Annotated in this window: 111 protein-coding genes and 5 tRNA genes (2 of these 116 only partly in view); 62 read left to right on the top strand and 54 right to left on the bottom strand. The window is 44.6% G+C overall.

Going from position 1 to position 113,783, the window contains the following annotated elements; all coding sequences use genetic code 11:
* The 7 genes from LEP1GSC058_RS05740 to LEP1GSC058_RS05710 all read left to right on the top strand — a co-directional run.
* A protein-coding gene (locus LEP1GSC058_RS05740) for a dihydrolipoyl dehydrogenase (RefSeq protein ID WP_039948052.1) crosses the window boundary here: on the top strand, nt 1-956 show its 3' portion. Its footprint begins 424 nt before the window's first position; the window shows 956 of its 1,380 coding nt (coding positions 425-1,380); its start codon lies beyond the left edge, outside the window; the stop codon is at nt 954-956.
* A gap of 72 nt (nt 957-1,028) precedes the next feature.
* The gene (locus tag LEP1GSC058_RS05735; protein WP_039948103.1) at nt 1,029-1,946 is read left to right on the top strand and encodes an ABC transporter ATP-binding protein; all 918 of its coding nucleotides are present in this window, start codon (nt 1,029-1,031) and stop codon (nt 1,944-1,946) included.
* A complete protein-coding gene (locus LEP1GSC058_RS05730; protein WP_016548358.1) occupies nt 1,943-2,716 on the top strand; it encodes an ABC transporter permease in 774 nt (257 codons plus the stop codon). Before LEP1GSC058_RS05735 ends, LEP1GSC058_RS05730 begins: the two co-directional genes overlap by 4 nt.
* 6 nt (nt 2,717-2,722) lie before the next feature.
* The gene (locus tag LEP1GSC058_RS05725) at nt 2,723-2,995 is read left to right on the top strand and encodes a BolA family protein (RefSeq protein ID WP_016548434.1); all 273 of its coding nucleotides are present in this window, start codon (nt 2,723-2,725) and stop codon (nt 2,993-2,995) included.
* A 93-nt stretch (nt 2,996-3,088) separates the two neighbouring features.
* Nucleotides 3,089-3,313: a BolA/IbaG family iron-sulfur metabolism protein gene (locus LEP1GSC058_RS05720; RefSeq protein ID WP_016548552.1), complete on the top strand. Its 225-nt coding sequence runs from the start codon at nt 3,089-3,091 to the stop codon at nt 3,311-3,313.
* 33 nt (nt 3,314-3,346) lie between these two features.
* Nucleotides 3,347-3,664: a Grx4 family monothiol glutaredoxin gene (gene grxD / locus LEP1GSC058_RS05715; RefSeq protein WP_016548643.1), complete on the top strand. Its 318-nt coding sequence runs from the start codon at nt 3,347-3,349 to the stop codon at nt 3,662-3,664.
* Nucleotides 3,665-3,666: 2 nt separating this feature from the next.
* The gene (locus tag LEP1GSC058_RS05710) at nt 3,667-3,921 is read left to right on the top strand and encodes a glutathione S-transferase N-terminal domain-containing protein (protein WP_198014383.1); all 255 of its coding nucleotides are present in this window, start codon (nt 3,667-3,669) and stop codon (nt 3,919-3,921) included.
* Here the strand turns inward: LEP1GSC058_RS05710 and gshAB are convergent.
* The 7 genes from gshAB to LEP1GSC058_RS05675 form a co-directional block, all read right to left on the bottom strand.
* Entirely contained in the window at nt 3,907-4,941 is a 1,035-nt protein-coding gene (gene gshAB, locus LEP1GSC058_RS05705; protein ID WP_016548702.1) for a bifunctional glutamate--cysteine ligase GshA/glutathione synthetase GshB, read from the bottom strand. The genes LEP1GSC058_RS05710 and gshAB overlap by 15 nt on opposite strands.
* The gene (gshA, locus tag LEP1GSC058_RS05700; RefSeq protein ID WP_016548463.1) at nt 4,929-6,470 is read right to left on the bottom strand and encodes a glutamate--cysteine ligase; all 1,542 of its coding nucleotides are present in this window, start codon (nt 6,468-6,470) and stop codon (nt 4,929-4,931) included. Before gshA ends, gshAB begins: the two co-directional genes overlap by 13 nt.
* 71 nt (nt 6,471-6,541) lie before the next feature.
* A complete protein-coding gene (ggt, locus tag LEP1GSC058_RS05695) occupies nt 6,542-8,305 on the bottom strand; it encodes a gamma-glutamyltransferase (RefSeq protein ID WP_039948051.1) in 1,764 nt (587 codons plus the stop codon).
* Between the two features lie 2 nt (nt 8,306-8,307).
* Entirely contained in the window at nt 8,308-10,557 is a 2,250-nt protein-coding gene (gene clpA, locus LEP1GSC058_RS05690) for an ATP-dependent Clp protease ATP-binding subunit ClpA (protein WP_016548616.1), read from the bottom strand.
* Nucleotides 10,554-10,889, bottom strand: a complete 336-nt coding sequence (gene clpS, locus LEP1GSC058_RS05685; protein ID WP_039948050.1) for an ATP-dependent Clp protease adapter ClpS — start codon at nt 10,887-10,889, stop codon at nt 10,554-10,556. The genes clpA and clpS overlap by 4 nt, the downstream gene beginning before the upstream one ends.
* The gene (locus LEP1GSC058_RS05680) at nt 10,886-12,058 is read right to left on the bottom strand and encodes a GNAT family N-acetyltransferase (RefSeq protein ID WP_016548549.1); all 1,173 of its coding nucleotides are present in this window, start codon (nt 12,056-12,058) and stop codon (nt 10,886-10,888) included. The genes clpS and LEP1GSC058_RS05680 overlap by 4 nt, the downstream gene beginning before the upstream one ends.
* A gap of 6 nt (nt 12,059-12,064) precedes the next feature.
* Nucleotides 12,065-12,649, bottom strand: a complete 585-nt coding sequence (locus tag LEP1GSC058_RS05675; RefSeq protein WP_016548396.1) for an RNA polymerase sigma factor — start codon at nt 12,647-12,649, stop codon at nt 12,065-12,067.
* Nucleotides 12,650-12,776: 127 nt separating this feature from the next.
* Between LEP1GSC058_RS05675 and LEP1GSC058_RS05670 the strand changes: the two genes are divergently transcribed.
* Entirely contained in the window at nt 12,777-13,409 is a 633-nt protein-coding gene (locus LEP1GSC058_RS05670; RefSeq protein WP_039948049.1) for an NrsF family protein, read from the top strand.
* A 2-nt stretch (nt 13,410-13,411) separates the two neighbouring features.
* On the opposite strand, the gene LEP1GSC058_RS05665 is transcribed toward LEP1GSC058_RS05670, so the two are convergent.
* The 9 genes from LEP1GSC058_RS05665 to LEP1GSC058_RS05625 form a co-directional block, all read right to left on the bottom strand.
* Nucleotides 13,412-15,295 (bottom strand): AAA domain-containing protein, encoded by a 1,884-nt coding sequence (locus tag LEP1GSC058_RS05665; RefSeq protein WP_016548705.1) that lies wholly within the window; start codon nt 15,293-15,295, stop codon nt 13,412-13,414.
* 6 nt (nt 15,296-15,301) lie between these two features.
* On the bottom strand, nt 15,302-16,303 hold the full coding sequence (locus LEP1GSC058_RS05660; protein ID WP_016548589.1) for a PLP-dependent cysteine synthase family protein: 1,002 nt from the start codon (nt 16,301-16,303) through the stop codon (nt 15,302-15,304).
* A 44-nt stretch (nt 16,304-16,347) separates the two neighbouring features.
* On the bottom strand, nt 16,348-16,974 hold the full coding sequence (gene leuD, locus LEP1GSC058_RS05655; protein ID WP_016548521.1) for a 3-isopropylmalate dehydratase small subunit: 627 nt from the start codon (nt 16,972-16,974) through the stop codon (nt 16,348-16,350).
* A 10-nt stretch (nt 16,975-16,984) separates the two neighbouring features.
* Nucleotides 16,985-18,382, bottom strand: a complete 1,398-nt coding sequence (gene leuC / locus LEP1GSC058_RS05650; RefSeq protein ID WP_016548461.1) for a 3-isopropylmalate dehydratase large subunit — start codon at nt 18,380-18,382, stop codon at nt 16,985-16,987.
* A 181-nt stretch (nt 18,383-18,563) separates the two neighbouring features.
* Nucleotides 18,564-20,012, bottom strand: coding sequence for an FHA domain-containing protein (locus LEP1GSC058_RS05645; RefSeq protein WP_016548733.1), 1,449 nt, complete (start codon nt 20,010-20,012; stop codon nt 18,564-18,566).
* A 4-nt stretch (nt 20,013-20,016) separates the two neighbouring features.
* Entirely contained in the window at nt 20,017-20,814 is a 798-nt protein-coding gene (locus LEP1GSC058_RS05640) for an ATP-binding cassette domain-containing protein (RefSeq protein ID WP_016548675.1), read from the bottom strand.
* A 9-nt stretch (nt 20,815-20,823) separates the two neighbouring features.
* Nucleotides 20,824-21,411, bottom strand: coding sequence for a D-sedoheptulose 7-phosphate isomerase (gmhA, locus tag LEP1GSC058_RS05635; protein WP_016548604.1), 588 nt, complete (start codon nt 21,409-21,411; stop codon nt 20,824-20,826).
* Nucleotides 21,412-21,413: 2 nt separating this feature from the next.
* Nucleotides 21,414-22,193, bottom strand: coding sequence for an LBBP_01157 family protein (locus LEP1GSC058_RS05630; RefSeq protein ID WP_016548443.1), 780 nt, complete (start codon nt 22,191-22,193; stop codon nt 21,414-21,416).
* 1 nt (nt 22,194) lies between these two features.
* Nucleotides 22,195-23,088, bottom strand: coding sequence for a glycosyltransferase family 2 protein (locus tag LEP1GSC058_RS05625; protein ID WP_016548344.1), 894 nt, complete (start codon nt 23,086-23,088; stop codon nt 22,195-22,197).
* Between the two features lie 127 nt (nt 23,089-23,215).
* Between LEP1GSC058_RS05625 and LEP1GSC058_RS05620 the strand changes: the two genes are divergently transcribed.
* A complete protein-coding gene (locus tag LEP1GSC058_RS05620; RefSeq protein WP_016548703.1) occupies nt 23,216-25,207 on the top strand; it encodes an O-antigen ligase family protein in 1,992 nt (663 codons plus the stop codon).
* A 15-nt stretch (nt 25,208-25,222) separates the two neighbouring features.
* Here LEP1GSC058_RS05620 and LEP1GSC058_RS05615 read toward each other — a convergent pair.
* From LEP1GSC058_RS05615 to guaA, 3 genes are all read right to left on the bottom strand, one after another.
* A tRNA-Leu gene (locus LEP1GSC058_RS05615) sits at nt 25,223-25,309 on the bottom strand.
* Between the two features lie 32 nt (nt 25,310-25,341).
* Nucleotides 25,342-25,412, bottom strand: a tRNA-Cys gene (locus LEP1GSC058_RS05610).
* 57 nt (nt 25,413-25,469) lie between these two features.
* On the bottom strand, nt 25,470-27,284 hold the full coding sequence (gene guaA, locus LEP1GSC058_RS05605) for a glutamine-hydrolyzing GMP synthase (protein ID WP_016548425.1): 1,815 nt from the start codon (nt 27,282-27,284) through the stop codon (nt 25,470-25,472).
* Between the two features lie 90 nt (nt 27,285-27,374).
* Between guaA and queF the strand changes: the two genes are divergently transcribed.
* Both queF and LEP1GSC058_RS05595 read left to right on the top strand, forming a co-directional pair.
* Nucleotides 27,375-27,794, top strand: a complete 420-nt coding sequence (queF, locus tag LEP1GSC058_RS05600; protein ID WP_010569903.1) for a preQ(1) synthase — start codon at nt 27,375-27,377, stop codon at nt 27,792-27,794.
* Between the two features lie 6 nt (nt 27,795-27,800).
* The gene (locus LEP1GSC058_RS05595; protein ID WP_016548721.1) at nt 27,801-28,064 is read left to right on the top strand and encodes a SemiSWEET transporter; all 264 of its coding nucleotides are present in this window, start codon (nt 27,801-27,803) and stop codon (nt 28,062-28,064) included.
* A gap of 79 nt (nt 28,065-28,143) precedes the next feature.
* Here LEP1GSC058_RS05595 and lsa33 read toward each other — a convergent pair whose 3' ends face one another.
* Entirely contained in the window at nt 28,144-29,073 is a 930-nt protein-coding gene (gene lsa33 / locus LEP1GSC058_RS05590) for a surface adhesin Lsa33 (RefSeq protein WP_016548587.1), read from the bottom strand.
* A 420-nt stretch (nt 29,074-29,493) separates the two neighbouring features.
* On the opposite strand from lsa33, the gene LEP1GSC058_RS05585 reads away from it, so the two are divergent.
* Nucleotides 29,494-29,718, top strand: coding sequence for a ferredoxin (locus tag LEP1GSC058_RS05585; protein WP_010569907.1), 225 nt, complete (start codon nt 29,494-29,496; stop codon nt 29,716-29,718).
* A gap of 70 nt (nt 29,719-29,788) precedes the next feature.
* On the opposite strand, the gene fliM is transcribed toward LEP1GSC058_RS05585, so the two are convergent.
* The 6 genes from fliM to LEP1GSC058_RS05555 all read right to left on the bottom strand — a co-directional run bounded on the left by fliM (nt 29,789) and on the right by LEP1GSC058_RS05555 (nt 35,305).
* Complete coding sequence (gene fliM, locus LEP1GSC058_RS05580) at nt 29,789-30,814, bottom strand: flagellar motor switch protein FliM (protein WP_010569908.1); 1,026 nt, start codon at nt 30,812-30,814, stop codon at nt 29,789-29,791.
* Entirely contained in the window at nt 30,811-31,800 is a 990-nt protein-coding gene (locus tag LEP1GSC058_RS05575; protein ID WP_016548596.1) for a hypothetical protein, read from the bottom strand. Before LEP1GSC058_RS05575 ends, fliM begins: the two co-directional genes overlap by 4 nt.
* 154 nt (nt 31,801-31,954) lie before the next feature.
* Nucleotides 31,955-32,575 (bottom strand): hypothetical protein, encoded by a 621-nt coding sequence (locus tag LEP1GSC058_RS05570; protein WP_016548645.1) that lies wholly within the window; start codon nt 32,573-32,575, stop codon nt 31,955-31,957.
* Nucleotides 32,572-33,444 carry a peptidylprolyl isomerase gene (locus LEP1GSC058_RS05565; RefSeq protein WP_016548315.1) on the bottom strand — a complete coding sequence of 291 codons (873 nt, stop codon included), beginning with the start codon at nt 33,442-33,444 and terminating at the stop codon, nt 32,572-32,574. The genes LEP1GSC058_RS05570 and LEP1GSC058_RS05565 overlap by 4 nt, the downstream gene beginning before the upstream one ends.
* Nucleotides 33,441-34,862 (bottom strand): argininosuccinate lyase, encoded by a 1,422-nt coding sequence (argH, locus tag LEP1GSC058_RS05560; RefSeq protein ID WP_016548646.1) that lies wholly within the window; start codon nt 34,860-34,862, stop codon nt 33,441-33,443. The genes LEP1GSC058_RS05565 and argH overlap by 4 nt, the downstream gene beginning before the upstream one ends.
* Nucleotides 34,863-34,870: 8 nt before the next feature.
* Complete coding sequence (locus LEP1GSC058_RS05555) at nt 34,871-35,305, bottom strand: heme-binding domain-containing protein (protein ID WP_016548531.1); 435 nt, start codon at nt 35,303-35,305, stop codon at nt 34,871-34,873.
* Nucleotides 35,306-35,373: 68 nt separating this feature from the next.
* On the opposite strand from LEP1GSC058_RS05555, the gene LEP1GSC058_RS05550 reads away from it, so the two are divergent.
* The 3 genes from LEP1GSC058_RS05550 to LEP1GSC058_RS05540 are packed head-to-tail and all read left to right on the top strand — an operon-like array spanning nt 35,374 to nt 37,766.
* Complete coding sequence (locus LEP1GSC058_RS05550; RefSeq protein WP_039948102.1) at nt 35,374-35,850, top strand: NfeD family protein; 477 nt, start codon at nt 35,374-35,376, stop codon at nt 35,848-35,850.
* Between the two features lie 45 nt (nt 35,851-35,895).
* Complete coding sequence (locus tag LEP1GSC058_RS05545) at nt 35,896-36,822, top strand: SPFH domain-containing protein (protein WP_016548329.1); 927 nt, start codon at nt 35,896-35,898, stop codon at nt 36,820-36,822.
* Between the two features lie 8 nt (nt 36,823-36,830).
* Nucleotides 36,831-37,766: an SPFH domain-containing protein gene (locus LEP1GSC058_RS05540; protein ID WP_016548609.1), complete on the top strand. Its 936-nt coding sequence runs from the start codon at nt 36,831-36,833 to the stop codon at nt 37,764-37,766.
* Nucleotides 37,767-37,819: 53 nt separating this feature from the next.
* On the opposite strand, the gene fliN is transcribed toward LEP1GSC058_RS05540, so the two are convergent.
* Complete coding sequence (gene fliN, locus LEP1GSC058_RS05535; protein WP_016548479.1) at nt 37,820-38,344, bottom strand: flagellar motor switch protein FliN; 525 nt, start codon at nt 38,342-38,344, stop codon at nt 37,820-37,822.
* A gap of 81 nt (nt 38,345-38,425) precedes the next feature.
* Here fliN and LEP1GSC058_RS05530 point away from each other — a divergent pair, with 81 nt between their 5' ends.
* From LEP1GSC058_RS05530 to LEP1GSC058_RS05515, 4 genes are all read left to right on the top strand, one after another.
* Complete coding sequence (locus tag LEP1GSC058_RS05530) at nt 38,426-39,718, top strand: AAA family ATPase (protein WP_016548372.1); 1,293 nt, start codon at nt 38,426-38,428, stop codon at nt 39,716-39,718.
* Nucleotides 39,719-39,850: 132 nt separating this feature from the next.
* Entirely contained in the window at nt 39,851-40,675 is an 825-nt protein-coding gene (gene fcpB, locus LEP1GSC058_RS05525) for a flagellar-coiling protein FcpB (RefSeq protein WP_016548308.1), read from the top strand.
* A gap of 132 nt (nt 40,676-40,807) precedes the next feature.
* Nucleotides 40,808-41,212, top strand: a complete 405-nt coding sequence (locus LEP1GSC058_RS05520; RefSeq protein ID WP_016548415.1) for a hypothetical protein — start codon at nt 40,808-40,810, stop codon at nt 41,210-41,212.
* A 2-nt stretch (nt 41,213-41,214) separates the two neighbouring features.
* On the top strand, nt 41,215-41,991 hold the full coding sequence (locus LEP1GSC058_RS05515) for an RsmE family RNA methyltransferase (protein WP_016548533.1): 777 nt from the start codon (nt 41,215-41,217) through the stop codon (nt 41,989-41,991).
* Here the strand turns inward: LEP1GSC058_RS05515 and impL63 are convergent.
* Nucleotides 41,965-43,653, bottom strand: a complete 1,689-nt coding sequence (gene impL63 / locus LEP1GSC058_RS05510; protein WP_016548523.1) for a cytoplasmic membrane protein ImpL63 — start codon at nt 43,651-43,653, stop codon at nt 41,965-41,967. The two genes, LEP1GSC058_RS05515 and impL63, sit on opposite strands and share 27 nt — an antisense overlap.
* 390 nt (nt 43,654-44,043) lie before the next feature.
* Between impL63 and LEP1GSC058_RS05505 the strand changes: the two genes are divergently transcribed.
* The 3 genes from LEP1GSC058_RS05505 (at nt 44,044) to metW (ending at nt 47,161) form a co-directional block, all read left to right on the top strand.
* The gene (locus tag LEP1GSC058_RS05505; protein WP_016548364.1) at nt 44,044-45,348 is read left to right on the top strand and encodes an O-acetylhomoserine aminocarboxypropyltransferase/cysteine synthase family protein; all 1,305 of its coding nucleotides are present in this window, start codon (nt 44,044-44,046) and stop codon (nt 45,346-45,348) included.
* A 97-nt stretch (nt 45,349-45,445) separates the two neighbouring features.
* Complete coding sequence (gene metX, locus LEP1GSC058_RS05500) at nt 45,446-46,549, top strand: homoserine O-acetyltransferase MetX (protein WP_016548505.1); 1,104 nt, start codon at nt 45,446-45,448, stop codon at nt 46,547-46,549.
* A gap of 3 nt (nt 46,550-46,552) precedes the next feature.
* On the top strand, nt 46,553-47,161 hold the full coding sequence (metW, locus tag LEP1GSC058_RS05495; RefSeq protein WP_016548678.1) for a methionine biosynthesis protein MetW: 609 nt from the start codon (nt 46,553-46,555) through the stop codon (nt 47,159-47,161).
* A gap of 3 nt (nt 47,162-47,164) precedes the next feature.
* On the opposite strand, the gene LEP1GSC058_RS05490 is transcribed toward metW, so the two are convergent.
* Entirely contained in the window at nt 47,165-48,223 is a 1,059-nt protein-coding gene (locus LEP1GSC058_RS05490; RefSeq protein WP_039948048.1) for a D-alanine--D-alanine ligase, read from the bottom strand.
* Nucleotides 48,224-48,266: 43 nt separating this feature from the next.
* On the opposite strand from LEP1GSC058_RS05490, the gene LEP1GSC058_RS05485 reads away from it, so the two are divergent.
* The 6 genes from LEP1GSC058_RS05485 to LEP1GSC058_RS05460 all read left to right on the top strand — a co-directional run bounded on the left by LEP1GSC058_RS05485 (nt 48,267) and on the right by LEP1GSC058_RS05460 (nt 53,093).
* Nucleotides 48,267-49,667: a hypothetical protein gene (locus tag LEP1GSC058_RS05485; RefSeq protein ID WP_016548424.1), complete on the top strand. Its 1,401-nt coding sequence runs from the start codon at nt 48,267-48,269 to the stop codon at nt 49,665-49,667.
* 4 nt (nt 49,668-49,671) lie between these two features.
* A complete protein-coding gene (locus LEP1GSC058_RS05480) occupies nt 49,672-50,451 on the top strand; it encodes an MlaE family ABC transporter permease (protein WP_016548357.1) in 780 nt (259 codons plus the stop codon).
* On the top strand, nt 50,452-51,219 hold the full coding sequence (locus tag LEP1GSC058_RS05475; RefSeq protein WP_039948047.1) for an ABC transporter ATP-binding protein: 768 nt from the start codon (nt 50,452-50,454) through the stop codon (nt 51,217-51,219). It begins immediately after the preceding gene.
* A gap of 70 nt (nt 51,220-51,289) precedes the next feature.
* On the top strand, nt 51,290-52,039 hold the full coding sequence (gene mce / locus LEP1GSC058_RS05470) for a mammalian cell entry protein Mce (RefSeq protein ID WP_016548334.1): 750 nt from the start codon (nt 51,290-51,292) through the stop codon (nt 52,037-52,039).
* A gap of 51 nt (nt 52,040-52,090) precedes the next feature.
* Nucleotides 52,091-52,975, top strand: a complete 885-nt coding sequence (locus LEP1GSC058_RS05465; RefSeq protein WP_016548349.1) for an NAD(P)-dependent oxidoreductase — start codon at nt 52,091-52,093, stop codon at nt 52,973-52,975.
* A 46-nt stretch (nt 52,976-53,021) separates the two neighbouring features.
* A tRNA-Pro gene (locus tag LEP1GSC058_RS05460) sits at nt 53,022-53,093 on the top strand.
* A 7-nt stretch (nt 53,094-53,100) separates the two neighbouring features.
* Here LEP1GSC058_RS05460 and LEP1GSC058_RS05455 read toward each other — a convergent pair.
* Genes LEP1GSC058_RS05455 through LEP1GSC058_RS05440 form a run of 4 tightly spaced genes read right to left on the bottom strand, consistent with a single transcriptional unit; the run spans nt 53,101 to nt 56,789 of the window.
* Nucleotides 53,101-54,003 carry a M48 family metalloprotease gene (locus LEP1GSC058_RS05455; protein WP_016548704.1) on the bottom strand — a complete coding sequence of 301 codons (903 nt, stop codon included), beginning with the start codon at nt 54,001-54,003 and terminating at the stop codon, nt 53,101-53,103.
* Nucleotides 54,004-54,048: 45 nt separating this feature from the next.
* Entirely contained in the window at nt 54,049-54,906 is an 858-nt protein-coding gene (locus LEP1GSC058_RS05450; protein ID WP_039948046.1) for a DUF2797 domain-containing protein, read from the bottom strand.
* Nucleotides 54,903-55,490 (bottom strand): LIC_11883 family protein, encoded by a 588-nt coding sequence (locus LEP1GSC058_RS05445; RefSeq protein ID WP_016548727.1) that lies wholly within the window; start codon nt 55,488-55,490, stop codon nt 54,903-54,905. The genes LEP1GSC058_RS05450 and LEP1GSC058_RS05445 overlap by 4 nt, the downstream gene beginning before the upstream one ends.
* Nucleotides 55,491-55,526: 36 nt before the next feature.
* Nucleotides 55,527-56,789, bottom strand: a complete 1,263-nt coding sequence (locus tag LEP1GSC058_RS05440) for an exo-beta-N-acetylmuramidase NamZ family protein (RefSeq protein ID WP_016548614.1) — start codon at nt 56,787-56,789, stop codon at nt 55,527-55,529.
* 66 nt (nt 56,790-56,855) lie between these two features.
* On the opposite strand from LEP1GSC058_RS05440, the gene LEP1GSC058_RS05435 reads away from it, so the two are divergent.
* Nucleotides 56,856-58,094 (top strand): lipoprotein LipL46, encoded by a 1,239-nt coding sequence (locus LEP1GSC058_RS05435; RefSeq protein ID WP_016548318.1) that lies wholly within the window; start codon nt 56,856-56,858, stop codon nt 58,092-58,094.
* Between the two features lie 359 nt (nt 58,095-58,453).
* Here the strand turns inward: LEP1GSC058_RS05435 and LEP1GSC058_RS05430 are convergent, their stop codons facing one another.
* Entirely contained in the window at nt 58,454-59,302 is an 849-nt protein-coding gene (locus LEP1GSC058_RS05430; RefSeq protein ID WP_010410442.1) for a flagellin N-terminal helical domain-containing protein, read from the bottom strand.
* 373 nt (nt 59,303-59,675) lie between these two features.
* Nucleotides 59,676-60,521, bottom strand: coding sequence for a flagellin N-terminal helical domain-containing protein (locus LEP1GSC058_RS05425; RefSeq protein ID WP_010410445.1), 846 nt, complete (start codon nt 60,519-60,521; stop codon nt 59,676-59,678).
* Nucleotides 60,522-61,540: 1,019 nt separating this feature from the next.
* Between LEP1GSC058_RS05425 and pdhA the strand changes: the two genes are divergently transcribed.
* The 5 genes from pdhA to LEP1GSC058_RS05395 are packed head-to-tail and all read left to right on the top strand — an operon-like array spanning nt 61,541 to nt 66,854.
* The gene (gene pdhA, locus LEP1GSC058_RS05415; protein ID WP_039948045.1) at nt 61,541-62,521 is read left to right on the top strand and encodes a pyruvate dehydrogenase (acetyl-transferring) E1 component subunit alpha; all 981 of its coding nucleotides are present in this window, start codon (nt 61,541-61,543) and stop codon (nt 62,519-62,521) included.
* Entirely contained in the window at nt 62,521-63,495 is a 975-nt protein-coding gene (locus LEP1GSC058_RS05410) for a pyruvate dehydrogenase complex E1 component subunit beta (protein WP_016548383.1), read from the top strand. The genes pdhA and LEP1GSC058_RS05410 overlap by 1 nt, the downstream gene beginning before the upstream one ends.
* Nucleotides 63,496-63,547: 52 nt before the next feature.
* Complete coding sequence (locus LEP1GSC058_RS05405; protein WP_039948044.1) at nt 63,548-64,849, top strand: pyruvate dehydrogenase complex dihydrolipoamide acetyltransferase; 1,302 nt, start codon at nt 63,548-63,550, stop codon at nt 64,847-64,849.
* Between the two features lie 30 nt (nt 64,850-64,879).
* On the top strand, nt 64,880-65,896 hold the full coding sequence (fliG, locus tag LEP1GSC058_RS05400) for a flagellar motor switch protein FliG (RefSeq protein ID WP_016548666.1): 1,017 nt from the start codon (nt 64,880-64,882) through the stop codon (nt 65,894-65,896).
* A 10-nt stretch (nt 65,897-65,906) separates the two neighbouring features.
* Nucleotides 65,907-66,854, top strand: coding sequence for an alpha/beta fold hydrolase (locus LEP1GSC058_RS05395; RefSeq protein WP_016548313.1), 948 nt, complete (start codon nt 65,907-65,909; stop codon nt 66,852-66,854).
* A 267-nt stretch (nt 66,855-67,121) separates the two neighbouring features.
* Here the strand turns inward: LEP1GSC058_RS05395 and LEP1GSC058_RS05390 are convergent.
* Nucleotides 67,122-67,195: transfer RNA gene (locus LEP1GSC058_RS05390), tRNA-Asp, on the bottom strand.
* A gap of 134 nt (nt 67,196-67,329) precedes the next feature.
* Between LEP1GSC058_RS05390 and LEP1GSC058_RS05385 the strand changes: the two genes are divergently transcribed.
* From LEP1GSC058_RS05385 to lysS, 4 genes are all read left to right on the top strand, one after another.
* Nucleotides 67,330-68,001, top strand: a complete 672-nt coding sequence (locus LEP1GSC058_RS05385) for a CDP-alcohol phosphatidyltransferase family protein (RefSeq protein ID WP_016548628.1) — start codon at nt 67,330-67,332, stop codon at nt 67,999-68,001.
* A 48-nt stretch (nt 68,002-68,049) separates the two neighbouring features.
* Nucleotides 68,050-68,132 (top strand) — tRNA-Leu (locus LEP1GSC058_RS05380).
* A 72-nt stretch (nt 68,133-68,204) separates the two neighbouring features.
* Complete coding sequence (locus LEP1GSC058_RS05375; protein WP_016548573.1) at nt 68,205-68,840, top strand: hypothetical protein; 636 nt, start codon at nt 68,205-68,207, stop codon at nt 68,838-68,840.
* A 2-nt stretch (nt 68,841-68,842) separates the two neighbouring features.
* The gene (gene lysS, locus LEP1GSC058_RS05370; protein ID WP_016548440.1) at nt 68,843-70,345 is read left to right on the top strand and encodes a lysine--tRNA ligase; all 1,503 of its coding nucleotides are present in this window, start codon (nt 68,843-68,845) and stop codon (nt 70,343-70,345) included.
* Nucleotides 70,346-70,359: 14 nt separating this feature from the next.
* Here lysS and LEP1GSC058_RS05365 read toward each other — a convergent pair whose 3' ends face one another.
* Nucleotides 70,360-70,863 carry a hypothetical protein gene (locus LEP1GSC058_RS05365; RefSeq protein WP_051133768.1) on the bottom strand — a complete coding sequence of 168 codons (504 nt, stop codon included), beginning with the start codon at nt 70,861-70,863 and terminating at the stop codon, nt 70,360-70,362.
* A gap of 154 nt (nt 70,864-71,017) precedes the next feature.
* Here LEP1GSC058_RS05365 and serA point away from each other — a divergent pair, with 154 nt between their 5' ends.
* Both serA and LEP1GSC058_RS05355 read left to right on the top strand, forming a co-directional pair.
* Nucleotides 71,018-72,241 carry a phosphoglycerate dehydrogenase gene (gene serA / locus LEP1GSC058_RS05360; RefSeq protein WP_016548331.1) on the top strand — a complete coding sequence of 408 codons (1,224 nt, stop codon included), beginning with the start codon at nt 71,018-71,020 and terminating at the stop codon, nt 72,239-72,241.
* A gap of 505 nt (nt 72,242-72,746) precedes the next feature.
* Nucleotides 72,747-73,052, top strand: a complete 306-nt coding sequence (locus LEP1GSC058_RS05355) for a hypothetical protein (RefSeq protein WP_039948043.1) — start codon at nt 72,747-72,749, stop codon at nt 73,050-73,052.
* 71 nt (nt 73,053-73,123) lie between these two features.
* On the opposite strand, the gene LEP1GSC058_RS05350 is transcribed toward LEP1GSC058_RS05355, so the two are convergent.
* The 5 genes from LEP1GSC058_RS05350 to LEP1GSC058_RS05330 form a co-directional block, all read right to left on the bottom strand.
* Entirely contained in the window at nt 73,124-73,336 is a 213-nt protein-coding gene (locus LEP1GSC058_RS05350; RefSeq protein WP_010410485.1) for a hypothetical protein, read from the bottom strand.
* Nucleotides 73,337-73,595: 259 nt separating this feature from the next.
* On the bottom strand, nt 73,596-74,468 hold the full coding sequence (locus tag LEP1GSC058_RS05345) for an LA_0442/LA_0875 N-terminal domain-containing protein (RefSeq protein ID WP_016548459.1): 873 nt from the start codon (nt 74,466-74,468) through the stop codon (nt 73,596-73,598).
* A 322-nt stretch (nt 74,469-74,790) separates the two neighbouring features.
* Nucleotides 74,791-75,675 (bottom strand): alpha/beta fold hydrolase, encoded by an 885-nt coding sequence (locus LEP1GSC058_RS05340; RefSeq protein WP_084680376.1) that lies wholly within the window; start codon nt 75,673-75,675, stop codon nt 74,791-74,793.
* Nucleotides 75,676-75,705: 30 nt separating this feature from the next.
* Nucleotides 75,706-76,176 (bottom strand): DUF309 domain-containing protein, encoded by a 471-nt coding sequence (locus LEP1GSC058_RS05335; protein ID WP_016548431.1) that lies wholly within the window; start codon nt 76,174-76,176, stop codon nt 75,706-75,708.
* Nucleotides 76,160-77,659, bottom strand: coding sequence for an aldo/keto reductase (locus LEP1GSC058_RS05330; RefSeq protein ID WP_016548310.1), 1,500 nt, complete (start codon nt 77,657-77,659; stop codon nt 76,160-76,162). Before LEP1GSC058_RS05330 ends, LEP1GSC058_RS05335 begins: the two co-directional genes overlap by 17 nt.
* A gap of 246 nt (nt 77,660-77,905) precedes the next feature.
* Between LEP1GSC058_RS05330 and LEP1GSC058_RS05325 the strand changes: the two genes are divergently transcribed.
* From LEP1GSC058_RS05325 to LEP1GSC058_RS05315, 3 genes are read left to right on the top strand one after another with little or no spacing between them, the layout of a single operon-like run.
* A complete protein-coding gene (locus LEP1GSC058_RS05325; protein ID WP_016548568.1) occupies nt 77,906-78,595 on the top strand; it encodes a succinate dehydrogenase cytochrome b subunit in 690 nt (229 codons plus the stop codon).
* Nucleotides 78,596-78,599: 4 nt separating this feature from the next.
* The gene (locus LEP1GSC058_RS05320) at nt 78,600-80,516 is read left to right on the top strand and encodes a fumarate reductase/succinate dehydrogenase flavoprotein subunit (RefSeq protein WP_016548460.1); all 1,917 of its coding nucleotides are present in this window, start codon (nt 78,600-78,602) and stop codon (nt 80,514-80,516) included.
* A complete protein-coding gene (locus tag LEP1GSC058_RS05315; protein WP_016548492.1) occupies nt 80,516-81,247 on the top strand; it encodes a succinate dehydrogenase/fumarate reductase iron-sulfur subunit in 732 nt (243 codons plus the stop codon). The genes LEP1GSC058_RS05320 and LEP1GSC058_RS05315 overlap by 1 nt, the downstream gene beginning before the upstream one ends.
* A gap of 87 nt (nt 81,248-81,334) precedes the next feature.
* Here the strand turns inward: LEP1GSC058_RS05315 and LEP1GSC058_RS05310 are convergent, their stop codons facing one another.
* The 5 genes from LEP1GSC058_RS05310 to LEP1GSC058_RS05290 all read right to left on the bottom strand — a co-directional run bounded on the left by LEP1GSC058_RS05310 (nt 81,335) and on the right by LEP1GSC058_RS05290 (nt 86,714).
* Nucleotides 81,335-82,303 (bottom strand): hypothetical protein, encoded by a 969-nt coding sequence (locus LEP1GSC058_RS05310; RefSeq protein WP_016548347.1) that lies wholly within the window; start codon nt 82,301-82,303, stop codon nt 81,335-81,337.
* Complete coding sequence (gene lepA, locus LEP1GSC058_RS05305; RefSeq protein WP_039948042.1) at nt 82,303-84,108, bottom strand: translation elongation factor 4; 1,806 nt, start codon at nt 84,106-84,108, stop codon at nt 82,303-82,305. The genes LEP1GSC058_RS05310 and lepA overlap by 1 nt, the downstream gene beginning before the upstream one ends.
* Before the next feature lie 194 nt (nt 84,109-84,302).
* Nucleotides 84,303-84,668 (bottom strand): TIGR04452 family lipoprotein, encoded by a 366-nt coding sequence (locus LEP1GSC058_RS05300; protein ID WP_016548345.1) that lies wholly within the window; start codon nt 84,666-84,668, stop codon nt 84,303-84,305.
* A 239-nt stretch (nt 84,669-84,907) separates the two neighbouring features.
* On the bottom strand, nt 84,908-85,915 hold the full coding sequence (locus LEP1GSC058_RS05295) for a UDP-3-O-acyl-N-acetylglucosamine deacetylase (protein WP_016548321.1): 1,008 nt from the start codon (nt 85,913-85,915) through the stop codon (nt 84,908-84,910).
* Nucleotides 85,916-86,030: 115 nt separating this feature from the next.
* Nucleotides 86,031-86,714 (bottom strand): DUF6989 domain-containing protein, encoded by a 684-nt coding sequence (locus LEP1GSC058_RS05290; RefSeq protein WP_016548354.1) that lies wholly within the window; start codon nt 86,712-86,714, stop codon nt 86,031-86,033.
* Between the two features lie 126 nt (nt 86,715-86,840).
* Between LEP1GSC058_RS05290 and eno the strand changes: the two genes are divergently transcribed.
* From eno to lcpA, 7 genes are all read left to right on the top strand, one after another.
* Nucleotides 86,841-88,139 carry a phosphopyruvate hydratase gene (gene eno, locus LEP1GSC058_RS05285; protein WP_039948041.1) on the top strand — a complete coding sequence of 433 codons (1,299 nt, stop codon included), beginning with the start codon at nt 86,841-86,843 and terminating at the stop codon, nt 88,137-88,139.
* A gap of 5 nt (nt 88,140-88,144) precedes the next feature.
* A complete protein-coding gene (locus LEP1GSC058_RS05280; protein WP_039948040.1) occupies nt 88,145-88,606 on the top strand; it encodes an FtsB family cell division protein in 462 nt (153 codons plus the stop codon).
* A gap of 10 nt (nt 88,607-88,616) precedes the next feature.
* Nucleotides 88,617-89,222, top strand: coding sequence for a ClpP family protease (locus tag LEP1GSC058_RS05275; RefSeq protein WP_016548572.1), 606 nt, complete (start codon nt 88,617-88,619; stop codon nt 89,220-89,222).
* A gap of 13 nt (nt 89,223-89,235) precedes the next feature.
* Nucleotides 89,236-89,592, top strand: a complete 357-nt coding sequence (locus tag LEP1GSC058_RS05270; RefSeq protein WP_010410531.1) for a hypothetical protein — start codon at nt 89,236-89,238, stop codon at nt 89,590-89,592.
* Nucleotides 89,593-89,610: 18 nt separating this feature from the next.
* On the top strand, nt 89,611-90,612 hold the full coding sequence (locus tag LEP1GSC058_RS05265; RefSeq protein ID WP_016548591.1) for a YheT family hydrolase: 1,002 nt from the start codon (nt 89,611-89,613) through the stop codon (nt 90,610-90,612).
* 71 nt (nt 90,613-90,683) lie between these two features.
* Nucleotides 90,684-91,229: a DUF4416 family protein gene (locus tag LEP1GSC058_RS05260; RefSeq protein ID WP_016548405.1), complete on the top strand. Its 546-nt coding sequence runs from the start codon at nt 90,684-90,686 to the stop codon at nt 91,227-91,229.
* Nucleotides 91,204-91,779: a complement regulator-acquiring protein LcpA gene (lcpA, locus tag LEP1GSC058_RS05255; protein ID WP_016548714.1), complete on the top strand. Its 576-nt coding sequence runs from the start codon at nt 91,204-91,206 to the stop codon at nt 91,777-91,779. Before LEP1GSC058_RS05260 ends, lcpA begins: the two co-directional genes overlap by 26 nt.
* Nucleotides 91,780-91,798: 19 nt before the next feature.
* On the opposite strand, the gene LEP1GSC058_RS05250 is transcribed toward lcpA, so the two are convergent.
* Together LEP1GSC058_RS05250 and LEP1GSC058_RS05245 are read right to left on the bottom strand one after the other, a co-directional pair.
* On the bottom strand, nt 91,799-92,542 hold the full coding sequence (locus LEP1GSC058_RS05250; RefSeq protein WP_039948039.1) for a diacylglycerol/polyprenol kinase family protein: 744 nt from the start codon (nt 92,540-92,542) through the stop codon (nt 91,799-91,801).
* 22 nt (nt 92,543-92,564) lie between these two features.
* Nucleotides 92,565-92,915, bottom strand: a complete 351-nt coding sequence (locus LEP1GSC058_RS05245; RefSeq protein WP_039948038.1) for an STAS domain-containing protein — start codon at nt 92,913-92,915, stop codon at nt 92,565-92,567.
* Between the two features lie 133 nt (nt 92,916-93,048).
* Between LEP1GSC058_RS05245 and LEP1GSC058_RS05240 the strand changes: the two genes are divergently transcribed.
* The 4 genes from LEP1GSC058_RS05240 (at nt 93,049) to LEP1GSC058_RS05225 (ending at nt 96,383) form a co-directional block, all read left to right on the top strand.
* The gene (locus LEP1GSC058_RS05240; protein ID WP_232224625.1) at nt 93,049-93,708 is read left to right on the top strand and encodes a hypothetical protein; all 660 of its coding nucleotides are present in this window, start codon (nt 93,049-93,051) and stop codon (nt 93,706-93,708) included.
* A complete protein-coding gene (locus LEP1GSC058_RS05235) occupies nt 93,698-94,045 on the top strand; it encodes a hypothetical protein (protein ID WP_016548380.1) in 348 nt (115 codons plus the stop codon). The genes LEP1GSC058_RS05240 and LEP1GSC058_RS05235 overlap by 11 nt, the downstream gene beginning before the upstream one ends.
* Before the next feature lie 41 nt (nt 94,046-94,086).
* A complete protein-coding gene (locus tag LEP1GSC058_RS05230) occupies nt 94,087-95,580 on the top strand; it encodes an LIC12015 family putative lipoprotein (RefSeq protein WP_016548421.1) in 1,494 nt (497 codons plus the stop codon).
* 395 nt (nt 95,581-95,975) lie between these two features.
* Entirely contained in the window at nt 95,976-96,383 is a 408-nt protein-coding gene (locus tag LEP1GSC058_RS05225; RefSeq protein WP_010410551.1) for a helix-turn-helix transcriptional regulator, read from the top strand.
* 135 nt (nt 96,384-96,518) lie between these two features.
* Here the strand turns inward: LEP1GSC058_RS05225 and clpB are convergent, their stop codons facing one another.
* Entirely contained in the window at nt 96,519-99,098 is a 2,580-nt protein-coding gene (gene clpB, locus LEP1GSC058_RS05220; RefSeq protein ID WP_016548524.1) for an ATP-dependent chaperone ClpB, read from the bottom strand.
* Nucleotides 99,099-99,340: 242 nt separating this feature from the next.
* On the opposite strand from clpB, the gene LEP1GSC058_RS05210 reads away from it, so the two are divergent.
* From LEP1GSC058_RS05210 to LEP1GSC058_RS05200, 3 genes are read left to right on the top strand one after another with little or no spacing between them, the layout of a single operon-like run.
* Nucleotides 99,341-101,155, top strand: coding sequence for a sodium-dependent transporter (locus tag LEP1GSC058_RS05210; RefSeq protein WP_016548514.1), 1,815 nt, complete (start codon nt 99,341-99,343; stop codon nt 101,153-101,155).
* 7 nt (nt 101,156-101,162) lie between these two features.
* A complete protein-coding gene (locus tag LEP1GSC058_RS05205) occupies nt 101,163-103,163 on the top strand; it encodes an ATP-dependent DNA helicase (RefSeq protein ID WP_016548404.1) in 2,001 nt (666 codons plus the stop codon).
* Nucleotides 103,160-104,050: a hypothetical protein gene (locus tag LEP1GSC058_RS05200; protein ID WP_016548399.1), complete on the top strand. Its 891-nt coding sequence runs from the start codon at nt 103,160-103,162 to the stop codon at nt 104,048-104,050. Before LEP1GSC058_RS05205 ends, LEP1GSC058_RS05200 begins: the two co-directional genes overlap by 4 nt.
* On the opposite strand, the gene LEP1GSC058_RS05195 is transcribed toward LEP1GSC058_RS05200, so the two are convergent.
* Nucleotides 104,022-104,813 carry a tetratricopeptide repeat protein gene (locus LEP1GSC058_RS05195; protein ID WP_016548726.1) on the bottom strand — a complete coding sequence of 264 codons (792 nt, stop codon included), beginning with the start codon at nt 104,811-104,813 and terminating at the stop codon, nt 104,022-104,024. The genes LEP1GSC058_RS05200 and LEP1GSC058_RS05195 overlap by 29 nt on opposite strands.
* An 84-nt stretch (nt 104,814-104,897) precedes the next feature.
* Entirely contained in the window at nt 104,898-106,205 is a 1,308-nt protein-coding gene (asnS, locus tag LEP1GSC058_RS05190) for an asparagine--tRNA ligase (protein WP_016548499.1), read from the bottom strand.
* Between the two features lie 80 nt (nt 106,206-106,285).
* Here asnS and folD point away from each other — a divergent pair, with 80 nt between their 5' ends.
* The 5 genes from folD to LEP1GSC058_RS05165 all read left to right on the top strand — a co-directional run bounded on the left by folD (nt 106,286) and on the right by LEP1GSC058_RS05165 (nt 111,514).
* A complete protein-coding gene (folD, locus tag LEP1GSC058_RS05185) occupies nt 106,286-107,140 on the top strand; it encodes a bifunctional methylenetetrahydrofolate dehydrogenase/methenyltetrahydrofolate cyclohydrolase FolD (protein ID WP_016548528.1) in 855 nt (284 codons plus the stop codon).
* Between the two features lie 16 nt (nt 107,141-107,156).
* Nucleotides 107,157-108,122 (top strand): acetylxylan esterase, encoded by a 966-nt coding sequence (locus LEP1GSC058_RS05180; RefSeq protein ID WP_016548648.1) that lies wholly within the window; start codon nt 107,157-107,159, stop codon nt 108,120-108,122.
* The gene (cysS, locus tag LEP1GSC058_RS05175; RefSeq protein ID WP_016548419.1) at nt 108,119-109,531 is read left to right on the top strand and encodes a cysteine--tRNA ligase; all 1,413 of its coding nucleotides are present in this window, start codon (nt 108,119-108,121) and stop codon (nt 109,529-109,531) included. The genes LEP1GSC058_RS05180 and cysS overlap by 4 nt, the downstream gene beginning before the upstream one ends.
* On the top strand, nt 109,528-110,268 hold the full coding sequence (gene rlmB, locus LEP1GSC058_RS05170; RefSeq protein ID WP_016548553.1) for a 23S rRNA (guanosine(2251)-2'-O)-methyltransferase RlmB: 741 nt from the start codon (nt 109,528-109,530) through the stop codon (nt 110,266-110,268). The genes cysS and rlmB overlap by 4 nt, the downstream gene beginning before the upstream one ends.
* A 106-nt stretch (nt 110,269-110,374) precedes the next feature.
* A complete protein-coding gene (locus tag LEP1GSC058_RS05165; protein ID WP_016548471.1) occupies nt 110,375-111,514 on the top strand; it encodes an esterase/lipase family protein in 1,140 nt (379 codons plus the stop codon).
* Between the two features lie 63 nt (nt 111,515-111,577).
* On the opposite strand, the gene hisF is transcribed toward LEP1GSC058_RS05165, so the two are convergent.
* Together hisF and gatA are read right to left on the bottom strand one after the other, a co-directional pair.
* The gene (hisF, locus tag LEP1GSC058_RS05160; RefSeq protein ID WP_016548690.1) at nt 111,578-112,345 is read right to left on the bottom strand and encodes an imidazole glycerol phosphate synthase subunit HisF; all 768 of its coding nucleotides are present in this window, start codon (nt 112,343-112,345) and stop codon (nt 111,578-111,580) included.
* Nucleotides 112,342-113,783, bottom strand: the 3' portion of a protein-coding gene (gene gatA / locus LEP1GSC058_RS05155) for an Asp-tRNA(Asn)/Glu-tRNA(Gln) amidotransferase subunit GatA (RefSeq protein ID WP_016548584.1). 22 nt of this gene lie beyond the right edge of the window; only the last 1,442 of its 1,464 coding nucleotides appear in the window; its start codon lies off the right edge, out of view; its stop codon occupies nt 112,342-112,344. The genes hisF and gatA overlap by 4 nt, the downstream gene beginning before the upstream one ends.

The following is a 113,783-nucleotide window of genomic DNA, read 5'->3' as shown; positions in this document are numbered from 1 at the left end:
CGATTATTCCCGACATACCCGGCCTTGCTGGAACGCCGTACATGACCAGCCGGGAAGCGCTGCGAAGAACCGATCTCCCCAAGCGCTTACTAGTTTTAGGGGGCGGTTATATAGGCTTAGAATTAGGATTTGCTTATGCGGCCTTCGGTTCCAAAACCACGTTTATCGTCCGGAATAGGATGCTTTCCCAAGAAGATAAGGACGTAATCGAGGGATTTGAAAAAGCTTTCTCAAAAAAACATGATGTTCGTTTAAAAACCTCCGTTAAGTCAGTGAATTACGAAGCCGGAATTTTCCGCCTATCCTGCGAACAAGACGGTCGAAATTTTGAGATAGAAGGAGATGCTCTATTAGTCGCGACCGGAATTCGACCGAATTCAGATTGGCTTGATTTACACAATACGAACATTCAAACGGATGCGCGCGGATACATTAAAACGAATGAATTTCTTGAAACTGATGCAAACGGAGTGTATGCACTTGGCGATATCATAGGGAAATATTTTTTCCGTCATTCGGTGAATTTCGAAGGAGAAGCCTTGTTTCAGTCCTTATACGTGGATAAAAAACGAACTCCTATCGAATATCCTCCGGTTCCCCATGCGGTATTTACCCATCCTCAAGTCGCGGCGGTCGGCAAGACCGAACAAGAGCTTATCACCGACGGAGTCGATTATATTTCCGCTATCAATCCGTATTCTGCCAGCGCGATGGGGATGGCGCGGCTGTCGGAAGATTCGTTCGTGAAAATTTTAGTAGACCGGAAGACAAGAAAGCTTCTAGGAGCTCACGTTTTAGGGGACGAAGCTTCGAACTTAGTCCACTTATTTATACTCTCAATGACGATCAACGGGACTCTAGACGATTTGCTTAAGATGATTTATATTCATCCGGCACTTCCTGAAATTGCGAGAAATGCCGCAAGGAAAGCCAGAGAAATTCTAAGCGTTCCGTAATTTGAATTACCAAAGGATTGCGTTAAACTAGCATCTTTCAAGATGCTTACAAAGGAGCCGATTTCCTTCAGAATGAAGAAAGCATTAGAGATTGAAAATTTAGTCAAAACCTATTCCGGAGGAGTTCAAGCCCTAAAAGGAATTTATTTAACGGTCGAAGAAGGAGAATTCTTCGCGCTATTAGGACCGAACGGTGCGGGCAAGTCCACTACCATCGGGGTATTAAGTTCGCTGGTCAATAAAACCTCTGGAAAAGTAAAAATCTACGGGGCAGATATTGATACCGATCTGGCGCTGGCAAAATCGTTTATAGGCGTCGTTCCACAGGAATTTAACTTTAATATCTTCGAAAAAGTGGAGCAGATCGTGATCAACCAGGGAGGATACTACGGTCTGGAAAAATCGGTCGCAACCGAAAGAGCCCATGAATATTTGAAACAGCTAGGGCTGTATGATAGAAGGCGAGAAACCGCCGGTCGTCTATCAGGTGGAATGAAACGTCGACTAATGATCGCTAGAGCTCTTGTGCATAACCCGAAGATCCTAATTCTCGACGAGCCTACAGCCGGCGTAGATATAGAATTTAGAAGATCCCTTTGGGAATTTTTGATCAAATTGAACGAATCCGGAATTACGATCATTCTCACCACGCATTATTTGGAAGAGGCGGAGACTCTCTGCCGTAAAATTGCAATCATCGACAAAGGATTGATCGTCGAAAACACTACGATGAAGGAACTGATCGTACAATTGGATACGGAAACTTTCATTTTAGATTTAAAGGAAGCCGTTCCGATTCCGGCGGCCCTGAACGGTTTTTCCTTACGTAAAGTGGATAACTTAACTCTCGAGGTCGACATCAGCAAAAGCCATTCTCTTAACGATTTATTTCGCTTATTGGATAAAGAAGGAATTCAAATCACGAGCATGAGAAATAAATCCAATAGGTTAGAAGAATTATTCCTAAAACTCGTGGAGAAGAAACTTTGAATTTCAGGGAAAAGTTTAACGCATTTTCGACGATAGTCCGGAAAGAAACCGTTAGAATTCTAAGAATCTGGATCCAAACTCTGATTCCTCCCGGAATCACGATCTCCCTATATTTTCTGATTTTTGGCAGACTCGTCGGATCTCAAATCGGAGACGTCGGCGGGCATACCTATATTCAATTCATTGTTCCGGGCTTAGTGATGATGTCCGTAATTTTAAACGCTTACAATAACGTAGTCTCCTCTTTCTTCGGAGCTAAATTCGGAAAGAATATCGAAGAGCTGCTTGTTTCTCCGACACCTGCATATCTCATCGTATTAGGGTATTCTATCGGTGGAGTTATTCGCGGGATTTTGGTCGGTATTATCGTAACTGCGGTTTCACTCTTTTTTACCGAGCTACGACTGTATAGCCCTTGGATCGTAATCGTTACGGTGGCCCTTTCCGCGCTGATGTTTTCTATGGGCGGATTTTTAAACGCTTTGTACGCGAAAAAGTTCGACGATGTAACAATCATTCCAACTTTTATTCTAACGCCATTAACCTATCTAGGCGGAGTTTTTTATTCGATTCAGATGCTCCCGGAAGCCTGGCAAATCGTATCTAAATTCAATCCGATTCTGTATATGGTAAACGCTTTCCGCTACGGATTCCTGGGGGTCAGCGATATAGACCCCGGATTGGCGATCGGGCTCTTAGCGGTCGGAACGATATTGCTTTACACCCTTTCGGTTTTTTTGCTTAGCCGCGGAATTGGAACAAGGACATAACCGATTATGCCGGATCCAGCCGAAGAAATAGAATCGATACTCCGAGTCTCATTTTCGCCGTCCATACTCGAAGTGGAAGATTTTTCCGCCGAGCACGCGGGTCATGCAGGCAATCCGGCGGGTGTCCGAATAGGAACCCATATTCGAATCAGAATCGTCGCAGAAACGTTTCGAGATAAGAGCCTTTTAGCTCAACACAGAGAGGTGTATTCCGTTTTGAATCCGATTCTTCAGTCGAAAGGAATTCATGCATTAGAGCTAAAGACTGCGGCCCCGTAAGGAAAAAAGGTTGTCCAGGTTTGCTTTTACCGGACGCTATCCTTAACAAAAGATTTTCAACCGTTGACCGATAAAAGTCTAATAGTAAGAACAATGACAATCGAAGAAATTCGCAATAAAATCCAGACCGGCCTTCCAGGATCTTCCGTTGAAATCCTGGACCCCTATCGGGACGGAGTCCACATCAAGGCAATTGTAAAATATCCCGGGTTTGAAGGTAAATCCATGTTGGAACAGCATCGCATGGTTTATGCGACTCTACATGAAGAACTGAAAGAAGAAGTGCATGCACTTGCGTTAGAAACAAAAATTTCGTAGATTTCTTTTCACCGTAAAATAAGAGGAATTAAAATGGACCAAACACTCAAAGAAAAAATCCAAGGACTAATCGATTCAAAGAGGATCTTCCTTTTTATGAAAGGGACTCCCGACGCTCCAATGTGCGGCTTTTCCGCAGGAGTAACCAATGTCCTGCGCAGCTTAGGCGCCGATTTCGGATCATTCAACGTTCTTTCCGATCAAAACGTACGGGAAGGCATTAAGGAATTTGCAAATTGGCCGACGATTCCGCAACTATATATCGAAGGCGAATTCATCGGCGGACACGATATTGTCGTAGAACTTTCCCGCAACGGCGAGTTACAAAAGAAAATAGGAATTCCAGCGTAATGATGAAGCTTTACCAGTTCCTAACCTGCCCGTATTGCGCGTACGTAAGAGACGAATTCTCTAAACTCGGTTTAGTGGCCGGAAAGGATTTTGAATTAGTAGAGGCCAGTCGGGGAACTGCAGGACGAGAGGAAGTCGAGCTATTGGGCGGCTTAAGTCAGGTTCCGTTTTTAGTCGATGGGGACATCAAAATGTACGAATCCAGAGACATCGTAGATTACGTTCGCAGTAAACGGAAAATCTTAAAAGCCCAGTAGATCCAGGATTTTATTTCCGACGTTCCGATTCTTCCCCCGGTACGGATAATTATGAATGTATAATACCGGGTTGAAGTTCAGTTCTAGAATTCTATAATCGCTTTCGTGTTCCAAATTCTGAACTATGATATCCACCCCGCAGATTTTAGCGTCGACGGCTAATGAAGCTTCTACAGCGATCCGTTTATATATAGGATGAGCCAAATCCGTGACGTCAATAGAATCGCCTCCGGTGCTGATATTGGAATTCCGTCGTAGATAAACGACTTCTCCCTGTTGCGGAATCGAATCGGGAGCTTTTCCCTGTTCCGCCAGCACATTCAGTTCGATTTCTTCCAGACGAATTTTTTCCAGCGGAGTAATATGGCCGATCCCCCGCCGAGGATCCCGATTTTTTTCGACCAATAACTCTTGGACGCTCTTGACTCCGTCGCCCATAACGTTAGCCGGAACTCGATTGCATACGGCAACACATTCTTTCCCAATGACTAAGAATCTATATTCCTGGCCTTCCGCAAACTCTTCGACGATAGCAGTCTCTGCAAAAGAAAGGGCAATTTCCATTGCCTTTTCAACGTTCGATTCGGAAGATTGTGGAGGCAAGATTGTGATTCCGATTCCAAAATTCGTAGTCACCGGTTTCACTACCATTCGCTTCGCCGAATTCAATTTATAATAATCGATTCCATCTTCCTTCTTTGAAACGCTCGTTCCTACCGGCACACGAATTCCTTGCTCGGCCAATAGGAGCTTTGTCATAGTCTTATTTTCCATGACCAAGAAGGTCATGTATGAATCCAAATCGGTTTTAGAGGCTTCCTTAATCAGACGCTTCAAACCCTTACCGGAAATTCTAAGAAAATGACTAGCTCTATCCAACATCTCGACAGTCAAGCCGCGATTCAGCGCGTCTCTTATGATGATCTGTGTGGAAATTTCCAGATCCGCGAAGCCCTTTAATATGAACTCTTCGGGATCTAATTTTTGGTCCGGTTCGAGTTGGATCTTCAATGGTTGCATATTTTTGGAGTGGGATACTTCCGGACTTTTTCCGTCTCCTCGATTTTCTCTCTCTCTAAAACGGATCGATGGACTTCTTTTTCAAAAGAATTCCACTTACCTGGCGTAAGTTCCATTTGAGATTGATTCCGGTAGTTCTCCTTCGCTAAATGAATTCCTAAATCTCTAAACTCCCAATCCTCTTCCAGCAATCTGTTTAAGAACTTACCGGAAGGCGTTTTTTTAGGATCATCCCATTTAACCAGCATCGAATGTAACGTTTCTCGATAGAAGGTCCGTCCGGAGTGCCGATCCAATTCCTCGGCGATAGGAAACAAAGAATCGGTAAATTCCTTTCCTTCTTGAACGAAATCGATTTCAGAATTCGATTCCCCTAAAATCTTCAGGCCCGGTTTTCGACCCTCCCAAATGACTCTTTTTGTATTTTCCCGAATTCTTTCCTTTTCGGAATCAAGTATCGGCTTGCTAGGGCGTAAAATTCCGTCCAAGAGAATCATTTGAATATAAGCCAGACTCGGCTTACTGACTCCGGTCGGTGATTCAGGCTCCAGGTCCAAGCATCTTATTTCGATATACTGAATTCCGCGATTCTGTAATGCATCCAGCGGTCGTTCCTGGTTTTTCGGAATTTGCTTGGGTCGTATGGGGGAATAGAATTCATTTTCGATTTGAAGATAATACGGATTCAGTTGGTTCGGAGGTCCTCCGAAGCTTTCATAGGGCGAGTAAGGAGTGCTAACCGAATAACACATTCCACTGATGTACTCCTGCAACGAATTATAATTAATCGGCAATCCGTCCTGGACTTTACTAGTATATCCGATTTCGCTCATTCGCAAGGAAGTGGCATAAGGCGCAAAATAAGTATGCGATTTATGTTTTGAAAAAGGAAAATCGATCGGCACCGGAAGAAAGGTTTCATCGAAAGCGGGAGTCGCTCCGGTCAAGTAAAGTACGAAATGAACCTTTCTAAAAAAGTTGCGGGTAACGGAAAGATACATCTCGGAAATTTCTTCTTTACTAAATTTGGAAATTTCTTTCTCGAAAATTTGCCTCAAAAAGAGGTTCGAAAAGGAAAAATTATAATGAACCCCCGAAATTGTCTGCATCCTCCTTCCGTACCGATGACCGAGTCCGTTCCTATAAATCGTTTTCCATTCGCCCGAGAATGAATCGCCGTACTGCCCTAGTGGGATATTCTCTTCTTCCTTGGGTAGAATTGGAGGCATGCTAAACGGCCAAATCCATTCGTTTTGAAGGTGACGGGAGGTAAAAATATGTAGATCCTGAAGCTCTCTCACGATCGCCTCGATCCTGGGTCTTGCGTTCGTCGCAAACTCCAATTGAGGTTCCGAAAAATCCGTCTTAATATAATGATTTGTCAGACTAGAACCTAATCCGCTCGGATGCGGAGTCGTGGCAATCCTGCCGTCCGAAAAGATTCGCATACTTTCCTTTTCCAATCCATGCTTTGCTTTGACGGCATGTCGCAAATTGGGGCATACTAAATCCGGTGCGCTTCGTTTCATGCAATCTTCCTAATTAGTTTAAACGTTTAAACTTTTAAACTTTTCATTTTTGTAAATATTATTCGGACAGCCTATTCGCCCATGGGAACTCCGTCCCCCCTCGGATCGGCCGCGCCGTACAATACGCCCTTCTCCCGTTTAACCGAAAATAATTTCGCAAAATTGGGGCCGACGCGAATCTCATGCTTTTTAGACTTAAGCTGATTGGAAACGGCGGTATCCATTGCAGCGCCCTCAATGTATAAAGCGTCCGGAAAGAATTGATGATGAATTCTCGCTTTGGCAACTGATTCATACAAAGTCAGCTGAAAGTCAAGATTGAACAGAAGAGATTGCAAAACCGCATTCACTATATAAGAGCCTCCGGGAGCGCCGGTAACAAGAAAGGTTTCACCTTCTTTCATCACGATTGTAGGAGACATGGAACTTAAAGGGGTCTTACCGGGACGAATCGAATTCGCTTCCGCTCCGATTAGTCCATAAACGTTCGGTTCGCCCGGAGATCTACTGAAGTCGTCCATAGTATCGTTTAATACGAATCCATAACCGTCTAAAATGACTGCGGCTCCGAATCGATAATTTACCGATTGAGTCGTAGAAACTGCATTTCCTTCCGAATCGACGACGGAGACATGAGTCGTCTGCGGAGATTCCGCTCTTAAATTTAAACGATCCAAATAGTCGGCGCTCGGCGTCGACAATCCCGGTTTAAAATCGGAAATTTTCGCCAATGCATATTCGGGAGAAAGTAAAAGGGCTACCGGGACCTTCGTGTAATTCGGATCGCCTCCTACTACCGCTCGATCCGAGTATCCTCTCCGCATAACTTCCGCTAAAAAATGATAATAATCCGCCTTGGAAGCTTTATATAATTCCTTCAATTTCTTCGTTTCCAGCATCCGCAGCATAGTTAGCATATGAACCCCGGAAGAAGGCGGGAACATGGTGCGTATTCTATAGCCCCTGTATTCGATTTCCAACGGAGCGGATTCCCTGACTTGATACGAAGCCAAATCGTTTTCAAAGATCGTCCCTCCTTGCTCCCTCATTAATTTTCCTAGACTTTGGGCGATCCCGCCATTGTAAAAATCTCGATCGCCTGTTTCTGAGATAATTCTCAAAGTTTTAGCTAAGTCTTTCTGGACGAAAATTTCCCCGATATTCGGTATCTGGCCCTTCGGAATGAATATTTCCTTCATTCCCGGACTCATATCGTCGGAAGATTCCTGAATCGCCTCCCGCAAATTCGGATAAATCGGAAATCCTTCTTCGGCCAAGCGAATTGCCGGCGCTATGACTTCTTGCAAAGACAATTTCCCGAATCGTCTATGAACTTTTACCAATCCGGCAACCGTACCTGGAACGCCTACGGATCGATAACCGAGCAGAGAATCTTCTTTCGGTTTTTCTTTGTACATATCCCTGGATGCGGCATGGGGAGCTCGTTCTCTAAAATCAAAGGCGTATGTCTTCTTACTCCGCGAGTCGTGTAGGAGTAAAAATCCTCCTCCCCCTATCCCGGTGGATTGAGGACGAGTAACGGAAACTGCAAAGGAAGCCGCGATGGCTACGTCCACCGCATTCCCCCCTTTTTTATAAATATCCAAACCTGCCCGAGAGGCTTCCGTTGAATCTGTGGAAATCATGACATTCTTAGATTCCGCAAAGAGTCGTTTGGCGGAAACGCCGGACTTCGGCGCGACTAACCCTTCCGTAGAAACCTTACGTCCCTCGATCGTAAGGTAATTATCTTTACAGGAAGAGAATACGCTTAATAGAACGAAAACGAGAAGAACTGATTTTTTGGAAAGTAGGTCACCTTTACTTTGAATCATGATCACTTTGTTACTTGCTCGTGTGGGAAAAACGTCAAAGTCAATTCGTTATCTACTTCCCGAAGTAATACACGTCCACCGCTTCTAAGTTCTCCGAACAAGATCTCTTCGGAAAGCTTTTTGGAGATATTCGAATCGATCCATCTTTGCACAGGTCTCGCGCCGAATAATGGGTCGTATGCTTTCCTAGCGATAAACAATAGAACATTGTCTTCGTATTCCAGAGAGATCCGTTTTTCTTTTAAGCGATCCTCTAAAAGCTCCAACTGTTTACGAACAACTCGAGAAACGACGTTTTCTTCGAGCGACGCAAATTCGATGATGGCAGTTAGACGATTTCGAAATTCCGGGGAAAACTGCCTCTCGATCGCTTTTAAACCGCGATCGAGTAATGCCGTATTCTCGAATCCTAACGGATTTGCCGCTCGTTCCCGTGCTCCGGTGTTCGTCGTCATAATTAATATCACTTGCTTAAAATCCGCTTTTCTTCCGTTGTTATCGGTTAAAGTTGCATGATCCATAATTTGCAGAAGAATATTATAAATATCTTCATGAGCCTTTTCGATTTCATCCAGAAGCAGGACGCAATGAGGAGTTCGAACAATTGCATCCGTCAATTGTCCCCCCTGCTCAAAGCCTACATAGCCGGGCGGTGATCCTATCAAACGAGATACCGTATGTTTTTCCATGTATTCGCTCATATCGAACCTGATAAACTCCACACCCAGAATCGATGCCAATTGTTTGGATAGCTCTGTTTTACCGACGCCTGTAGGTCCCGCAAAAAGGAAGGAGCCGACCGGTTTACCCGGTTCCGATAAACCGCTTCTTGATAAGCGAATTGCTTGAACGATCTCTTGAACGGCCCTGTCCTGACCGTAAATACGTTTTTTAAGCTCTACATCCAGCTCTTTGAGTTTGTCGCGATCGTCGGCTTTTACGGTACGAGTCGGGACTTTTGCGATCTTGGAAACTAGATCTTCGACATCCTTAACGGTAACGGTTTTACTTTTCGCCGAAGATCGAATCTTTACTTTGGCGCCGGCTTCGTCGATGAGATCGATGGCCTTATCCGGAAGCTTTCTATCCAGAATATACCGATCCGCCAATCTAGCGGCTTCTTCCACCGCTTGAGAGGAATATTTTACCGCATGGAATTCCTCGTATTTAGGAAGAAGACCCTTTAGAATTCGAATGGTTTCGTCCACACTCGGCTCGTTGACTTCCACTTTTTGAAACCGGCGGGAAAGTGCATGATCTTTCTCAAAGATGGCTTTGTATTCCTTGTAAGTAGTAGTTCCGATACAGCGCAATTCTCCGTTGGCCAAGGCCGGCTTGAGCAGGTTCGAAGCGTCTAAGGAACCTCCCGAAACGGCGCCCGCACCGATGATCGTGTGAATTTCGTCCACAAAGAGAACATGATTCGAATCTGCGGTAACCGCTTGCACGACATTCTTCAATCTCTCTTCAAACTCACCACGAAATTTGGTTCCGGCCAATAGCAATCCCATATCCAGCGAAAAAATCCGCGTTTGCTTTAACGATTCCGGAACCTTTCCTGCAACGATATTCAACGCCAATCCTTCAACGATTGCAGTCTTACCGACACCTGCATCTCCTACGAAGATGGGATTGTTTTTTCTCCGTCTGGCAAGAATATGAATGGTTCTATCGATCTCTTCCGACCGTCCGACAAGAGGGTCTAATTTTCCAAGCCTAGCCTTCTCCGTTAAATCCACGCAAAAGTCTTTGAGCGGATTCCCCGATTCGGGTTTAGTAGCCTCTTCCAAACCTTCAGGCGTGACTTTCTTTCCATCCTTCCGAATTCCATGAGAAATATAACGAACTACATCGAATCTGGAAATATCTTGGCGAGAGAGAAAGAAGACTGCATGAGACTGATCTTCGCGAAATAGAGAGGCGAGAACGTACCCTCCGTCTAGCTTTTTCTTTTGAGTGGACTGGACATGAAAAGCGGCCAGCTGAAGAACTCGCTGAGCACCTATCGTGTATTCGGGTTCGATTTCTCCGAACGTTTCCGGAACCGATTCCATTTCCGTATCTAGATATTCTCGTAATTCATTCCGTAAAGCTTCCAAATCGGATCCACAGGCGAGGAGGACCTCCTGACCGATCGGATCATACGTCAAAGCTAGAAGCATATGCTCCAGAGTAATGTATTCGTTTCTTCGTTTTACTGCTTCGATTCGAGCTTGGTTTAGACTTCTCTCTAGATCTTCGGATAGGGTCATGGTTCCTCCTCCCCCTCTTCAATTTCCATCTGGCATTGAAGTGGATGGCCGTGTTGTTCAGCAAGTTTATGTGTTTCAGCTACCTTGGTCTTGGCCACGTCATGAGAATAGACTCCACAAAGTGCCTTCCCGGTCGTATGAGCTTGAAGCATAATTTTTTCGCTTTCAGCGGCGGTACGATAAAATACCACCCGTAAAATCCAAACTACGAACTCCATGGGAGTATAATCGTCGTTTAGAATGACCACCCTATATTTAGGCGGCTTCTTCAATTTGAGCTTCTCCTTGGTTAGGACTTGCTCTTCCGTGTCGAAACGATAGACCTCGCTCATTTCGCTTCCTTGTCGGACGCTCCGGGAACTTCTCTTAAAGGCGAATGTTCGTTCGTCTCCAGGATCATTTCCTGCATATGCATTCTTTCGTTTTCCAAGAATCGTTCAATCGCATTTCGAGCTCCCGAATGGAAAATAAAATGCGAACTGTACGTGGGAACTGCCGGAAAACCTCTCAAAAATTTCTGTTCACCTTGCGCGCCTGCCTCGAAAGTCCGAATTCCTTTACGAATGGAATATTCGATCGGCGCGTAATAACAACATTCAAAATGTAAGAAAGGATAATGCCCATTCGACCCCCAATAGCGCCCGTAGAATTTATTTCCTTTTCGGAGATTCAATGTACCGCCGATCGTTTCTCCGCCTTTTTCGGCCAGAATCAAAACTATCTTATCTCTAAATGTCTGCCAAGCCTCGCGGAAAAAAGCTAGATTCAAATAGGGCGATCCCCATTTCCGAGAATAAGTGTCAGTATAGAATCGAAACATGGAATCCATCTGGGATTTAGAAATCGAATCTCCTTCGACGATCCTGATTTGAATTCCTGATTCGCGAACGTTTTCCCGCTCCTTACGAATCTGCATCCTTTTCTTAGAACGGAATTCGCTTAAGAAAGAATCGAAATCAGAATAATCCCTATTTTGCCAATGATATTGATGAGTTATGCGAGTGGCAAAACCTCTCTTACTCAGTTCGATCGCCTCGTCTTCTTCCAAAAATAGAAAATGGAGACTCGAGAGATTCTCCTCTTTCGAAGCTCGCATTAACTCCGGAAGTAGAACATCGAGCGCCTCCGCCACGGAAACTCCTTCGCGACGAAGGATTCTGCGTCCTGTTACCGGTGTAAACGGATAGGCAATTAATCCCTTAGGATAATATTCTAGATCGTTTTGGGCGAAGAAATTCGCCCAGGCATGATCGAATATATATTCCCCATAAGAATCGTATTTTAGAAAAAAAGGAAACGCGGAATGCAACCCTCCGGAATCTTCCGCAATTATATATTTCGGTTGCCAGGATGTGCGATCGCCAACGCAAGAAGTCGATTCCAATGCAGCATAAAATTCATAATCCGAAAAAGGATTATTAGGATCGCTGATTCTATTCCAATCCTGAATGGAAAGGTCTTGAACAGAGTCGATAGATCTTGCTTTGGGAAAATAGGACATGCCCTATTACTTGGACGTCCCAGGACCGGTTTGGGATCCCTCTTCTCCCGAAAAAACTTTGCGAATTTTTTGAACAGACCTATGTACAATCACCTTCACGTTCGATTCGGAAAGGCCGGTTTTTTCCGAAATTTCCCGAATGCTATAACCGTGAATTTTCGCCATCTTCAGAATTTCTTTTTGTCGCTCATCCAAGACGGAGAGCCAGGTCTCGATTCCATCCGCAAGCATCCAGGCTTCTTCTTTTTCCGGAATTTGTATTTGAGCAAAATCTTCCATTTCTGCCAAAACCGTACGATCCCTTTTCTTTGATTTTCGAAGGTGATCGATTGTCTTATATCTAGCGATCGAAAAAAGCCATGGCGCAAAAGGTCGATCCGGGCGGTATGAATTCTTGGCCCTATGAATACCGATCAGGATTTCCTGAAGCAAATCCTCTCGATCATCGATGTTGGAGATTCTAGAAATTAAGAAGGCCCTTAGAATATCTCGAACTTGCCTAAGAAGAAGCTCATATTCCCGGGAATCACCGTCTTGCGATTTCTTCATCCGAATCGCAAGAGTTTCCCAAATTTTCGCTTTTTCAGACATGTAACTTTATTCCAGGTAAAACGAATCTTAAATTGAGCGACCGAAAGAACATTTCGACTGGATTTTAAGGATTGTCCAATCTTTCTTGTTCTAAAGTGGAAAAACAAAAAAGGGGGGAAGAGGAATAATGTCTTTGCCAAGCGATTCCGATCGATCGGAGAAACTGATTCTTTCGTTGGGAACGGATTTAAAACCGACACGCCCTTTACGGCAAGGGATTTTATTTTTGATTTGGACCTCCTTGCTTGCGCTTGCAATCCCTTTAGGCCAGGGAACTGCATTGTTTCTGTCTCGGAATGTCTTCCCGGGTTGGTGGCCTGAGCCTCTGCTTTTTATAATTTGGGGATTAGTTAGCGCCTATCTACTTTCGAGATTGGCCTTTCCCGAAGAATCTTCAGCCGGATTGATTTGGTTACCTATCGTCGGTCTAACACTTTGGTTAGGATTTTCATCCGAAAAATTTATAGAAGAAATTCATACGACGCATTCCACTCATATTGGAGTATGCCCTCTTCTCTTAGGGGTCTTTTCCTTGGCCTTAGGAGGATTCGCGACATTCTGGATTCGTAAGATGATTCCAAGCAATCCTCTCCTGGCCTCCTTGGCAATTTTGAGCTTTTTACTAGCCGGTTCTAATTTAGCGCTGAAATTTATCTGTCCCGATCAAAGCGGATTTCATATCCTTTTCTCCCACGGAATTGCTACGATTTTCTGGATTGCGATTTCCGTCCTGCCGTTACGTAGCAAATTGCGTTGGTAGTATTAATCTAAGAATTCCCATGCGGTTCTGACTTCACCGCAAGATTCGGCTTCCTGAATCAAATCTTGAAAAAACTCCTGCTCTCCAAGGGTAGAACCGTCTCCGATTAAAACAAGCAATCGTTTAGCTCTTGTCATACCGACATTCCATCTACGCTCTTCCGAAAGAAAACCGATATTCCCTTCCGTGTTGGATCGAACCAAACTGAAGATAACTCCTTTTTTCTCTCTTCCTTGAAATGAATCCACCGTCTCTATTTCGATCTTCTCCGCGAAGAGCGGCAATTCCCTTCGTAAAATTTCCTCCAGCAAAAATCTCTGGTAACGATACGGAGAGATTAGCACCAGATCTTCCGGCAACCATCCCGACTCTAAAATACGTTTGAGAATAGAAATGGTAAACTCGGCTTCCCAACGATTACCGAGACTTGCATCGAATAGTTCTTCTCCGGTATCTGTGCCGGAGGTGTCGATAAATACGAAACTGGAACCGAAAACCGGTGTTTCGGACGAGAACGGATTCGCCGATCGTTCTTCCTCGGAAATTCCGGAAACGAGTCGACCGCCATAAAATCTTCGATTGGGAAAGGATTGAATCGGATCGGTCATTCTATACTGAGTGTCCAGCAGATACACTCGTCCGATCGAATCCATCCGATCCAATAAACGCTCCATTAGGGGAATTTTCAATAAAGGGTCTTCGGAAAGAACGGTCGGCGGCAATTGTCTAGGATCGCCAGCAATTACGATCTTTTCTGCCCGAAGAATCGGGATCCAAGATGAGGGTTCCGTTGCTTGACTACCCTCGTCCAATATCGCATAATCAAAACTTAATTTATCTAATAAAGAAGAAGATGCGCCGGTATGCGTTGAAACGATCACCGGATGGGATTCCAATAAATATCTGACTAGAATTTTTTGTCTCTCTCGAATACCCTTCCTAAGTTCCTTTGCTTCCTGATAGAGGCGTTTCCTCTCTTCCGCTTCTTCCTTACCGAAGGTTCGCTTGTATTTCCCGGCTTTTTTTAATAACTCGGCGATTTCCTTTTTATCCCGTTCTATCAGTTTGAAATCAGGGTGTCGATTTAAGTTAGCATCCAGTGATACGCTTAAAACGGATTCACTCATTCGCGCCGGATGTCCGATTCTGAGAGTGGAAACTCCCATCTTTCCGAGCGATTCTGCAAGAAGATCTGTAGCGGCATTCGTAGGAGCGGATGCTATAATTTTCTTACCTCGGTCCACCAAGATCCGAATCGCTTCCGTGATCGTTTTGGTTTTTCCCGTTCCCGGCGGACCGTGAAGCAGAATTAAATCTTCAGTCTCTAAAATGGCTGAAATAGCTCTTCTTTGCGAATCGTTAAATTCCGGTGAGATGCCGGATTCCTCGGTAAAATTAGGAAATTTTAATTCGATTTCGTCCAGAAACAAATCCGCGAAAAACTTCGCTCTCGTTCCTCGTTCCGAATGAATGATTTTTTGAAGCGCACGATCCCATTCCCTATAGCTGGTCTCATCCGGAAGGATTTCCAATCCGAGCTTTCCTTCTTCTATCCAGTCCGGAACTTCTTCAAGGGTTAGAGTATAGGAATCATCCGAGCATTTTAATAAAACCGACGTAAGCTCCTCGGACTCTTTAAAGAGACGAACAGGAGCTCCGGCGCGGAAAGCTTCAGGCACCCCTCTGGCTTTAGTAGGACGAAGAAATACTCGCCAATTCCCCTCCGGGCCGACTTCCGAATCTTCAAATACGATGGGGTAAATGCAAATCCCTGCAGAGATTCGGTCGCCTATATCTGCTTTAGCAAGCCCTTCCTTATAACGCGCTACTTCAGCTTCGCGCTCCTTTTGCAAGGACTCCCGTAAGTCCTCATAACGAGAACTCATGTATTTCTACAATCGATCCGGAGATAAGACTACGATTCTATACGGGGGAACTTTTTGATCATCTCTGGTAGGAATGCTTTCAGCGTAATGTATAGCGGACGCAAGAGTAGTACCCGTTGTCAAACCCGCAAAAACACCTTCTCTTTGGTATAACTCCGACTGGTATCTTAACGCTTCTTCTCGATCCACACCTATATACTGATCGGTGACTTTCGGATCGAAGGATTCGGGTAATCGGATGGAATTGTCGCCTTGCACCATTCTACGAATAAAACGGGAATTTTTGCTAACCCCCATGATTACCCGTAAAGTGGGTTTCTTCGCCTTTAGAAAACGACCTACACCGGAAAGAGTTCCGCCTGAACCGCCACCGGCTACAAAGGCATCTACATTACCGCCCAAGTCCCGCCAAATCTCGGGACCAGTGAAGAGAAAATGCGCGTTCGTATTGGCCATGTCTTTGAATTCGTTTAATATGACGCTGCCTTTGTCGGAGACTTTTACTTCTTTAGCTTTTTCTAATAGAAGATCGTCCCAATTTCCCTTAGCAAGTTGGACGACTTCCACCTGAGCTCCGTAAGCTTTCAGCTCCTTTATTTTTTCCTGGTCGGTATCCGGTGCCAAAAATATCTTAAATTTGTATTGCCGAATCGTGGAAATCCAAGCCAATGATATAGCGGTGGTATTGTATCCGGCTTGGAAGATCGTTCCGCCCGGTTTCAATTCGCCTCTTCTCTCCGCCGAAAGTACCATGGAAAGGGCGGTTCTATCCTTAACGCTTCCAGTCGGATTGCAAAACTCGGCCTTTAAATAAATTTCAACATTCGGAATATGCGATCCGATCTGATTCAATCGAATCAAAGGGGTATTACCGATCATCTGAAGCACGTTTTCTTTGATCGGTTTGGCTACACTTAGCTCCCGGCCAAAGATACCCTGAACGTTATTCAGGGCCCCGAGAAGACTATTGCCGAATTCGTCAATAGAACGTGAAATTTCGTCAAACATGATCTTCTCCTGGATTCATTGCAAATCGGTCTCTCAGTACTAGATTATTTCTTTGACGAATATAACCATGGAACCTCGTTACGATTCCGATCTTCGAACTGTTGAATTTTTGCTTCGTGCTGCAAAGTGAGTCCGATATCATCTAAACCGTTAAAGAGACAATATTTTCTAAATGAGTCTACTTCAAAAGAATAAACTTTTCCCGAAGGACTGATGACATTTTGCTTGTCCAGGTCGATTTTCACTCTTGCACCCGGGGTTTTTTCGACGGTTTGAAAGATCTCTTCCACTTCTTCCGACTTTAAAACTACGGGCAAAATACCATTCTTAAAACAGTTATTATAAAAAATGTCCGCGTACGAAGGCGCTATTATAGCTCGAAAGCCGAAATCTTCAAGCGCCCAGGGCGCATGCTCTCTGGAAGAACCGCATCCGAAATTATCACGGGTAATAAGAACAGAAGCATTCTTATAACGATCCTGATTCAGCGTAAATTCGGGGTTCGGCTTGGTCCCGGCATCGTCCAAATATCTCCAATCATGAAATAAATGAATGCCAAATCCGGTGCGTTCGATTTTTCTCAAAAACTGCTTGGGAATGATTTGGTCCGTGTCTATATTCGGGCGATCAATAAGAACGGCGATGCCGTCGTGGTTCGTAAATGCCTTCATCTAAATTCCTCTAATTCCAAGTACGAATATCAACAAAACGACCTTCTATAGCGGCAGCGGCGGCCATTGCAGGTCCGACTAGATGAGTCCGCCCTCCCTTCCCTTGTCGGCCTTCGAAATTTCGGTTCGAGGTGGAAGCACAGCGATCTCCAGGATCGAGTACGTCGTCATTCATAGCAAGACACATCGAACAGCCTGGTTGTCTCCACTCGAAACCCGCCTCGACAAAAACCTTATCCAGGCCTTCTTGTTCCGCTTGACGCTTCACCCTTCCCGAACCGGGCACTACTATTGCCTGGACTTTAGAAGAGACTTTTTTTCCTTTTACCGTGCTTGCAGCAATTCTTAGATCTTCAATCCGAGAATTTGTGCATGAACCGATAAAGACTTTGTTTACGGTGACGTCCTGAATCTTTTGTCCGGGATGCAAATCCATATACTTTAAAGCCGATTCGATGCTTACTTTTTCCACAGGATCGGTAACGGTTTTCGGATCCGGAATTACTCCGGTAACAGGAACGACTTGTCCGGGTGAAGTTCCCCAAGTCACCTGAGGCGCGATATCTTCCGCCTTTAAGACTACGGACATATCGAATTTTGCGCCTTCATCGGTAACGTAGCGCTTCCAACGTTGGAGCGCGAGATCCCACTCTTTCCCTTTCGGTGAGAAGTCTTTGTCCTTCAGATAATTGAAAGTAATTTCATCGGGAGCAATTAGACCTGCGCGAGCTCCCGCTTCGATTGACATATTACAAATCGTCATTCTTGCTTCCATGCTGAGCGACGAAATTGCTGAACCGCGATATTCGATCACATATCCGGTTGCGCCTCCGGTTCCTATTTTTCCGATCACCGCGAGAATGATATCTTTGGCGGTTACATGGGGAGAAAGCTTTCCATCCACCCGAATTTCCATCGTCTTAGCGCGACGTTGCAAGAGGGTTTGCGTTGCCAAGACATGTTCCACTTCAGAGGTTCCGATCCCGAAAGCAAGAGCTCCGAATGCGCCATGCGTAGATGTATGTGAATCCCCGCATACGATGGTCATTCCCGGATGCGTAAGACCCATTTCCGGCGCAATTACGTGTATGATTCCTTGGTCCGGATGATTGATATCGTAAAGGGTGATTCCGTTTTCTTCGCAGTTTTTCATCAAGGTCCGCATTTGAGTCGCAGAAACCGGATCTGCCGAATCTATATTACGGATTCGTGTGGATACATTATGATCCATAGTTGCGAATGTCGCATTCGGACGCCGAACCTTTCTGCCGGTCAACCTAAGACCTTCAAATGCTTGAGGGCTGGTGACCTCGTGAATTAAATGTCGATCGATATAGATAAGGTAAGAGCCCCCATCTAATTCGCCGACGAGGTGGTCTTCCCAGATTTTTTCAAACATCGTTTTCATGGCTGTGACTGATCGCCCCCAAGGGATAAAATAGGATAAGATATTAATTAGACTCCCAAGCCGGAAACGGAGGAAGTACTTGAGTTCCCCAAACTAGGGAGCTACCCTTCCCATGCTAAAAAAACGGGGTTTTTCGTAAAGAAGGAACTGATATGGATTCAGGAACGGGAAAAACTTACGGCTATTTTCCGCGAAATACGAGGAGAGCTTTTCCGATTCCAATCTCGTCAAAATCATAGAGTATCCTAGGACGCAGAATTTTTTTACCGTTTAAGAAGGTTCCTGATTCGGATACCAGATCGTACAATATATAACGGTTTCTTACCCGACGAATTCGAGCATGACTTCCACCGACTCCTTGTTCATAGAGAACCAAATCGGCCAATTCCGAATTTCCGATCGTAGTTTGGCTTTTTAACAATGAATATTGCTTACCGGGATTCCGCCCTTCTTTTAAAATCAAGGTCGCTTTTTCGTATGCTTCACCATCTTCGAATTCCTTGACTGCGATCGGGGTCAATCGATCCGTTTGAATCCGGTTTTCTTCGGAGTACAATAATTGGTATTGGTCGCCGTACATTTTTCGATATGCATCCTGTTCCTCGTCGATCGCATGCAATCTTTCTTCGGCAACGGAGTTGGATGCGCTTCCGGGCGATTTTCCATTTCTTCTTAAGACGACCAAAAAAGCCACCATGGTTAAAACCAATAGAAAGCCTATCGTAGGAAGGAAAACACCCGGGTGAAGTAGAAAGAGAATAGTGCGAGTCATCCAGGGAAGTTTATATTCATACAAAAGCTTTCCCGCATTTTGAGTCTCCACCTCTACTCGAACTTTATCTTCGTCTCCAAAACGCCAATCGTCCCGGAACGGAGACTCGTATTTTACGCTCCACGGTTTTTTACGAAAAAACTCGAGATTAGTAAGAACTTGACTGAGCGAATCGGATCGGTTAATGGAATAAAAAGAGCCGCCGTATCTTTCCGCCAAATAGCCGGATCCTTCCGAGGCAACCCCGAGAACATTCAGCGGTATATCTTTTAAATAAGCGCCGCGGCGAGCGTCAGGCGAGGGCCGAAATTCATTATCGAAAAACAACAATAAGATATAATCTTGTCTTCCGATATTCGGTGAAATTTTTTGAAACACGTAATCCAAATTAGATGGAGTATTATAGTTCGTTTTACCGCCCGGAAGTTTCGCTTCTTTAGCGGCCTCGGTCTTGCTTAAATCGGTCTTGGGTAAAAAGACGTCGTCGGTAAAGAATGCAAAGCTAAAGCGATCTTCTTCTCCCGCCGCGTCTACGATCCGTTTAAGAATTTCAGTTCCTTGAACATTTGAATCGAAAGAATTCGACATCTGGACAATCAAATGGATATGTATCGGCCTAGTGCCGTCCGGCTGGATGATTTCCGGATTATCTACTCGTCGAATTTGCGAAGCTTTTTGCTCCCGAATAAAGAGAATTTCTCGATTTAGCGAGGACCTCCTATTCTCCTTCACTTTTAACTCGACGTTCGGGTAAGAGGATATATTGACCTCTTCTAATACAAACCCGTTCCTCTCGGCGGAAACGCTCTGAACTAAAAGCGACAGTAAAATAAGACTAATCTGCAGGATTGTCCGCATGAATCTAAGCAATGTACGGAAAAGAGGAGTCGATTTCAAACAGTTTTCTCGCGTATTCCGTTTTAGGAGACCAGAGGTGATCTTCACGAATAAGCGTCTCTGCAATTCTCCCTCCTTTCATTACCGTTATAATATCGGCAAAATCGGCAACGGAGCCGAGATCATGGCTAATGAAAACCAAGCTTCTATTGTTTTCGCGGACAAGTTTAGTAAGCAATGCCAGAATCCCGGCGCCTGTAATAGGATCCAGAGCGGAAGTGGGTTCGTCCGCAAGAATCAACTCCGCTCCTGAATAAACCGAAAGCAATACGAGAATGCGCTGTTTTTCTCCTCCTGAAAGCTGATGAGGATAAGATAACCAGGCAGATTCCGGATCAGACAAACCGACGCTTCGGAAGAGCCGTAAGCAAGCCTCTCTACTCGCATAACTCGGATTTAAGAGCGAAAAATATTCAGATACTTGTGAAGCCACCGTTCGATAAGGATGAAACCCTAACGCGGGACTTTGAGGAATTAAGCTGATCCGTTTTCCTCGAAATTCGGCCCATTTTGTGGAGGAAGAATTCGAATCCATAATTTCGTTGAATAATCGAAACGAGTTCCATATTGTAAGAAGAGTTTCGCTTAATAAACCAAGTAGAAAATGCGCTAACGTGGTTTTTCCGCTTCCGGACTCTCCGATGACGGCCCGAATTTCGCCGGCTCGGACGCAAAAATCGACATCATTAAGCAGGGCTTTCTCTTCGGATCGGACCACAAGTCCGGAAATTCGGATGATTTCGTCCGCTCCTGAAGACAACAAATCGAAACCCTATTCCATTTTAAAGAGTTCATATTCTACGATCGAACAAAGAATATGACCGATTAAAATATGGGATTCCTGAATACGAGCAGTCTCTTTGCTCGGAACGATTAAATCCAAATCGCTCATATTTTTCATTTTCCCCCCATCTCCGCCTAAAAAGCCGATCGTTTTCAAACTTAAAGATTTTGCCTTTTCGATCGCTGCAATCACATTCTTGGAATTTCCGCTGGTAGAAATCCCGACGAGTAAATCGCCTTTCTTTCCGAATGCCGCAACTTGTCGGGAAAAAATCTCCTCGTATCCATAATCGTTTCCACAAGCAGTTAGGACTGCGGAATCGGCGGATAAAGATAGAGCCGGCAATGCTTTGCGCTCGTTACCTGATTTGTATCTAACCACTAGTTCCGCCGCAATATGCGAAGCGTCACAAGAGGATCCGCCATTTCCGCAAAATAAAACCGTATTTCCCTTTTGCAGAACTTCGGATACGATTTGTCCAGCCTTAACGATGTCGGGTAAAAGCGAATTCAGGATGGCTTGCTTCGTAGCAATGGAAGCTTCGATTTGTCTTGCCGCTATTTCTTTCAGATCCATAATCATTTCTCTCTTTTGGACCGAATTCGAACCAAAACGGATTCCAATTCCTTCTTAGCTAAATCGAATTCGTATAAAGATACATTCTCCGAATGGGGAGAATTTCTATTTCCGCTTACGTTCAAAAAATACAATTCCTTAGAAACCATTTCGCGAACTCGTCCCGCCGAATTTTTGTGAAAGAATTCTTCGAATTCTTTTCCTAGAAAAATCAAAAGCACCGCAAGAACATTCGGCCTAAGATTGATAATTACCTGTTGGCTCCAGATCGGTTCCCAGTTTAGAATTTCCTTCCAGGAATCCGATGATTTTTTTAATTCAGGCTCTTCCTGCAAAACCGCCCAAGATTCTTCTTCCCAATTTGGTTCCTGAATTCCCGAGAGGATTCCTTTTAAGCTTTTTGGATCGGAGGATAGAAGTCGATTCAACTCCGTTTCCGTCAAAAAAACGACTCCGGTAACCTTTCCGTTCTGCTCGGTTAAATAATTTCCAGTCGCTAAAACCAACGAATATTCTCTACCGGATTTTTCCTTTCCTTCAAGGCGAAAGAGATGTCGATTATTCTTAGTCAGCCTTAAGTTCGGCGATTCAAAAATAGGACCGCTCGATTTCTTTCTAGTGAGAAAAAAACGGTCCACTTTTTCCCGTAGATCTTTCAATTCCCAAGTATATCCGCGACTATCACGAACCGAAGGTTCCTCTTGCTCGGCTTTACTTCGATCCGATTTTCTCCAGAAAGCGAACCTCTCCCAAAAGGAGGATCTTTTCTTTTTTTTCGCCATCTTAACCTTCGTAATCTTCCCGAAGATTGGAAGGTCTCTGAATAAGCTTCTTCCCCAATTCGTATATTTTTGCTTCTTTTAAGAAGGTCGAATACGCGGAAGAGATCGCTATCGCAAAACCGGGAAACCCATCCAGTATCCCTAATTTAAAAAAATAAATTTCAAGGAACTTTCCGAAAGGTTTGTATATTGTCCGAAGTAAGGAAAAATGTCTTCCTTTTCTGGCCCTGGTCCAAGCCACGATCGAAGAAAACTTATTTATGGTATCAACTTGTTGAGCCAGATCCCTGAAACTATAATGAAGGATATCCCCTTCGACTTTGATTCCTTTTCCTTCGACGACGAGATAGTCGTGAGGATTTTCGCCCGCCCACCGAGCTTTGGATTTTCGGAAAATCCTGAATTTCGTCTGTGGATACCATCCCGAAAAACGAATGAATCTTCCCATATGATACGTAAGCCTAGCGGTTTTGAGCCCGTCTAAAGATCCATCGTCTGGAATATTCAGAAAATTCCGAAGAGATTGTTTCAATTCTTCGCTAAGTCTTTCATCTGCGTCGAGTGATAGTATCCATTCGTTCTTACATAAGGAGATGGCATCGTTTTTTTGCTGCACATGCCCTCTGAATTTTTGGGAAAAGAATTTTACTTCGGGAAAAGACCGGCAGATTTCCTCCGTTTTATCGGTGCTATCCGAATCTAGAATAACGATTTCCTCCGCAATATCTCGGCAAGAGCGAATACAATCGGCAATATTCCTTTCTTCGTTATACGTGATCACCGCCACGGATAATTTTTTCGCGAATCGTTGGACCGAGGAGGAAGAAACGCTCGAAATCGATCCTTTCTTTTTTTTGTGAGAGCCTTTAGCGGATTCTAGCGATTTTTCAGACATGGATATAAGGATCAAATCCTACCAAAGAATTCGATCGGGATTCCAGGATAAGAGCTTTTCTTCCCTTGTCAGCGGTTTTTTATGGAAATCCGACAGGAAATAACCGGCGGTTTTTCCGTTCGTTCGTATGAAAGTACCCGCTTCTCAGAATCGACATTCAGGATTTCAGAACCTAACTTCTATCGCCGTGCGTGGGTCTTTCTATTCTTTCCTTCTATTTTTATCCGCGTTTCCATTATCAGTCTCTATCTCTCAAGTTTTCGCCGGGCTATCCATCTTTTTCTTTCTACTTTCCGGACCTAGTCATTGGCAAAAAATTCGACCGTTTCTAGTTCCTTGGTCCTTCATACTGATCGCCTATTTTCTAGTTTTCTTATCTTCATTGATTCATATAGAAGAATACGCTCGTTTCTGGAGAAGCTTTACGAGAGAATCCGAAGCCGGCGACTTTTGGTTAAGTTTCTTATTTCCCATCGGAGCTGTCCATGCCTCGAATAAGGATAATGCAAAACTTTTGAGGGGCTTTCTATGGTCGTCCCTTGTACTACTTTTGGTGTCCGGTTTCGTTTCCATTTTCAGCGAATATCGTTTAGGGAAATTTATTTCCAACGGATTTCAAAACGCCCCCGGAGATCGCAGACAACATCCCGCAGGTCTTCTCTTTGGACTGCAGACTTATTTACCGATAGGTTTGATGAACACTCATTTAACGTACGGAGGCCTCCTCTCTCTTTATCTACCGGGGATATTCGCGAATTTTTGGGAATCCATAAGAAGCCGATCTCTTTCCCGATTCTTACTGTTTAGCGGTACGTTTTTAATTTCTTGCTGGATATTTTTATTGAACCAAAGCAAGTCAGCTTGGTTAGGAGTTGCTTTCGTCTGCCTCTTTATTTTATTGCGATTCGTTCTAGAAACGAAATGCCATTTAACGGGAAAGGGTTTTCTAAAAGGGATCTTGGCGACTGTTCTGTTGCTAACGGTATTAGGAACCGGAATCAAATTCTTATACGAACAAAATTGGCTTTTGCAGAGAACCGTTTCCCAAACGCTGCAGGTGCAAACCCCGGAAAACCAAAGATATTGGATCTATAAAAATAGCATCCCGCTTTTACAACTTACTCCGTTTTTAGGAGTCGGAGGCGGTAAATTCAAATCCTCACATAAGAAAATTTCGGAGAATACGATTTCCCGGCAGGAGCAACTTTGGTACGAGTTGGAAATTACGCCTAACGTTCATGCGCATAATGACCTGCTCCAATTTTCCATCATCGGTGGATGGGCAAGCGCGTTGTTCCTTGTCTTGTTTTTCTTTTTTCTGTTTCGACGGATCGGTATCTCCGACCCCGACGAAACAGGACCTTCCGTGATCGGCGTCGGATCTTTATGGGTCGCGGGCTTTTTTCAATGCTATCTGTTGGATGACGAAGTTGTACTTCCCTTTTATGCGCTTGCAGGAATACTATTTGGACAACAGGGGAAAAAATCCCTCGCTTCGGTTAAATTCACTGGAATTGTGCTATTGATTCCTTTTTTACTCAATCTAGTTTTCTGGACATTCCGGCTCCGAACACCGACCGAGTTGGCATATTCACGACAGGTCAAGTCTACTGATCCGGTCTATGCCAAACAGTTGGAAGACCGAATTTTGCCGTTTCGTATAGCGGTAAAGGAACGGACGAATCGCTTAGACAAGGCGGTAACGGTTCCAAGTAATTGGGGAAGTATTCCCGCTCAAATTGAAGGATGCCTAACGCACCGATTTCCGAATCCTCCGGCGCTTCGAAAGGAGCCGTTTCAAATTGGTATCTATATCCGACCGGAAGCTTCCAATCCTCCTAAAGAAATCAAAATTATCGTAGTCGGTCGCGAGTCTTTCGACGAAGACCAGCTATACTGGTCTCACTCGCAAAACGATTTAGCGACTAATACGATGAAATTAACGCAAGGTTGGAATAAGTTCACTTGGAAGGAAACGTCGCTACTGCAACCGTCTCCGAGATTCCCGGATGGAGTTTTCTTTCGAGATTTTAAGATTTATTGGATGGGGTATGATCCTGCAAAACCTATGGATTTACCCGCTTTAGATTTCGGCGATCTATGCGATTTCAAGCTGTGAGCTGAATTTTCAAAATGGTACCTGGAGCGGGACTTGAACCCGCACGAGCGTGAACTCACAGGATTTTAAGTCCTGGGTGTCTACCGATTCCACCATCCAGGCAAGAGAACTAGGCGTTTTGTTCCCAAGCAGCCAGGCGTCGCCCGGATTCGAACCGGGGATCAAGCTTTTGCAGAGCCATGCCTTACCACTTGGCCACGACGCCGTTATGAGGTATGTTTTCGTCAAGGGGTAAGGTGTCAATAGAAATCTACGGATTAGGTTATTCCCACTCGATCGTCCCCGGCGGCTTGTTCGTTAAATCAAAGAACACATACCGGATCTTAGAAATCGATAGGAGACTTTTTTCTAGCTCACCTAAAACTTCCGGCTGCAAAGGAAAGAAACTCGCAGTCATCGCTTCCTGTGAGTTCACAGGTCGCAGAACGATACTTCTTTCTTCCGGAGAATTACCGATAGGAAGTAAGACGACGGGCATTTGCCAAATGTCTCCGTAAATTTTCCGTTCTTGTAAGACATTTTCGACAATCGCATCCGCTTCACGTAATAGGTCGGAATTTTCTTGATCCAGGTCGAGTCGCTGAAACGGAAAATTCAAATCCTTCACGGAGACTTTACTCGGAGCCACCAAGAGGACGACTCGATTCACGGAAGAACTCCGATTCGTGATATGGGTAGAAATTTTATTCCAGTCGTCCCAATTTTTATGCCCCGAAAGAACCGCGCAATGCGCGTACGAGCGTCTGTCCCCTTTTACCCCTACCGAAGCGACGGGTAGAAGTTTCCCGGAAACTCCCGGAAATTCTTTTAGAATAGTCTCGAGTTCGTTTTGGACTAGTTCGCTTGTATCTTGTTTTTGCGAAATCATCCTAACGACTAAGCCGGGACCAGGAAAAGGATGGCGTAAGGTCCATTGCTTCGGAAGGCCGAGATAGGTGCCTAACTCCCGAACCTCGTCTTTATACAGATCCTTAATCGGTTCGACTACCTTACCCTCTTCCATTAATTTCTGAATCGCTTCGACTCGATTATGATGCGTCTTAATAGTATGAGAATGCTTTGTTCCGCCGCTTTCAATCGTGTCCGGATAGATTGTTCCTTGTCCGAGTAGCCATTCATCGGAATTCAGACCCAGTTCTTTCGCGCAATCTTCCTGGGCTTGCAGGAATAAGTTTCCCACGATTTTTCTCTTTTCCTCCGGATCGGTTTTTCCTTTTAAATTGGAATAAAAAAGATCCGACGCATCGTGTATATGGAGATGAATACCTTGGGAACCTAAATTTTCCTCCAGATGCCTAACTTCGTCTTTCCGCATAAATCCGGTGTCTATTAAAACTCCCTTAACCCTATCTTTCCCCAATGCCTTGGTGAGCAATAAATAGGAAACGGTGGAATCGACTCCTCCGGAGACGAGTAAAAAGACTTTTTTATCGGAAGGAACCGTTTTGCCCAGTTCCTCTTCCTTTAAAGAAAGATACTGAGTTAGATCCCAAGTATTTTCAGCGCCGCATATCTTAATGAAATTTTTTAGGAGTTCGTTTCCTTTTTCAGTATGAGTGACTTCCGGATGAAATTGAATTCCGAATTTCCTTGCAGAGAGATTCTCGACTACCGCAAATTTGCAATCCAGGGAGGAAGCCGTGACTTGAAATCCGTTCGGTAAGCGAACGACTTCGTCGCCATGGCTCATCCAAACCACTTCTCCGCCGGCATAACCTTTTAGGAGTTCGGATCCATTTTGGGGAACTAGATCCAAGGAAGCTTGGCCGTATTCTGCGATACCCGCCTTTTTTACTTCTCCCCCCAAAAGTTTCATCATCAATTGATGGCCGTAACAAATACCTAAAACCGGAATGTCTAAATCGAAGACCCGAGCCGATATGGAGGGTGATCCATCTTCATAAACGCTTTCCGGGCCGCCGGAAAGAATTAATCCGGCAAGTCCCTGATACGTTTCTTCGGATTCATCATCCGAAAGAATTTCCGAATACGCTCCCAATCTTCGGATCCTGGAAGCGATTAAATGAGCGTACTGACCGCCAAAATCGACGACGCCTATGACTTTACGTTGGTTCATTGCGAGAGAGTTCCGCCATCCGGAGAACCGGCTTAGTAAAAGGATTCACAGGGAGAAGCTCCGGAAAACTCTGGTTTCGGAGGAGGACGAATGGACGACCGACAGCAAGAAACAGGAGCATCTTCCTACGACGGAAGGCAGGATCATATTCCCACCCTGAAACTTCCCGAGATAGAATCTTTCGCCAATGTGTACGAAGGGAAGGATTACACAATCGATTTTACCATACCCGAGTTCACCGCGGTTTGCCCTAAAACCGGGTTGCCCGATTTTGGAACCATCGAAATCAGTTACGTCCCTCGAGATCGCTGCATCGAATTGAAGTCGCTAAAGGAATATATTTTAGCGTTCAGAAATCTCGGAATTTTTCATGAAAACGTTGTAAATCGAATCCTAGAGGATTTAGTAAAATCAGTGGAACCGAAATTCGTGCGTGTAAAAGGCGATTATAATCTACGAGGCGGAATTAAAACCGTCGTCACTAGAGAATATCGTTTAGAAGGCAACTAGAGAACTATGGAACCGGGAAGTTGGATCGGCTATCTCGCCTCTATTCTAACGACGATATCTTTCGTTCCGCAGGTAGTTAAGGTGGTCTTAGAAAGAAAAACTAGAGATATCTCGCGAAACATGTATATCGTTTTATCCGTTGGCGTCGGTCTCTGGCTGGCTTACGGAATCATCCGTGAAGATTTGCCGATTATTCTGGCAAATGCATTTACCCTGTTTTTGACTACGACGATTCTCTACTTCAAATTGAAAGAAAAGGAAGAATCATAATTCAATGCTTGATCTAAAAGAAAAACGTCAGGAAGACAAAAATTGCTTCCTGACGTCCGTTCCCAAGCGAGTCCGTTATTTATTTTGGAAGCGCTTGTTCTTTTAGAGACTTGCGTTGGTTCTCCAAATCTTTCTTAGCATCATCCATCGATGATTTTACTTTTTCCTTTTCTTCGGCACCGGATTTGCGTATTGCTTCTCTTTCTTCTTTACCGGCATTTTTAGTATCTTCTAAAAGTTTGCGATTTTCTTCTTTCGCGCCTTCGATCAGATCTTTATTTCTTTGCTTTTGATCTTCCAATCCTTGGAGTATTAGAGCTTTATTTTCTTGGAAATCTTTTAAAATTTCTTGGATTTTGGCTCTCTGCTCTTCCGTAACCGATTGGATCGTAGCGGAATCATTTTCTAACTCTTGACGCTCGGCATCGGAAAGTTCACCCTCGGTGAGTTCTTTTCCGTCGGAGCTGATTTTTTTACCGGCATCCGCGACGACTTGTTTGTTAGGATCGTCCGCGTCGGTCACCGAAACGGATCCGTTGGACACCAATGTATTTGCAGTCTTACCATTATCCTCTACTTGGAAATCCGTTCCGCGTACGGAAGCTACGACAGTCGGTGTAGAGACGTTGAATTGGCTGGTTTTTCCCAATTTGGTTGTGACTTTCGAAAAGATTTTTCCTTTATTCAGATTGAGATCGGCAAAGATTTCTCCGTTTTTGGAATCCACGAAGATCTTCTTCATTGCAAGAACGGTGTTTTCCTTAATCCGAATTACGACTCCGTCGGCAAGCTGAAGGTCGGCATACGAATCTTTACCGGTTTCGATGCGATCTTCCGGTAGTAAAAAGGAATTCACCGCTCCCGGCTTCTCCTTTCCAACTTTGTCGAATAATTTAACGGTTCCTTTTGCGAATGTGATCACCCCACCCTGCAAATCTTCCTTGGCTTTGCGACAATCCGCCAACATCGCCGTCACAATAAGTACTAAAACGATAGTAATACGTTTCATGTAGTTCTATTTCTCCCTTGGGAAATTGCTTTCCGGGAAGAATACATATGAAATAAATTTCCGTCCACATTTTTCCGGGCAAATTCCGGTAGCTATTAGAAAGTTCCGAACGGTCCATTTTTGGCCTTCTCTCGGTCTTTCCCATGAAATTTCGAAGGTCGATTTGCATCTCTGACGGATTCGGCTTCTTTAAGCAAGAAGCATTTATCAAGGCCCTGCTCTGCTCTCCGAACCGGAATACTCCTTTCATACGAAGATTGTAACTATTCCATTTTGGCGAGGTTCGGCTTTTCAGGAAAACTTATCATAGTCGGAGAATTCGAGTGGAAAGGGGTTGCTCTCCCAGCCCAGTATCGAAACTGTAGCTTAAGAACCCGTTTTCCGCTAGCAGTCAGGAAACTTTTGAGGAGAACCTAGCCTATGGCACAGACTAAAATAGCCTATGTGGACAAGGATAACTGCACCTCCTGTAATCAGTGTGCGGATAACCTTCCGAAATATTTTCAAATGGACGATAACGATACTTCTGAAACTCACATCGGTGGAGATCAGATTAACCAAGCTCCGATTCCGGAAGAGGAATGGAAAATCGTTCAGAAAGAAATGGATGAATGCCCAGGCGAGTGCATTCATTGGAAAAAGTGATTCTTATCGATTGATAAGTTTTTCTTTCAACTAAAAGCAAAAAGGCGGGTTAACACATCCCGCCTTTTTTTTAATATTCCTGTTCGGAACGCGTAGATCCGAGTAATTCGTCCGGAATATCTTCCACCCTATCTCCGATTTGGATCGCAAGTCGATTTCCGACTCGACCCGGCAGACATTTGAATTTTTTTCTCTCTCCTACTTTCACGAGCATATCGGCACGAGTCGTGGTATTTTCCAGCTTAACCACGTCTCCAACCGTTAAGTTCATAAAATCCAAAATCGAAATATCAACGGACCCGACTTCCGCTATCACAGGAATCTGAACCTGATCCAGTCGCTCTTGAATAATCGATCTGTTTTCATCCAGCTCACCCTTTCGGATCGAAGAATACCAATACTGCGCCGAAAGTTTATTAATGATCGGCTCGATCGTGATATAAGGAATACAAAGGTTGGTTAACCCTTCTACTTCCCCGATTTTGGTCTCCAAATTGATTAAGACCACCATGTCGTTGGGCGGAACCACCTGGGCAAACTGCGGATTCGTTTCTATGTTTCCCAATCGAGGTCGAAGATCGATCACAGTCGACCAAGCTTCTCTCATGTTTCCCAGGATTCGAACGATAATCCCTTCCATTACACTCATCTCGATTTCGGAAAGTTCCCGGGAGATCTTTGCAGTCTCACCCTTGCCCCCGAAGAGACGGTCGATAATCGTAAACGAAATGGAGGGATCGATTTCTAAAATCGCGGATCCTCGTAATGGATCCATATTAATGACGGCTAGAGTCGTAGGATTCGGGATAGACCGGATGAATTCCTCGTAGGTCAACTGGTCGACCGCTGCCACGTGCACATGGACGAGTGCTCGTAGCTGTGCCGATAAGCCGGTCGTTGCCAATCGCGCAAAGGTTTCGTGCATCATCTGCAAGGTACGGATTTGGTCTTTTGAGAACTTATCCGGTCGCTTGAAATCGTAGATTTTAACCTTCTTCTGTTCACCTACTGAGGAATACTCGTCTTCGCTAACTTCTCCGCTAGATATGGCGTTAAGTAGAGCATCGATTTCATCTTGCGATAGAATTTCGGTCATTTCCGTACCTTTGCTAAAAGATTGGCAACCTTCCAAAAGGCCCCGGTTTCTTCCGGAACCCTTCGAAGTGTAAACTCGTATTCGTAACGTACCTGGACTTTATTCAATCTACGTTCCACGGCGACTCTTACTTTCGCCAAGTTAGAGTTTATTTTATCCACACTGAGAATTTTATAATATTGTAGCACACCAGCGCGGTTTTCCGTCAGGAATTTTCTAAATTCTTCCAGGATGAAGTCCTTTTCGGATTCCTCGGCTTGCGCCCAATCCCGGGAATAACGATCATAAGCCTGAACATACTCCGGGAAATGAATCCATTTAAAATGCAATTTCCAATTTCCTTTCTTTTCGGCGCCTAGGAACAGATGAATTACTTCTTCCGGTTCTAAACCGTCGATGACCGGATCCTGATAAGGAACCCCCGGCAAAATCCAATCCTTTCGCCTTTCTTCCACGGAAAAATACGGATGGTTTTGGGATCGCACAAAATGATCCCTATACTCGGATATATTTGGGTAGAAGTAAGCGGTCACAAAATACTTTTTTCCGGCTTCCAATTCGTAAAGTTGATCTAACCGGATTTCCTTTGAAAAGGTTTCATCCTTGTGCAGAATGATTTCCTTTACCTCGTCTCCAACTAAATTCTCCACCCTATTTCGTCGACGAAGCACGGAATCCACCTTCGGTTCCTCTTCGATTTTCGATACAGTTCTACCGTCTTCGTCTCTTACGATCACTTGGAAGGAACGTAGATCCCTACCGTAGGGAAAAATTCGAAGCACCTCGTTTCCGGTATTTCTTACCGAGAGTAACGCTTTCACCGGCTCGTTTTCACGGTATTGCATCTTTGGGAGCTTTAGATCAACGATTCCCTGTTGCCGAACATAATTTTCGGAGACCTCTCCCCTTGCGTCCCTCTTCGGATATGCGTTTATCGTTTGATAGGCTAAAAATAGTAGTATTATGCAAATCCGAACGAGATTCATCCCAGTACCTTTCAAAATCAACCGAGAGATAAACATACCGACTCGGTTGGAAACCTATTTAAAGGTTCCTCGTACAATCTTTCGGCAAAATCGGAAGAAATCCTTCCAAAAAACCCTGGTTTACTATGAAATTAAAGGGGAGAAACGTCTTCCGTTAGGAGTTTGGACCGGCGTCTTCGATGATATAATCCGCGATTCGGATCAGCCTTTTTAGGATAGGTCGAATCTTTCCGTATTCTTCGTAGCATTCCTGCATTCTTTCCAGCAGCGGCGAGATGAGCGACGCCGTCTTCGGTGAGATGTACAAACTGGAAATATTCTCTTCGGACAGTTTATCCGCAGAATCCAAACTTTCAAAAAATTTATGTAATTCCTTGATCAGCGATTCGTCCGCCAAGTCGTTCCTCTCGAATGTACCCTCAATTTTGAGAATATAATCCATCAGAGTCTGCTTAAGTTTGGCTTCGTCTTCTGTCGGACGTCTTTTGCCGGTCATTGAATTTACTTTGCTATATCGGGTCATCGCCTCTTCATAAGCCTGACTAACTGATTCCCGAATCTTCCGAACGACTCGAAAAATTTTGAGAATCTTCACAAAGTCTAAAGATGATTCTCCCTCCGATTTGGCGTCGATAAGAATCGATTCCTCTTCCTTTTCATCCAAATCCAACGCCGCCAAGGCCTCTAAAACCTTGGCCGTCCCCCCGGCTCCTGAGGAAGTACCGATCTCCTTTGCGATTAGGAAATAAGTTCTCTTATTCCCGTCGGAACTCATGGATTCACAGTTCTCCTGTCGACGATCAAGATACGCCGAATGATGGATTTTGAGTTCCCGGAAGCCACGATTTTATCCACAACCTCGGCTCCTCGAACGATCTGACCAAAAACCGTATGCAGGCCATCTAGGTGCGGCGTGTCGACCTGATTGATGAAAAATTGAGAACCGTTTGTGTTCGGTCCCGCGTTTGCCATCGCAAGCGCTCCTTTAATGGCTCGATGGCTATTTACGACCTCATTGTACCGATAGCCGAGACGATACAGCACTTCCATGACTGAGAGATTCTTAGCCTGCTCGAAGTTCTTTTCAAACTCTTCCTTCTTGTCTTCGAATTCCCTCATGCTCTTGATCCCCATTTCCTGAATTACGACTCTTTGTAACTGCCCGGTATAATATGGAACCTGCCCGACTCTCTGTTTATCCAAACCTAGAGATTTTGCATTGATTTCATCTTCAAATCTGTAACCCGGCCCTCCGGTTCCGTCTCCGTTGGGACATCCGCCCTGAACCATAAAACCTTCGATCACTCGATGAAACGTAAGTCCGTCGTAAAACGGTTTCTTTTGCTTCTGACCGTTTCTGGCCGTAAATTCTTTTTCACCCTGGGCCAAATCGATAAAGTTTTGCACCGTCTTAGGAGCGTCCTTGTCGAAAAGTTCGGCGACTAAATCGCCCTGAGTCGTTTGTATCACCGCATAAATCCCGGGTTTGTCGGGAAGTCCCAGATAGTTTTGGTCTAAGCGATGAACCGTTACCTGCATTAAAGTATACGGCTCCGGTCGATATTTCTGCTCCGAATACGGATTATTTTTGCAGGCTCCGATTACGATGAAGCTTAGTAACGATAGTATTAAGAGACGATTCATTTTTCCATCCTTGGTAAAGATTTTAAGCAATCCAGTGCAATTTTTAACTGCTCGATTTGACGAGCCTTAGCTGTCCCACCGTAACTGTTCTTTTTATCTGCCGATAATTCCAAAGAAACGGCATTAGAATATTCTTCCCCTTTAAAGTAAGAAGAAATCGAGGTCCGAATATCTTCCGAAATCGTAAAAAGGGTCTCCCCTCTTTCACTGCATTCCGATACGAGTTTTCCGACAAGTTCATGAGCCGTCCGAAATGGCACGCCTTTCTCTCCTACAAGAAAATCTGCCAAATCCGTCGCAGTTGCAAAACCCTCTTTCAAGGAACGTTCCCCTCTCTCCGGGCGAAACTTCATTTCCCGAACCATGGCTTCTAATCCTTCCAGACTGATCAAGAGAGTGTCCACGGTATCGAACAAAGGTAGCTTATCTTCCTGTAAATCCCGATTGTATGTGAGCGGTAGACCTTTTAAGAGTACAACCATATGATTTAAATTTCCGATGACTCTTGCTGCCTTCCCTCGTATCAATTCTGCGATATCCGGATTCTTTTTCTGAGGCATAATGGACGAGCCCGTAGTTAACGCGTCGGGTAGCTTTATCAAACCGAATTCTTGAGAAGCATAAAGAATTAAGTCCTCACAAAACCGAGAAGCGTGAATCATGCATTGAGTGCTTGCAAACAAAAATTGTAAAAGATGATCTCTACCGCTAACCGCATCCATCGAGTTCGGAGAAATTTTTGACAGTTCCAATTCGGCTGCCAAAAATTCTCGATCGTTGGAATAATTTACCCCAGCCATAGCTCCGGAACCTAAAACCAATTCGTCATTCGTGGATCGAACGAACTGGAAAAAATCACGATCTCGTTTAAACATCCAAAAATACGCCAGGATAAATTGGGAGGCCCGAATCGGTTGTGCAACTTGCAGATGCGTGTATCCAGGGATAATCGTGCCTACGTTCGCCTCGGCTAAAGTATAAAGTGCCTCTAATAAAGAATCTAATCCCGCTTGGATATCCTGAATCCGACCGCGAATATAAAGTCTTACGTCTTGAGCGACCTGATCGTTTCGAGATCTGGCAGTATGAAGTTTTTTGCCGACCTCTCCCTTTAGCTCGGTCAGACGATTTTCCACATGCATATGGATGTCTTCTAAATCCGTGCGAAATTCGAACGAGCCGGATTCTATTTCCGCTTCGATGATACCGAGTCCGTCTACAATCGCTTCCAATTCCTTAGAGGTTAAGATGCCGATCTTTTCCAGCATCTTTGCATGAGCGCGACTTCCCTGCAGGTCTTCCTTAAATAATTTTTGATCGAAAGAAATGGATTCACCGATCCGCTCCATAATGGAAGAGGCTTTCTCTTTAAATCTGCCTCCCCAAAGTTTTCCTTTCTGATTTGCTTTATCTTGCACGAGTGTTCTCACTTCTCCGCATATGTTTGTAACCAATCACGAACAGTTTCCATATCTTCCTGGTCCAGTTTGGCTTCCGGATGTAAAATTTTATAGTCCCAAAGAGGCATTTCTCCTTCTTCTATCTCCTCTAAAATTTTCTCGGCGAGATCGGCTTTTTCGGAGGGTTTTAAATCTTCCCATTCGGAAAAATTGAGTTCGTCCTTCCCTTCATCTACATGACGTATCAGGTAGAGTGAAACGGGAAATATTCTCGAATACCATGGCCATTTCACTAAATCCGAATGGCAATCGTAGCAGGATCTGCGAAAAATCTTTTTGACGCTTTCTTCCGTTTGGATTTCCTTAGCATTCTTCCCTGACGGGAATTCTACTGGGACGAACTGTAATCCCAGAAACAGGACCGATAGTCCGATTCCGAGGCGAATCGCGATTCTTTTCATCGTTTTCCCGCTAGCGTAGTGAAAGGGAATGGATTTTGGAAGTAGAATTTTCCCGTTACCGAGATCGAATGATGAACTTTCTACAAGATGGACATACGATTAGCTACCTTTGGATCGGCGTAGGCCTTTTCTTAATGGTTGCCGAGTTATTCATACCGGGAACCTTCGTCGTATTTTTGGGAATTTCTGCGGTCATGGTAGGTTCTCTTTCCTATTTTTTTGAATTCAATATATGGATCCAAGCCGGGTTATGGGCAGGCTGCTCGGGTTTCTTAATTTTACTCGGAGGCGCGGCTCTTCGTAGATTTTTCCCTTCTAATAGCGAGCGCGCCGTCTTAAATCCTGAAGACGGCCCCGGCAGAATCGTTCCCGTAATAAAAGATATTTTGGTGGAAAGAAAGGGTGGAAGAATTTTATTCCAAGGCACAGAATGGGATGCCGTGAGTAAAACCAAACGGATTCCCTCGGGACGCAAAGCTGAGATTATCGAAAGGGAAAATTTGACCTTTATCGTTAAACCCGTCGATTTACCCGACGAGTCTTAATCGCATTTTTAAAATTTAAGCAGAAAGGGAGGTTTGGGAAACGAAATGTTTTACTTTACCTTAATTTTTATCGCGGTCATCTATATAGTCCGAAAAACGTTTATCATCGTTCCTCAGAACTATAGTTTTTTAGTGGAAAGATTGGGAGTATTTCGGGGAGCTCTTCCTGCCGGATTTCATTTTCTAATTCCACTTATCGACCAGGTTCGATACCGGCAGAATTTAAAAGAGATCGCCATGGATATCCCTCCTCAAACTTGCATTACCAAAGATAACGTTTCCATTCTCGTGGATGGAATCTTATATCTTAAGCTAGTCGATCCTTATAAAGCCTCGTACGAAATCGAAAATTTTCAAAATGCGACAGTCCAATTGGCTCAGACCACTCTCCGTTCCGAAATAGGAAAACTGGTTTTAGATCATACCTTTTCGGAGCGCGACGATATCAATGCAAACGTCGTCCGGGCTTTGGACGAAGCCACCGATCCGTGGGGAATCAAGGTGACTCGATATGAAATTAAAAATATTTCTCCCCCAAAAGAAATTTTGCATGAAATGGAGGAACAGGTAAAAGCGGAACGAGTTAAACGGGCCGAAATCACAATTTCCGAAGGGGAAAAATTAGGCCGTATCAACCGGTCTATGGGAGAGCGCCAAGAAGCGATCAATCTTTCCGAAGGCGAGAAAATTAAGAAAGTAAACGAGGCCGAAGGAAAGGCTCAAGAAATAGAACTAATCGCGACTGCAAAGGCGAAAGGAATCCAGCTAATCGCGAACGCCATCGGAAAAGACGGCGGTCCGGAAGCCGTCAATTTACAAATTACCGAAGATTATCTCACCGGGTTAGGTGAGATCCTGCAAAAGGCCAAAACGACCGTTCTGCCTACCGAGATAGCGGGTGTAGTAAGCTTTTTTGAAGGCGTCTCCAAAGTGACGAACAAATTACCGAACATCGCCGAGATCAAGGAGTAAAAACGAGTATGGAATTAAGTGGCTTTAAATACGCGTTTACGGGAATTTTTTGGTTCGCGTTTACTCTTTATCTTGCATATAAAATATATCGATCCATTCGCATCGTCTCCGCTCAAGAATGCATTATCGTAGAAAGATTAGGTCGATATAATAGAACCCTTCATGCGGGATTTCATATTCTGATTCCGTTCATAGACGAGGATTCATACTATCATACTCTGAAGGAGCAGGCCATCGATGTTCCTCCTCAAACCTGTATCACCAAAGATAACGTTAAGGTCGAGATGGATGGAATTCTTTATTTAAGAGTCCTGGATCCTCAAAGGGCCAGCTATGGAATCGACGATTACCGATTTGCCGTTACGCAACTCGTACAAACGACAATGCGCGCGATTATCGGTACCATGGATATGGATACAACGTTCGAGACCCGCGAAGTGATTAACAGTAAAATCTTAGAAGTCTTAGATCAAGCGGCCGAACCTTGGGGAGTGCGAGTCAATCGATATGAAATCGTGAACATTACCCCCCCGAAATCAATTATAGAAGCGATGGAAAGGGAGAAAAAAGCTCAGATCACTAAGAAGGCGCAAATCTCCCTGTCGGAAGGCGATCGTGATTCTAGGATCAATCGATCTCTGGGCGTGAAAGAGGAAGCGATCAACAAATCCGAAGGAGAAAAGCAGAAACGCATTAACGAAGCGGAAGGCTTAGCTACGGAAATCGAATCGATAGCGGAAGCTACTGCAAAAGGTATTACTCTCTTAGCATCCTCGATCAAGACTACCGGTGGAAAAGAAGCCGTAAAGTTGAGAATTGCTCAACGATTTATTAAAGAGATAGAGAAATTAGGACAAGAAGGAACTGATCTCGTTCTGCCATTAAACCTTTCCAATTTCAAATCGGTAATGAAAGCGGTCTTAGGCGGAGAATCCAAAGCATAGAAATTCTTCGGAACCTCGGATTTTCTCCCGGGGTTCCGATCGCTTGAATAAGATTACATCAATCTCCTATCCGGATTGACAATCTCCGTAATTCTAATTCCATAATAATCGTCTAGCACGACTAGTTTTCCTTTTCCTACCAATTTACCGTTGGCTAAAATATCCAAATCCTCGCCGACGGCGCTGTCCAATTCAACAACCGCACCTTCGCTCAATGCCAAGACATCTTTAATGTACATGTTAGTACGACCCAGTTCGACGGTTAATGCAATATTTACGTCAAGGAGTAGATTTAAATTCGCCGTATTGGAAGTCGAAGAAGACGTCCTAGATGTCTGCTTAGGCGGAGCGGGAGTCGAAGAAGGTCCAAGTGCCGCGGCAATATCCGCAAAGGAAGGTGCACCGCTACCGCCCCCACCGGAACTTCCGCCGCCTGCATCGCCGCCCAAAAGTGAATCGAGCTCCCCGCTCAGGTTAAAATCGGCAGACCCGCCGCCTGCTGGAGCCGCACCGCCCCCTCCACCGCCGCCGGTTAAAAGTGCGTCAATATCGTCTTGAGAAAGGGATCCTTCACCCATAAGGGATTGCCTCCAAGGGGTCTTTCTATTTTCTTCGACAGTACCGAAGGATATTACAAGATAAATTCTTCCGGAGAACTTATGAAATCAGAAGATTCAAGCTCAAACAAAGGAACCCCCGCCGGCCATTTGGATTTTAGCAGGGCAAAGGAACTTTTGCTACGAGAATTACTTTCCTCAGGCGTTCCGGAGAATGAACTTCCCTCCTTTACACCCGATAAAAAGGACGTAAAGATAGAATTCCCTACCCCTCCTATCGATAAATCCCAGCTTTTAGACTGCCTGCAAATCGTAAAAAACCATATCGAAAATCTGAGAATTCATACTTTCGAACCCGGATACTATTGCCTTCAAGCGCTAAACGAAAATATCTTTGAAACTAAGAATCTGCTCGATAATGCAAAATTTCGTTTTTACTCGGGCAGAACTCATAATCGGGTAGAGATCACCAAGAAAGGCGATTTTACGAGGGAAGAAGTTTTTGCGGCGATCGATTTATTTCGGTATCTGAGGCAATCCAAAAAGGAATCCGTTCAAAACCCCAAGGAACTTTTACTCCGACTCGGTATCGAAGTTTATGATCCCGAAGAAGCCAAAAAAAAAGGGGACTGGTTTACATTCGACGCAGTCGCAGGATATGCCGATGTTAAACAGCAAATTTTAGAATCCATTATCCTCCCTTTGAAATCACCGGAAACCTTTGAAGAAGTCGCAAAATTGACGAGGAAATTTCCGGGTCGCACAAAGCCGAGAGCGATTTTGTTGGAGGGAGAACCCGGCGTCGGCAAGACGACTATGGCAAAGGTAGTCTCTTGCATGACTGGCATCCCGTTAATATATGTTCCGGTAGAATCAATTTTAAGCAAATATTATGGAGAAAGCGCTCAAAATATGGCCTACGTTTTCGACGCTGCGGCTTTATTCCCCTCCTGCCTCCTGTTCTTAGATGAAATTGATTCCTTGGCCGGATCTCGAGACGACGGACTATTTGAAGCCACCAGAAACATACTTTCGGTCCTATTAAGGAAATTAGATGGATTCGAAGGAGGACAAAAATCGGTCACTTTAGGGGCAACCAACCGTAAACAGGACTTAGACCGTGCTTTAGTTTCTCGATTTGACCGATCCGTCTACTTCCCTCTTCCCAATTTGACCGAAAGAGCCGCTATTTTGGGGAATTATGCGATTCACCTCACCGAAAATGAAAAAATTCTGATATCGGAAAGGCTGGAGGGTAAATCGGGAAGAGACTTAAGAGATTTCTGCGATTTTACGGAACGGCGTTGGAGTTCCAGTTTGATTGAAAAAGGATTGAAGCCGGTTCCCCCACCGTATGAACTGTATCTGGAAATTAGTTCAAAAACTGGAAAATAAACGTTTTAACTCGCGAAAATGTAAATCTTAGATTCAATCTGGAGTCTATTTTTCCGATACTATATACAGGGATTTTTCGGAAAACCGAGAAGTTCAAATCCGCTTATTAAAAGTACCAAGGAATAGGGGACAATGAAACGCAAAATCGCATTTTGCCTCGCCATTTTGGCAGTAACCGGCCTATTGGATGCCCAACAACAGAACCAACAAGGCCAAAAGAAGGATGATCTCCAAGCAGGAGCAGCAATCCTAGACACTGAGAAAGGCTTAGATGAGCGCCTCTTCGAGCTGAACCAAAGACTTACCCGTCATACGGTTCTAATGAAGATGAAGGTTCGAATCCTCCCTTTCCGCACCGTTCTTTTTAAGGGAAAAGGAAACGGCGACGAATGTGTTCCGACCGTTAACCAAGAAGATCCGGCAAACAACTGCATTCGCGTAGAAGTTTACGATTTCATTAAGGATGACGAGCGTGGACAAGGAAAACTTGTGCAAGGCGGTTTGGCGAAATTTGTCGAAATCTATTTCGACGGCCAAAACAGCAACGATCCGGATCCACGCATGGAACCTCCAAGAAATATCGCTAAGCTCATCAGCAAAGTTTATAGAAATAACTTCCTCATCGAAGATAAGGTAGTTTCAGAAATCATCGATCGCGGACCGAATAGTCAACCGGCTCATAATGAAAAGGTTGAGATTTATTTCCAAAAGAACGGTTATCCTGAATACGGGCGCGGAGAAACTCCCGGAGAAAAAGGTGTTGGAAAATACATTCTGACCAGCGTAGAAAATACCAAAACTCACCCGCTCAGGAACGCTTTTAAAAAACAATTCTACGTAAAACATCTAGACGACTTTGATCGCCTTTTCACTAAAATTTTCGATTATAACGATCAGTTAGGGAACGAAAATTATAGAGAGAACGTTGATACACTTAAGGAATCACTGAAATACTAAGTGAGATATATTGTTCCCTGTTCGTCATGCCGAACCGAACTACGAATCCCGGTTAATCTGGGAAAGTTGACGGTTCGGTGTCCTCGGTGCTACCATTCCTTCATATTTGATCCGGACGATAAGGCCTCCCTTGTGGGCGGTCGGTATGAATTGGGATCGGAAGAAAATAGCAATCCTCGCTCGATGCGAGGATTTTTTCTTTTCTTAGAGGAACTACTGAGAAAGGCAAAAGAAAAAGTCTTACCTCGTAGGAACGAATCCTTCGGATGGCAGTCTCCGAATGCTCCACGCGAAACTTATCAGCAAGCGCCGCCTCGTTATACCGTAACGAAAAGCTTCGGTCAACGATTTGCTCGAAACTTACTAATCGCGCTCATTTTAATCGGGATTGCAAGAGCTTGCTTTTTTACGCAGGAAAGAATCATTTTTCAAGAGCAGACCGCCCCACCCGGTTTGGAAGAATCCGAGCCTCAAGCCCCTGACCCGTCCGTACCTGATGAGCATCGAGAGGAAGAGCGGCCTCAGTATGAAATTTAATTATGAATATACTGCTCTTATCTCGCGAAGATGAAACGGAAGATAAGAAATATAAAGTCACTGATCCGGTACGAATCAACCATATTAAGAATGTCTTAAAGAAGAACCCTTCCGATTCGATTAAGGCCGGATTTCTGAACGAGTCATTAGGAAAGTTCAAACTCATTCATATAGATCAGCAATATATTCTTGGCAGGTATACGAAACTCCTCGTTCCGAAAAGACGATCGCCTTCACTGTCATTATTTTCCGCCGTTCAAAGACCGCCCACCGTCGAAAAAATTCTTCACTTAGCCGGAACTTGGGGAATCGAGACGATCAAATTTCATACGACGAATCTCTCTCGCAACGAATACCTTACCTCCCCCGTTTGGAAATCCGAGAATTTGCGCGAGGCGCTAAGACTTGGAATGGAGCAAGGATGGAATGTCTTCGAACCGTCGGTTTCTCTCGGATTTTCCCGGCCTAGAGGGAACGAAAAGACCCTATATACCGGACAATTTCAGGAAGAACTTCGAGAATTCTCCGGTTCACTATTCTACTTAGATCGTAAAGGCAAGAGACTCGATTTCCTATTATCCAGCGAGAAGAACATTTCAAATGCCGGTTTTCTACTCGGACCTGAACCCGGATGGAGCGCAAAGGAAATGAAAAGATTTCGGGAATTAGGAGCATCTCCGCTTAACGTATCTTCCGCCATACTTCGGAGCGAGCAAGCATTGGCCTTTCTACTGGCTCAATGGGAGTTTGTTTTAAAAAGTAAGGGAATTAGAAAATAGAATTTTCTGCTCATCTTGAGCGGTAAACGTGTTGGAAGTGCTATTGTACACCCAACGTCGTACATCCTGCACTCGAATCGTTACGACACCCAAATTCAAAGCAACCTCGATCGCCCCCACCGCATTATTATCAATCTTAAACGCATCGCTGTTTTGAGTGAAGTTCTTCTTAGTATAATATCCTGATACCATGAATAAGCTGCCGATCGGAAGATATACTCCCACAAAGACTCGAGAGTGATTCGGACCGTTATAACGTTCCAAGTTCGTCTCGATTGACATTCTGTAAAAAGCTAAAATGATGGAAGTAAACGTTCCTTTTAAGCGAGGTCCGTTGGGATCGACGAGCTTAGCCGCCTGTAATTTCGTTTCGGGGATATTAGTGGCGACGTTCGATTGGAATCTTTCCAATTCGTAAAAGCTGTCAAAGTACATTGGAATATAATTCGAATCCATATTTCTATATTCCGGTTTGACTTTTAAATAAATATCTTTCCCGCCGAGTCGAAGGACGGTCCCGTAATGAGTACCTTTCGCATTATTTAAATTTTTAATCGTATTGATATCGTAGTATGGAGTGAGTTCCACATACTTAGAACTCAAAAGTTTATATTCGGCGTCCATTCCGGTTATCGTTAACCGGTCCGTGTACTGGACTAGGGGGTTATTATTCGCATCCAATCTTAAACGGCCCGTCGTATCGAAGGAAAGCTGGGTAGGAGCCTTGGTATCAAATGCGGTCGTATAACCGATTGCGAATCGATTCGCAAAATTATCCTGATTAAAAAACTCTTTCATCCTTTGCTGCGGAGTTTCCGGTTTTTTATCGATCGGAATCATTTCTTCTTTCTTCTCTTTTGTCTTTTCGTCCTCAACTAAGGCTCTATACTTCTCTCTATCTTCCGAATCGACTCCCGCATCCTCGTAGACTTTTCGACGTCCCGCCTCATCCGCAACATTGCCTTGGCCCACGGGTAACATCGAAAACAATTGAGACCTGCCTGTAAGGATGTCAAACAGCTTGAACGCTACAGCGAGCGGACGAACGTATACCCTTCCGGCTCCGACTTCGTGGGAATAAATGGAATTGGTAAATACTTGGACCCCGCCGAAATCGGAGTTGATATCGGACATTACTCCCACATTGTAATTATCGATCCTCTGGTTATTCACATACCTATTAACGATCGTTCCGTGACCGACATACCCGTCGTAAATTCTTCCAGCATAGATCGAAAAGGTCGTCTCTCCCGGCTTGTATACGCCGAAAGTTCCGTACCATATATTATTAATGAACCTCAGATACTCGCTCTTTTGATCATAATCGATTTTACGAATGCTTCCTATTTTTTGATTCGGGTCGGCCGGCGGAGTCTGGTAGATTAGAAAGTTTGCGGGCACGGTAAGAGACATTCCGAAATCCCCGCCGAAATTTAAGTTTAGAGTCGGAGCGATATAAAAATAATAGTTGTTATTGTATTTGTTAATCCCCGCGTCATAGGTAAACGGATCCGGGGGCTGCATATATTGTCTACCGGGTGGAAACCATAATTGCGCCTGTAAATCCATGGTCCCAGGAATAGGAAATGTAACCAATGCGAAGAGGAAGATTCCGGGGTATAGGATGCTGTTCTTTATTTTCGTAAATGCGTTTAATTTCATATTCCATCCCGGTGCAATTTACCGGATGTTCCTCTTCCAAACTTCGTAAAACTTAAGAATAGTATCTATAGTATCGTAAACTCGGAACGGAATCTGAATCAAATACCAGGACGAATACTCGCCGGTTTTCAAACCAAAATCGAATCTGAGGTGCGTTACATGAAAAAAGATTCCCAAGAACGAAAACCAGCCAATGAGAATGAATTATCCCTATTTTGGAAATATTTTTCCAAAGAAATGAAACCTACCCCATAAGGGATGCCTTACAGGAAGACTATTTCTTCGCACATTATTCTGTTATATTAAATTTATTATCTAATTTAACGTATTACTGCTTGACATACTTTTAAATATATCCCAGATATGATTGAAAGGAGCATAATTATTCCCATGACTAGACAATATAAATCGGAAACCATCGCTCTCCACGGCGGTCAAGCACCGGATCCAACTACCACTTCCAGAGCCGTCCCGCTATACCAAACTACTTCGTACGTCTTCAAAGATACGGATCATGCCGCACGGCTTTTCGGCCTACAGGAATTCGGGAATATCTACACTAGAATCGGCAACCCAACCACGGATGTTCTCGAACAAAGAGTCGCTGCGTTGGAAGGCGGAGTCGCCGGGTTAGCGACTGCATCAGGACAATCGGCAGAAACTCTGGCGTTGCTAAATATCGTCGAATCCGGACAGGAAATCGTGGCTTCCTCCTCTCTTTACGGCGGAACATATAACCTACTCCACTATACTTTTCCGAAGTTGGGAATTAAGGTTCATTTCGTGGATCAATCAGATCCGGAAAACTTCAGAAGAGCCGCTAATGAAAAAACTAGGGCCTTCTTCGCGGAAACATTAGGAAATCCTAAGTTAGATACACTTGATATCGAAGGCGTTGCAAAAGTAGCCCACGAAATCGGCGTGCCGTTAGTAATCGATAACACGCTTCCTTCCCCTTACTTAGTCAAGCCCATCGAGCACGGAGCGGATATCGTCATACACTCGCTCACGAAATTCTTGGGCGGTCACGGTAGTTCCATAGGCGGAATTATCATCGATTCCGGCAAATTCAATTGGGGAAACGGGAAATTCAAAAATTTTACTGAACCGGACCCTAGCTATCACGGGTTAAAATTTTGGGACGTATTCGGAAAGTTTGAACCCTTTGGCGGCGTAAATATCGCCTTTATTATCAAGGCCCGCGTTCAAGGTCTAAGGGATCTTGGACCCGCAATTTCTCCGTTCAACGCCTGGAATATCATCCAAGGGATTGAAACATTGCCTCTTCGTATAACGCAGCATTCGATAAACGCCCAGAAAGTCGCGGAATTCTTGTCCAAGCATCCCAAAGTAACCTGGGTCAATTATCCCGGTCTTCCAAACGATAAGAATTACGCATTGGCTAAAAAGTATCATACGAGGAATCTCTTTGGGGCTATTTTAGGATTCGGGGTCAAAGGTGGAGTTTCGGAAGCGAAGAAATTTATCGATCATCTGGAACTATTCTCCCTCTTGGCGAATGTGGGAGATGCAAAATCCCTGGCTATTCACCCGGCTTCTACCACCCACCAACAACTCTCCCCGGCGGAACAAGCCTCAGCTGGAGTAACCCCTGAGTTCATTCGATTGTCCGTGGGTCTAGAGCATATCGATGATATTATCACCGATTTGGACGAGGCTTTGAAAAAGGTGTGACGTCTAATTCCTCTAGGAAAATCGTCTAAAACAGCCATTTCTCCGGATTCCAGTCTAAGAATCTAGAGAGTGGCTTTCCCTATTTGGAAAAGAAGGAATGAATCTGGAAAAATCGGTCGGAATCGTCAAGACGGAAACGGTCACCTTGCCCGACCTACGTTTAGATAATGGATCCGTTCTTTCGCCGGTCGTCATAGCGTACGAAACATACGGTAAACTTTCCGAAAAGAAAGATAATGCAATTCTAATATGCCATGCTCTGTCCGGGGACGCCCACGCAGCAGGTGTCCATGCTCCCGCTGACAAACGACCCGGATGGTGGAACGAATATATCGGCCCGGGGAAAGCATTCGATACTAATAAATATTTTGTAATTTCTTCGAACGTCATCGGTGGTTGTAAAGGTTCGTCCGGTCCTTTAACAATTAGCCCGATCACGGGGAAGCCTTTCGGTTCCAGTTTCCCTTTCGTATCCATCAAGGATATGGTTGCCGCACAGAAATCATTGGTCGAACATTTAGGCGTGGAGAAACTGTATTGTGTCGCCGGCGGTTCTATGGGAGGAATGCAAGCCTTACAGTGGAGTATTGCTTATCCTGAAAATCTGACTAATTGTATTATTTTGGCTTCGACTGCCGAGCATTCGGCCATGCAGATTGCCTTCAATGAAGTCGGTCGTCAGGCCATTTTATCCGACCCAAATTGGAATAACGGTCTGTACGACGAAAATTCTCCCAGAAAGGGATTGGCTCTCGCCCGCATGGTCGCTCATATCACTTATCTTTCCGATGAAAAGATGCGGGAAAAGTTCGGTAGAAATCCTCCCAGAGGAAATCTCCTTAATTCCGACTTTGCAGTTGGAAGTTATTTGATCTACCAAGGGGAAAGCTTTGTGGACCGCTTCGACGCGAATTCTTATATTTACGTTACTCAGGCTTTGGACCATTTTAGTTTGGGTAAAGGAAAGGAATTAACCGCCGCGTTGACCCCCGCAATCTGCCGCTTCTTAGTCGTTTCCTACAGTTCCGATTGGTTATATCCGCCCGCTCAGTCTAGAGAAATCGTTAAAAGTTTAGAGGCGTCCGATAAAAGGGTTTTTTACGTGGAATTAAATAGTAAAGAAGGTCACGATAGTTTCTTACTTGCGAATCAAAAACAAGACGACGTCCTTCGCGGATTCTTGGAAAACCCGGCTAATTGAAAAATGAATTCAAGAATCTCGTCTGACATCACATTGAAAGAAAGGCCGGACTTCGCGTATATTATGAACGCAATCTCCCCCGGTTCGAGAGTATTGGACTTGGGTTGCGGGAACGGGGACCTACTTTATTTATTGAGTCAAAAAGGAATCCGAGGCCAAGGAATCGAAAAGGACGAAGATGCAATCGTCGAATGTATTCGGAAAGGTGTCTACGTGCACCACGGCGATATCGACGAGGGTTTGGAACATCATGAAGATAAAAGGTTCGATTACGTAATTTTAAACCAAACGATTCAAGAAACGCGTCACCCGGGAGATATCATTAAGGAATGTCTTCGAATCGGCAAGCGGGTCATTATCGTTTTCGCGAACTTCGGATACTGGGAAGTACGATTTAAAATTCTTTTAGGCGGAAAAACTCCAGTTACGGATTTATTACCGTATCGCTGGTTCGATACTCCGAACCTACATTTCCTTTCGGTATTGGACTTTGAAGAATTCTGTCAAATTCGCGGCTTTACCGTCGAAGACCGAGCATTCTTTCGAGACTTTAAGCAGATTACGGTCCGACCGAATTTCTTCGCCAAATTAGCTCTATTCCAAATTCGTTAAGTTCTATTGAACTGGAATTTTTTCCGCTCGCTCCATAGCATGCTCGATCAACGATCGATAGATTTCCTGGATTGGAATCCCCGCCGCCTTTGCCTGCTGCGGTATTAAACTAGTTTCGGTCATTCCCGGAAGCGTATTCGTTTCCAAGATGTAAGGCTCTCCATCCACGACGATAAAATCCGTTCTGGAATACCCTTCGCAACCTAGCGTTTTATGAGCAAGAATCGATTGATTTTGAATTTTTTGAATGATCGACTCGGATAAACGTGCGGGCGTAATTTCTTGAGATAATCCGGGTTTGTATTTAGACTCGACATCGAAAAATTCTCCCCCGGGAATAATTTCCGTCGGAGGCAAAGCGATAGGAGATCTTTTTCCGTTTGTGATTTTTTCCCACACTCCGCAGGATACTTCGACTCCGGAAAGAAATCTTTGTAAAATAGCGTGATCCTGGTATTCAAAGAACTCGGATAGCTTCGCGCGTAACTCTTGCAGTGTGTTGATCCGATAAGTATGATAACTGGAACCGCCCTCGACAGGTTTGAGGAATAACGGGAATTGTAAGGCCATCGATTCGACCAAAGTCGGCACGGTTACGAATTCTTCTCTCTTCAGTTCCCAAAAAGGTGCAACGTTGAGATTCGCGACTTGAAACAACCGGTTCGCACGAATTTTATCCATCGCGATAGCGGAAGCCTCCACACCCGAACCGGTAAAAGGGATTCCGAGGACAGTCAAAAATCCTTGGATGGATCCGTCTTCCCCTAATGTTCCATGCAGTCCTAGAAAGGCAATATCACAATCAAGGTTTGAAAAGGAGGAGGCAACGCACCCGTTTAATTGTTCGAATTCTTTTTGATAGGAAAGCGCGTCCGTCGGAACTCCTTCCGGTAAAAGAATCCGATATTCACTAGGGATCACCCACTTGGCATCCTTCGTAATAAGAATGGGTTTGACCGGATGTCCCATGGCCGCCAATGTCCTACATATGAACGCGCCGGTCCTCAGGGATATCACATGCTCCGTGGACGTTCCTCCGTATAAGACAGCTACCTTTAACAAACGGACCTCTCCTTCCTTCAAACTTCAGATGCGGACCTAAAGAATGAGATTTGTACGAATTCTTCTTATCCTTTTATTCCTCTTTTGTACGGAAAGTCTATTTTCTGAATTCCCCATCAAACCGGTTTCTCCTTACCCGGCCGAGTACAGCCAATTTTGGTTTCTTTATCAAAAGGAAAAACGCTTAGGAGAGGAAGAGCAAATCTATAGGCCGTTCTTCTCTTATTATAGGGAGACAAAATCGAATTACCAATATAGAACTTTTTTATTGCCCATTTTCTACTCGGAACAAACTGACTACTGGAAAGTCTGGTCTTTTCTTTTTTTTGCAACAGGAACCGAGACTTTTCACGACGATCAAGGTTGGGATGAGGATACTCTTTCTCCGCTTCTAATTTGGGGTAAAGGGGATTTGGCACGGGAATCATATTTCGGTTTTTTTCCTTTTTACGGTAGGCTCCGCAACAAACTAGCCTACTCCGAATTAAATTTCACATTATTCCCCCTTTATACGAATTGGAAATACAAGACGTATAACGCGCATTCCGTTCTTTGGCCGATCTTTCTTTATGGGAGTTCCGATGTCCGGAGCGAGTTCCGTCTATTTCCCTTTTTCTCCAGAAAAGTGCATAAAGGAAAATATGAAAGGTATTCGATTCTTTGGCCTTTCTTTCAATGGGGGGAGACGTTTCAGGACAAACGAGAACCGGCTTCGTACTGGATGTTTTGGCCTTTATATCTATCCAAGGATTCCGCCTTTGGAAATATGAAGGCTCGAGCTTATTTGTGGTTTCCTATTTTGGGTTCTCTTCTAGGTTACGGATATGATAAACGAACCCAAGAAATAGATTGGAATGTTCTTTTTTTTCTGATTCAATACGGTCGAAACGACGACGAAGATTATCGAAAATTGATTCTTTTTCCGTTTTACGGCTACTATCGTTTTGCTTATAAAGAGACAAGATTTTTTACTCCGCTTTACTTTCGTCTGAGTTCCGACACGTATCATATAAAATCCTCCGAAACGTATCTAATTCCTTTTTGGTGGAGAACGAATCGAACGTACGTTCAATGGGGCCGAGAAGAGAATTATTATAAGTTGTGGCCGATTTTTCGTTGGCATGAAGACAGAGACGGAAACTTAACGTGGAATTTCCTTTCTCTTTTTCCTCTAAAATCGGAAGCTGTGGAAAGGATTTGGGATCCGGTCTGGTCCATCGTAGAGTTCCAGAAATTGGCGAACGGCGAGAAACGTCTTTCCTTCTTAATGAGGCTTTATACGCAACGATGGACTAAGGACGAATTTCATGTGCACATCCCCTTTTTGGTCGAATATTCTTCCACTCCCGAGAAAACGTCCTACCAATTCCTATACGGATTTTTCGGAGTCGAAAAAGATAAGGAAAAAACAACCGTCCAACTTCTATGGTGGATAAAGATATAAAAGAATGTTCGAGATTCTAAAGGCAAAGGCAAATCAGACTTTCTACGCTGCGGGCTATACGATTCTATTAATTGCGGAAACTTTCTTAAATCTAAGATTCTCTTACGATAAAAGAAAGGAAATCCTAGATCAAATGTTCATTGCGGGAGTTGGAAGTTTATTCGTCGTTTCCGTCGTTGCTATCTTTACGGGAATGCTTTTGACTCTAAACACCGGGCTCGGTCTAAAAGATTTTGGAGCCGAAGGGCAGATCGGATTACTTCTTACGGTTACTCTCACGCGAGAAATGTCTCCTTTTATGACGGCCCTGATCCTTTCGGCTTCGATAGGTTCCGCGATGGCTGCCGAAATTGGAACGATGAAAGTTTCGGAAGAAATCGACGCATTGGAAGTGATGTCGATCGATCCCGTTAGATTTCTTGTTTTTCCTCGAGTCTTGGGGTTCTCGCTGATGGTACCGGTACTCTGCGTATATTCCAGCATTCTAGGAATTTTCGGAGGAGCGGTTGTCGGGCATTTCCAGTTAGGGATCGAATACATCGTGTATTTTCAAGATGTTTACGAACGCATCACCTCCATTCCCGGCCTGAAAGATTTATATACCGGGCTCTTTAAAGGATACGTATTCGGCTTAATTATCGCTTCCATTTCCTGTTCACACGGACTTAGGACTTTCGGCGGTGCGATAGGAGTCGGTCGCGCAACGAGAGAATCGGTGGTTACCTCTTTCTTAATGGTCATTTTTTTCGGCTATGTCATTACGGCGATTTTCTACAGGCAATAAATGATGGATTACGCGATAGAAATCGTAAATATGCACAAAGCTTTCGGATCCCGAAAAATCTTAAAAGGCATGAATTTGCAAGTAAGGAAGGGAGAAACGATGGTGATCGTCGGGCCTTCCGGCACTGGCAAGTCCGTGACCCTCAAGCATATTACTGGCTTACTCGATCCCGACGCAGGCGAATGCAGAATTTTCGGAGAAAGAATTTCAGGCATTACGGAAGTGGAACGAAAACGCCTCCGCGCAAAAATGGGGGTCCTATTTCAGTCAGGCGCTTTGATCAACTGGATGACCGTTTTCGATAACGTCGCCTTACCGCTACGGGAACATAAACTATTTTCAGAAACCGAAATCCAAAGGATCGTATCCGAAAAACTCAGGTTAGTGGACATGACGATCGCAAAGGATAATTATCCCAATGATATCTCGGGAGGAATGAAAAAACGCGCTGGATTAGCCCGGGCTATTGCGTCTAATCCAGAGATCATACTCTACGACGAACCGACCTCCGGACTAGATCCTATCATGTCCAATGTAATCAACGAATTAATCATTCGAATCCGACAAGAAACCGGGGCGGCTCAAATTGTCGTAACTCATGATATGTCGAGCGCGTATATGATCGCGGATAGGATATCATTCTTTTACGGAGGCCAGGTGCTCTATACAGGAACTCCCGACGATGTCAAAGCGTCCGATAACGAATTCGTCAGACAGTTCGTAACCGGCTCGACAAAGGGACCGATGATTTTGGAAACTAAGTCGTGAAAACTCAGGTCAAAGATCCGGATTTTCGGAAAAAAGAGTCGATATTAATAGTGGAGAATCGGAATAGAAAATGAAATCATTTCGCTATCTTTTAGTAGGCGCCATCTTTTCCGTTGCCCTGGTCATCGTAGGTTATTTTACCGTAATGACCGAAGGAGGCCCGGTTCAAAAACGAGGAGAATTCCTTAAAATTAATTTTAAAAACGCGGAAGGTATCAAAGTAGGAAACAAAGTCACCGTTCAAGGAGTTCCTTTCGGTTACGTATCTAATATTCGTTTGATTCAGATTAACGAAGAAGGAAACGCCTTACCTTCCGGTGAAATCGGAGTTGCGACCCGTGTGGAAGTGACGATCATTCTTAAGGAGCCGCTTCGACTCTATGAAAACTATGATATCACTATCCGAAACGAAAGCCTTTTGTCAGGTCGTGTGATCTCCATCGACCCGGGAACATTGGAGGCTCCACCTGAAGCAAAACTTCCGGCCGGTAGTATGTATAAGCCGGTGGACTATAAAACAGGCGCTCAACTGAAGGGAAGAGTTCTTCAAGATCCTTTGGTTTCCCTATCGGAACTTATCGCCGAAAACAGAGGGGACATCCGCAGAACATTTTCCAACGTCGCCGACATCACTACGAAAGTAAACAGCGGCGACGGAACGCTCGGCAGGCTGATCAATCGAGACGACCTTCATACGAATATAAATACCGTTTTGACCGACGCGCAGATCGTCTTACGAGAGTTACGGGAAGGTTTAGAGGACACTCGGGAACAAGCCCCGGTTACCAGCTTTATTCGCGCCGCTCTTAGTTCCTTTTAATCGATTCTTTTTTCTTGCAGAATCTTCTCTTGTCGAGAGAATTGCCTAGTAATGTCTGCACCGGAAATAGCGATCATCGGAACCGGAATTATGGGAAGAGGCATGGCAAATACTCTTTCTGCAAAAGGTTATACGCTTCGCTTATACGCGAGGAATCTCGACAACATTCGGGATTTAGAATCCGATAATGTATCTATCTATAATGATCCGAAAGCGGCTGCGAACCGGGCGACCCTCGCGGTTCTTTGCCTTACGGAAGATTCCGTCGTTGAAGAAACCGTCTTCTCACGCGGACTTCTCGAAAGCCGTTGTAAATACGTCGTGGATACCGGAACGACTTCGCCGGAACTAACGGCAAAAATCGGAAAGGCATTTTCCGAACGCGGAATGTCTTTCTTCGATTCTCCGATGACGGGTTCTAAGAATGCGGCAAGAGACGGACAAATTCTATTTATGCTCGGTGCAAAAGGCCCGGAAGAAGTATCGGAGATTTCCTTCTTCTTTGATTCATGCGGAAAGAATGTCGTTTATTGCGGAACGATCGGGGACGGGCAAAGGGCGAAGATCGCTTTGAATATGGTGCAAGCGGGAATTTTCCAGGTTTATATGGAGGGATTTCTGCTTGCGAAGAAGGAAGGAATCTCTCCGGAAATTCTTAAAGAAATCCTATTGCAATCCGCGGCTAAATCGGGAATCGCCGAATTCAAATTTCCTTTCGTCTTTGCCCGAAACTACGAAACGCATTTTTCGCTCAAGAATATGCGGAAAGATGTGAATCATGCCTTGGCATTAGCGAAGCGGACCGGAGTCACTCTACCTTTATGTTCTTCTCTCGGCGCTATTTACGACGAGGGTCTTCGCGCTGGACTGAGCGAGAAGGATTATTGTAGCTTGAACGAGATAACCGCAAAAATCGTAGCGAAACCTTCTTCCTAAAATTGCCTTGCAAATCCGATTCCTTAGAAGATGCTGGTTTCAAATTCGGGATGTAGCGCAGCGGTAGCGCACTTCGTTCGGGACGAAGGGGTCGCTGGTTCAAATCCAGTCATCCCGACATTCTCTTAACGCTTTTTACCGGTCGAGGGTTTCGCTTTCGGTATCTCCTCTTCTTCTTCCTTTTTTCCTAATAACGTCGATATTTTTTCCTGGTAACGCTCTCGAAAGAACGATTCCGGTTGAGGTGCGCCTATTCCTGCATCCTTGAGACGCTTTTCGCTGTCTGCAATTCGTTCGTCATCAAGCGGATGAGTACTTAGGTATTTACCGAGAGGGAGAGTATCTTCCTCTTCACCCAAATGTTTTTGCCTCCAAGCTTTGATATCTCGGAAAAAATTCGCCGACGCTCCGGGATAATAAGGAGTGGCTCGCATATATTGAAAACCGAATGCATCCGCTTCCTCCTCCGCACCGCGACTATTGGCAAGAGAAAGCAAGTTAGAGGATAACGAAGCCATCCCGGAAGCATGTTGCGCCAAGTCCGGCCCCAGCACATAAGATAGAACCAAATAGATTGCAAAGTAAGTGGCGATACTAGAGGATAATTGCTTCATAGAATGCCGTTTTTCCGCATGTGCAATTTCATGCGCAAGTACTCCCGCAAGAGTAGCTTCATCTTTGACGAAATGCAATAGACCGGTATAAACGAAAATATATCCACCCGGCGCACAAACAGCGTTGATAACCGAATCATCGTTCAAAATCGTCACTTTGTAAGGAAATTCGGATTTATACTGAATTTCCTTAGCTTTCAAAATTCGATCCGCGATTCCTTGAACGTAGGAACGAAGTTTTTCGTTATGCAAAACCTTCATTCCATCCTGTCCCAAAACGGCGGCTTCATAAAATTGTTTTCCGAGGAACTCGTCGAGGGATACGGGAAAAGTGGTCTCAACGATCCAGCCGCAGGAATTGAGGGAAAAAGCGATCAGAAAAACGGGTAGAAATTTAGAAGAGCGAATTTTCATAGTTGGAACCTACTCCAGAGAAACCGATTCTCGAATTCGTGTCGATTAGGATTCGACGGATAGATTAACTTCGTAGCCGGCATAGGCGCGCAGGTTGATCACCTCCGATTCGAACAGTAAATACTGCCCCTTAATTCCCAATAAGTCGGATTTTATCGTCTGTTCCTTTTCAGGCTGAAACGCTTTGGCCTTGGTCGGATACTTCAAAATAGGATAGCGGATCGTCGTACTTGACTTCGGAGAAAGAACTTCATAATATACTCCGAGATCCCAGGATTCCAATTGAGACAAAAGTTCTTTCCTTTTTTCGGATAAATCTTCCTGAACGGAATCGGTGCTCACCATCACTTGCCATTTTGTTTTATCGTCGATTATGGAGGAAAATTTCTTTTCTATAACTCCGGCATCCCGACGTGATTTCACTTCCAGAAGAGGAATCGCTTCTTGAGCTCCTTGGTCGACCCAGCGATTAGAAACAGGATTTTCTTTCGTAATTCCTATTTTTAACCCGCTCGTATTCGCCAAATAAACCGTATGCTTCTGAAAGCAATACTCCTCTCCCCAATCAGGTTCTCTGCAAGTTCCCAAGTGAAAGTGGCATGTCTCCGGTCTTAAAATGCAAAGATCATTTTGAGCTAAAGTTTGGAAGCAGGAATAACAACTTCCTTGATTGAAGCTTTTTTTAGTATTCTTACCGCAATGAACGCATCTAATTTGGCCGGTAAATTGCAAAGTAACTTCCTTACCAAGCAAGTCTGCTATACGAAATTGCGGCTTGGGAAAATCCGGAATTTGCTTCCCGGATTCGGAGCCGGGATACGTCGCAACCGTCCAAAAATATTCCACCGGATCCAAACCTTCATGGTCAAGCATCCGAAGGTAGCCTGTGGATAAAAGGCTCATTGGAAAAAATATTCTCTCCCGCTTAAAGGACGAAGCAGATCGTCCACCTTCACTTCAAGGATAGTGTTCAATTCGTTTCCTTTCCAGTCAAAAACCACGATCATGTCTCCGCTCGCGTAGTGACTGAGTTTTCCATCCGCCAGATAAAATAATTTCAAATCGCCTGAAGTGGATTGATTGCGTGGAATGAGTAATGACCCTTTTCCTGCAAGAGTCGAACCTTCGTACCACATTCCAGTGATTGGAATCGGCGCATAGTTCGACGTTAAACCCGCAGAAGGTAGAGAACGATCCGCCTTAGATTGAGTTTCTCCGTTTAACCTAGCGGTTTCTAAGAAAGCACAATCGAAATTATCGGCTAATTTCGGAAAGTCCTGTTGACAAGGAGATCGGAAGACTTCCCGCTCGATCGAATAGGAGACGCCTTTTCTTACGCTTTGGGCAATCTTAGCAAATGCATAGAACTTCAATCGTCCCAGCACCTGTTTCAAAGAATATTCCTTCCACTGCCCGACCGGTTGAGCGTTTAGCTGAAAGCAGAATAGAATCGTCGCTGCAAGTATCGTTTTCTTAATTTTGCCCATCTTTCTATCTGTTTGTCGGTTGATCTTAAAAAACAATTAGTACAGTCGATATTTTCGAACAATTCGATTGGCGGAATCTTCCGCCTCGGAATAAGAGCGTTTAAATTCCTCATAGCTCGTATTGGAATCTATCGATTGACGAAAACGTTCCGTCCCCCATAGGAAATCGATATTGTAAGTGCTATCCGGATATTGTCTCCATCTAAAGTCTTTATAGTGTTTCTTTAGGGTTGTGACGAGAATGTACGCCATTTGGATCGGATCGTAATTCCTATTCACAACTGTGAGTCGCAACCCTCTACAAATCTCCCCCTTGAACGGGCCGAAAATAGGTTTGAAAAATACGCTTTGGTAGTAGTAATCGCCCTTACTCGAATCGTTCAGTTCGTTGACGATAGCATCCGGTTCGGACATCCATGGCGCGCCGAAATATACGAACGGCGCCTGAGTTCCTCTACCTACGGATACATTGACTCCTTCCAGTAACACCAACCCTAAATAATTACGGGCGGAATCCAGCATCGGCAAATTAGGGGAAGGAGTGGTCCAGGCAATTCCTTCCTTTTCCCAATCGAATCCTCTCTTTAGATTTTTGGGGGAAATAATTTCCAATTTAATCTTACCGGAAAGGTATTCACCGTTATAGAATGACGCGGCCTCGCCCATAGTCATTCCGGTAAAAAACAAAGAAGGAAACTCGCCCGCAAAGTTTAAGAATTTCTTTTGAATATTTTCGCCTTTAGCTCCCAAATATAGCGCGGGATTCGGATGATCTAAGAGAACGAATCGCGTCGTTTGAGGATCCGGCAGATTGTCCATCAATCTTTTTAGAACGCTTAGATACGTATAACATCTCATTCCCATATCGAGAACGTCGAAAACGATCGCATCCGCGCCTTTTAATATGGCGGGAATCTCCGAATTTTTCACTTTATATATGTGATAAATAGGCAGTTGAAAGGTTTCGTCCATTGTTACGGGAGATTTACTAAAATCTTCCTCCAACCCCAAAAAACCGTGCTCGAGGCCGATCAAATGTTTGATCTTAACTTTCTTTTCCTTAAATTCCCGAAGAATTCTCTCGGGATATCTGCCGATTCCGGAAGGATTAGTGACTAAGATTACCGTTTTACCGGAAAGAGAAGGAAGAACCTCTTCGTAAAAAGCGACTTCGGCTGGAATAATTTTCGAATTTGAAATATGGCGACGGGGAGAAGCCTCAGTGCAGGAGTCGTGAGAAATTGTCAGAAAAAAAATGACGGATATTAGGATTTTTTTGTTTCTTTCTTTTAACCGCATGTAAGAACCCTTATTTGTTCAGTAAATAGACAGAATTCAATTCTTCAAGGAGAAAAAGGAAGCGATATGGCCAAGTTGCCCATCCTGCGGATTTCCGCCCTCACCCTCGTCCTCGCCTTTGCGTTCGCCTGTGCCACCGGAAGTGCCTCCGGTCGTAAGAAAAAGGAATACTACGAAAAGAACGGAGACCAAATTACCGTAATTGGAGAAGCTCCCATCTATAACGGAGACAAAGCGAATGCAAAACAACGCGCTCTTAAAGACGCGAAGATCAATGCGGTTCGCAAAGTCGTCGGAGAGCAGATCACGAATAAAAGTCAGGCTTCCGACGGAGAAAGTTTAGGATCGAGTCTACTTTCTAAAACCGATGCTTTCGTAAAATCATACGATATCGTTGATGAAGCGGAAGGAAAAATCGACACTCAACCGATCTTAAAATTAACCGTTAGGTGTACTGTCGAAGAAAGTAAAATTTCAACGGCCGTCGATTCTCTGTTAGCCGACGTAGGAAATCCGCGAGTCATCATCGTAATTCCTTCGACGGTAGCAGGACAAGCTGTTCCACCTTTGACGCCGAATAATATTGCCGAAGCTGAGATCGCTAAAAACCTGAAGAAAGCAGGGAACAAAGTAGTCGATGCCGCGACCGCTGCAAAAACTGTAAACAAGTCGCAAGTCGATCCAACTAACGTGGATGCAGGTTCTCCGATTGTCGCTCAGGCTCAAGCCTCAGGCGCCGAAGTCATGATCATCGGAAATGTAGAAACGGAAGACCAGCCCGTCTTAACTAGTATCGGCGGAAAATCCTTGGATCGTCCTCTATACAACACGGCAGCTACGGGGGCTTATAAAGTAATTCTCCTTTGGGGCGACGGTAAAATCGTCGATTCCGGAACTGGAGACGGCCGGGCAGCGGATATTACTCAAAAAGTTTCCCGCGAGAAAGCGATCGCTCAGTGGGCGGAAAGTGTCGCTAAAAAAGTAAATAAGCAGCTGAAAGAAGAATGGTTCAACCTGACCGAAAATAATACGATCATCTTGAAATTCACCGGATTGAATGCGGATGAATCTACTAAGTTCAAGGATGACCTGACTGAATTTACCGCAGCAAAGGATATCAACGTTCGGACTTCCGATTCAAATGGATCGGAATGGGAAGTTACCTACCCCGGTAAGGACGCCCTATTTGTGGATGAGTTAGTTTATAAGAAAGATCGTGGATTTACCTTTCTTGCCACAAAAAACCTAACGGTAAAATCTGCAACTCGTGGAGTTGTAACATTAGAGTTCAAAGCTAATAAATAAGATTTCGGCAGAAACCGCTTTCTTAAATTTAAAAAAGGCACGTAATTTTACGTGCCTTTTTTATTTCACCGAGCATCGTCCGGCGTTCCCTAAAACGCTTCATTTTATAAATTTGTAAACCTTTGAGATATTTCTCGAAACGAAATACAATATTCAAGAATATAAGAATAATAAAGCATCAAAAAATCCGGCATATCGGATCGATTCCATCTAATCAATTCTCCAAAATCGAATAACGACGCGATTTCTCGGATGCCGATAAAAAAGTTCGTTAGCCTCTAAAGATTCTCGTTATTCTGACGAAAAAAAAACCACCGGAAGAGAAAATCTTCCGGTGGCATTTCCGGTTCCGAGGAAAACTACATTTGAAGAAGTTTCAGGACCGAATTCGGTTTCATGTTGGCTTGCGCTAGCATCGCCGTACCACTCTGCACGAGTATTTGTTTTGTAGTTAGCGCAACCATTTCCTCCGCCATATCGGCGTCCCGAATTCTAGACTCGGAAGCTTGCATATTTTCATAGGCCGCCATGAGTCCCTTTGCGGAATATTCAAGCCTATTAAAATAAGCTCCCATATCCGCCCTTTGTTTCATGATCTTCCCGAGCGCTGCGTCGGCAAAGCCGATCACATCATTGGACTTCGTAGGAGTAGAAACGGAAACAGGTTTCCCGTCCGCTCCCAGAAGCTTCAAAGCTCGAGAGGTCATTGTCCCAATGTAAAACCTCTCCCGTTGGTTCTGGTTCGGTCCCATATGAAACCACATAGAGGCTACTTTCGAACCTCTTGCGAACTGACCCTCGAAGAGTTTGAATCGATTGAATTCTGCTTGAGAAGCAATGCGATCCACTTCATCTACCAGGGCAGAAACTTCCACCTGGACCAACTGTCTGTCCTCGGGGCTATAGATTCCATTCGCGGTTTGGATGGCCAAAACCCGGATTCTTTGAATGATGTCCGAAGTCTGCTGAAGAAATCCTTCTGCAGTCTGTATGAAACTCATTCCATCTTCCGTATTTCTCTCCGCCTGCCTAAGACCGTTTACCTGGGTCCTAAGTTTTTCAGAGACAGCCAAACCGGAGGCATCGTCACCCGCCGAGTTGATCCTCATACCGGATGAAAGCGCCTTCATGGTTTTATCCACAGCTTGCTCGTTGAACTTGAGAGAGCGGTGAGCATTCACCGCACTCAGGTTGTGATTGATAATCATCCTACACTCCTTGTAGAGATTGCCGGAAGATCTCCCTATCTTCCGTCGGACAATGGTCTGTCCGGTGCTCCGGGATGGACCCGGTCGGACCACCCGACAGGCCATTTTCTCCCGAGGAGTTTGATTGATTATCTCTCGCTATAACGAGCTTAGGTTCCGAAAAACCCACGGCCCCTTTTCATAGGAATTTCTTCCTAGGAAGAGGAACCGGAGAAGGATTGGTGGAGTACAAAGATGAAGTCGGACCAACCCTATTCCTGTTTCTCTTCCCGCATCAAAGACGACGATAGCCGCTATTCGCGGCTTCCTAGTCGAGATGGAGAAAGATTCCCGGCGCGGGAGTATTCCTACTCCCGCTTCCGGAAAGTCCTAATTACCTAAGTAATTGAAGGACGGACTGGGGTCTGACGTTGGCTTGAGCTAACATTGCAGTACCTGATTGAACCAAGATTTGGTTTTTGGTGAATGCAACGGTTTCTTCCGCCATGTCTGTGTCTCTGATTCGCGACTCTGAAGCCTGGATGTTCTCGTAAGCAACCATCAAACCTTTCGAAGCGTGCTCGAGTCGGTTGAAGTATGCTCCAAGATTCGCTCTTTGCTTGTTGATTTTCATCAGAGCGTCATCCAAGAATCCGATAGCGTCGTTAGACTGTTCCGCAGTGGAAAGAGTGAGTAACGTACCATCGGCTTTGATCAGATTCAGGGCCTTCGCAGTCATCGTAGCGATATAGACTCTTTCCCTTTGGTGCTGGTTCGGACCGATGTGGAACCACATCGAAGCGCTTCTGGATCCGCGGGCAAAATCCCCTTGGAGTAGCGCCATTTTGTTGAACTCTGCTTGGGAAGCGATCCGATCGATTTCATCGATGAGCTGAGAAACTTCTACTTGGATCATTTGGCGATCTTCAGCGCCATAGATACCGTTGGAAGATTGAATGGCAAGAACCCGAACTCGTTGAATGATATCATTGGTTTCCTGCAGATATCCTTCAGTGGTTTGGATCAAGGACATTCCATCCTCGGTATTTCTCTCCGCTTGGCGAAGCCCTTTGACCTGAGTTCTCATTTTCTCCGAAACGGCTAGTCCGGATGCGTCGTCGCCGGCACGGTTAATCCGCATACCGGAAGACAATGCTTCCATATTTTTTGCCACTTCGTTGTTCTGAAATTTCAGGACGCGGTGGGAGTTAATCGCGGCTAAGTTGTGGTTAATGATCATGAGTTTCCTCCTTGAAACTGATCATGAGCCCGGCGTCCGTGCCGGGATCCTGTGCATTGGTTTGGTTTTGGTCTTTATGGTTCTATATCTTTTAATGAAGGAAGGTGATCTTGAAATTGCTTAAAAGAACAGGGTTTCCTTCAGATATATCTTCGGTGGGAAGTAGTTGCCGGATTAATTTGTATGATTTTGGCAATTTTTCTGATTTATTTGCCGATTTATAGCTGTTATTGCTATTTTTTGACGATTTTTGGAAGAGTGAATTTCTACTTTTTTCTAGAAAATTCCGCTTTTTGGGGCATATCTTATCATTCGATCCATTTGCGGATTTCCCTAAGCTTTTTTTTGATTTGTTTTTAAAATTCTCCGATTCCTATGTTCCCCGCAGATACACCGCTCCGGAAAAAGATAACTTTGCGAAATTCTTACGATATTCTCCCCCTATTTCAGAAAACAATTGATTCACCTGCAAAGATCCAAGAAATACCGGAACCCTTAAATCTGCCTTCCAACGATATTCGAAAAACGGCAGAAGTATCCCCGGTGTTCTATTGCCTATTTGCGAAATAAATTCCGACTTATCTTCGCTAAGAAACGCTATTTCCTCATCAGGATAACTAAAAGAAACTTACCGGTCCTTTTTGATTTCGTGACTTGCATGTTTCGGGCTAACAATGATTTTTTCGAACTGCATTTCGCCTAAATCCTATGAATATCGAAGTTTCCGCCTTCAAAAGGACCGATGTTCAATATTATTTTCTATAGATTAGAAAACAGAAGGCTTCAATTCGAATATCCATGCGGAGCGTTTCTCAAAAAGGAATCCGAAAGAAAATCAGGTGGAATTTTCAAATGCAGACTTGTAATAGCCGAAAAATTCAAACGAACTCACGACACTTTTACTCGGATCGTTCAGGAATTTTTTTGCAAACCGTAGGAAATCGGTTTGCTCTTCCCTCTTCCGCTTCCATAGTTTGAGATTGCAGTAGAGAAAGGAAACTTTTCGTCTAACCAAAACCATGAGCCAACCTAAAACTAAAAAAGATACCCAGGACCTCCACGAACTCTACCACCAAATGCTATTAATCCGCCGCTTCGAAGAAGCTGCCGCTAAAGCCTATAGCATGGGCAAGATTGGCGGCTTTTGCCATCTATATATAGGGCAAGAAGCGGTAGGAGTCGGGGCGATAGCAGCTCTAGAACAAAAAGATTATATTGTTTCAACGTATAGAGATCACGGCCATGCGCTCTCCAGAGGTTTAGATCCGAAATTATTAATGGCGGAACTATTCGGAAAAAGAACCGGGATTTCCAAAGGTAACGGCGGATCTATGCACTTCTTCGATAAGTCAAAAAACTTTATGGGGGGTCACGGTATTGTAGGCGGGCACATTTCACTTGCGGCCGGAATCGCATACGCTTCCAAATACCGCCAAGACGGTGCGGTTACGATATGTTTTTTCGGAGAAGGAGCCGCCAATATCGGGTCCTTCCATGAGGGGATGAACTTGGCTGCAATCTGGAAACTTCCGCTAGTCATGATCTGTGAAAACAATCATTATGCGATGGGAACTCCCGAATACCGAGCCTTATCCGTTAAGGATGTTTCCGTCAGGGCTGCCGCGTACGATATCGCCCGAGATCATATCGAAGGAGACGAGGTCCGAAAGGTTCGAGATCACGTTCGAGTCGCCATCGACCGAGCAAGACGTGGAGAAGGACCGACTCTCATGGAGATTTCGACGTACCGTTTTCGCGGGCATTCCATGTCCGATCCGGCTAAATATCGAACGAAAGAAGAGCTGGAGAAATACAAGCAAGGCGATCCTTTGATTAAAGCCGAGAAAGAATTACTCCAATGCGGTTGGTCTCAAGAAGAATTGGATAAACTCAGCGAATCCATTAATCAAACGGTCGAAGAAGCCGTTCTTTTTGGTGAAAAAAGCGAGGAACCTCCGCTGGGTTGGCTCTACAAGCACGTTTACGCGGAGAACGTTTAATGACTATTCTGACTTATAGAGAAGCCCTAAATCGAGCGATGACCGAGGAAATGGAAAAGGATCCGAACATTTTCCTAATGGGTGAAGAAGTCGGCCATTACGAAGGCGCGTATAAAGTTTCGCAAGGTATGCTCGCCAAGTTCGGCGAAAGAAGAGTCATCGATACTCCTATTTCCGAGAATGGATTCGCCGGAGTCGGCATCGGAGCCGCAATGGTTGGCCTAAGGCCGATTATAGAATTCATGACTTGGAACTTTTCGTTAGTCGCAATCGATCAAATTATCAACTCGGCAGCGAAAATGAATTATATGAGTGCCGGCCAATTTCCGATTCCGATAGTTTTTCGGGGAGCAGGAGGCGCCGGGGGAAGGCTGGCAGCACAACACTCGCAATCGTTCGAAAGCTGGTATGCACACATTCCAGGGCTGAAAGTGGTTGCTCCATACACGCCCGCCGATGCTTACGGCTTGCTCAAAACCTCCATTCTGGATAATAATCCGATTATTTTTATCGAAAGCGAAGTCTTATACGGCAGCAAAGGGGAAGTCCCTGACGGAGAATTCTCGATTCCATTAGGAAAAGCTGATATTAAGCGAGAAGGCACTCAAGTAACCGTTATCGGCTGGTCCAGAGCCATGATGTATATCCTCCCAGCCGCGGAAAAATTAGCGAAAGAAGGGATTTCGGTGGAGGTCCTGGACCTTCGCAGTATTCGTCCTTTAGACGAGGAAGCGATACTTAAATCAGTACGCAAAACGAACAAGGCGCTCGTCGTAGAGGAAGGCTGGAACGTCGCCGGATTCGGAGCGCAAATCGCGTATCTTATTCAGAAAGAAGCCTTCGATTATCTGGATGCACCGGTAGAAAGAATTACCCAAGAGGATGTCCCGATGCCCTACGCGGCAAATTTAGAGAAAGCGTCGCTCCCTAGCGAAGAAAAAATAATCTCCAAGATCAGAGATATGATTAAATGATTTTTAATATTATAATATTAGAATATACGGATATTTTAATAAGGACCGAATTATGGCAAAAATAGCGGAGATGACTCAACTCAGCCCCACCATGACGGAAGGGGTCCTTGTAAAATGGCTCAAAAAGAAAGGGGACGCTGTCGTGCCGGGCGAGGCAATTGCCGAGGTCGAGACTGATAAAGCGGTCATGGAAATGGAGGCTTTCGATGCCGGAGTTCTCCTGGAAATTATCGCAAACGAAGGAGCAAGATTACCGGTCGGTTCGCCGGTGGCGATTATCGGCAAGGCGGGAGAAGAGATCGGCTCACTTTTGGCGGTGGCAAAGTCCAGGACACCGGCCGGGGGTTCTCCGGCGCCGTCGGCCATAGAGTCGGCGCCGGCATCAGCACTACCGCCTCCCCCCCAAGCCCAACTGCCCCTAGAGAAAATCGAACCTGAAATCGAAGTTTCTAAACCGGTCCAACCGTCTCGCGGCTTGACGGTTGCGGCCCAAGAAGGACGAATTAAAGCCTCCCCTCTAGCTAGACAAATTGCAAAGGAAGCCGGCTTGGATCTAAGCAGAATAAATGGAACCGGCCCCGGGGGGAGAATCATAAAAAGAGACGTTGAAGCAAACCAAGTAGTTCAATCCGTAGGGTCATCTTTTGCAGGACCGATCCCTGCCGAAGAGAAACAGCCTATATCGGGAATGCGTAAAACGATCGCAACACGCTTGGTTCATTCCAAAACGCATCAGCCGCATTTCTATTTGGACATTGAATTGAATGCAGAACCTTTAGTGAACTTAAGAGAAACCTTGAATGCGGACTTGAAGGCAGGCGGCGAGGACATCAAACTGAGCTTAAACGACTTTATCATCAAAGCCACCGCTTTAGCTCTATTAAAAGTTCCGGAAGTGAACTCTTCTTGGCGAGAAGATCATATACTCCGTCACGGTAGGGTCGATATCGGTGTTGCAGTATCGATCGAAGGCGGCCTGATTACTCCGTATGTCAGGAATGCAGATCGCTGCTCCGTCCTCGAAATAGGCAGAAAAGTAAAAGAACTTGCCTCCCGCGCGAGAGAAAGAAAACTAAAACCCGAAGAGTATTCGGACGGAACTTTTACCGTTTCAAACTTAGGGATGTTCGGGATTAACCGTTTTGCGGCGGTAATCAATGAACCTGAAGCGGCCATTTTAGCGGTCGGGAATACGGTCGCAAAACCTGTCATCAAATCCGGAGCTATAGTACCGGGATTAACGCTTTCCGTTTGTCTTTCCTGCGATCATCGAGTGGTCGACGGTGCGGTCGGCGCTCACTGGTTGGAAGTTTTTCGTGATTTATTGGAGCATCCGTTACGCCTTCTCGTCTGATCGAATTCGGGCCTTTGGAGAACCAAAATATTGACGGAGAAAGAATCCACTTCCAGATCACAAAAAGTACGCAAAGCAGCGCTGCTATTGCTTTCTCTGGATAAAGAAGCCGCGGCTAAGGCGCTATCGCAACTGGAAGAAAACTTAATCGAAGAGATCGTCCAGGAAATGGCTAAAATTAGAACCGTTTCCAAAACGGAAAAAGAGGAAGCCCTACTCGATTTTCAAGACTCGATAAAAGAATTATCGGGTGAATCCCGAGGCGGTATCGACACAGCTAGAGAGTTGCTATACAAATCCATAGGGAAAGAAAAGTCCGAATCTATTCTCGGAAAGCTGGATAGAAAGGACACCGAAGAAGACTTTTCGTTTTTGAACGATGCGGAACCTCAAACCCTTGCACAGCTTCTAGTTCCCGAGAACCCGCAGACGATCGCGGTCACTTTGGCTTTTTTAAATCCGAAGAAGGCGGCCGATACTTTAAAATTTCTTCCTAAAGAATTGCAATCTAAAGTCGCGTTAAAATTAGCGAACACTACTAAAACCCATCCTGATGCGATCAGACAAATTGCTCGTGTATTGAAGAAAAAATACGAACACAGAGATAAATCGGAATTTAGCGAAGCAGGAGGCACGGAAGCCCTTGCGAGTATCCTGAATCACATGGATAAATCTTTGGAAGAAACTATACTTAAGGATTTAGAAGAACATTCTCCGGAGCTTGCTTCGCAAGTTCGCGAAAAACTTTATACGTTCGAAGATGTTCTTTTACTAAATTCGAAAGAAATGCGTCTCGTGATCAATCGACTTGGAGACGACGAAGTAATTGCAACCGCATTACGCGGTTCCGGTGACGAGATTCGGTCCCACTTTTTCGAAGCGATGTCTAAGAATCGTGCCAATGATATCTTAGAAAATATGGAATTACGCGGAAAAGTAACGTTAAAGGAAATTACCGACGCAAGAAATAGAATTCTAACCCTACTCCGGGACTTAGAAGAGATCGGGGAAATCATACTCAAGAAAGATACTGAAGATTTAATCTAAGTAGGTTACCATGTTAAAGCGAATCGTAAAATTTACAGTCGGGATCCTGGCGGCCATTTTCTTCGTTATTGCCGTTTACGTATCGGCGAATTGGGCGTCAGATAAACCTGTTAGTGAGTTGCAATCGAAGTGGGCTCCGCCCCCCTCAATGTTCATAGAAGTCATGGGAATGCAGGCCCATGTTCGAGACGAGGGTCCTCGTGATGATTCCAATCCGATCGTACTGATCCACGGCACCGCCTCCTCCCTTCATACCTGGGACGGATGGGTCCGAGAACTCAAATCGTCGCGTCGAGTCATCCGATTCGATCTACCCGGCTTCGGATTAACGGGACCGTCACCGGACAATCGATATTCTCTGGACCTATATTCTAAATTTGTAATTTCTATTCTGGATAAGCTGGAAGTAAAAAGATCCGTCATTGCCGGCAATTCCTTAGGCGGAAGTATAGCTTGGTATACTGCCCTACTTCATCCGACCCGTTTTGAAAAATTGATTTTAGTGGATTCCTCCGGATACAACTATCAATCAACGTCCGTACCTATAGCCTTCCGCATCGCAAAAATACCTATCTTACGAAATATTGCCAATAATGTGCTGCCGCGCAGTCTCATTGCGTCCAGCATAAAGAATACGTACGGAGATCCTGCGAAAGTTACGGAAGAACAAATCGATCGCTATTACGATCTCGCGTTGCGCGAAGGGAATCGGAAAGCACTGACCGAACGTTTTAAGCAGATGCCGATGGGAGAAATGGAACATCGAATTCACGAGTTGCATATCCCTACCTTGATTTTATGGGGAAAAGCGGATCGATTGATTCCTTCTTCTAACGCCGAACGCTTTCATAAGGACATCGCCGAAAGTAAATTGGTTATTTTTAACGAATTGGGTCATATTCCTCAGGAAGAAGATCCTCTGAATACTGTGAAAGCGGTTGAGGAATTTATCCGATGAATCGAACCACAGTTTAATTTGACTCCAAAGAAACCGGCAAATTTGCAAAGGTCATTTTGAATCGAATTTCTTAATTAGCGGGATTCCGGAGCTGACGGGACTCGCCGTTACGCAATCTGCATTCCTAGCAGATTAAGCTCCACGGCGTCTTTTATCGCGTGCTCGCCGTCCATGCCTCGCGACGTATTTGCTACGCTTCCTATGGGTCGCTGCAAATGCTCTCGCTCAAAAGCTTCGAGTCCGATTTTTTTGATTGATGGGAGATTCCGGAGCTGACGGGACTCGAACCCGCGACATCCTGCGTGACAGGCAGGCACTCTAACCAGCTGAGCTACAGCTCCTTGTTACGAAGAACATACTTTCCCGAGTCTCGCTCCGGTCAACCGGTTTATAGGAAAAAGGGATGAATTTTTAAGTCCCTTCCTCATTCTTCTCCAAAGGGTGGAAATTGCCCACTCGGTGCGGCAAAAAGAAAATGCTACAAGAAAAAAAACCAAAGGATTTGCTCGAAGATAGAATCTTCACTGTCTCGAATTTCTTATCCGTCAGCAGAGTGTTCCTACTTCCGTTTTTCATCCATTTCACTCGTAAACACATGGAAGCTCCGAGACACGGAGAATATTTGTTACTTGCGATAGCGACTTGCGTCCTTGCAGTACTAACGGATTATTTAGACGGATTTTTAGCTAGGCTACTAGGACAAGAATCCATTTTAGGAAGATATTTGGATCCGGTATGCGATAAGATCGTTACAGTCGGAGGACTCTCCGTTATCGTACACTACTATCAATTTCCTCTTTGGATCCTCTGCGTATATTTATTTCGCGAGGTTCTCGGGGTTTGGCTGGGCGGATTTTTATATCTAAAAAGAGGAATCCAAGGTAGACCCAACTGGTGGGGAAAATTCGGCGTAGGCTTGGTGGCCATTACTGTTCTTTGGTATATGACACTTCCATTATTAGGCGACGACTATTCGCAGGATCATTTCTTCCATCATCCGGAATATTCCGGATATATACTTGTAACGATTTTAATTATCGGTGTCGTGGCTTATGCTCGCAGATACTGGGATATCGTTTTCCATCCGGAAAGAGTCGTACTTGATCCTGAAGATAAGAAGCAAAAGAAGAAATACCAGCTGGTATGAAATTCCTTGACACTGCGAGGTTCTCTCACATTCTGTCAATCGCAGCCCGCTCGGGTGGTGGAATTGGTAGACACGCAAGCTTGAGGTGCTTGTGCCGATTAGGTGTAGGGGTTCGAGTCCCCTCTCGAGCAAACACACCCATCGGGAACTCCGGACCAATTAAACTAAAACCTCAAATTGGGCCCGTTCAACGGTAAGACTCAATGTCATCCAGCCCACTCTCCGTACAAGAATTTCTGAATAAGACCAAATTGATTTCCTACGGCATATTCGGATCGCTTTTCATATTTTTGATCTCGTTCTTCTCCGCCCCGCTTCTACTCGTTTCGAAAGCCGATCCCAAAAAATCGGATGCGATCGTAGTGGAAGCGATCGAAACTGGTAGGAAGGATAAATTCAAACAGGCAGCAGCCCTCTGGAAGAAGGGACTCTCTCCGGTCGTTCTCGTTTTATATTCGCCCGCCGGAAACGATTCGGATCTCGGAATCAATTCGGATTTAGCGCCGAATCTCCAGACCTTTCTGACTTCGCAAGGAGTAGAAGAGAATAAAATATTAGTTTATACCGTTCCAGCCGGTCCTCAAGAATTTCCAAAAACGTTGTTGAAGATCGCGCTGGATCGGCAGTGGAAAAATTTTCTTTTAGTTGGACGGGAATACGATTCAGCGACATTATTACGACTCTATCGTTCCGTCTTAGAACCTGCAGGAATCTACTTTGCGGTTTCAAAGGTTCCGGAAGGATTCTCCGCAACTGATTGGTTTTTAAAACCGAAAAGCCTCGAAAGCATCTTAGGTCGTTTAGCAAAGTATTATTATCTCATATTATTAGGAATCTAAAAATGTCCCAGCAAGAAGTTAAGGAAACCAACGAACTCATACAGCAGAGGATTCAAAAAGTAAACGATCTAAAAGCGAAAGGAATAGATCCTTATCCTGTCCGCTATTTTCCGGATTCTCTATCCTCTCAATTAATCGAAGATTTTTCTAAAAAACCGACAGGACCGGAAATCAAGTTCAGACTTGGCGGTCGATTGCACTCGAAACGCGTGATGGGAAAAGCAAGTTTCGCTCATTTAAAAGATAAGAGCGGCGTGATACAACTCTACGCTACAAGAGATGATTTAGGTGAAGAGAACTACTCCCTTTTTAAAAGTTTGGATCTAGGCGATTTGATCGGAGTGGAAGGTTATTTGTTTCAGACACAAAAGGGAGAAACCACCTTACACCTTACTACGGTAACGCTTTTAGCTAAGTGCATTCGCCCTTTGCCCGTGGTGAAGGAAAAGGATGGCGTAGTATATGACGCTTTTTCCGACGTAGAACAACGATACAGAATGCGTTATGTGGACTTGATCGTGAACGATCACGTTAGAGACACTTTCGTAGTTCGAAGCAAAATCGTCTCGGAAATTCGCGCATTTTTGACCGGAGAAGGATTTCTGGAAGTCGAAACGCCGATGATGCAACCCATCGCAGGAGGAGCGGCAGCCCGCCCCTTTTCCACCCATCATAACGCTTTGGACATGCAGTTGTTTTTACGAATCGCTCCGGAACTTTATTTAAAGCGCCTAATCGTCGGAGGACTGGATCGGGTTTTTGAATTAAATCGAAATTTTAGAAACGAAGGCATTTCCACGAAGCATAATCCGGAATTCACCATGATGGAAGCCTATATGGCGTTCGGAGATATGGGGAAAATGTTGGATCTAACCGAAAGACTGATCACACATCTAACGCAAAAGATCTGCGGAACCTTAAAAATCCCCTATGGTAAAGATCAGGTGGATTTATCTCCTCCATGGCGGAGAGTTAAGTACGTAGACATCATTAAGGAATATTCGGGTATTGATTTTTCGCAAATTAAGACATTAGAGGAAGCTAAAGAAAAAGCCTCAGCGATTAAGGTCGATGCTTCGAAATGTCATTCTATCTGGAAGGTCGCCGACGAAGTCTTTTCCGAAAAAGCGGAACCTAATTTAATCCAACCTGTGTTCGTGACCGATTACCCGAAAGAACTTTCACCCTTGGCAAAATCCCATCCCGATAATCCCGATTACGTCGAACGATTCGAGCCGTACATTGTTGGACGCGAGATAGGCAACGCTTTCTCGGAATTGAACGACCCGTTCGATCAAAAGGAACGATTCGAAGAACAGGTAAAACAGCGCGAGGCGGGCGATGATGAAGCATTTATGATGGACGAAGATTATATTCGAGCGCTCGAATACGGTATGCCACCTACCGGGGGCTTAGGAATCGGAATCGATCGTCTCGTAATGCTGCTTACGAATTCGCACTCAATACGAGATACGATTCTATTTCCCTTGATGCGCCCGGAATAAGTTCGTCAAATCGCTCAGTAATTTGTGATCGTGAGCTTGGCTTGGGCATCCAGCTTGGCTCTAGTTTCTTTCAGAAAGTTCTTAAAGGCTTCCGCATCGCCTGCGCTGAGACTCCTCGTCGTCGTATTTTCCCTAGAGGAAAAACTGAATTCGATTTCTTTCGCAGATTGAATTTTGTCCGCGACTTCGATCGGAAGCAAGGAAACCAGGCGGAGAGTCTCTCCGTATTCGGTGGAAACCTTTCGCAAATTATGCCACGTTTGATCCAGTTTTATGGATACTCCAAGTGGAAAACTTTCTTCGAAGGAACTTACGTAATATTCCAAAAATAGCGGTTTTTCACCGGTTCGATTATTCAAAATTCCTTTAAAATTAAGCGAGCCTGAACGTCCGCTCGAGCAAAACCAGGACGAAATGCAAATCGGTCCGGAACGAAGTACTGTCTGTTCGATGACAGGTTCGGCGACGATGGCAGGACGGGAAGAACAACCTCCACCCCCGATCAATGCCGCAATCATAGGCAAGAATAACAAAGAGAGGTTCGGAAAAATTTTTTTCTGCAAAGCGGGACCTCCGACGATTTCGGCTCCATGCTCTTCGACAGTCTTCACAAGTGAAGTAAAAAATCCGATTTCCAGGGAATCGAGGAGACCTTTCCATGGTTCTATAACTATGATTTCCTATCCGAAAGAAAAGATCAATGTCCTCCTCTTGGAAAACGTGCACAAGGACGCCTTCGACATCTTTCAAAAAGATGGTTTTAATGTCCGCTTATTGCCGCAGGCATTAAGCGAGGATGAACTCTTAAAGGAAATCGAGAACATTCATGTTCTCGGAATACGGAGTAAGACGAACGTTACAACGCCGGTATTGGCAAAAGCCAAGCGTTTGATGACGATCGGTTGTTTTTGTATCGGAACGAATCAAGTAAACCTAGCAGAGGCGGAACGAAGAGGAATCCCGGTATTTAACGCCCCCTATTCGAATACCAGGTCCGTTGCGGAACTCGTCATTGCGGAAATCGTAATGTTAGCGAGAAGAGTCCCCGATCATATCCGCAATACGCACGCGGGTATCTGGAATAAAATCTCTAAAAATTGCTTCGAAGTCAGAGGCAAAACGTTAGGAATCGTAGGATACGGCCATATCGGTAGTCAAGTTTCCGTCCTCGCCGAAGCTATGGGATTGAAAGTGGTTTATTACGATGTTCAAACCGTTTTACCGTTGGGAAATGCGACACCGATTCAATCCTACGAAGAGCTATTGCAAATTTCGGATTTCGTAACTTTCCATGTTCCCGAAACCCCGGAGACTATGAATTTGTACGGGAAAAAGCAAATTGCAGCTACGAAAAAAGGGGCTTACGTTATAAATCTTTCTAGAGGAAAAGTGGTCGATCTTGAGGCTCTTGCAGAATCGATCAAGGCGGGACAGATCGCGGGCGCAGGGGTGGACGTATTTCCGGAGGAACCCGAATCCAATAACGATCCGTTCATTACTCCGATGCAAAATCTTCAAAACGTAATATTAACTCCGCATATCGGGGGTTCTACGGAAGAGGCTCAGAAAAATATCGGATCCGAAGTCGCAAGCAAATTGTTGAAATTTATGAACAATGGCTCGACTTCGTTTGCGGTGAATTTCCCGCAATTGGAATTGACTCCAATCCCACCGGGAATGTATAGAATTTTGAATGTTCATAAGAACCAGCCCGGCTTCTTGAAGGATATTAATGCGTTGGTTTCGGAAGTAGGGGCGAATATCAGTTCTCAACACTTGGGCACAAGCGCTGAAATCGGTTACTTATCTATGGTAATCAATATGAGCGTCGGCGACGAGCTAAAGGAAAAGATAGAGAAGCATCCGGGATCACTTCGGACTAGGATTTTGTATTAATTGAAGGCGCCTTTTCATGACTTCAGCTTTAAATCTCGTTCGGATCGACTTTGGTTGCCCCCGTATTCGAACGGAGATTCCATCTGCATCTCCGTAAAAACATTCGATAGACTTACGAAGATTCGTTTAACTTTAGATAAATCTGTATTGAAAAATCCATTTAGCTGCTAAACTAAACAACGTGTTTGAACTTTTCCTAACCACTCAGCATCGCTTTTGGGGCAAAGCTTCCGATTTCCGATCGTTTCTGCCGCTTTCTTAAAAGCCACCGGCTCTTCTTACCTTAAAAACCGTCTTTATCCGGCGATTCTTTGTAGTTTTCCATCCATTCATATCTGCCTCGGCACTTCGGCACATAACTTGCATAATAGGTTATGACGGAGGCAGCCAATTCCGGGCTTACGGATCTTTCTTTTTCTTAGCTTTCGCTTTGAATCGTAAAGCGTTCTTAATCCTTATGTAAGCTACTTCCGCTACGATTACAGACAACAACGGGAGGACCGCCATGAAATACAGTAGAATCCCTTCCACCCTAAACGTCCGTTTTCAAGAGATTGAAGACGTTAAAATCAGGATTGCCGAGAATGTGTTGGTAGGACTCGTTCACCGGTCCGAAGCTCCGGTCGAACCTGGAACCAACTTGTCCATACGAATTGGGATGGTAAGCTTATCCGGAAACATTGAGCTTCCTATGAAAGTAATCAAGTGCGACAAGATTTCGGACGCCGAATTCGATTTGTATTTGAATTACTCCGAAAAGGACTTCGGAAAAATCGAGGAAATCGAGGAACTAATCAGAGATTTAGCTTAGATCCAAGAGAATGTAAGGACCCTGCAGAATCCCGACTCCCGCATAAAAACGGCGAGAGTCGGGGTAGATTCTTATGCTACGAATAAATCAGCTTTGCTGATCATCGTAAGTGGAACCTTGCTAGCATTTAGTTTATCAGGGAAATAGACGATTTCTTCGCCTACCAATCTGCGATTTCGATCGAGTTCAACTACGGATCCGTCTTTCAAATGAAGGACAATATCAATCCCACGATAGTTTACATATCTCTCGAGTTGATCTCTGAATTTATTTCCCTGTTCCATGGTTGCTCCTCAGCTAAATCGTTGAGGGGTAGCCTATTTAAGTACGATTAAAGTACAAGTTTTTTTATTTCTTCCCGTATAAATTTTTTATGTCCTATACCCTCCGGAGGTACTTAATGAATGGCGAGGACTATTGATTTGTTTAGCTTTACGAATACAGGAAGGATCTTCGATAGATTAAAAAAAGTTAATATTACTTATGCCATCACGCTTTCATAGAAGAGAATCGGATTCCCGCACTTCTATTGCAGGGCCTAGGTTAAAATAAAACCGAATAACGGATTTCTCCGTAAAATGCTTTGCCGGTCGGTGATCCGAAAGAACTCGAACCAATCGTATTTGAATTTAATGCCGCGCGATCGTATCCCGCGTTCCACTGAAGTCCATTTCGCACAGGGGTTCCATCGGAAGACAATACGACATCTTCCTTTTCCCAGGATGCTCCGGTAAAATAAGAATGCACCAATTGGATTAGGTATACTGCCCCAACTATCGCAAGAGCGTTATTATATTGCTTAACGTCATGCTGGTATTGGCTTTTCTTCCCCCCGACATAAAGACTTCCCAAACCGATCGAAGAATTTCCTAAAATCAATGTAGATGTCAGGGACGATTGATCATAATCGGATTTGGCCGACTGTGCATGCTTTGCGGCTACCGTAGCGTATCCTAAACTCGATACCAATAAGCTACTATAGACAATTCCGGTCGTTTTTCTTCCGGCATAGATATGGCCCCAACCGGGCAATAATGCGGACCTCCACACTACGCTCCATCTATTCCTACTAGGCACAACGGGGGGAGGAGTAGGTGGAGTAATAATGATAGGTTCTTCTTTTACGGCTTGCGGCTCTTCCTTTATTTTTTTCTCTTCTTCCTGCCGGATTTGCTTTTCTTCATCTTTAGTTACTTCTTTATAAATTACTTTCAAGATGGATCGTTTCGAGACGCTCACTATTTTACCATCCTGACCACGAACCTGAATCGATTTCTCATTTTGAGTGATAACGTCTCCTTTAATCGTATTCCCGTTTCTTAGAAGAATGGATTGTACGGCGAAAAGATGAGAAGAATAAATCACAGCGAAGGTTAGTAGCGCTAAACGGATAGTATTGAAGACTTTTGAGAACATTCTGGCCTTTGAAACTTTTTGACAAAAGTAAAGTCTCCTCCGGATAAGCAAAGGAGTTTTTCAGGTAAAAACACCCGCTTCACCAAGGTTTTTTCCATGATGGACAACGCTAATTTTATGAATCATACCGCCGTCGAAAGTCGAGGTTTCAAAGATTTGAGACAAAACTCTAGCTTCAGATTATCGGCTCCGATCTAAATCTACATCCTTTCCCTGAGCGAATTCGTTTATTACTCGCTACGGAATGTCGTTTTTAGATCGTTATTTGGAGGTTGTTCCAATTCCACTCCGGATTACAAAAGCAGATTCAATGTGTCAACCGTCACAGCGTTCGATAGAAATCGCTTAAGATTCCGACTAACTCCTCGGGTTTGTCATGATGCATATTATGCCCTGCGTCTTCCAATTCGAAATATTTCAGATTACGAATATGTGAAAAAACCTCTTCCCTATCATCCAAAGGTAGATGTGTTTCCTTTCCGTAAACGACAAGCACAGGACAGGCAATTGTCTCCCAAAGATATCTGGTGAACTGAGGACTGATGAATACGGGCGGGCCGTTTTTATAAGCTGGATCACTTTTCCATATATAACCGTCGTCCACAGGTTTTGTCAAATATGCCGCGATCTTTAACAGGCGTTCCTTTGGCAACCTCGGGTAGACCGGTGATAAGCGAAGCGCTGCCTCCTCGACACTACGAAAGCTTTTCTGCCTCTTTCTTTCTCTACCGGCTAACCCGCTCTCCCAAGTTTCCAACCAAGATCGAAATCTCTTTCGTTCCTTTTCGGGATTCTGAAGAGAGCTAAATCCCTCTAAACAGACCAACGATTCGACACGTTCCGGTAGGATACCGGCGATACGGGATCCCAGGCCGCCTCCCATCGAGTGTCCTAGGATGTGAAATTTTTCGGGTAAATGTTTTGAAATAAAACTTTGGGTATCTACGAGCGGCAGCATAAAATGGTAAAACCCTTCACGGAGCCATTCGGAATCTCCATGACCGCGATAATCGAATCTATACAGATCAAAATTCTCGGAAAGAAAATTCTCTTGGAACAAGAAAGTATCCGAGGAATCCATAAAACCGTGAAGAAGTAAAAGCGCTTTACCTTTGTTATTATCTCGCTTCGTGTACGCGAGTTTGTATCCGCCGGATTCAAAATAATTCCGCTCTAGCTTTCCGATATTTTCGTTCGCCGTTTCCATATTTCCTTCAAAAGTCATAATAAGAAAAACTCAAATGGAAGAAAACCATTCCTCTCCCGTTTCGGTCATTATCGGTAAAGAAAGTCCTCGAATTTGTTCGAGATCCCAATCAATATCCCCGTTGAATTTCGTAAGTAGTATCTCTAAAAATTGAATCGTCTTTAGCGCATGAGAGCGGCCGGCGGATGAAAGCTCCGCGAATTGCAATAATGCGTCGAATTTCTGCTTAGATTTTTCGGCTTGCATTCTTGCGCCTCGTATATTCGGCTTTACGAATATTTTATTTAGAGAAATCGCCAATTGAATCCAGCCGTGCAAAAGTAGTTTCCTGGCTCCGAATTCTTTCTTCCATTGAAACTCGAACACCTCATGCAGCTCAAAGTAATTGCCAGCAAAATACAACCTTCTTCCTTCCATCCATGCAAAGGAAAAACTGGACTCCGGATCGGAGGTATTGCGAATCCTGTCTAAAATCGCCAGGATTTCAGGATCGAATTCCATGGTATCCCCATTCCTCCTCTGAAATTGGAGACCAGACCTGGTTTTTAAGCTCCAGTATGTCTTTCACATATTCTTCTTTTCTCATTCCGACCAGCACGGTTCCCTTTTGCAATAACTGAGACAAATGTAAAACCATCATAGAGGATAGGCTATTTGGACTGTGTCTGTCTGAATGAAATCTTCCCTTTAATTCCTCATACAGAGGTAGGCGAGCCTCGGCTTGATGCAAAACAATCCATTCCTCAAAATACGGGATTGTCTTGTTTAGCAGATTCGTATAACGAATCGCCTCTTCTTTTCCCAGACGATCGGATATAAATTTTAAGGAAGATTGTGCGGCCGGGATCCAGGATCTACCCAAAAGCTGATGTAGCTGCTCTATATTCGGAATCTTTTCCCGATAACCGAACCACTGGGCGCTCAGACTTTTAAACCCTGTTTGACTTTCCGGAAGATCATGGAGCGGAGTTTCATACGTTCTTAACTCTTTGAATAATGATTCCAAAGCGGCAATTCGGGTCTCCTGATCCGGACCCGGTCGATAGGCTAATCGAACCATTCCTTTATCAGAAACGAACGAATTCAATGGTCGATTGATAAGCGGAAGAATGTCGAAGTTCCTACAAATGGCTAATAGATTCTCGCCAGCTGAATTATGATTCCGTAGAAAGCCATCTTCATACCAATTGGCAGGAAACTGGGCGACTGCAAAACCGGAATCTTCACCGCCGACTTCTTTCGCAATTTGTAGTACCTTCGACAACGAAGTATCGGTATAAGAATCTTCCTTATCCGGGAAGGTATTGCTGGAAATTCCGTAATAAAGAATTCTACCGTCCGCCCTCGCCCTTTCCAGAAAGGAAAATGCATCTCGAATTCGCCGATAATATTCTTGCTTTGCCGTCTTCTCCGGAACTCCGTGCTTCCGCTGATCCATCAGAAAATATTCCGGGTTATGCAATAAGAAAATATCGATCGTGTACAGACCCAATCTCTTCCTAGATCTCTCTAATTGGTCTTCCAAAAATTCAGGAGAAATGCAATGAAAACAACCGGGTTGATAGTATGTCGTTTCGGGAAATGGATTCCCTGCAACTTCTCGTTGTTCCGCGATTTCCATATTCCGGCCCTGGATATATCCGGCTTTCGTAACAACACAAACCGATTCGCGTTTTATATTTCCGAACGCGAATTCTTCCGAAAGTACTTCTCCGACTAAACTTTCCGCCTCACCGTCTCCATAGTTAGCCGAGGTATCAATCAAATTTACGCCGGAGCGAAGCGCGAGAACGAGGGCCTTTTTATGCGCTGGATTTTCCAAGCCCACTCGATAGCAACCGAACCCGACTCTGGAAATTCGTATTCCTTTAAATTGGAAATAAAAAGCATCTGTTGCAGAGTCTAAATTCTCACCCGCAGGTTGGATCGAACCTGGAAAAAGCTCTCTACGATATAGGGAAATAAATGGGTCTATTTTTTGCATGGAGGCGTTACCTGATTCAGTTTTCTTTTGGAAATTTCCGCGTTGCACAAAATGGAAGTCCATTATAGCCGCTTTAGGTCCAAATGTCCATTTTTTGTCCTTTCGTTTAAAAATGCTTTCCGTATAGACCATATTTTTTACTCTAAATATTAGGGCGAATCGGAGTACATTTGTTCTTTCGTAATTTTCCCATCCTATAAAAACAAATCGATGACTTCTTCCCATTACTCTCACAGGAGAATTTGAATGGATTTTCAGGCTGGATACCTTAGGTCTTCCATCGGTAGAAAAACTATCGTCGGAATTACCGGACTCGTTTTCTTCGGCTTCGTGTTTTTACACATGCTGGGGAATCTCCAGATTTTCCAGGAACCGGATAAGATTAATAGTTACGCCGCGTTCCTCCAAAGCCTCGGCGGACTCCTCTGGATCGCGCGCGGTACGCTTTTGATTGCCTTCGTATTGCACGTTTTCTACGCAATCAAACTTTCTTTAGAGAACAAACGAGCGCGACCGGTAGCATACGTAAAGGAAAGTACGATCCAGGCGACTCTTTCTTCCAGAATGATGGCCCTCACCGGTTTATTAATTTTTGGAGCGATATTGTATCACCTCGCGCATTTTACTTTCGGAGTCACGGACCCGAAAGATTTCGCTTTAAAAGATCCGCAAGGACGGCACGACGTTTATTCCATGGTAGTTTTAGGATTCCAAAATCCGATCGTTTCCACCGCGTACGTCCTTTGGATGTTCATATTGGCCTCCCACCTTCGCCACGGAGTTTCAAGCGTGTTTCAGACATTCGGTTTGAATACGCCGTTCTGGGCGCCGAAGACCAACGCGTTTGCGATCGGATATGCGCTTCTCATTTTTGTGGGAAATTCTTCCATACCACTGTCGATCCTTTTAGGATACGTTAAGTTACCAGGAGCATAATAGAATGAGCTTAGATTCAAAAATCCCTTCGGGTGCTCTGGAGCATAAATGGGACGACTATAAGTCCCATATCAAATTGGTAAATCCTGCCAATAAACGCAAGTATACGATTCTTGTTATTGGAACCGGCCTGGCAGGTGGTTCTGCTTCGGCAACATTAGCGGAACTCGGTTATAATGTGAAAACGTTCTGCTTTCAAGACAGCCCGCGGCGCGCGCACTCAATCGCGGCTCAGGGTGGAATTAATGCCGCAAAGAATTATCAGAACGACGGTGATTCCGTATACCGACTCTTCTATGATACGATTAAAGGCGGGGACTTTCGCGCTCGCGAAGCGAACGTATATCGCTTGGCTCAAGTTTCTGCGAACATCATCGATCAGTGTGTGGCTCAAGGAGTTCCTTTCGCAAGAGAATACGGCGGTCATTTAGATAACCGCTCTTTCGGCGGAGCTCAAGTTTCCCGCACATTCTATGCAAAAGGTCAGACAGGACAGCAACTCTTATTGGGCGCGTATTCCTCTCTTTCTCGGCAAATTGGATTAGGAAACGTGCAAATGTATCCCAGAACCGAGATGGTCGATTTAGTCGTGGTAAACGGACATGCTAAAGGCGTAATCATTCGTGACCTAGTCACGGGGAAAATCACGGCCCATGCCGGAGATGCCGTTGTTTTAGCATCGGGAGGATACGGAAACGTATTCTATTTATCCACGAATGCAAAAGGTTCGAATGTTACTGCAACTTATCGAGCTCATAAAAAGGGAGCTTTCTTTGCGAATCCATGTTATACGCAAATTCACCCTACTTGCATTCCGGTATCCGGTGATCATCAATCCAAACTGACTCTAATGTCTGAGTCGCTTCGAAACGACGGACGTATTTGGGTTCCGAAAAAGAAGGGAGATACTCGAAGTCCCGCTGACATTCCGGAAAGTGAAAGAGATTATTATCTCGAAAGAAAATATCCGAGTTACGGGAATCTCTGTCCTCGAGATATCGCTTCCCGTTCTGCCAAAGAAGTTTGCGATGCAGGCTTTGGGGTCGGCCCCGGCGGACAAGGAGTCTACCTTGATTTCTCGTCCGCAATTCAGCGTCTAGGAGAACATACGATTGCAGAACGTTACGGAAATCTTTTCCAAATGTACGAGCAAATCACCGGTGAAAATCCTTATAAAGTTCCGATGAGAATCTACCCTGCCGTTCACTATACTATGGGCGGACTTTGGGTAGACTATAATCTTATGAGTAACCTTCCGGGCTTGTTCGTAATCGGTGAAGCTAACTTTTCCGATCACGGAGCCAACCGATTAGGAGCTTCGGCGTTAATGCAAGGTTTAGCGGACGGATATTTCGTGCTTCCTTATACGATAGGTAACTATCTTGCCGAAGTAGGATTCGGTAAAACTCCGTCAGCCGATAATGCCGAGTTTAAGAAAGCCGAAACCGAAAGTACGGACAAAATCAACAAGCTTCTAACCGTCAAAGGGCGTCGCACTGTGGATTCATTCCATAGAGAACTAGGTAAGCTTGTCTGGGATAAGTGCGGAATGGCAAGGGACGATAAGGGCCTGAAGGAAGCGTTGCAAAAAATCCCTCAGATCCGAGAGGAATTCTGGCAAAATGTGAACGTTCCGGGGTCCGGTACGGATTTGAATCAATCTTTGGAGAAAGCCGGACGCGTAGCCGATTTTCTCGAATTTGCCGAACTACTTTGTTTGGACGCGCTCACAAGGGAAGAATCGTGCGGCGGACATTTTAGAACCGAACATCAAATGGACGATGGCGAAGCTAAACGAGACGACAATAAATTCTGCCATGTCACTGCGTGGGAATGGAAAGGCGTTGGAGCCAAACCGGTTGAACACAGGGAACACCTGGAGTTCGAGAACATTAAACTCGCAACGAGGAGCTATAAGTAATGGATCTCAAACTAAAAGTCTGGAGACAGAAGAATTCTCAAGAGAAAGGTAAGATCGTGGATTATTCCGCGAAAGATATCTCGCCTGATATGTCTTTTTTGGAAATGATAGATGTCGTTAACGAGGAATTGATTACGAAAGGCGAAGAACCGATCGCATTCGAACACGATTGCAGAGAGGGAATTTGTGGATCCTGCAATATCATGATCAATGGCGTAGCGCACGGTCCTCTCCCCGGCGTGACTACCTGCCAGCTTCATATGAGGTCGTTTAAAAACGGAGATACGATTTATCTGGAACCTTGGAGGGCAAAAGCTTTTCCAGTGATAAAAGATCTGATCGTGGATCGCAGTGCCTTTGATCGAGTGATTCAATCCGGCGGATTTGTAAGCATCAATACGGGTGGAGCTCCGGATGCGAATGCACTTCCGATCGCTAAAAAGCATGCTGACGTTGCTATGGATGCTGCGACTTGCATCGGATGCGGCGCTTGCGTAGCGTCTTGTAAGAATGCTTCCGCGATGCTTTTCGTTTCGGCCAAGGTGGCTCATTTAGCGCTACTTCCCCAAGGACAGGTCGAGAAGAAAGAACGGGTCAAGAATATGATATCTGCAATGGACAACGAAGGTTTTGGAAATTGCACGAACCAATATGAATGCGAAGCTGCTTGTCCTAAAGACATTAAACGGGATTTTATTCGGGTACTAAATAAAGAATATATACTCTCGTAAAGTTTGCAAATCGGCGGAGCGCTTATCCTCCGCCGATTTTCTTCCGCTAATGAATCAACATTTCATAATCCTATAAAACATCCGGCGTTATCCCGATATTATTTCTGTAGAAAAATTCTGCAGTATGCCGCCCTGGTAAATATACAAAATTCGTCCTTCTAACTTCCCGGCAAGGATCATGCTCTCTAAAACGCTTAACGTCTTAGAAGCGTAAACCGGTTCGAAATAAATTCCTGTTTTCTTCCAAAGTTGTTTCGTTTTTTCATGCCAGCTTTCAGTTTCTCCGAAGGAAAAAGAGGCGAACGGCAATTCCGCTTTCGGTTCGATTAAGAAGTCGTACGGAATTGCAATTTGCTTTAGATCAAGGTTTACCCGACGAGACTCCATCCAAACTTGCATTTTTCTCTTGGACAATCCTAAAGTGATGCCGAAAACCGGGAGGCGATTCCACTTGAGAGCGGAAAGCCAGGTAATTCCGGAACCGACATCGAGTAGAATGCAATCGAATTCCTTAGGGTCGATTTCATCCCACAAAGGAGCCAATCCGTTCAATGAATTTTGGCAGAATAAGTATTCCGGAAGAAGAACCTGGCGATCTTTTGTAGGCACTTCGACACCCTTGTCAATCCGATCGAGCGGAACCACGCTTGTGCTACCCGTATCGCTTAGTTCCAGGACGCGAAGTTCCCATTCGCGTCTTGTAGGATAAATTACAATCTCAGAAAATCGTTCGGCCAAAATAGAAGCCGGACTCCTCAATTCCGGATTTCGAGAATAGCCGATTATTTTCGTAGGAATGCCTAACCAGCGAAAAAAAAGGACGCCCGCTAAAATTGCATTTGAATGAAGATTTCCTTGTAAAACGACACTTTGAAGTTTACCGGAATGAAAATAGGAAGCGAGGGAATTGTAGATTCCGAATAACTTTCGAATCTTAGTCCCTTGCGAAAAGAAAAGTCGATCCTCGCGTTTAACAAAAATCTCGGACTTATCGATCTTATATAAAAATTGGACCGGGCTTGCTTCGTAGAATCGCTTCGGAAGCTCCGGAAACATTAATCACCGGTTTTCAGGACCGCCAAAAAGGCTTCTTGAGGAATTTCAACATTTCCGATTTGCTTCATCCTTTTTTTCCCTTCTTTCTGCTTTTCAAGAAGTTTCTTTTTACGGGTAATATCTCCGCCGTAACATTTAGCGGTAACATTCTTCCTGAGAGCCGAAATGCTTTCCCTCGCTAGAATCTTCCCTCCAACCGCCGCCTGGATGGGAATCATGAATTGGTGCCGCGGAATTAATTCCTTCAATTTTTCGATAATTTCTCTTCCCCGTTGCTCGGCTTTACTTCGATGCACGATCATCGAGAGAGCATCCACCGGTTCCCCGTTTACGAGAATATCCATTTTAACCAATTGTGACGCTCTATACCCGCAAGGCTCGTAGTCGAGCGAGGCATATCCGCGGGTCAAAGATTTAAGCTTATCATAAAATTCGAAAATAAGTTCGGCGAGTGGAAGCTCGTAGGTAAGTTGGACCTTTTCCTGCGTAAGATAAACCGTATCCAATTGAATTCCGCGCTTATCCATTGCAAGCGACATGATATTACCCACATATTCGATCGGAGTAATGATCGATGCCTTCACGAACGGTTCTTCCGTGGTTTCTATGAAAACCGGATCCGGAAATTTAGAAGGATTGTCTATATCGAAAACTTCTCCGTTCTTCGTTTTGATGGTATATTTTACGGAAGGGGCTGTCGTAATGAGGTCTAAGTTGAACTCCCTCTCCAACCTCTCTTGCACAATTTCCATATGCAATAAACCCAGATAACCTACCCTGAAACCGAATCCCAAAGCTGCGGAACTTTCCTTCTCATAAACTAGAGCCGCATCGTTTAGCTTCATTTTTTCGATTGCGTCCACAAGTTCTTCAAATTGCTCGCCTGCAATTGGGAAAAGTCCGGCAAAGACCATCGGCTTCGCATCTTTGTAGCCGGGAACCGGCTCGGCCGTCGGGTTCGATTGTGAAGTCACCGTATCACCGGATCTAGCATCCGATACTTTTTTGATGCCTGCGATAATGTATCCGACTTCTCCCACGGACAGCGAATCCTGGGGCATCAATCCGATTCCTTTGATACCGACTTCGTTGACGGTAAAATCCTTTTGATTACTCATCAAAAGAATTCGATCCCCTTTTTTAACGGTTCCGTCGAACACTCGAATTTTGATAACGACGCCCATATAGGGATCGAAATATGAATCGTAAATTAAAGCTTTTAGAGGCGCTTTTAAATCGCCGGTCGGCGCAGGAATTTGACGAGTAATTTCCTCAAGTACGGCCTTAACATTCAAACCGGTTTTCGCGGAAATTGCGACTGCCTTTTCCGCATCCAGACCGAGGCTATCTTCGATTTGCAGTTTCGTTCTCTCGACGTCGGCTGCCGGCAAATCGACCTTGTTCATGACGGGAATAATTGCAAGATCCTGTTCCATCGCAAGATATAGATTCGCTAAAGTCTGCGCCTCTACCCCTTGACTCGCATCCACGATCAAAAGAACTCCCTCGCACGCTTTTAGAGAGCGAGAAACCTCATAGGTAAAATCCACGTGGCCGGGAGTATCGATCAGATTCATCGTATAAGTATGGCCGTCATCCGCCAAGTAGTTGAACGTAGCATTATTGGCCTTGATGGTGATTCCTCTCTCCCGCTCGATATCCATCGAGTCCAAGATCTGATCTTTTTTTGTCCGATCGTCCGTGACTCGGCCGATTTCTAAAAGTCGGTCCGCTAACGTCGATTTACCATGATCGATATGAGCAATGATGGAGAAGTTTCTGATGTATTTTTGCCGGTCGGACATGCTTAGAAACAAAGTTCGAGGGATTTCCTCCCCTGAAAAGCCTTTTCTGAGCCAACTCCGGAATGAGGAAGGATTTGGAGATAGTAGGCTTACCTGCCTAGCGGCATTCCGTTAAAAACTCCCCTCTGCCTTTCAAACAAACGGAGAGATTCTAGGAGAAGCGGGAAGAGCAAGGCTGCATCCCGCAATTCAAATTAGTAGATGAGTCCGTCCGCAGTAATTCCCTTGCAAGAGGAGATAACAGTCAGCGTCGATCCGATCAGATAACCTTTCACGCCCTTGATGTCCGTTACACATTGATTGACGACCGATTCTTTATAATATTTAGTCGGATCGATACCGGCAATATCGCTAGCGAGAATAGTTAAAATCGAAACGGAAGCGCGCCCATTTAGAATCGCCGAATTCACCAAATCCGTCGTGATTGCCGCATCGGTAATTTTACTTGCAGCCTTATCGCCTTTAATCCTATCATAAGTGAGACCTACCGGATCCAAAACCGCACAATTAGCGAAGGCAATCAGCAGAAAAATCGCCGAAGAAAATACAATTCTTTTCATTTAGAATTCATCCAATTTAGAATTTTCTCACTTATGAAGATTTTATATATTAATTACAAGTATTTTTAGCCCGCAGATTTGAAATCCTCTCGGGCGTGCAAGCTCTAGGAATAAGTATTCCGAGCAATAAGGGTAAGGCTGAGGAAGTTTGGCCGAAATTCCGACTTAGAAAGTTTCCCGATTTTGAAATTCCATTTTGTACCTATTTCTAATAAGAAACTAACTTAAAAAATCCGCTTTTAATATTGGATCGATACACCGTGTTTTTCCAAGATAGAGCGATCGCATACGAATTGAGCTATATCGATCTGTTTATGGTGATCGAATAAGAAAGTGGTCATCTTTCCGACGAATCTTCCTTCGTATTCCTCTTCGACAAATCGCAACCAGGAAGAAATATCAATAATTTCATGACACAAAAATTCGAAGTCAAAGCCGGAATTCCTATCCTTAAATTTCTTTCGACTGTTATAAATGCGTTCTTCGTCCAGCAACAGCACGTTTTCAAGAGTAAAGGGATAATCCTTCAATCCTCCGGCTAAACCGACTTGATAGAATTTTTCAGCCTCTGATTTAGTCCTGAAAGCGGTAGTCCTTGCATCGCAGTAATAGGCGAATGAATGCGGTTCGAAAACCGTTTTTATCCTCGCGTTTCCAATGGAATTCCCCGGATAAGAAACTTGATGATCTATAATTAACTGCTCGGATTCTTTCGAATTTTCCGGAGGCTCCACTACGCAGTATCCTTTTTCCCAAACAAGTGCGAGCGGCTTAGAAACGGAAATCGTTTTACGCGGAGCTATGATTCTAAGGTTTCCCGTTAATCCGTCCAGATAAGGCCGATCACAAAAATCAAACGTTGGCAGGCTTGATTCGGTCGTTTCAATGTCTACATATACGCCGAATGCCAGCATCCAAGCCAGAGGGTGCTCGATAACTTTAACATCGCCCAATTGTATATTATGATTTCCTTTTATACAATCTGCTGCATTTAACGGAAATTTTTTTCCATCCCAAGAAAAGGAAGATCGGTTGCCGGCGGCAGGCGAAATTTTTACCAAACTATTCTTATTTTCAAACGTTGCTTTCCCTTCTATGGTAAAAGCTTTTTCCACCGTATACGAATTGCCTGGTTCAACAATTAAAGTCGAATCCGTAAAATAGTCGGGTAAACCGAGAATCGATCGATTTCGATCTTCGAGTAAACCGCCGATTTCCGCTGCTCCGGTGATTATTTGCGCATCCATTTTCCTCTCCTTCGCTTCAGAAAACGATCAGCGACAATTCTCAGAATCGATTCGAGGAGAAGAATTATTTTTTGCTCCCCGTAATCGACTTTTATACGGAATGGAGAACGTTCCTTTATGTACGCCAAACACCTTCCAAAAGAAGATAAAAGCAGGATAATGCCCCCAAATAAACAAACATGGTCGGGATTGTCCAAAGCAGTTTGGTACGCAAAGGTTTTCCCTCAGTATGGAAATAAGCGAACGCCGTGAACACCCCCAATACCAATTCAGGAAGTAAAACGTACACTGCCGTATGGCCGATCATTGAAACGTTTTGGGAATACCAGACAGGAATCAATCTGGCAAATTCTTCCGAGAACGCAAAAATTACGAATGCCACGCCGCCAGCCACGGTATATTTCGCTATCGGATTCGCGGATGGTTGGCGCTTGGCAAAGCGGACAGCCGCAAACGTAGATAGAAATAACGGAATCGTCCAGAGTCCCGCCATATACACCGGGACCGTTCCTATCTTATAGAATCCGTCTTCGGGGAAAACAAGAACACCTAACACCCTAGAAAGGAACCAGTCGGGAAACACTTGCAAAATACTTAAAGGAAAGACGAATCGAAAGATGTCCAACCATCGATCATGATCCCAAATTTGAGCTGCGACCGGTAAGCCTATCGCGTAGACCACCGCCAAAAAAAATAATCTCCACCCCGTGGAGGCTGGAATGGGGAGCAAAAGCGTAATGATACATAGTACCAAATAACTCGAATGAAAGAAAAGTGCATGTTTCTCCGTAGATTTCATGGAAGCGTTTCTATTGTTTCCGAAGGGTTGGGCAACCCTTTTTCCCAGTTTCCCGCTTGATTTATTTTGCTTAAAGACAACTATCTCTGAAAAAATCCTTCGGGAAAAAATATTACAGGAACTATCATGCTTAAATCTTCCAAAATCTCCGGGATACGAGCCCGAGAAATTATGGACTCTCGCGGAAACCCCACAGTCGAAGTGGATGTAAAACTCGAAGACGGATCTTTCGGCCGAGCAGCCGTTCCGTCCGGGGCCTCGACTGGCGAATATGAAGCAGTGGAATTGAGAGACGGGGATAAATCCCGTTATGCCGGAAAAGGCGTTCTCAAAGCCGTCGAACACGTAAATCTAAAAATTAAAGAATTATTGATTGGTGAAGATGCATTGGATCAAAATCGAGTCGATGCGCTCATGCTTGAAAAAGACGGAACGAAGAATAAAGGTAAATTAGGCGCCAACGCCATTCTAGGAACTTCCCTCGCGGTTGCAAAAGCCTCGGCGGCTCACACTAGACTTCCCTTATACCGATATATTGGCGGCAATTTCGCTAAGGAACTCCCAGTCCCCATGATGAACATTCTGAACGGAGGAGCTCACGCAGACAATAATGTGGATTTTCAGGAATTCATGATTCTTCCGGTCGGAGTTCATAGTTTCAGAGAAGCCCTACGGGTCGGTGCGGAAGTATTCCACACTCTGAAATCCGTCCTAAAGTCGAAAAAACTCAATACCGCCGTCGGAGATGAGGGAGGATTCGCCCCCGATCTAGCGAGCAATGTGGAAGGGTTGGAAGTCATCCTGGAAGCTATAGAAAAAGCTGGATACAAACCCCAAAAAGACGTTCTACTCGGACTGGATGCCGCCTCTTCCGAGTTTTACGATAAATCCAAAAAGAAATATGTTCTCGGTGGAGAAGGAAATAAAGAGTTCACTAGCGCGGAATTGGTGGAATACTACTCAGATCTAGTGTCGAAGTATCCGATCATTACTATTGAGGACGGCTTGGACGAAAACGACTGGGATGGATGGAAAATTCTAAGCCAAAAACTTGGAAAGAAAATCCAACTCGTAGGAGACGATCTCTTCGTGACGAACATAGAGAAATTGTCCAAAGGGATTTCGTCTGGGATCGGAAATTCCATATTGATCAAAGTCAATCAAATCGGATCGCTTTCCGAAACATTGGCATCCATCGATATGGCAAAGAAAGCTAAATATACAAATGTAATCAGTCATAGGTCCGGTGAAACGGAAGACGTGACGATTTCGCATATTGCAGTGGGGACCAACGCAGGCCAAATTAAAACCGGCTCGTTATCTCGAACGGACAGGATTGCCAAATATAACGAACTTCTTCGAATCGAAGAGGAACTAGGAAACTCGGCAATCTATAAAGGAAAGGAGACCTTTTATAACTTATAGATAAGATGGGTTCAAAACTGGCGAACAGGCTATTCTTCCTCCTGGTGTTTCTCTCCGGACTTTTTTATTTTACAGTCTTGGGAGAATCCGGCCTGGTCGTGAGGTCCACCTTAGAAACCAGCCTTTCCAATCTAAAACTGGATGTGGAAAGGTTGGAATATGAAAATCGCCAGTTGGAGGAACGTCAAAAACTCTTACGAGATGACAAGGTAGCGTTAGAACGTGAAGCGAGAAAATACTATCTTTTGTCGGAAAATGCACATATAATTAAATTTAAAGAGCCCGAACCCAGGACGGAAAACCGACCGGTGCTCGCCTCCCGGCTGATTGCACTGCGTGCGGGTAAAGATCTACCCGTTCCCCCCATTCAACTGATTCGCTTTTTTTACGTCTCGTTTGTTGCGTTCGTATTTATTGGTGTTTTCAGGAAATTGAGGAGGAAGAAACTGGAACAACGAAGTGCTTAAGGGAGCCAGAATGTCCGAAAACGAGAAAATCGCCGAAGTCTTCGAAGAACTTACCGGTAGTAAAATTTCCAAGAAGCTAATTGACCATAGGAAGATATTCTTGTGGGGAGCTGTCACTGACGAGTCCGCCAAAGATATCGTAGGAAAACTACTTTTTCTAGAGATGGCTGATCCGGGCAAAGAGATCACGTTTTATATAAATAGCCCCGGAGGAGTGGTCACCTCCGGACTCACCATCTACGATACGATGAAAATGATAACTTCTCCGGTTAGCACTGTCTGTATGGGATTGGCGGCTTCGATGGGATCTGTACTTCTCGCAGCAGGAGTAAAAGGAAAGCGTTCCATTTGGCCAAACGGAAAAGTGATGATCCACCAACCGTCTATCGGAGGGCAAATTGTCGCACCCGCGAGCGATCTAAAAATTCAAGCTGAAGAAATTCTAAAAACGCGAGCTCGACTAAACCAAATCCTCGCAGAAGCTTGCGGGCATCCCGTTTCAAAACTGGAAGAAGATACGGACCGCGACTATTATATGGACGCGGATGAGGCAATCCAGTACGGAATCGTAGATTCGCTCGCTACGAAAATTGAATTTCCAAAATTGAATTCTTAAAGGATTTAGTATTTTGTCGGACGCCCCACGAATCGAAGACGTCCTCAAGGACTACTTATCCAACCAGCAGGGGGGAAGTCGGGATGCGGATGAGAAACTCTGCACCCTTCTTCTGGAGTTTTCCGAATTATTATTCGGAGAAAACGAAGATCAAAAAGAAGATCGAATCACTTTAAAAAACCTAGGATCATTCGAGTTGGATGAGTTCCTGCATTTTTTCCTGACTGATATGCATCCGGACGACAGTCTCGTTCAGAGTCGGGCCAAGGATTTCTTGAAACGGTTTAGAAAGTTTCTAGAAAAAAGAAATCTGCTTGGAAAAGCTCAGTTGGAAGATTGGAAGGAATTTTTTCAAGAGAACGGAATCTAACTCGCGATATCTCTGCCGATGGAACACCTTCCCTTTCGCCCTAAACGATTCGTTTCAGGAAAACACGCTCAAACGATCTATAATACTTTTTTTCCTCCTTCAAACCGGTTGCGAACCGATTACTATTGCGAAGATATCCTTCTTACGGTAAGCGGAAATTCCGGAGACACACTTTGGCTCGAACATAATCCGCCGATCTCCAGCTATAGGCAAGATTCTACGCCTTGGAATGGAACGTACATCGTTATGATTCATGGGATGGAAGGAGATTCGGAAAGTCCCTACCTTATTTCTTTAGCTCAAAGTGCGTTAGAAAGAGGATACGGAACCCTTCGAATGAATTTGCGGAATTGCGGAAAAGGCAGAGGATACGCAAAATATTCTTATTATGCCGGACAGTCCGAGGATCTCCAGGACGTTCTAGATTTCGCAAGAGACTCCCTTTCTGCAAAGGTCGTCGTCTCGGGTTTCTCTCTTTCCGCTAATCTGGTCTTGAAATTCTTCGGAGAACGATCGGATCGGAAAGCGATGGCTTTTTCCGCCGTATCGCCCCCATTGGACTTGGCAAAAAATTGCGCGTTTATCGATTCTTTGGCGGGTCGCTTTTACAGAGAACATTTCTTGAATGCATTCAGAAGGAAAATTAAGGAAGGAATCGTAGAATTAGCTCCGGAGGTGAGAGCGAACTTAGGCAACGTAAAAACCTTCTTCGACTTCGACGATTTGATTACCGCCCCGACATTCGGATATCGAAGTGCATTAGATTATTATAAAATAAATTCCTGTAAGAATTACATTCGTACGATTCGTCATCCGGGAATACTGGTACACGCCGAGGACGATCCGGTAGTTCCCATTTTCGAATGGGATTCTATTCCATGGGAAAATCTCCCGAACCTTCAGGTTCTACTCACTAAAAAGGGAGGTCATGTCGGATTCTTGTCCGATCGCAGCCCGGCAGTTCCGGATGGCCATTGGGTCACGAAAATTCTGCTGGATTATTTCGATTCCAAATTATAGTCTGATCCCCAAGGGAATTCTCGACGGGCGCACCGAAGCCTTTATGAGTGAAAAAACAACTCTAAGTAGACGTGAAACAAAAGCTACCCGCAACTAAGCAACGCAAACCTTTACCCGCATCGTTTTTCTTAATCGTATCGTTCGAGGATCAGGAAGCTTACTACAAATTGAAAGAAAAAGCGGAAAATACCTTTTCCCAAACTCTCTACGAATCACAACCTCTCCCTAAATGGAGTCATCAATTCGCAAACTTCTTAGATTCCCCGCTTGGACGGCAAACAAGAATACTTTCCTTTAAACGCCGCATCTCAAGGGAGGAATTACCCAGCCTGCAAAAAGAATGTCTTAAATTCCAAGAACAGCTTCGAAAGACGGACGAGTCGTTTCGAATTTTTCCCGGCTATCTAACCCCTTACAACCTAGTCTTGTCTTTCGTCGAAGAGGATTTACATAGAATCTATCTTTTTCACGGAACTTTTGCCGAAATAATATACACGTATCAAAGTCAAAAATGGATATGCCAATCTTCGGCTCCGGATTTTTTTAAAGCTCCCGAAGTAATTTACTTTTTTACAAATTTGAGAGAATCATATGTACTTTCCCTGGAAAAACGTTAAGTTCCTTACTCTTTTTATCTTTCTCGCTACTTGCGAACCGGCTCCTCTCCGAGTGGAGAGTATAGAGTTATGCGATTATTTTACTCGCCATGGAAATTGTGAGGAACCCACTCCTCTCAATCGAAAATACGAAGTGAAAATTCCGAATAACAAAAAGCCGCTTACGTGGGAGGATTTGGGAAATTATCTATACTTTCACGCGAGGGAAACTCCGGGGTTCGTTTTACGCATGAATCGAAAGTTCACACCGGAAGAACAGAAAGGAATCCGTGAATCCTACGCGGCGATCTACGAATTTGCGGGGGATCGGGGAAAAATGGAAGGTTTCGAAATGGGAGAAAACTGGATCGGTTCCTTTAATTATTTGGGCAGCATGATTAAAGCGAAGCAAAAGAAAGAGAACAGATTAAAACTCTATCCTTACGAAACCACTCTCTTTCCGGCCGATTTGGAATTTAGCTGGACCTCGCCTTGGTTTAAGGGAAGCACGAAAACGAGAATCGATTTCGTATATTCCGTACTACCTCCGGAACCTAAAACTAACCCGTAAAAATAATTCAGCAAATTTCTCAGTAGAACATATCCAGCGGATTCAGGAAAATCCGAGAACCATCCACGCCTAATACTAAAAAGGCGATGATTCCGAGCACTAAAGCCGAGACGACCGGAATCAATAAATTATCGTCGATTAAACCGTTCCAGTAGGTTCCGCTATAAAGCTCCGTAAATGCCGCGGCAACTATTGCAGGTAGAATCAAAATTAAATTCTGCGAAAATTCGCCAGAACCGTATTGATAAATTCCTAAGGCTTTCGGTTGGGCCTGAATGACATATAAAAACCAAAGACCTACGATTAAAGTGGAAAGGATAAATGCCGCGATTCCTTCCTTGGACTTTCCGTTCGCGAATCGATTTCTTCCGAAATGAACTCCTACCCAGGCAGCCATAGGATCGCCGATCACCAAAAACAACATGGATAAGATCGTTATATCCGGAGGAAAAAAAAGAACGACGAAGGTTATGGATAGAAAATAAGGAAAGGTGCCGTTGATCCTATATTTTTCCTCTTCCTTAAGTAAGGGTCCGGCGACTTTAACGAATAAATTTTGAACCGCTTGGACCCGAAAGCGCGAGAATTCCAAAATCACAAGTAAGCCTAGAGAGAAGAATAAAAGGAACGTAATAATCACCCAGGTAGCATGTTCCAGACCGAATCCACCCTTGAAGACATCGAAGTAATAGCAAACCGGTATCAAAAGACCTAACAAATGCCAAGCTTTACGAAAATAATTAAAGGAAGCAGGTCGTGTCATTTCCAATTTTCTAAATCCTATTTCATCTTTTGGAAGCGATCTTTAAAGCCGCTTCCTCGTCTCCGGCGATCAAAAAAAAACCGTTTAAGCCGGCCATCTTGAACACGTTAGTAATTGCCCTCGAGATATTCACTAAGACTAACTTATTCTTATTCCCGAAGCTCACCTGACTCACTTCCTTTAGGGCCTGAACACCCGTAGAAGAGATAAGGTGTACTTCTTCCAGATCCATTATTACCGGACCTTGACGGACGGCGACAGAAAGAACGTCCCTAAACTTTTTCTCAGTAAAGGAGTTGATAGAACCTTGCAATTTCAGAACTTGAACACTGTCTATCTTTTCCGTCGAGATTAGAATCTCGTTCAGGATCATAGCTTCCTCGATTGGTCAGAATCCGGAATTTTCCGAAAAGATACAAATGGTTTTTCTACTATTCACTTCCGCCTTCCTCTTTTTCAAATCGTACAATTTTCCCTTTTCGGGAGTATTAGTCCTGGGTATGACTATGAGCACCTTGGTGCTTGTAAGATCCGAAATCAGACGCCTCAATCCGGTTGTACTACTATTTCCTTTCGCCCTCTTTCTTGCTTCGCTATGGGATGGCTCCTCGCCCGAGGACATTCTAGATCTCATCTGTCTCAGTTTAGCCGGCATCATAGCCTGCCGGGATATTTCCTGGTTTCGGGGTCGCTCCGTTTCTATATTCCGGGAGGGAGTTTTTTCTCTCTTATTCGCCTGTGGGATTATCTTTTCTTACTCTAAGGAGGAACTTTCCACCTTATTGGCTCCCGGAATGGCGGTATTTTTTTTACGCGGAATTCTTGGGAAAAAACTTCGAACCGTGCTACTCTCTCTGTTACTTGCAGCTACTACGATCGGATTCCTACTCTCCGATCCGACTCAACCCTCCGAACCGTCATTTGCAAAAGCGATCCTTCTTTGCTCCGCAATTGGACTTCTTCTTTTTTACGGTAAAGGGGGCGAAGGTTCCGAAAAAATCATTTTCTTGCTTTCCTTTTTACTCGTAGCCGCCTCCAAACCGGGGCAGGAATTTCCGGGTTATACTGTGGGTCTCTTCTTTTCGTACTTGCAAGAAGAGACCCAGGAACCAGACTCCGAAATGGGTGGTTCCTCCATAACTGGCAGGCATTCTTATGAAGATTAAAGTTGCTCACCTTCTGCGAAAAACCGAGGAGATCGAACGAGATCTAACCGAATTGGGAAAGATTCGAGATCGAATCGCCGCAGACCGAGATTATTCCGAATCCCTTCGAGACTCGATCGGGGCCGAAATGCAAAAGCTAACGACCCAAAGGGAGGAAATGCTTTCCTTATCGACCAAGGAAACTCCGAACGATTGGAATTCTCCGTCACCTTCTTCCGGTGCAAGAGCAGCCGAAGGTTTGTACCAGGATAACGAAAAACGACTCACTCGGGAAATATCCGTTGAAATCCAAGGAAAGCGCGCACAACCTGCCCGAAAGACCGTTCACAAATACTGATCCTCCCTAAACTCCGTAAAACCAGGTAATAGAAAAGAAACATGAGTAAAAAAATCATAGTACTCTCGCTCTTAGGCTTCCTGTTTGCCGATTGCAAATTGGATTCCGACGTACTCGCCTCTTTTAAAGGCGGAACCCTAACTAGAAAGGAATTAAGACTCCATTATTTTTACAGCTTAAAAGGCAGGAAGGTGGATGAGACGACGGCTTCCGTCGAAAACCAAAATAAAGTTTTGGAAGAACTCAGTCTTTTAAAAATAGCGGAATTATACAACAAAGATCATTCATTAGTCTCCGAAGGAGACATGGAAAGATTTCTTAAATATTCCGAGCCGCAATTTGCATTCTCTCTATATCGTAAGAAATTCGAGGATCAAATCACGAAAGAAGGAAAAGTAAGAATGGCCTTCATTCGGGTTTTACTCGTCGCTTCTCCTGACTCGGCAACCGGAAAGACTCTAAAGCAAAAAGCGGATGATTATCTGGAACAATTGAAGAAACTTTCATCCAAGAAAGATGTCGCTCAATTCGTATCGGAGCATACCGAAGAGCCTCAAAGAAAATCGGTAAGCGGAGTTTTAGAGCCCGCTTGCTTGGACTGCGGAAACGATCCGCTCTCCGCAATTCTTTCTAAGGCGGCCGAAAATAAAGGGCAATGGATTTTAGAAGAAAGCGCAGGCAAAATTTATATCTTACGTTCCGAAAGACTCGAAAATATCTATTTAGCTAGATTAGAGAAGCTTTTTAAAAATGAATTAGGCAAACAAAGGGACTCGGCTAAGGATTATCTTAAGAAAGATAATTTAAGCGAAGATGATAAGAAAAACTCGAAGTTCTATTCCGAATTGCGAGTTGAAGAAATTGCCGGACAATATGCGGATTATTATAAAAACAAATTTCTCGCCGAAGCTTGGAAGAAGAGTATCGATCAAGTTATGACCGAGTCCGGTTGGGAACCCGCGCAAATTTCCCAAGCGAATATCGGAGCAATCACTCCCGAGACCGTTCTTTTAACGGATAAAAAAACCGGAGAAGTCGTTCGCTATAAGGAAGTACTGGAGAAATTCAAAGATTTCGCCGCGATTAGCGGTGGGGATGCAACTCCCACAAAAGATGAAAAATCCATGGTGATTAACTTCTATTCTTCCCGATATCTGCCTCTAAAAATCGGAGAACGTTCCGAGGCTATTAAGCGAATTCGGAATTCGGAGGAGTATAAGGAATTATTCCCGATTCAAAGAAGATTCTTAGTATTGCCGCTGCTGATGAAGAAGGTGTTCCCGCCTAAGATAGACGTCACAGAAGCGGAAATCAGAACGACTTATGAAGCGGGCAAAATGTTCTCTTATTCCAAGCCCAACCCGGCGAATCAGCAAGAACGTATACCTCTTCCCTTTGCAGACGTAAGAGAAAAGATTCGTCAGGAATTATTGGATTCTAAAAAACAAAGCCTTGCCCAAGAGTTTATCGGTAAGTTAAAATCCGAGTACCAGTTAACGGTTGCGACCGAGCAACTTAAACCGGGAAAGATTTAAATATACTTCGTAAAAACTTTCGGAGCTGCAAGCCTCGGTCTTGAAAGACCGAGGCTTTTTTATTCTATTTTAGGTTTTCCATTCTTTCCTTAGAATGGGTTATAGACTCGGGTCCGATCCCGTTTGCCACTTAGGTAGTACGCTCTATTTTTAATCGGTATTTAACTTACTTTACTTATCGAAAGAAAAGCATACCTGTTTAAATGGCACAATTTTCTTATAAAAGATCGATATTCTTACTAACGCTCTTTTTTTTATTAAGAATCACATGAAATAGGAAAAAAATTGTAGCCCAACTGCTCGGACGGGAAGTAATGGAAATTTATTCTTGAGCCTATATGGCGCATGAATAGAACGGTAAAAAAAGAGGGGATAGAATGAATAACCACATCTACATGCTCCGAAAAAAACGGGGCGTCAAACAATACGATATGGCAAGGGCTTTGGGTGTTTCCCCTAGCTACCTCTCCAAGATCGAAACAGGAAGCCAAGCTCCTACTGAGAAATTCAGACAAGCTTGTGCGAAATATTTGAAAACCACTCTTGATAAATTATTCAATGACCGTCCGGTCGAAGATGTTTATCCCGAATTCAGCCAAGGCCTTACCAACAAACTATGGGCAAAACGTAGAGAGTTGGGAATTAAACAATATGATATGGCAAAGAAATTGAAGGTTTCTACTCCATTTCTATCAAAAGTAGAATTGGGTCTTTTGGAACCGCCAGAAGAATTTAAGAATATGGCCTCTAAGGTCCTAAAAATGAAAAAAGAAGAATTGTTTTTACTGAAAGTAGAATTCTAATTTAATAGCGGGAGGCTGAAACTGTCTCCCGCAATACATTCTAACCTTCTTATCCCTCGGATCTCTGTGTCCTCGATGAACCCCGGCTCTTAACCGGGGTTTTTATTTGAGGGGCTTAAAGTTCTCGGATTGGAGTTACGCTTTTTTAATTTCAACTCGGCCACCATGATAATCCACATTCACTTTCTGCCCATGCTGAAATTCTCCTTTTAGTATATAGGAGCTGAGCGCATTCCCTACTTCTCTCTGGATTAACCGTTTAAGCGGTCTCGCCCCATATTCCGGATCAAAACCCGCTTTGGTCACGTATTGCTTCAGAGCGGGAGTGAAACCGACATCCAAACCGTTCTCCTTGGCTTTTTTTGCCATAATCTGCAATTGAAGTTCGGAGATTTTGGAAAGCATCGCTTCATCCACGGATTTAAACAAGATCACTTCGTCCAAACGGTTTAGGAATTCAGGTTTGAAATGTTTCTTCAATCGCTGTTCGACTAACCTTTCTTTTTCTTCGGCGCTATATTCGGGCGAACCTAATATATCGGAGCCTATATTCGAAGTAAGAATAATCACCGTATTCTTGAAATCCACGCTTCGACCTTTACTGTCCGTCAATCTGCCCTCGTCCAGAATCTGTAAGAAAACGTTGAAGACTTCCGGATGAGCTTTCTCGACTTCGTCAAAGAGTATGACCGAATAGGGTCTTCTTCTTACAGCCTCGGTAAGCTGCCCGCCTTCGTCGTGTCCTATATAACCCGGAGGAGCTCCTATCAAACGAGATACGGAATGTGCTTCCATATATTCGCTCATATCGATCCTAAGCATCGCGTTCGGATCGTTGAAGAGGAATTCCGAAAGAGCCTTTGCCGTTTCCGTTTTACCGACCCCTGTAGGACCCAGAAAGAGGAATGTTCCGATCGGTCTGTGCGGGTCGGCCATCCCTGCCCTGGATCTTCGAATCGCTTCGGATAACAAAGACAAGGCGTGCTCCTGCCCGATTACTTTCGTTTTGAGAGATTCCTCCATATCCAGAAGCTTTGCCTTCTCGCCTTGAAGCATCTTAGAAACCGGAATCCCGGTCCAGCGAGAGACGATATTCGCGATATCCTCCTCGTCGACTTCCTCTTTCAAGAGACGACTTGCTCCCGAGATCTTTTTTAGTTCCTCGTTGGCCTTTTCCATTTGCTTATCGAGTTCGACTAATTTGCCGTAACGTATCTCGGCCACACGATTGATCTCTCCCCGTCGTTCGGCTTCCGCTTCCAAAACCTTAAATCGATCGATCTGCTCCTTAATTTCCTTAATTTTCGCGATCTTGGATTTTTCCAAATCCCAGCGCGCCTTTAAGGTCCTAAAGGTCTCCTCTTGCTCGGCCAATTCCTTTACTAATATTTCAATGCGTTGTTTAGAAGCCTGATCCTTTTCCCTTTTGAGGGCTTCCCTTTCGATTTTGAGAGATTGGATCTTTTTACTCAGTCGGTCCAATTCTTCCGGCATGGAATCCATTTCGATTCTCATTTTAGAACTAGCCTCGTCTATCAAATCGACGGCCTTATCGGGTAAGAATCGATCGGCGATATAACGATTGGAAAGAGTCGCTGCCGCAACCAGGGCCGAATCCAAAATCTTAATTCCGTGGTGTAACTCGTATCGATCCTTCAATCCTCTAAGAATCGTTACGGTCTCTTCTACGCTCGGTTCTTTTACGTAAACCGGCTGAAACCTTCTTTCTAATGCGGCATCCTTCTCGATATATTTCTGATATTCTTTGAGAGTAGTCGCACCGATGCATCGCAGTTCTCCTCGAGCCAACATCGGCTTAAGCATATTCGAAGCGTCCATCGCGCCCTCTGTAGCGCCGGCTCCGACGAGAGTATGAATTTCATCGATAAAGAGAATTATATTCCCTTCACTCTGCTTGACTTCGTCCAAGGTCGCCTTGAGTCTTTCTTCGAATTCTCCCCTGTATTTCGCGCCAGCAATCATCGCCCCTAAATCCAGAGCATAGATAGTCTTGTTCTTGATTCCTTCGGGAACTTCGCCTTGAATAATTTTGTTTGCCAATCCTTCTACGATTGCGGTCTTTCCAACTCCCGGCTCCCCGATTAGGACAGGGTTGTTTTTAGTCCTTCTTGTCAGAACTTGGATCGTTCGTCGAATTTCTTCATCTCTTCCGATAACCGGATCCAATTTTCCTTTCTGTGCGAGCTCGTTCAAATTCTTCGCATATTTTTTAAGAGCATCTACCTTGTTTTCGGGAGAATCGTCCATAATAGGTTGTCCTTTCCTTACGTCTAAAACGACTTTCAATAATTTTGCATAGTCCAATCCGAGATTTTGAAACTCCTGCCGAAGCGGGGAAATTCCGGATCGGACAAATCCGAGAAGTACATGATCCGTACTAAGATAATCGTCCTTTAGCTCCTTTCGCAAAGCTTCGGAATTCTGAAGAAGCGATACCGCCTCCCTGGAAAAACCTCTCTCAGTGTCACCTTCCACTTTGGGAAGCCTTTGAAGCGCCGACTCGGTTCGACGACGAAATTCATCCAGAGGGAGACCTAATCTAGCGAATATCGGCGGTGCAAATCCATCTCCCTGCGATAGAATTTGAGCTACGATATGCTCTTCCTTGATTTCAGGATGTTTTAAATTTGCCGCAGTCGTCTGCGCTTCCGATAAAGCTTCATTCAGCTTTACGGTAATCTTATCCAATTTCATTTTCTATTGCCCCAGCCAGGGTTATATCTTGCTTCCCCAGTTGTAAATTTAGACTTTGGATCCGATCAAATGATCGTATTTTCTGCCACATAGTCAGAGACTTTTTTGAACTATTTATGTCCCGTTTTTTTCCTTTCGGTGAATGGAAATCCTTTTGACAAACCAAGTTCGTCTCATGCGATTATGATTCATCTTCCCTTTCGAGCCGAAAATAGCTCGAAAATCCCCATACGGAAAACGCAATGCCGACTCAACCTGTTAAGGAACGCTGGAAATCCCGCACCGGACTCATTCTAACCGTAGCCTCCGGGGCTATCGGTCTCGGGAATTTTTTACGATTTCCGGGCCAGGCCGTTCAGAATGGGGGCGGAGCTTTTCTACTTCCCTATATCGTCAGTTTCATTTTAGTCGGAATTCCAGTCTGCATTACGGAATGGGTCATGGGACGACTCGGTGGAGAACAGGGTCATAGCGCGCCTAATCTATTTCGTTCGTATCTTTCCGGAGTCCCACTTCGCTTAGTCGGCGCAATCGGGATTACAATTCCGCTTCTAATTTACGTATATTATGTTTTTGTTGAAGCCTGGTGTCTCGCTTACGCTTTCGATTTTGCCACCGGTCAAATTAATCTCACTACGAACGGGAGCGGTCAAAGCGCCGTCATCGCGACCGCGACGGACTACTTTCAAACGTTAGTGGGTGCGAAAGAAAACGGTTCGGCAGTCGCAGGAAAGATTTTCTATGCGACTCTCGCCTGCTTTCTCATGAATTTTATTTTAGTCTATCGTGGAATCGCAAAGGGGATCGAAATTTTTGCTAAGATCGCGGTTCCGTTAATGTTGGTCTGCTCGGTAATCGTTTTAATTCGGGTTCTGACTCTGGATGGAATCGAAATCGGTTTAGGAAAAATGTGGAACCCGGATTGGGATTCGCTTGGGCAGGCGAAAGTTTGGATTTCGGCGGCTGGACAAATTTTCTTTACTCTATCCGCAGGCTTCGGGATCGCGCTGGTTTTTTCCAGTTATTTAAAACGGGAAAACGATGTCGTCTTATCTTCATTATCCGCGGCATCGTTAAACGAATTCGTGGAAGTCGCGTTCGGCGGAATGATTACGATACCTGTGGCTTTTTTATTCTTAGGTCTGACCGTAACCTCTTTCGGAACTTTCGGAATGGGATTCATCGCCCTTCCCTCCGTCTTTGCATTGATGCCGGGAGGACAGTTTTTCGGAGCCATTTGGTTCTTTGTCCTTTTTTTGGCCGCCCTCACCTCTTCGGTGACCATGCTTCAACCTTGGACCGTCTTTTTGGAAGAATCCTTTCATGTGAGTCGAAGAACTTCCAGCTTCCTTTTATTTCTACTTACGTTCTCTCTCTCCTTTCCCATCTTATATTTTAATAAGAATTTTAACGCTCTCGATCAGGCGGATTTCTGGATCGGAACAGTGCTAATCTATATTCTCGCGACCATCCAAATTCTAATTTTCGGTTGGGTGATCGGAGCAAAGAAAGGATTGGAAGAGGGCTATCGCGGTTCACATATCAAGCTTCCGAGTTTTTTTTGGTGGATAATCAAATACGTGACTCCTGCGTTTCTGTTAGTTATCTTCGGTATGTTCCTATACCAAAATCTTGAATCGTACATTAACAAAATGAGCGTCGACTGGATGATCGCCAATGCCGGTCCTGAAACGAGTTCTGAAGAAGCAACCGTCCAGGCCCTGGTCTCCCGTTACGTTTTTTTAAGCATTATAGCGGTATTTGCATTCTTCTATTTTTTGGTTCATCTCAGCCTCCGAGGAAAAGAAGAGGCAGTAACGGAAAAGGATTCCCGAAAAAAATATATATTGCCTGCCGTCCTGGGTGGATTCGGATTTATCGTAGTCGTCGCGTACAATTTCTTTCCGTATAGGAACGGTTCGATTGCTTCTGCGCTTGCTTTACCGGTCACGGAATTGAGCATCGAAGGAGCTTTAACTATGGGATTTTCATTGGGACTCGTTTCATTACTTTCGCTGTATTGTATCGTAAAACTTTTCCAGACAAGGAACGATTGAGGGATTCTTGGGTAAAACGGCAGAGCAATTTTCCAAACTTTCCACCCTATGGCCTGAATTCGAGTCCAGGCCGGGTCAAATTCAAATGGCTAACGGAGTCGAAGAAGCGTTTCAGGAAGCGAAACATCTAATCGTAGAAGCGGGAACCGGAGTCGGGAAATCGCTAGCATATCTCATTCCCGCGGCTCTATCAGCATTGGAGAACGACCAGACCGTAGTAATTTCTACGGAAACAAAGGCGCTCCAAGATCAATTGATCCGGAAGGATATTCCCCTTGTATCTGAAATTTTAGGCGAGGAAATCCGAGCCGAAGTGGCAATGGGCGCCTCTAATTACGTATGCAAAAGAAAGCTCGGAAACGTTCTCTCCCAGGGAACTTTCGGTCCGGAAATGATGGATCATTTGGAATCCTTTAAGAACTGGGTTTCGGTAAGCCAGAGCGGGCGCCGCCAAGAATACGACGGTTACGCATCTTTTGATTTTTGGAATAAGGTCACTCGCGAAGCGGATTCTTGCTTAGGCAGAAATTGTCCGAATTTCTCGCATTCGTTCTATTTTCTAGAGCGGGCAAAATGGCAAAAAGCGCATATACTGATCGTCAATCACCATCTACTCGCGGCCCATATCGCTTCGGACTTCAATATACTTCCCGAATTTAAAAAACTCGTAATCGATGAAGCTCATAATTTTCCCGAAACCTTAGGTTCCGCATTTCGAATCGAATTATCCTCCGGAGAAATCCAAAAACTTCTACAGCAGGTTTGGAATTCTCAGAAAAAAACGGGATTAGCGGTTAAACTCAATTCACCGAAAATCAACGATTTAGCGACCCAAGCTGGCGAAAAACTTTTCTCCTGTTTCAACGCGATCGCCGGAGAACTTCCTTTGAATTTTTACGGATCACAAAGAATCCGTAAAGTTTTGAAAATGGACGGCGGTATTTTCGAATCCAACTTGGACGCTCTGGAACAGGCCCTTCTCTTAGAGTTGAAAAAATACAGTAAGGAAAGCGAGGAAGTAAGCGAAAAGGAAATAGCCCTGGAAATAGAAATGCTCGCCAATCGAATAGGCAGCATTGCAGAGGGACTTCATCTCTTCCGAACGATGGATAGCGGCGAGCGTGTTTATTGGGCGGATCCTCCGAATCAAAAAACGAAAGAACTCTATCCGAAACTTCTTACTCAACCCTTGGAATCCGAATCCATTTTGAAGGAAATTTTAGAGCCTCGAACCGAAAGCATCATATTCACCTCCGCAACTCTAGCAACGGATAAAGGAAATCTAAAGTATTTTAGCGAGAGAATCGGCAAACTTCCATCCAAATCCAAGATCGTTCCTTCGCCCTTCCCGTATGAAAAGAATTCCATTCTATTTCTTCCCAAGGACGTGCGCGATGCCTCCGAAAACGCCGAAGGCAATTCCGCTGATTTATCCCGCTATATCGTCAAGCTGATCGAACTAACCCAAGGCGGGACGTTCGTGCTATTCACTTCGAATCGTTCTTTAAATGAAATATTCGAGATAGTCAGTCCTGTTACGAAATTCCCTATCTTCTCCCAAATTACTATGGGGCCGGAACCTGCGAAGAACGCTTTCTTATCGGAAGAGAATGCGGTATTATTCGGGGTTTCCACATTTTGGCAAGGCGTGGATATTCGAGGAGACAAACTTCGCTCCGTAATTCTCACGAAGCTCCCGTTTCAACCTCCGAATGATCCGGTTCTGGAAGCGAGAAGCGAAAAGTTGAAGGAGAAGGGAGGAAACCCCTTTCGAGATCTTCAGCTTCCGTATGCTACTACGATTTTAAAACAAGGATTCGGGAGATTGATTCGATCCGAAAAGGACACTGGAATCGTCAGCCTTCTGGATTCTCGAGTTTGGACCAAATCGTATGGCAAAGATTTAATCTCCGCCCTTCCTCCGGCCAAAAGAATCTCGAATTGGGACGAATTAAAGGTCGAATATTCTAAATTGCCAAAGTACGCTTCGGGAGCCGCCTTGCGATGAAGGAATCATTTTTCTTGAAACTTCCGTCGGTTTTACTCGCCTGTTTTTTTTCGACTCTAATCCTTCCTGTCTTAGCTTGGGAATCCAGAGACAAAACGGATACGATCACTGATTGGAAAGCTGGTGAGATCCGTAAAACGCTGGAACTCAAATTACCGAAGATCGTTTTTCATCCGGATGATCCGGACTATAATCGGGAAGGAACCGCAAAGAATTTAACCGAAGCGCGTAACATTGCCAAAGAGAAACTTCGGGAAGACTTGAAGAAGTATTTATTTCGCGGTATGGAAAACTTGCGATTGGATTCCGGTCGCCTACTTAGGGAAAAGATTGCGGAAGACGAATCGTTTCGGGAAGTATTTCAGGAACTTTACGAAAAAGATCCGATAGAAATCGAGAATCGTTTTAAAGAAAACCGATTGAACGCGACCGGAATTCTTCCCTTAAAAGGCAATAAAGGGATCTTTGCCCATATCCTGCTTCCTTATGGATCGGAGAATTTTCCCGAACCTACGGCTTCCGATCTGCCTTCCGACGCTTATACGGGTCTTATCGTCGATGCAAGACATTTGAAAGCGGAGCCCGCTCTCTTTCCGGAAATTAGAAACGAAGACGGGATTAGCCTTTATTCTCCTTTGTTTCTGAAAAAAGGAGCCATCGTAAATAATGGTTTTGTAATGTATCTCTCCGATCCGAAGGAAGCGATGAAGAGGGAATTTACCGGAGATAAACCCTATGTTGCAATGGCTTTATCCGCTTCGGGAAAATATCCTGTGGATTTGGTGATTTCTATCGAAGACGGGGATAGAATTCTGGCCTCCCCCAAAACGAAAGAGGCGCTTCGAAAAGGTAAAGTGATTATTTTACTTGGGAAACCAGAGAAGTAAAAACTTCTTCGGCTTTTTTATATGATTCCGAAAAGAGATATGCGTATCCTAGATCCAGTAATTCCTTTTTGGATAATTCTTTACGGCGTTTTTCATAGACGGAGATGCTTTCAATGACAGGCGCATATTCCGTTACTTTTTCCTCATAGGAGGGAATTTCTCCGGCGCCCGGCAATTTCTCCAGAATGCTTTTTGCCTCCTCGAATTTTCCGAGTTGGACCAAGCATAAACCTAGAGCGGCCAGAACGTCGCGATCTTCTTTTAGAATCGAAGAATTCTCCTTAAACGCAGCCAATGCGTCCTCGAATTTGCGAAGATAATATAAAGAGAAGAATTCTAACTTTGCGAAATAATTGTCTTTAAAAAGAGCCTTGTACCGTAGGATCAAATCCAAAGCGGCCTTATGCCCGCCCGCTTCCTCGCAGGTTTTAATTCCCGTTTTCAAGATAGAATAAGAAACTAGGGAGGAGGAAGCCTTGAAATATTCGTGAAACAGCAATGCCGCTTCCTTCACTCTTCCGTTAGATCTATGCAGGTATCCGCCCAATAAGGGAGTCAGAACCGTTTTGCCTTCCAAAGGGAAATTATTCGCGCCTTCCCCACCCGTCTCAAATTCCGTGATTGCCCTAAGATGATTGATAAAAACATTCTCGGGATGTCTCTCCGCTATACGGACGACTTCCTCATACGATCCGGTTTCAAAGAGTTCCCATACGGACTCTTCCAAAGAGACTTGAGTAGAAAGGGCTGCACTCTTAGCCATACAATACCTCTTCTTCTGGTATCGGTGTTTGTACGGGATTTCGGAGTTTTTTTTCCGAGTCCGTCCGGACTTTCCGTCACCCCCTCAGGGATACAGCCTTTCCATCATCCTAGGGAACGGGATACATTCCCGAATATGAGGCAGTCCGCAAATCCATGCGATCAGTCGCTCGGACCCCAAACCGAATCCGGAATGAGGAACGGATCCGTATTTGCGCAGTTCCAAATACCATTCGTAAGTGTCCACGGGAAGCTCCTCTTCTTCTAGTCGCTTAACAATCGTATCATAGCTTTCTTCCCTCTCGGAACCTCCTATGATTTCCCCGACGCCGTCCGGTGCGATTAAGTCCGCATTCAACACGGTCCTCGGATCTTCCGGGTTCACTTTCATATAAAATGCTTTTGCTTCTCTCGGATATTTCTGAATGAATACCGGCCCTCCGAATTTCGAGGTCAGCATTTGTTCCCGCTCGGAATTGATATCATCTCCCCAAACGATCTCCTCTTTTTGCGACTGCAGATATTTCAGCGCGTCCTTATAATCGATTCTGGGAAAGGGCTTTTCCATATAAGCAAGTAACTGAGCGGGATCTCTTTCTAGAATTTTCAATTCGGGCATGCAGGCTTCCACGGTTTGCTTTACGATGGTCTTTACAAAGTCCTCCTGCATTCCTAGATTTTCCTCATGTCGAACGAATGCCGATTCTACTTCCAGCATCCAGAACTCCGTCAAGTGACGTCGAGTCTTACTTTTTTCGGCCCGAAACGTAGGTCCGTAGCAGTATACCTTACTGTGCGCAAAGATGGCGGTCTCCAAATACAGCTGTCCGGTTTGCGCCAAAAATGCTTTGCCTAAATCGAAGTATTCTGTCGAAAACAAGGATCCTGCCGACTCTCCGATCGATCCCGTTAAGATGGGCGTGTCGATTAATGTGAATTTTCTTTCATGAAAGTATTTTCGAATATTAAACGACACCTCGTCGCGAATCCGAAGAATCGCTAATTGCTTACCGGACCGTAACCAAAGATGACGCTGGGAAAGTAAAAAATCGATTCCATGTTCTTTCGGAGTGATGGGATAATTTTCAGAATCACCGATTTTACGAAATGAGTCCATGATCAGTTCAAAACCGATAGGAGATTTTTCGTTCGCAACCAGCTTACCTGTCACTTCCAGAGAAGTTTCCTGTTTCAGATGCTTGATCTGAGAAAAAACTTCCTCTCCCAGGATTTCTTTCTCGGCCAGAACTTGGAGAATTCGTCCGGAATTCCGCAGGCTGATAAATTGACGAGCATTGGAACCTCTGATCCCGTGCAGCCATCCGGGTACGGTAACTATCTGTCCCTCGTTTTCGGAAAGTTCGTTTAAGGAAATCGTCTTCGTTTCGGACATGATCGTATTTTAGCTCTCCACCATCACTGAAAAGGATTATTTTCGGATGACATTCCGGGCCAAACCGAAATCCTGATTCCATGACTGCGGTACTCCTGGACGGAAAAAAACTCTCTCAAAAAATCAAAGATTCGATCGCGGAAGAAATTCGCGCAATGGTTGCGTCCGGAAAAAAACCGCCCAAGCTAGCCACTATCCTAGTAGGGAATAATCCCGCTTCGGAAACCTACGTTAGTATGAAAGTCAAGGCTTGTCATTCCGTCGGAATGCTTTCCGAAAAAATCGAACTTTCCGAATCAACTTCTACTCAGGAGCTTCTAGCCGTCATCGACCGATTAAATCGGGATCCCGATACCCACGGAATCCTCCTGCAGCACCCGAGTCCCGCGCAAATTGACGAGAGAGCCGCTTTCGACAAAATCGATCTTAAAAAGGACGTGGACGGAGTTACTACATTGTCCTTCGGGAAACTTTCAATGGGTGTGGAAACCTATCTTCCCTGCACTCCTTACGGAATGATTCTTTTGCTCAAAGAATACGGTATAAATCCTGAAGGAAAGAAGGCGGTCGTCGTCGGTCGGTCTCCCATTTTGGGAAAACCTATGGCAATGCTGCTGACGGAAATGAATGCGACGGTTACACTTTGTCATTCCAAAACGAAAGATTTGGAAGAGGTCGTTCGGCAGGCGGATATTGTCGTAGGCGCGGTCGGAAAGCCCGAATTCGTAAAAGCGGCTTGGATCAAGCCGGGAGCGGTTCTCTTAGACGCAGGATATAACCCCGGTAATGTGGGAGATATAGAAATCTCGAAAGCCTGGGAAACCTCCTCTTATTATACTCCGGTTCCGGGCGGCGTAGGTCCTATGACCATCGCTGTCCTATTATTGCAGACCCTCTATTCGGCAAAAGATCACTTTACACCGCCGCTAAAATGAAAACGATGTATCCCTGATGGCTATCAGTTTCGACGAATGCTTCCAGACTTATCCTCCCCTGCAACCTCCGGCCGATCTGGACGATTTTTGGACCGATGCCGTTCGGGAATTGAAAGGCTTTCCGGTTAAAAACCAGACCAAAGCCCTTCTTAAAGGAACCATCTTAAAGGAAACCATTTACGATATCTCCTTCCAATCCTACGGGAATGCGACGTTAACGGGAAGTTTAGTCATCCCGCGAAAACGCGGAGACTTACCCGTATTGGCTTACTTTCACGACTATGCAAAGGATCGCCCTCAAATCATAAAGGGACTTACCGAGGCCGGAGTGGCTCAGTTAATCTTAGATCTTCGGGGACACGGATCCCAGCTTATCCGTCCCGTTTTAAAAGAAGGAGAATTCCCCGATCCTGATTGGACCCCCGGCTACTTCCGTAAGGGATTGGAAGTAAAGGAATCCTTCTTTTTGAAAGCGATGTACCTGGACGTGATCCGCACGATCGAATTTCTCAGGCTAACCGACGGTATCGACGGCGATCGAATTATTTTAGCCGGTAAAGGAATCGGAGCCGCATTAGCCGCATTCGGAGCCGCCAACTCGAATCGAGTAAAAGCAATTATATTAGAAACTCCTAATTTTTGCCATGTCGACGATACTCAATTAAAATTGGGTACCAGCTGGAATAAGGAAATATCGGAACAGTTAGCTCTTTCCAAATCCAAAAAGACGATCCTTCGTAAAAACCTCTCCTACTTTGATACCTTGAATTTTTCCAAGAAAATCAAAGTTCCGACCTTGGTTTCCGTCGGAATGGAGGATCAAGTCTCTCACCCGAAATCCGTCTTTGCGCTTTTCAATCATCTCGTTTGCGATAAACGAATGCAAGTATATCCGACCGAGGGAAACGAAGCAGGGATCATCGGCGATAAACAAAACTTAGCCAACTTAGAATTTGTGAGAGAAATATTATTTCCGGAATGAGAGAAGTCCGTTTTCATAATTCGCTCACTGGGAATAAGGTCCTGTTTTCGCCCGAGGACACGAATCGTGTCAAAATTTACTCTTGCGGTCCGACCGTTTATAATTTCGCCCATATTGGAAATTTACGAGCATTTTTGTTCGTAGATCTACTCCGTCGTTCTCTAAAAGCGCTAGGCTATACTCCGGATATGACGATGAACATAACGGATATCGACGATAAAATCATTCGGGAATCCATCCAAAGAAAGGAAAGCATTCTAGAATTCACTCGCCCTTGGACGGAGGCGTTTTTCCAGGATTTAGAAACAATCGGCATTGAAAGGTTAGAGCATTATCCCAAGGCGACGGACTCGGTTCCCGAAATGGTGGAAATCGTTCACAAACTAAAAGAACGAGGCTTAGTTTACGAGAAGGAAGGGAGCCTTTATTATCCGATTTCAAAATTCCAATCTTACGGAAAGTTATCCCATATCGATGTGACCGGAATGAAAACGGGAACACGTTACGACACCGACGAATATGAAAAGGACGACGTTAGAGATTTTGTTCTCTGGAAATCCCCGAAATTAGAAGGGGAAACCTCTTGGGAGACTGACATTGGCACGGGACGTCCCGGCTGGCATCTAGAATGCTCTGCGATGATTCGAAAAATCTACGGATCCGGAATCGATATCCATACAGGCGGAGTAGACCTGACTTTTCCTCATCATGAAAACGAAATCGCTCAGAGCGAAGGCGCTTATCCTAATGAAGTTTTCGTAAAGTACTGGCTTCATTCCGAACACCTTCTTGTGGACGGGGAAAAAATGTCCAAGTCCAAAGGAAACTTTTACACTCTTCGAGATTTAATTTCGGAAGGAGCCGAACCGAAGGCAATACGATTCCTACTTTTGACGGCCCATTATAGATCCAAATTGAATTTCACATTCGAGCGATTGGAAGAAGCCAGGCAATCCGTACTAAAACTACAAACATGCGTTAATAGGCTTTTGGAAGCGAAACAAATCTCGCAAGATGAAGCGTCGGGCGAACATCCCTTCCCCTACCCTAAACTCTGGGAAGACATGCTAGACTCGTTAGCCGACGATCTAAATATCTCCAAATTTATGGCTTCCGTATATGAAGCCGTAAAAAGCGTTAACCAACGCATAGATAAGCCCGGCTGGGGAAGACTAGAGATAGAGGAAGCCATTCGATTTTTCAAGCAGGTCGATCGAATTTTAGGAGTCCTAAACTTCGATCCTAAATCGGAAACTTTGGATTCCGATATCGACGAGTTAGTGAAACAGAGGCAGGAAGCGCGTAAAAATAAGGACTTTGCGCTTTCCGATAAAATTCGAGATCAACTGCTTGATATAGGAATCATAATCGAGGATACTAAAGAAGGCCTTCGCTGGAGAAGAAAATGAGCAAATCGGACTATATATATGGAAAACGTAATATTTCCGAAAACCTGGCGCGGCATCTTGAAACCGGAACCGACCTGTCCTTTCGGGAAGTCTGGGTCAAAACGAATCCGAATCACGAATTGAGAGAAATACTAGAACAGCTCCCTTCCAATGTGAAAATAAACGAAGTTTCCCTTAGCAGATTGGATCAATTAGCTCCAGGCGTGAATCACCAGGGCATTATTGCGGAAAAAGTTCTTCTTCACACCGGTGATAAAAAATCTTTCGAAGAGCATTTAGAAACTTGTAAAGGACCGATTCTCATTCTGGATCGAATCCAAGATCCGGGTAATCTAGGAAATATTCTTAGAACGGTGGAATGCTTCGGAGTGGAAACGGTTTTGATTCCCGAAAGAGATTCTTCCGGAATCACTCCGGCGGTCGAAAAGACCGCTTCCGGAGCGCTCGCATATTTGAACGTATATCGCGTCGGAAATCTCGCGCAGCTGATAGACAAGCTTAAGAAAAGAAATTTCTGGGTAGTAGCGACCGCCGATCAAGGAGTGGACGATTGGTCTAAGGTACCTGCTTGGGAAGAGCTGGTCATTGTGATGGGGAACGAAGGTGACGGAGTCAAAAGAATTCTATTGGATAAATCCGATTTTGTCCTTCGAATTCCGCTTCACGGGCATATCTCTTCCTTAAACGTAACTGTCGCGACTGGAATTACGTTGGATCGACTTAAAAACAGACCGTAGTTTTGTCATTTTTTGTTTTTCATTTCTTTCCTTGGTCTCGATTCGTAATCCTACCGGGAATTTTACTGCTTGCGGAAAGTTTGTTCGATAGTAACATTATCGAATCATGTTCGGGTCCGTCGTTAAGAACCTTCCTGCACTACTCTTAATTTTTTTCTCCTTTAGCTTTTGCCACATTAACGACCTCAAGGCCCGCTTGAGCCCTCATACTCATAAATCCGATCAGGATAAATTATTAAATTACATTCTATTCGAATATTATACGGAAACGAATCACGCTCTCTATCGTTACATTAATATCTTTAGTCCTGTCGCCGCCACGAAGTCGCAAATCAACGCTGATTTCTTCGGAGATCCTTCGATAGGACAAGTCGCCGGTAAGACTAAATTGATTTTCATACACGGATGGGATTTTACCGAAAGAAATACGGATCCTCCGACGGACAAATACAAGAAGGTCAGCAATTTGCTCGGGACTTGGAATCAGGCGCTGGAGTTCGTCGATAATAATATCTCTAGCGTTTATACGAACTACGAAATATACGTATTCACGTACAGAACTTCCGATTACATCTCCAATAACGGACGTCGTTTAATCGATACGTTAAACGCAAATTTTTCCTCGTCCGATAAGGTGATTATTTTGGCGCATTCGATGGGCGGTCTTGTTTCTCGCGCGGCATTGTACCATCCAAATAATACAAAAAACGTTATCCATAATATCGTTAGCCTGGGAACGCCATATTACGGTTCCCCGTTCTCTTCGCCTCAGTATCAAAGTAACGATCTATCCGCAATCAGTAGCGTCGTAGGATTCGTGACCGGGACGCCCGGCGGAAAGGACCTGGGCTACACGAATGGAGGAACTTTAGGATCAAATCTTTTGCCGGGAGAATATATTTCCAATTCCTATAACGCATATCTGGAAAGTCTTCTCGGTCAAACATCGAAGGATTCCAAAGTATCGGTGTATTACGGTGATTTAGCGGGAAGCTGCTCCGGTCACGATATTATCTATGCGAGTGGATGCACGATCCTGAATTCGACTACGCCGCAATTTCCGAATACGGACGGTATAGTAACGGCCTATTCCGGGCAAATGTACCATAACCCGGTTGCAGGAAGATTCTCTCAATCCGGATTCGATCATTCCCAAATGTCTTTTCGAAATCCCGCCAATCCGTCCAATACTGCCGCCGCACAGGCGTTCTTTACCACCGTAATTACCTATATTAACGGACTTTGATAAAGATTGCCGGAAAAACCTGCGCCGTTCAGATCGGGCATAGCAAAATTAACGATATAAAATTTAAAGCCTAACTTTAATGCCCATTTCTCGCATATTCTCTTTGGTCTCTCGAATCGTATATTCGCCGAAATGAAAGATAGAAGCTGCCAGAACTGCGTCCGCTTTTCCTCGAAGAATCGCTTCCACCATGTGCTCCGGATTTCCGGCGCCGCCGCTGGCTATAATGGGAATCTCAAGATTGGAAGAGAACAGTTTTAATAAATTGATATCAAAGCCTTTTTTCGTTCCGTCGCGATCCATCGATGTTAATAAAATTTCTCCCGCGCCTCTTTCCTGCGCTTCACGGCCCCAGTCTAGAGCCTCCCTTCCGGTCTCGGTTCTGCCGCCGTGGAGAAATATCTCGTGCCGATTTCTTTCTTTATGAAACTTAACGTCGACCGCACATACGATACATTGCGATCCATAAATCTCCGCAGATTCAGTCAACAATTCCGGATGTTGGAATGCGGCCGTATTAATCGAAACCTTATCGGCTCCCTTTTCGAGAACGGCTTTTACGTCCTCTAAAGTTCGTATCCCCCCGCCGACAGTGAAAGGGATAAAAATTCTTTCCGCGACCGCTTCTACTAAATGGATCAAGATGTCTCGTTTATCGCTTGAGGCGGTAATATCTAAAAAACAAAGTTCGTCCGCCAGATTGGCTTCGTATGCTACCGCCGATTCAACCGGGTCACCGGCATCGACTAGATTTACGAAGTTCACTCCTTTTACGACACGGCCGTCTTTAATATCCAGGCAAGGAATGATTCTGGCGGTTAATTCACTCATCTAATCTCTTCCGGAAGAGAAATTTTCAGATTCTCCCAACTAGCAAGGCTTTGCACAAATCCGAAAATTTTGTCTTCGCCTAAGGCGGGAGCCGTCACCTGGAGTCCGATCGGTAATCCTTTCGTATCCGTTCCGATAGGTAAGGATAAGGCAGGAACTCCGGCCAAATTAACGGAGGTTGTTAAGATATCGGCTTTGTACATTTGTATCGGGTCGGAAGTTTTTTCACCGACTTTAAACGCGGTAGTCGGAGAGGTCGGCTGGAGAACCAAATCCACTTTCGAAAAATAATATTCGTATTCTTTTCGAATCAAAACCCTCGCTTTTTGAGCCCGTCCGTAATAGGCATCATAATAACCGGCCGAAAGCGAAAACGTTCCGAGCAGAATCCTTCTCTTCACTTCTTTACCGAAACCTTCGCTTCTACTGGCGATATATAAATCCTCCAACTTTCCGCTGGGGTCTTTCCTTGCTCCGAACCTAATCCCGTCAAAGCGAGATAGATTAGAGGAACATTCGGCGGTCGCAATGATGTAATAGATGGGAATAGCCGACGCTAATTTAGAAAAATCTAATTCGATCAGCTCCGCACCCTTGGATTTCAATTGTCCCAAAACGTCTTCATATGCCTTCGCGACTTCCGCGTCGATTTCCGAGGTCATTTTCATCGTTCCGATTTTCAAGCCGGACAAATTCAAGGATTTTACGATAGAAGAATCGAAGCTGGGAATCTTTCTGGAACTTGAATCTTTAACGTCCTCTCCGGAAATGACCGAATAGACGTCTATGACTCCTTGGATATCTTTAGAAAGAGGGCCGATCTGATCTAGGCTGGAAGCATAAGCGACAAGCCCGTAGCGAGAGACGGTGCCATAAGTAGGTTTCAATCCGTAGATTCCGCACAAAGAAGCCGGTTGACGAATGGAACCTCCAGTATCGGAACCCAACGAGACAGGTACCATCGAAGCCGCAACCGCAGCTGCAGAACCGCCGGATGATCCGCCGGGAATTCTAGTCGTATCGAACGGGTTTGTAGTCACCTGAAAGGCGGAGTTTTCGGTGGAAGAGCCCATCGCAAATTCGTCCATATTAGTTCTAGGAAAAAGAACAAATCCTTTTTGCAAAAGACGATCGACCGCAGTAGCGTTGAACGGGGAACGATAATTTTCCAAAATCCGAGAAGCACAGGTAGTTAACATATCCTTAACGCATATATTATCCTTTATCCCGATCGGAATCCCGTCGAACTCGGATAAAGCCTTTCCGTTTTTCCTTCGCTCCGTGCTCTCTGCAGCAGCGCTCAAAATAAATTCCTTTTCAAGCGATAAGAAGGCTTTTATTTTCGAGTCAGTAGATTCGATTCTTTCTAATAGCGACTTCGCAAGTTCGGAGGAAGTAAATTCGCCCGAATTTAAACCTTTCTTTATTTCGCTATACG

This window comes from Leptospira fainei serovar Hurstbridge str. BUT 6 (assembly GCF_000306235.2).
GTDB lineage: Bacteria > Spirochaetota > Leptospiria > Leptospirales > Leptospiraceae > Leptospira_B > Leptospira_B fainei.
Note: the sequence above shows the minus strand (reverse complement) of the source record. Positions and strands in the feature narration are given on the sequence as shown.

Excerpts from the sequence above, each read along its gene's own strand:
- LEP1GSC058_RS05735 (WP_039948103.1), top strand. The coding sequence starts at position 1,029 with ATGAAGAAAGCATTAGAGATTGAAAATTTAGTCAAAACCTATTCCGGA.
- LEP1GSC058_RS05725 (WP_016548434.1), top strand. The coding sequence starts at position 2,723 with ATGCCGGATCCAGCCGAAGAAATAGAATCGATACTCCGAGTCTCATTT.
- LEP1GSC058_RS05720 (WP_016548552.1), top strand. The coding sequence starts at position 3,089 with ATGACAATCGAAGAAATTCGCAATAAAATCCAGACCGGCCTTCCAGGA.
- grxD (WP_016548643.1), top strand. The coding sequence starts at position 3,347 with ATGGACCAAACACTCAAAGAAAAAATCCAAGGACTAATCGATTCAAAG.
- LEP1GSC058_RS05710 (WP_198014383.1), top strand. The coding sequence starts at position 3,667 with ATGAAGCTTTACCAGTTCCTAACCTGCCCGTATTGCGCGTACGTAAGA.
- gshAB (WP_016548702.1), bottom strand. The coding sequence starts at position 4,941 with ATGCAACCATTGAAGATCCAACTCGAACCGGACCAAAAATTAGATCCC.
- gshA (WP_016548463.1), bottom strand. The coding sequence starts at position 6,470 with ATGAAACGAAGCGCACCGGATTTAGTATGCCCCAATTTGCGACATGCC.
- ggt (WP_039948051.1), bottom strand. The coding sequence starts at position 8,305 with ATGATTCAAAGTAAAGGTGACCTACTTTCCAAAAAATCAGTTCTTCTC.
- clpA (WP_016548616.1), bottom strand. The coding sequence starts at position 10,557 with ATGACCCTATCCGAAGATCTAGAGAGAAGTCTAAACCAAGCTCGAATC.
- clpS (WP_039948050.1), bottom strand. The coding sequence starts at position 10,889 with ATGAGCGAGGTCTATCGTTTCGACACGGAAGAGCAAGTCCTAACCAAG.
- LEP1GSC058_RS05680 (WP_016548549.1), bottom strand. The coding sequence starts at position 12,058 with ATGTCCTATTTTCCCAAAGCAAGATCTATCGACTCTGTTCAAGACCTT.
- LEP1GSC058_RS05675 (WP_016548396.1), bottom strand. The coding sequence starts at position 12,649 with ATGTCTGAAAAAGCGAAAATTTGGGAAACTCTTGCGATTCGGATGAAG.
- LEP1GSC058_RS05670 (WP_039948049.1), top strand. The coding sequence starts at position 12,777 with ATGTCTTTGCCAAGCGATTCCGATCGATCGGAGAAACTGATTCTTTCG.
- LEP1GSC058_RS05665 (WP_016548705.1), bottom strand. The coding sequence starts at position 15,295 with ATGAGTTCTCGTTATGAGGACTTACGGGAGTCCTTGCAAAAGGAGCGC.
- LEP1GSC058_RS05660 (WP_016548589.1), bottom strand. The coding sequence starts at position 16,303 with ATGTTTGACGAAATTTCACGTTCTATTGACGAATTCGGCAATAGTCTT.
- leuD (WP_016548521.1), bottom strand. The coding sequence starts at position 16,974 with ATGAAGGCATTTACGAACCACGACGGCATCGCCGTTCTTATTGATCGC.
- leuC (WP_016548461.1), bottom strand. The coding sequence starts at position 18,382 with ATGAAAACGATGTTTGAAAAAATCTGGGAAGACCACCTCGTCGGCGAA.
- LEP1GSC058_RS05645 (WP_016548733.1), bottom strand. The coding sequence starts at position 20,012 with ATGCGGACAATCCTGCAGATTAGTCTTATTTTACTGTCGCTTTTAGTT.
- gmhA (WP_016548604.1), bottom strand. The coding sequence starts at position 21,411 with ATGGATCTGAAAGAAATAGCGGCAAGACAAATCGAAGCTTCCATTGCT.
- LEP1GSC058_RS05630 (WP_016548443.1), bottom strand. The coding sequence starts at position 22,193 with ATGGCGAAAAAAAAGAAAAGATCCTCCTTTTGGGAGAGGTTCGCTTTC.
- LEP1GSC058_RS05625 (WP_016548344.1), bottom strand. The coding sequence starts at position 23,088 with ATGTCTGAAAAATCGCTAGAATCCGCTAAAGGCTCTCACAAAAAAAAG.
- LEP1GSC058_RS05620 (WP_016548703.1), top strand. The coding sequence starts at position 23,216 with ATGAAAGTACCCGCTTCTCAGAATCGACATTCAGGATTTCAGAACCTA.
- guaA (WP_016548425.1), bottom strand. The coding sequence starts at position 27,284 with ATGAACCAACGTAAAGTCATAGGCGTCGTCGATTTTGGCGGTCAGTAC.
- queF (WP_010569903.1), top strand. The coding sequence starts at position 27,375 with ATGGACGACCGACAGCAAGAAACAGGAGCATCTTCCTACGACGGAAGG.
- LEP1GSC058_RS05595 (WP_016548721.1), top strand. The coding sequence starts at position 27,801 with ATGGAACCGGGAAGTTGGATCGGCTATCTCGCCTCTATTCTAACGACG.
- lsa33 (WP_016548587.1), bottom strand. The coding sequence starts at position 29,073 with ATGAAACGTATTACTATCGTTTTAGTACTTATTGTGACGGCGATGTTG.
- LEP1GSC058_RS05585 (WP_010569907.1), top strand. The coding sequence starts at position 29,494 with ATGGCACAGACTAAAATAGCCTATGTGGACAAGGATAACTGCACCTCC.
- fliM (WP_010569908.1), bottom strand. The coding sequence starts at position 30,814 with ATGACCGAAATTCTATCGCAAGATGAAATCGATGCTCTACTTAACGCC.
- LEP1GSC058_RS05575 (WP_016548596.1), bottom strand. The coding sequence starts at position 31,800 with ATGAATCTCGTTCGGATTTGCATAATACTACTATTTTTAGCCTATCAA.
- LEP1GSC058_RS05570 (WP_016548645.1), bottom strand. The coding sequence starts at position 32,575 with ATGAGTTCCGACGGGAATAAGAGAACTTATTTCCTAATCGCAAAGGAG.
- LEP1GSC058_RS05565 (WP_016548315.1), bottom strand. The coding sequence starts at position 33,444 with ATGAATCGTCTCTTAATACTATCGTTACTAAGCTTCATCGTAATCGGA.
- LEP1GSC058_RS05555 (WP_016548531.1), bottom strand. The coding sequence starts at position 35,305 with ATGAAAAGAATCGCGATTCGCCTCGGAATCGGACTATCGGTCCTGTTT.
- LEP1GSC058_RS05550 (WP_039948102.1), top strand. The coding sequence starts at position 35,374 with ATGATGAACTTTCTACAAGATGGACATACGATTAGCTACCTTTGGATC.
- LEP1GSC058_RS05545 (WP_016548329.1), top strand. The coding sequence starts at position 35,896 with ATGTTTTACTTTACCTTAATTTTTATCGCGGTCATCTATATAGTCCGA.
- LEP1GSC058_RS05540 (WP_016548609.1), top strand. The coding sequence starts at position 36,831 with ATGGAATTAAGTGGCTTTAAATACGCGTTTACGGGAATTTTTTGGTTC.
- fliN (WP_016548479.1), bottom strand. The coding sequence starts at position 38,344 with ATGGGTGAAGGATCCCTTTCTCAAGACGATATTGACGCACTTTTAACC.
- LEP1GSC058_RS05530 (WP_016548372.1), top strand. The coding sequence starts at position 38,426 with ATGAAATCAGAAGATTCAAGCTCAAACAAAGGAACCCCCGCCGGCCAT.
- fcpB (WP_016548308.1), top strand. The coding sequence starts at position 39,851 with ATGAAACGCAAAATCGCATTTTGCCTCGCCATTTTGGCAGTAACCGGC.
- LEP1GSC058_RS05515 (WP_016548533.1), top strand. The coding sequence starts at position 41,215 with ATGAATATACTGCTCTTATCTCGCGAAGATGAAACGGAAGATAAGAAA.
- impL63 (WP_016548523.1), bottom strand. The coding sequence starts at position 43,653 with ATGAAATTAAACGCATTTACGAAAATAAAGAACAGCATCCTATACCCC.
- LEP1GSC058_RS05505 (WP_016548364.1), top strand. The coding sequence starts at position 44,044 with ATGACTAGACAATATAAATCGGAAACCATCGCTCTCCACGGCGGTCAA.
- metX (WP_016548505.1), top strand. The coding sequence starts at position 45,446 with ATGAATCTGGAAAAATCGGTCGGAATCGTCAAGACGGAAACGGTCACC.
- metW (WP_016548678.1), top strand. The coding sequence starts at position 46,553 with ATGAATTCAAGAATCTCGTCTGACATCACATTGAAAGAAAGGCCGGAC.
- LEP1GSC058_RS05485 (WP_016548424.1), top strand. The coding sequence starts at position 48,267 with ATGAGATTTGTACGAATTCTTCTTATCCTTTTATTCCTCTTTTGTACG.
- LEP1GSC058_RS05480 (WP_016548357.1), top strand. The coding sequence starts at position 49,672 with ATGTTCGAGATTCTAAAGGCAAAGGCAAATCAGACTTTCTACGCTGCG.
- LEP1GSC058_RS05475 (WP_039948047.1), top strand. The coding sequence starts at position 50,452 with ATGATGGATTACGCGATAGAAATCGTAAATATGCACAAAGCTTTCGGA.
- mce (WP_016548334.1), top strand. The coding sequence starts at position 51,290 with ATGAAATCATTTCGCTATCTTTTAGTAGGCGCCATCTTTTCCGTTGCC.
- LEP1GSC058_RS05465 (WP_016548349.1), top strand. The coding sequence starts at position 52,091 with ATGTCTGCACCGGAAATAGCGATCATCGGAACCGGAATTATGGGAAGA.
- LEP1GSC058_RS05455 (WP_016548704.1), bottom strand. The coding sequence starts at position 54,003 with ATGAAAATTCGCTCTTCTAAATTTCTACCCGTTTTTCTGATCGCTTTT.
- LEP1GSC058_RS05450 (WP_039948046.1), bottom strand. The coding sequence starts at position 54,906 with ATGAGCCTTTTATCCACAGGCTACCTTCGGATGCTTGACCATGAAGGT.
- LEP1GSC058_RS05445 (WP_016548727.1), bottom strand. The coding sequence starts at position 55,490 with ATGGGCAAAATTAAGAAAACGATACTTGCAGCGACGATTCTATTCTGC.
- LEP1GSC058_RS05440 (WP_016548614.1), bottom strand. The coding sequence starts at position 56,789 with ATGCGGTTAAAAGAAAGAAACAAAAAAATCCTAATATCCGTCATTTTT.
- LEP1GSC058_RS05435 (WP_016548318.1), top strand. The coding sequence starts at position 56,856 with ATGGCCAAGTTGCCCATCCTGCGGATTTCCGCCCTCACCCTCGTCCTC.
- LEP1GSC058_RS05430 (WP_010410442.1), bottom strand. The coding sequence starts at position 59,302 with ATGATTATCAATCACAACCTGAGTGCGGTGAATGCTCACCGCTCTCTC.
- LEP1GSC058_RS05425 (WP_010410445.1), bottom strand. The coding sequence starts at position 60,521 with ATGATCATTAACCACAACTTAGCCGCGATTAACTCCCACCGCGTCCTG.
- pdhA (WP_039948045.1), top strand. The coding sequence starts at position 61,541 with ATGAGCCAACCTAAAACTAAAAAAGATACCCAGGACCTCCACGAACTC.
- LEP1GSC058_RS05410 (WP_016548383.1), top strand. The coding sequence starts at position 62,521 with ATGACTATTCTGACTTATAGAGAAGCCCTAAATCGAGCGATGACCGAG.
- LEP1GSC058_RS05405 (WP_039948044.1), top strand. The coding sequence starts at position 63,548 with ATGGCAAAAATAGCGGAGATGACTCAACTCAGCCCCACCATGACGGAA.
- LEP1GSC058_RS05395 (WP_016548313.1), top strand. The coding sequence starts at position 65,907 with ATGTTAAAGCGAATCGTAAAATTTACAGTCGGGATCCTGGCGGCCATT.
- LEP1GSC058_RS05385 (WP_016548628.1), top strand. The coding sequence starts at position 67,330 with ATGCTACAAGAAAAAAAACCAAAGGATTTGCTCGAAGATAGAATCTTC.
- LEP1GSC058_RS05375 (WP_016548573.1), top strand. The coding sequence starts at position 68,205 with ATGTCATCCAGCCCACTCTCCGTACAAGAATTTCTGAATAAGACCAAA.
- lysS (WP_016548440.1), top strand. The coding sequence starts at position 68,843 with ATGTCCCAGCAAGAAGTTAAGGAAACCAACGAACTCATACAGCAGAGG.
- LEP1GSC058_RS05365 (WP_051133768.1), bottom strand. The coding sequence starts at position 70,863 with ATGATTGCGGCATTGATCGGGGGTGGAGGTTGTTCTTCCCGTCCTGCC.
- serA (WP_016548331.1), top strand. The coding sequence starts at position 71,018 with ATGATTTCCTATCCGAAAGAAAAGATCAATGTCCTCCTCTTGGAAAAC.
- LEP1GSC058_RS05355 (WP_039948043.1), top strand. The coding sequence starts at position 72,747 with ATGAAATACAGTAGAATCCCTTCCACCCTAAACGTCCGTTTTCAAGAG.
- LEP1GSC058_RS05350 (WP_010410485.1), bottom strand. The coding sequence starts at position 73,336 with ATGGAACAGGGAAATAAATTCAGAGATCAACTCGAGAGATATGTAAAC.
- LEP1GSC058_RS05345 (WP_016548459.1), bottom strand. The coding sequence starts at position 74,468 with ATGTTCTCAAAAGTCTTCAATACTATCCGTTTAGCGCTACTAACCTTC.
- LEP1GSC058_RS05340 (WP_084680376.1), bottom strand. The coding sequence starts at position 75,675 with ATGGAAACGGCGAACGAAAATATCGGAAAGCTAGAGCGGAATTATTTT.
- LEP1GSC058_RS05335 (WP_016548431.1), bottom strand. The coding sequence starts at position 76,176 with ATGGAATTCGATCCTGAAATCCTGGCGATTTTAGACAGGATTCGCAAT.
- LEP1GSC058_RS05330 (WP_016548310.1), bottom strand. The coding sequence starts at position 77,659 with ATGCAAAAAATAGACCCATTTATTTCCCTATATCGTAGAGAGCTTTTT.
- LEP1GSC058_RS05325 (WP_016548568.1), top strand. The coding sequence starts at position 77,906 with ATGGATTTTCAGGCTGGATACCTTAGGTCTTCCATCGGTAGAAAAACT.
- LEP1GSC058_RS05320 (WP_016548460.1), top strand. The coding sequence starts at position 78,600 with ATGAGCTTAGATTCAAAAATCCCTTCGGGTGCTCTGGAGCATAAATGG.
- LEP1GSC058_RS05315 (WP_016548492.1), top strand. The coding sequence starts at position 80,516 with ATGGATCTCAAACTAAAAGTCTGGAGACAGAAGAATTCTCAAGAGAAA.
- LEP1GSC058_RS05310 (WP_016548347.1), bottom strand. The coding sequence starts at position 82,303 with ATGTTTCCGGAGCTTCCGAAGCGATTCTACGAAGCAAGCCCGGTCCAA.
- lepA (WP_039948042.1), bottom strand. The coding sequence starts at position 84,108 with ATGTCCGACCGGCAAAAATACATCAGAAACTTCTCCATCATTGCTCAT.
- LEP1GSC058_RS05300 (WP_016548345.1), bottom strand. The coding sequence starts at position 84,668 with ATGAAAAGAATTGTATTTTCTTCGGCGATTTTTCTGCTGATTGCCTTC.
- LEP1GSC058_RS05295 (WP_016548321.1), bottom strand. The coding sequence starts at position 85,915 with ATGGATGCGCAAATAATCACCGGAGCAGCGGAAATCGGCGGTTTACTC.
- LEP1GSC058_RS05290 (WP_016548354.1), bottom strand. The coding sequence starts at position 86,714 with ATGAAATCTACGGAGAAACATGCACTTTTCTTTCATTCGAGTTATTTG.
- eno (WP_039948041.1), top strand. The coding sequence starts at position 86,841 with ATGCTTAAATCTTCCAAAATCTCCGGGATACGAGCCCGAGAAATTATG.
- LEP1GSC058_RS05280 (WP_039948040.1), top strand. The coding sequence starts at position 88,145 with ATGGGTTCAAAACTGGCGAACAGGCTATTCTTCCTCCTGGTGTTTCTC.
- LEP1GSC058_RS05275 (WP_016548572.1), top strand. The coding sequence starts at position 88,617 with ATGTCCGAAAACGAGAAAATCGCCGAAGTCTTCGAAGAACTTACCGGT.
- LEP1GSC058_RS05265 (WP_016548591.1), top strand. The coding sequence starts at position 89,611 with ATGGAACACCTTCCCTTTCGCCCTAAACGATTCGTTTCAGGAAAACAC.
- lcpA (WP_016548714.1), top strand. The coding sequence starts at position 91,204 with ATGTACTTTCCCTGGAAAAACGTTAAGTTCCTTACTCTTTTTATCTTT.
- LEP1GSC058_RS05250 (WP_039948039.1), bottom strand. The coding sequence starts at position 92,542 with ATGACACGACCTGCTTCCTTTAATTATTTTCGTAAAGCTTGGCATTTG.
- LEP1GSC058_RS05245 (WP_039948038.1), bottom strand. The coding sequence starts at position 92,915 with ATGATCCTGAACGAGATTCTAATCTCGACGGAAAAGATAGACAGTGTT.
- LEP1GSC058_RS05240 (WP_232224625.1), top strand. The coding sequence starts at position 93,049 with ATGAGCACCTTGGTGCTTGTAAGATCCGAAATCAGACGCCTCAATCCG.
- LEP1GSC058_RS05235 (WP_016548380.1), top strand. The coding sequence starts at position 93,698 with ATGAAGATTAAAGTTGCTCACCTTCTGCGAAAAACCGAGGAGATCGAA.
- LEP1GSC058_RS05230 (WP_016548421.1), top strand. The coding sequence starts at position 94,087 with ATGAGTAAAAAAATCATAGTACTCTCGCTCTTAGGCTTCCTGTTTGCC.
- LEP1GSC058_RS05225 (WP_010410551.1), top strand. The coding sequence starts at position 95,976 with ATGCTCCGAAAAAAACGGGGCGTCAAACAATACGATATGGCAAGGGCT.
- clpB (WP_016548524.1), bottom strand. The coding sequence starts at position 99,098 with ATGAAATTGGATAAGATTACCGTAAAGCTGAATGAAGCTTTATCGGAA.
- LEP1GSC058_RS05210 (WP_016548514.1), top strand. The coding sequence starts at position 99,341 with ATGCCGACTCAACCTGTTAAGGAACGCTGGAAATCCCGCACCGGACTC.
- LEP1GSC058_RS05200 (WP_016548399.1), top strand. The coding sequence starts at position 103,160 with ATGAAGGAATCATTTTTCTTGAAACTTCCGTCGGTTTTACTCGCCTGT.
- LEP1GSC058_RS05195 (WP_016548726.1), bottom strand. The coding sequence starts at position 104,813 with ATGGCTAAGAGTGCAGCCCTTTCTACTCAAGTCTCTTTGGAAGAGTCC.
- asnS (WP_016548499.1), bottom strand. The coding sequence starts at position 106,205 with ATGTCCGAAACGAAGACGATTTCCTTAAACGAACTTTCCGAAAACGAG.
- folD (WP_016548528.1), top strand. The coding sequence starts at position 106,286 with ATGACTGCGGTACTCCTGGACGGAAAAAAACTCTCTCAAAAAATCAAA.
- LEP1GSC058_RS05180 (WP_016548648.1), top strand. The coding sequence starts at position 107,157 with ATGGCTATCAGTTTCGACGAATGCTTCCAGACTTATCCTCCCCTGCAA.
- cysS (WP_016548419.1), top strand. The coding sequence starts at position 108,119 with ATGAGAGAAGTCCGTTTTCATAATTCGCTCACTGGGAATAAGGTCCTG.
- rlmB (WP_016548553.1), top strand. The coding sequence starts at position 109,528 with ATGAGCAAATCGGACTATATATATGGAAAACGTAATATTTCCGAAAAC.
- LEP1GSC058_RS05165 (WP_016548471.1), top strand. The coding sequence starts at position 110,375 with ATGTTCGGGTCCGTCGTTAAGAACCTTCCTGCACTACTCTTAATTTTT.
- hisF (WP_016548690.1), bottom strand. The coding sequence starts at position 112,345 with ATGAGTGAATTAACCGCCAGAATCATTCCTTGCCTGGATATTAAAGAC.